Source organism: bacterium, assembly GCA_037128595.1.
Classification (GTDB): domain Bacteria; phylum Verrucomicrobiota; class Kiritimatiellia; order CAIKKV01; family CAITUY01; genus JAABPW01.
The window spans coordinates 1-115,343 of sequence record JBAXWB010000015.1 but is presented as its reverse complement, the minus strand read 5'-3'; the positions used below and the strand labels follow the sequence as shown (position 1 = coordinate 115,343).

Sequence of the window (115,343 nt, the reverse complement as noted above, 5' to 3'; positions counted from 1 at the left end):
CAGCGCCGCCCAGATCTGGCCAAACTCCCTGACCCTTTTTACCTCTATCCCGCTGACATTGATCTCCCTCCATTCGGGAACAGGCTTCGGTCTGTCGAACAAGTCACCCTGCACAGCGCCCCTTCGTCCGTCCAGCAATGCGGCAATGTCATCCCACGAGTGATAATATTCCTGATCTCCGGCATCGAGCTTCCCCAGATAGGAAACGATCTGATGCCGTGGACCATTCGCGGTTCGGACGGTCTTCGTCAAAGCCCAGTAGTCGTAGACCTCATCGCCTTTTTTCCGTGGGATCCTTTTTAAAAACATGCCCTGATTTTAATGCGCCACAGTATCGTTTTCAAGGGGGTGGTCTTGACTACATTTGCCTTTTGGAGAAAAACCAGACACCGACACCCTGAAACCCCAATGATTTTAAGGTTCCGGTATCCGGCAAGCGCTTGAAATGGGCAAATATTCTTTCAGAATAGACCTAACTGGCGAACTCGGGCTAAGGGGTGAACTGATTCCGTGTAAATGGTGCGGGATTTGTATGCGTCGGGTACTCCGCATAAAAATCCCGCACCTACCCGTGACAAGAGACAACACGTCTTCTGTTCTTCAAGCAAAACGTGGCGTTTGTTTTGATGCCATGTATCCGTGGCATTAAAACAAACGCCACATTAAATCTTTGCGAACTTTGCGACTTCTGTTCAAATTCTTTCGGCTTGGGTGGTATTTTAGATGCGTCTGCCATGGCAACTGTCTCCCCTAGCGACTTGACCCAGTCCCCTTCTATCTCCATACTTTCTGGTCAATGCATCAATGAAAGGCTTAATTTATGGATATGGACAAGTGGCTTGAGCGGTTGGATTTGGATAAAAACGGGCTTTCAGCGGTGGTGAGCGGGAACATTAAGAAATACCGCATGGGTGATTTCAGGCTGTCGGTGAGGGAAGCAAATAACGCGCCGGTTACGGGGGCAAAGCTCACCGTCAAGCAGGTGAGTCATGATTTCAAATTCGGCAGCAATGCCTTTATGGCGGGCGGCTTTGAAACCGCGGAACGCAACGCCACTTATGACGCGGTGTTTAAAAACACCTTCAATCAGGCCGTGCTTCCGTTTTATTGGAAAGATGACGAGCCGCAACGGGGCGTCTACCGTTTTGACAAAAACAGTCCCCCGATCCACCGCCGCCCTAATCCTGAATTTATGCTCGAATGGTGCAAAAAAGTGGAGGTCGAACCCAAGGCACACAACCTCGTATGGGACGGCTCAGGGCTTCCTGAATGGCTCCCCCGCACCCCCGAATCCCTTGACCCGCAACTGACCTTGCGGATCAAGGAACTGGCCCATCGGTTTGCCGACAAAATTCCGGTCTGGGATGTGGTCAACGAGTTTTTGTCACGTGACCGGCGCAGCTTCATGAAGGACTGTCATATTTATTACTTCAAACTGGCGCAGGAGTTATTCCCGAATTGTGAACTCATCGCCAATGAGGATACCGAGCGTACATGGGATGCCTTTACAGGTGATTCCAGCCGCTTTTATCTCTACCTGCAACATCTGCTGCTAAGCGGGTGCAAGGTGGACGGCATCGGCATGCAGTACCATCTTTTCTCAAAGAAAGAAGTGCTTCACGAGCGGCTCAACACGTCGTTGAATGCGGAAAACCTGCTTGCCTGCCAGTCGTTTTACGCCACCTTCGCCAAGGATATCCATATCAGCGAAATCTCGATCCCGTCTTATAACGAGCCGGGCAAGGGCGAGGAAATCCAGGCGAGAATGACCGAGAACCTGTTCAAAATCTGGTTTTCAGGCGAACAAAACCGTTCCATCGTCTGGTGGAATCTGGTGGACGGTTACGCCTCGCAACTGCTGCAATGGGGCTGGGACGAGAATATTTTCGGGGCGGGCCTCTTCCGCAAGGACTTGACGCCCAAGCCGGCCTTTCTGGTGGTTGAAAACCTGATCAATAAAAAGTGGCATACCGAGCAGTCCCTGACCACCGACCAGAACGGGTACGCGACCTTTAACGGCTTTCACGGCAAGTATCTTGTGACGATCGAGAAGAACGGCCATAAGACCGTAATCCCCATGCATTTCAATAAAGCCCATTATTCCTGCAGCACCCAGATATAAAGGGCGAACCCAGGGCAAACGCATCTAAATCACCAGAAAATCAAGAGTTTTGACAGAATATACAAAATGATCAGAATGGTAAGTTGGCTTTACGGCATCGAATATCTCAAATATTCAGTAAATTTTGTTCATTCTGTCAAAGAATTCGTTCATTCTAATAGGAATTTAGATGCGTCTGCCATGAGGGCGAACCCACCCCCATATTGACTCTCACCCTCAAAACCAATACTGTGTTGAGTTCATTCAAGAAAGGACTCTGAAGTCGTATGACGACACAGTTAATTGCAGCACGAAAAGGGATCATTACCGGGGTCATGGAAACCGTCGCCCGCTTTGAGGGCGTTCCGGCCACGTTGGTCCGAGATGAAATTGCGTCAGGCCGGGCCGTTTTGCCCGCCAATCCCGCCCACCCCATGGCGAAGCCCGCCATTGCCGGCCGCGTCTTCCGCACCAAGGTGAACGCCAATCTGGGCCGCTCCACTGAACGCTCTGAATCAGGGGAAGAACTCTGTAAACTGGACATCGCCCTGAAGGCGGGAGCCGATTTCGTCATGGACCTGAGCGTCGGCGATGACCTGGCCGCCATCCGGGCGGGGATGCTCAAAGCCAGCCCGGTTCCCCTGGGCACCGTGCCCATGTATGAGGCCATTTCACGGATGAATGGCAAAGCCATGGATCTCACCGCCGAGGTGCTGATCCAGGTAATCAAGGAACAGGCGGAACAGGGCGTCGACTTCATGACCCTCCATGCCGGCCTGCTCCGGCACCATGTCCCCCTCGCCCTGAAACGTAAACTGGGCATTGTCAGCCGCGGCGGATCTTTACTGGCCGAGTGGATGCTGGTCCACAAAAAGGAAAACCCCCTTTTCACCCACTGGGACGAGATCATCGAAATCTGCCGCAAACACGACGTCACCGTTTCCCTGGGCGATGGACTGCGCCCGGGCTGTCTGGCCGATGCTAGTGATGACGCCCAGTTTGCCGAACTCGATACCCTGGCCGAGCTGGTGAATTGGTGCCGCCGGGATGGCGTCCAAGTCATGGTGGAAGGACCCGGTCATGTCCCCTTCAATCAGATCCAGGCCAATATGGAGCGCCAGCAGAAAATTTGTGATGGGGCCCCCTTCTACGTACTGGGTCCGGTCGTCACCGATATCGCACCCGGCTACGACCATATCACCTCCGCCATCGGGGCCACGTCCGCAGCCTATTATGGCGCCTGCCTGCTCTGCTATGTGACGCCCGCCGAGCATCTGGGTCTGCCCACCGGCGAAGAGGTGCATCAGGGCGTGATCGCCTACCGCATCGCCGCCCATGCGGCCGATGTGGCACGTGGATTGCCGGGTGCCCGCGTGGTGGATGATGCCATGGCGGATGCCCGGTTCGCCTTTGACTGGAAACGCCAGTTCGAACTCTCCCTGGATCCGGAACACGCCCGGAAACGTTACGAACAAACCCGGGTCTGCAAAGAGAGTGAAGCCGATCATTGTTCCATGTGTGGACCCGATTTCTGCGCCATGCGTACCAGTAAGCGAATTTATGAGCACAAAGCCGATTGATCAACTCCTTGAAGTGATGCGCAAACTGCGGGATCCTGAAACAGGGTGTCCGTGGGATCGCGAGCAGAATCTGGAAACACTCAAACCGTTCCTGATCGAGGAATGTTACGAGTTGATTGACGCCATTGATTCCGGCGATGTGGCGAAGCACAAGGATGAGCTGGGCGATATGCTGCTCCAGATCGTCTTTCAGGTTCAGCTCCGCCAGGAGAAGGGGGAGTTCGGGTTTGACGATATCTGCAACGGCCTGATCGAAAAAATGGTCCGCCGCCACCCGCATGTCTTCGGCAACACCACCGTCACCGGTTCCAAGGATGTGCTGACCCAATGGGAGCAGATCAAGAACAAGGAAAAGAAAACCGGAAAACGTTCCGTGGTGGACGGCGTCCCCAACCACCTCCCCGCGTTGATGAAAGCCCATCAGGTTCAAAGCCGGGCCGCCCGGGTGGGCTTCGACTGGTCCGCCATTCATGATGTCATGGCCAAGCTGGAAGAGGAACTGGAAGAGACCAAGGAAGCCATGCGCTCGGGTAATAAGGAACATATTGCCGAGGAGATCGGGGACCTGCTCTTCTCTGTTGTCAACCTCAGCCGCTTCCAGAAGTTACACGCGGAAGAACTGCTCGCGGCGACCGTCCGCAAGTTTTCGCGCCGGTTTCAAGCGGTGGAAGGCCATGTCCATGCGGCAGGCAAACAGATGACCGACTGCACCTTGGCCGAGTTGGATGAATACTGGAATGCCGTCAAACGCGAGGAGCGACAGAACGTCGCCACCCCCTGATCGGATTGATCCCTATGAGTGTAAAATTCAAAGACTATTATGAGATTCTGGGCATTCCGCGCACGGCCAGTGCGGAAGAGATCAAGAAAACCTACCGCAAGTTGGCGCGCAAATATCATCCTGATCTGAACAAAAGCGCTGGTGCCGAAGCCCGTTTCAAGGAAATTGGCGAAGCCTATGAAGTGCTGAGTGATCCCGCCAAACGAGGCCGGTATGACCAGTTGGGACGAGACTGGCAGTCTGGCCAGGAGTTCCGCCCCCCTACCGGTGGCCCCTTCGACTTTGGCGGCACCCCGGGAGGCGGCGGACGCGGCTTCCAAGGCCAGGACATGGGCGAGTTCAGTGATTTCTTCGAGATGCTGTTCGGGCAGAACCGGGGTGGCCGCTCCTCTCGCGGCGCTCCTCAAAACATGTGGGGTGGCGGCGAAGGATTCCCCTCCCAGGGGCAGGATCATGAAGCCGAGATCTCGATCACGCTGGAGGAGGCGTGCCACGGCAGTACCAAAAGCATCAGCCTGCAAACCTCCAATCAGGATCCACGGGCTCGCACCCATGCCCAGACGAAAACCTATCAGGTCAAAATCCCCGCTGGCATCAGCGAAGGAGCCAGGATCCGGCTGGCCGGACAAGGCGGAACAGGGCCAGGCGGGGGTACCGCCGGTGACCTCTATTTGACCATCCACATTACCCCGCACCCCATCTTCAGGATTGAAGGGAATAATCTCGAGATTGATTGCCTGTTGACTCCCTGGGAGGCGGCCCTGGGCGCAAAAGTCGCGATTCCCACCTTGCAGGGTCAGGCGTTTATCACTATTCCCCCGGGAACCGAATCCGGCCAGCGTCTCCGCCTTCGCGGCAAAGGAATGCCCCAAAAGCGGGGGGTGGAGCCCGGAGACCTCGTGGCCATCATCCGGATCGTGGTCCCCAAACATATGTCCGCGAGGGAGAAAGAACTCTTCGAGGAACTCGCCAAAGTTTCCGCGTTCAACCCGCGGGTGTAAAACGGGTGGGTGAAAGGGATTAGGATTAGGATTAAGATTACGATTAAGATCAGGAGAGCCGCCCTATGACCAGTTGCCAAGCCATTGCCTCATTGAGCCCGGGATTGTATCTTTACCTAACGGGGCTTGTATTCTGGTTTGGCGCCTGCATGGGAAGCTTCCTTAACGTATGTATCTACCGGATCCCCCGTGAAGAATCCGTAATCAGCCCCGGCTCGCACTGTCCCCATTGCAATCACGCCATCCGCTGGTACGACAACATCCCGCTCGTCAGCTTCTGCGTGCTGCGGGCCCGGTGCCGGCATTGCCAGGGTGCCATTTCGCCGCGCTACGTCATCGTGGAAACCCTGATTGCCGTGCTCTTTGTCATGGTATGGCTCAAACTCAACCCGGCGCCGTTTCTGGCCATGACGCACATCTGTCACTTTGCCATCATTCCCATCTTCTGGTTGGCGGTTTTCGGCCTGGCCCTGGGTACCTTTGTGGACCTGGAACACATGATCATCCCGGACCGGGTATCATTGGGTGGGATCGTGCTGGGTCTGGGATTCAGCACGCTGGTGCCGGCCTTGCAAGGCCAGCCGGATGCGTATGGCGGCTTTGTCTCATCCCTGCTCGGGGGCTCGCTGGGGGTCGGGCTGTTATGGGCGATTGCCGTGCTGGGCAAACTGGTTTTCCGCAAGGATGCCATGGGGATGGGCGATGTCAAACTCATGGGCGCCATTGGCGCGTTTCTGGGCTGGCCGGCCGTCGTCTTCACCCTGATGGCCTCCTCCTTCCTGGGAGCCGGCTTCGGGGTTTCAATGATTCTTGCCGGCAAAAAAGAGATGCAAAGCCGCATCCCGTTCGGTCCCTACATTGCGGCGGCCGCCCTGATCTGGATGCTGTGGGGCCCCACCATCCTGAACGCCTATCTTAATTGGCTCATGCCGCCGGTGGGGTAATGACTACACCGACCACCGGGCGAAAAAGCCGGTGGGGAGAACGCGTCGGCAGGCGGCATTTTTCATGACCATCGTACCGGCCTCGATCTTACCCCCGAACCGGTCCAGCCAGGGCACCAGCAGATTTTTCATCAGGGGCGGGGAAAAACCGAGCGTGTGACAGGTAAACAACACGAACCGGGGCCGGTCTGACATCAGCGGTAACAGCGAATCCAGCAACGGCATCAAGTGTTCTTCCAGGATCCACTTCTCACCGCCAGGGCCTTTTCCGTAACTAGGGGGATCGAAAATGATGGCGTCATATTTCCGTTCACGACGCCCTTCCCTTGCCACAAATTTGGTGACATCATCGGTGATCCACCGGATCGGGGCGGCCTTGAGCCCGCTGGCCTCCGCATTCCGCCGCGCCCAATCATTGATATCCTGAACCGCATCCACATGGCAGACCTCGGCCCCGGCCCGGGCGGCCTGAAGCGTCATCGCCCCGGTGTAGGCAAACAGATGCAGCACCCGGCAGGGGGCCGGCCCGGTCTTCACCTGATCCGCCACCCAATCCCAATGGCAGGTATGCTCGGGAAACAGCCCCATATGCCCGAAGCCGGTCGGCTTGATCATAAACGTGAGATCATCCCATTTAAGCGGCCACTGGGGGGGCGGCGGGCGGGTAAAGGACCAGTCCCCACCCCCGGTGTTGCTGCGATGATAGACCCCAACGGCCTGTTTCCACAGGTCCGGCCGTTCCGGATGCCACAACGCCACCGGCGAGGGACGGTTGAACACATAGGAGCCGAATCGCTCTAGCCGGCATCCATCACCCGCATCCAGAAACTCATAATCCGAAGTTGTCCGTGCCGCCAGTTCCATAAACCGCCTCATTCTTTAAGAAATTGAACCCGCCAGAAAAAAATGCCGCCCCAGGTCAGTTTTCTTCTTGTGGGAGGGGCACTACGTGCCGCGACTGGCCATCTCAGGACCCAACAGAGTCTGTCGCGGCGCATAGCGCCCCTCCCACAAGAAAAACTGGCAAGCCATTCACTCCATTGGTAATATCGGAACCCTTCGCAATGAACAAGACTACATTTTTAAAACTGATCGGCGCGGTGAACGCCAGCGAGTCCGGGGTTGAACCCAAAGCCGATGCGCCGTTGATTCTGCTGGTGGGAAACCCGAATGTCGGCAAAAGTGCCCTCTTCAACCGGCTGACCGGTCAATATGTGACCGTATCCAATTATCCGGGCACCACCGTTGAAGTGTCCCATGGTCATTGCCAGGAATTGGGCCGTGACTGCGAAATTGTCGACACCCCCGGCACGTACAGCCTGCTCCCCATTACCGAGGAGGAACGGGTGGCCAGCGACATCCTCTTTTCCCCACGGGTCAAAGTGGTGGTGCATGTGGTGGATGCCAAAAACCTGGACCGCATGCTCGGGCTCACCCTGCAACTGATTGAGACCGGGCGGCCGGTGGTCCTCGCGCTGAACATGATGGACGAAGCGCGCGCCCTCGGCATCACCATTGATCATGCCACCCTTTCGGAGCGACTGGGCATCCCCGTCATCCCCACCGTGTCACTGACCGGGGAAGGGATCAATAAACTGATTGCCCGGCTCAAGACGCCACCGCCCCTCTCCATGCTCCGGACCGAATGCGGCTCCATCATCGAGCAGGGCATTATCGCCATTGCCACCCTCATGTCCCCCGCCAGTTCCATTTCGCCGCGGACCCGGGCCACCCTGCTGTTGCAAAGTGACCTGCGGGAACAGGAGCGGCTGGTCAGGGAAGTCGGCGAAAAAACTGCCGCGAACATTCTCGACATCGTGGCCAACACGAAAGCCAAGCTGAATCACTCCCCGCATTATTACGTCACGCTCTCCCTGCGCACCCATACGGGCCAACTCCTGGAAGGCTGCCTGAGCCTTCCCGTCCGGGCCCCCGCCCGGATACGGAACCTGATCAACCGGATCTGCACCCAGCCCCTCACCGGCTACCCGCTGGTCTTCATCGTCCTCTACTTCGGCCTCTACCAGTTCGTGGGCCAGTTCGGCGCCGGCACCTGCGTGAACTTTCTTGAAAACAGTGTCTTTAAAACCCACCTCATTCCGTGGATCATCCGCATGGTGGACGCCCTGCATCCCTGGGCGCCCCTGCGCGACTTGCTGATCGGGGAATACGGGGTTCTGACTCTTGGGCTACGTTATGCCATTGCCATCATCTTCCCGATCGTCGGCGCCTTTTTCCTCTTCTTCGCCACCCTTGAGGATAGCGGCTATCTGCCACGCCTGGCCCTGCTGGTTGACCGGGGATTCAAACGCATCGGCCTGAATGGCCGCGCGGTCATCCCCATGGTGCTCGGCTTCGGGTGCGACACCATGGCCACCCTGGTCACCCGGACTCTGGAAACAACCCGGGAGCGCATCATCTGCACCATTCTGCTGGCGTTAGCCATTCCCTGTTCCGCCCAATTAGGGGTCATTATCGGGTTACTCTCCGGCCAGGGCGCCGCCCTGGCCATCTGGGCCTTGGTCGTCACCGGGGTCATGCTCCTGACCGGCTGGCTGGCCGCCAAACTGTTACCCGGCGAGCCGCCCATGTTTTACATGGAGCTCCCGCCCCTGCGTCTGCCCACCCTCGGCAATGTCCTGATTAAAACTTACTCCCGTATGGTCTGGTATTTCCGGGAAATCCTGCCGATGTTCATCATCGCCAGCGTCCTGATCTGGATCGGCCAGATTACCGGCCTGTTCCAACTCCTGATCAAAAACCTGATCCCCGTTATCCGGGCGCTGGGGCTGCCGGACGAGTCAGCGGTCGCCTTCCTGTTCGGATTCTTCCGCCGTGATTACGGGGCGGCCGGGCTCTACGACCTGCAAAAAACCGGCCTGATGACCGCCCATCAGCTCACCGTGGCGGCTATTACCCTGACGTTGTTCCTGCCCTGCATCGCCCAGTTCCTGGTCATGCAGAAGGAGCGGGGTACCAAGGTGACCTTATGGATTTCGGCAGGGGTGCTGGTCACCGCCTTTTCGACCGGGTATCTGACCCATATCGTCTTACTCTGGATGCATTTCTAATGAAGTGTTCATTTTGCCAACGCGAATTTGATGACGAGCAGGCCAAAGATGCCTGTAGTGGCTGTCCGTCGGGAGGGGGCTGCCATCTGGTGAAATGCCCTTATTGCGGGTATGAATCGCCACGAGAGCCGGGACTGATCAAAAAGATCCGGGCCTTTTTCAAAAAGAATAACAGGGAGAAAAATCATGAATGACCCCCGGATTGAGGAAGTCCTTGAGGATCTGTATCTCCAGCACGAGCGCCACACACGTCCGCCGCGTCCAGCCACTGACGACACGCTGAAGGCTGCGGTAGCGGCCGGGCTGATTACCCTCACGGCCGGCCAGCCCACCCTCACGGAAAGCGGCCTGCAAGGAGGCCGCGACGTCGTGCGCCGGCACCGTCTTGCGGAATGCCTGCTCAAGGATGTCCTGCAGGTCACCGGGGAAGAAGCCGAGGAAGACGCCTGCCAGTTTGAGCATATTTTACGCCCGGGACTGGAAGACAAAATCTGTACCCTGCTCGGGCATCCCCTGACCTGCCCCGACGGCCATCCCATCCCGCGCGGGAACTGCTGCCTCAAAGCCGCAGAGGATCGTGTGCAGGAAGTGGGTCCCCTCTGCGACGGACGCGCCGGCCAGCGGGGGGTGGTCGCCTACCTGAGCACGCGGGATAACCGCGAGATCCAGAAATTGATGGCCATGGGCATCCTGCCCGGCTCCGACGTCTGCCTGATCCGGCTCTTCCCATCGTACATCTTTGAAATCGGACAAAGCCAATTCACCGTGGATCGAATCCTCGCGGAAAAAATCTTTGTACATTGGCAGTGAATGCCAGCATTCAGAAGTCGGAATTCAGAACGAAAGCCATAACACGATGACCTACACTATTCGTAAAACCAAACAGGCCCCGGAACTGAGCGGAAACTGGAATGATGCCCTCTGGAGCCAGGCGGAAACCTTGAAAGTTGAATCCTTCCACCCGCGGGGTTCCGACCACCGCCCCGGTGTTCAAGCACGGCTGCTCTATGATGACGCCCATATTTATGTCCACTTTCAAGTGGATGACCGATACGTCCGGAGCGTGATCACCCAGCCCCAAGGCCCGGTATGCACGGACAGTTGTGTTGAATTTTTCTTTAAACCCAAACCGGACGGCGGGTACCTGAACGTTGAAGTCAATGGGGGGGGCACGTTTTTATGCTCCTATGTTGAGAACCATCGCCGCGTCCCGGGGGGATTTGAGAAATTTACCCAGCTCGATGTGAGCTGGCTGGCCCAAATCCGCTGCCATCACAGCCTGCCGGACGTCGTGGAACCCGAACTGACCGCCCCCTGTCTATGGCATCTGGCCTATGCCCTACCTCTCGCCCTGATTGAATCCTGCACCGGGCCACTAGGGCCTCTTGCCGGACAAACCTGGACGGCGAATTTCTACAAATGCGGCGATAAAACCTCCCACCCGCACTGGGGTTCCTGGGCGCCGATCGGGGAAGAGCTGAACTTTCACATGCCCGAATTCTTCGCGCCCATCCGTTTCGGGGAATAACGACCTAAAAATTAATTCACCCCTCACCAAAAAACACCTTGAAACCACCCCGTTTTAACCGCTAGTATCCCGTCCTATGAAAACCTACGCATACATACTGACGTTTCTGGCTGCGGCCATGGTTAGCACCTATACGTTCGCATCCGGCGCAGACGGCTCAGCCTATCAAGGCGCGCTCTTTAACGGCGACTCCACAAAGCTTTATGATACCCCGCACAATGGCGGCCCCCGGCTTTTCAGCGTCGGGGTGGGTGTGGAGCAGCAAAAGCGCGGCATGGAATACGATAATGGCTTCGCAGGCAGTGATTTGGAAGTCAATCACATGGCGGCTACCATTGGCTTTGATGCCACCAAATGGCTGACGTTATACGGTGGCTTGGGCGGGGCTGATGTGAAACTCGGTAACCAGAACCTGAACTCTGAAAACAGCGATTACAATGCGGAATGGCAAGTGGGCGGACTGATTCGCCTGCTGGATTACCTTGTGCTGGAACCCTGGAATGATACGGATCAGTACTGGGTGGGCCTTGACCTGAATTCCTATTTCCGCAATACCACGGTGGATTCAGGAAACTCATCTGACAATCTGTCGGAAATTTTCTCCTCCTTGACGATGAGCTTCTATTCTAAACCCGAAAAACCGGGATCATGGAATCGGGTGGGTTTTTACGTCGGGCCCGCCTTCTCCTCCATGTCTTTCGGAGATCAATCAGAGAGCCAGTTATTCGGCGTGATCGGGGGCTTGCAACTGAACCCCTCCGCAAACGTTGGCATCAAGTTGGGCTTCGAGCAGTTTGACAATACGGGAATGGGTGCGAGCGTTACGTTCCACTTCTGATAACGCTCACTCGATCCCCGCTTCAATTTCGTGCCGCTGTTTCTCCAACTCGGCCAGTTCCTGCCGCCAGAACGCCTGACTGCCCCAGTCAGGTGACAGGCGGGCAAATCCTCCATCCGCCTTCTGACGGGCACACCAAGCGGTGAAATGGATGAAATGCATGGCCCTCAGGGGCTCGATCAGCTTCAGCGTTTCATAGGGGAAATTCCGGAACGTCTCATAGCCGTCGAGCAATAAATCCAGCTCACCCCGGGCGCGGGGAAGCCGATCCGGCAGAATCATCCAGAGATCCTGAACGGCAGGTCCGACCGCCATATCATCGAAATCCAGCAGATGATAGCCCTCCCCGGGCCGGAACAGGATGTTCCCCCTATGGCAATCGGCATGCAACCGCAGGGTCTCCACACCCTCAAAGAGGGGCGTGATCTCCTTTACCAGGGAAACAACACACTCCTCATAGGCGCGCCGGTACTGGGCGGGCAACGTACCCGAGCGCAGAATAAAATCCAAGTGCGCCAGGGTGGAGCGTTGGGGATGAAGCAGGAGCCGGTCACGCGGCGTCCGGTTGCTGCCGATGACGTGCATCCGGCCTATCAGCCGCCCCAACTGCACCCAGTCTTCCGGTGAAGGCTCATCCAGGGGGCGCCCGCCCCGTTTCGGGAACACCGCGAACCAGGTGTCCCCTATCTTGTGGAGCAACTGACCATCCGCCCCGGGGATCGGCGGCACCACGGGTAGCTCCGCCGCCGCCAGTTCCTTCAGGAAATCCAGCTCATCCTGCAGGGCATCATAACTCCACCGGCCCGGCCGGTAGAATTTCACAATCAGAAATCCTCCGGCATCCAGCCCCACCTCATACACCCGGTTGATATAGCTATTGAGAGGCCGACAGAGGTTGCTGCAACGCACCTGAAGCGCATCCTCCACCGCATTGATCACGGTATCGGGATCAAGATGACTAAAATCAGCAACTTCAGTAGACATCGGGCTCCTCACGAGATGGGATATTTAATTCCCATCAGTTTGGAAACCGCGCGGCAATGATCCGTCCACTCGGCCTGCTTCCACTCCTGGCCCGCTTTAATCCGGGCTTGATACCATCCGAAGTCCAATCCCATCGGCGCGCCGAGGTGCGTCTTCTTCCGGATCGACTCACCGGGATCCATCGTTTCAAGCTCATTCAAATTGGCTTTGATGTAATGATAGGCATCCCGGAAGGGCATGCCCTGGCCGACCAGCTCGAGGGCGCGATCCGTGGCAAACACCCCCGGCGTAAAGCCTTTCAACAGGGCCTCCCGGTTGACCTCCATCCGCTCAATCATCTGGGGCAGAATGGCCAGACATCCACGCGTGATGGAAATGCCCTCCATGAAGGGCCCCTTGGTTTCCTGCAAGTCGCGGTTATACCCGCTGGGCAACCCACGGGCGATATCGAGCACCGCCATTTCACAGGCCATCACCCGCGCCACCCGGGCGCGGACCAATTCGACCACGTCGGGATTGTTCTTCTGGGGCATAATGCTGCTCCCGGTTCCGTATTCGACCGGCAGCGTGAAATAACCGAACTCGGGCATGGTGTACAGCATCAGGTCCTGCGCCATCCGGGAAAGGGACAGCATCACCTGAACCATGGCCTGGAGGATCAAGGACTCGATTTTGCCCCTGGCATTGTTCGCATAGAGTACGTTATGCACCGGCCGGCTGAAACCCAGCAGCTGGGACGTCAACTCACGGTCCACCGGGAGGGGCACGCCATAACTTGCCGCTGATCCAAGCGGACACTGGTCATTCAACTCGTACACCCCCATCAGGAGTGACACATCATCCAACAGGCTCTCCGCATGGGCGGAGGCCCATAACCCCACGGAACTCGGCATGGCCGGCTGCATATGGGTCCGGCCCACCATGGGGACCGCCACATGACGGTGGGCGAATTGCACCAGCGCGCCGGCCAGCGTCAGCACTTCGCCCACGAGCCCAATCAGTTGCTCGCGTGCAAATAAACGCAAATCCAGGGCCACCTGATCATTCCGGCTCCGGCCCGTGTGAATTTTCTTTCCAAGATCCCCCAGCTTCGCCGTCAAGATCCGTTCCACGGCCAGATGCACATCCTGGTCATCCATGGAAATGGAAAACTGCCCGTTGGCCGCACGCTGCATAATGGCCGCCAGTTCACGGATCACGGAACGCCGCTCGGACTCGGTGATGATTCGGGGGCGTACCGGCATGCGGGCCAGCATTGTGGCATGCGCGGCGGACCCGACGCAATCGGCCTGCACCAGCGCTAAATCCAACTGCAGGTCGCTTCCCGCCGTGAAGTCCAAAACAGATGAGTCAATTGCACCAACGGTCGTTTTTCGTGTTGTTTTTCGAGCTGCCATATGATGTCCCTTTGTGTTCAATCTCTTTCTCTTTTCAGACTCAAGGCGTATCAAATCTTTTCTCCGCTTCGTCAAGATACGACTCTATACGGCTTTTCTCAAGTCCGGGAATCGCCTTCTCCTCGACCAGTCCAGCCGGCTGATCCCGCTCCCCGGTCATCGTCTTTTCATACTCATCGATATACACTTTACGGGAGAGCGTTTGCCGGGTCAGTTTCTTCATGGCGGCCTCCGCCTGCCTGAGACGCCGGCTTAACACCAGGCCCCAGGCACCGTGCGCCACTCCCTCATAAAAGAGCACATAGTTCCGGCCCACCTCCACAAACTCGGGCGCCGTTCCAAGCGTCAATCTCTGAATGCCCACCATTTTGTTACCCGCCAACGTGGTGATTTCGGGATACTTCCTGCGCGCGACGATCACCTCCTGCGGGCTCAACAGCAACCGTTCAGCCCCGTCCGGACGTGAGGGGGATACCTGCAACCAAAGCTCGGCACGCAACGTCTCAATCATTTCCGGGGTAACCTCCCCGAATTCCCGCACCCAGTCACCCGCAAAGACCAGACGGACGGTCGCATTGGTACCCGCAACGGCAGGGGGAGGGAGAGGGGCGAGAAAACTCAACAGTAATAAACCCATCGAAAGAAAGCGGCCCGGTCCGATCATTTAATTCCCCACCGGAACCAAGGTCAAATCGGCCCGTCGTTCTTCTATCGCCACCGTCCGGAGGGCATCAATCACCCTTTTCTCATTCACAATGTCGGGCAAGATCGAGGCAAAGAATCCGGTCGACAGCGCTAACGTCTTGCCCGGAAGGGGTAAATGCCCGAGGTGCCCGTTTTCAGGCATGAAGACCCCCCCTTGAAAGCCGCCTCTGAGGCACAGGGTAACCGGAAGGCTTACTTTTGCCAGAAAGGCCGGATTGGTGGCAGGGGTCCAGGTAAAAGAGGCATAAAGCTCAAAGGCCCCCGGCTTGAGGTCGATGGTCAAGGCCTTGAGATGCCGGACTCTGGCCCGCTCGACCAGAAACCCGTTCAACTCCCCCTCCTGAAAATCAAGCGTCATGGGGCGATTGTAGGAAAGGGCCCGCAGAACCGCACCCAGTTTGACGGGCACCTGCCGGGAACCGGCCGCTTCCATGAACACCGGGGTCGGCGGAACCGGCCAGAAGGCAAGCGCTAACAGGACGAATACGGCCAGCAGCACGATACCGGTAAGCCCCCGGCGGATCCATTTCCCAAGCTCAAACTCACGCCGGTCTTCAAGCTCCTCCATCGAGGTATCACGCAGATCGAGTTTTTGACCACATTGGGCGCAAAAAATCCGTCCGAGCTCATTTTGAAACCCACAGGTCGCACATTGAATTTTAATAGCCATAAAACCGCTCCGGCAGCATCCTCCGGGATGCAGGTTATTCAGACTGTTTGGGGATTATTTCTTTTCACCGGCACTGGGTTTGGCACTCGGAGTTGGGGACGAACTGGGCGTCGGACTGGGCGTCGGCGAAGCACTGGCCCCGGAGTCAGCCTTTGCCCCGCTGTTATAGCTGGAGCTACGGTAGTCCGTCTGGTAGAACCCCGACCCCTTGAAAATAATTCCGGCCCCGGATCCCATCAGCCGCTTCACCGCCCGCTTACAGGTCGGGCACCGTTTCAGCTTTTCGTCTTTAATCCCCTGGTAAAGATCGAACTTTCCGCATTTCTTGCACTCGTACTCATATGTCGGCATAGCACTTCACTCCTCAACCCGAACTTACCAAAATGAGCCCTGTTTATATCGAGGCAGACCTAGCCTGTCAATTGTGCTATAAACACGGGCAACAGCAATGACAACGAAGAATAGCAGGTAAATCATGGATATTGAAAAGAATCTCAATTTAGGTGAACAACCCCTTGCGGCCATTATGGCGGAACGCGGCCTGACACGCCATGATTTGATCGCCCAGTCAACCGAACCGATTACCTTTAAAATGGTGGCGCGGGCGTGCAAAGGGCGGCGCTTGACAACCAACGTCAAACTCAAAATCCTGAACGCGCTGAACAAGACCTCAGAGCGGCAGTATGTGCTGACTGACCTGTTTAATTACCGGTAGGCTTGATTTGCTCTGAAATCCAGACGGATAGGGCCCGCCCGCTCTTGAGGGTCTCCTCAGGGATGGTAAGGCGGCTCCTGGCGGCCAGGTGGGCGGCATACTTGAGTTGCGCCTCACTGGGGCCGCCCGCGATCGCCCGGGCCGGGGGCACGACAAAGCCCATTTTGTTATGAACGCCTTTACAGAACCGCTGCCAGGTTTCCTGATTTTCCACCACCCGGTCCAGAACCGCCTCCATCCGGCTGGTTAATTCATAATCGATGACCCAGGAGTGTTTGGCCCGCAGGAAATCGATCAACGTTTCCCCGGGCAGCAAGGGCACGACTTTGCCCTTTTCCTCTTTCACATACCCGCGGTCAGAAATATTTTTGGTGATCGCCGCGTAGGTGGAGGGGCGCCCGATCCCCAGACGTTCCAGTTCCTTCACCAGCGATCCCAGGGTGAACCGCCCGGGGGGCTTGGTTTTTTTCTCTTCCAGGCTTTCCCGCTCCTTGGCCACCCGTTCCCCGACGGTCAACGCAGGAAGCGTCTGCAGTTTTTCTTCAGTCCCCTTCCCGTCCTTCTCCTTGTCTTCCTCGCCATCCGCATAGACCTTGAGAAAGCCGTCAAATTTCAGGACCCGTCCGGTTGCCTTGAAGGTTTCGCCCGCCACATCAAACAGTAACAGCGTGGAATCATAGCGGGCCGGCGCCATCTGGCTGGCGACGGCCCGCAGGAAAATCAATTCGTAAAGCCGGACATGTTCAGGCGAAAGCTGTTCCCGGGCGATCCGATCCGCGCATTCGGCCGTCGCATGCATATGGGTGGGGCGAATCCCCTCATGGGCCTCTGCCTGAGAATTTTTGGATTTGTGCTGATTCGGTTTGGCCGGGAGATACTCGACGCCCACCGCCTGCTCCAGAAATTTGCGGATTTCCGCAATAAACGCTTCATCCATCCTGACCGAATCCGTACGGTGATACGTAATCAACCCATGGTCAAACAGGGCCTGCGCCAGCTTCATGGTCTGTTCTGGGGTGTATTTCAGCCGGGAGGCCGCCGCGGCCTGCAAATCAACGGTCGTAAACGGGGGCTTGGCCGCCTGCTTGGTCTCTTTCTTCTCGACTTTATTGGCCGTTGCATGCGTTTCGCCCGCGATCCGGCTGATGAGTGCGGCGGCATCGGACTGCGTTTCAAATTTCCCCTTCACATGATAGGCCAGGAATGAGGTCCCGTCTTTATTGAGCTGGATATTCAGGAGCCAGTATAAAGAAGATGAAAAGTTCCGGATCTCCCGTTCGCGGTCGACCACCAACCGGACCGCCGGTGACTGGACCCGCCCCACGCTATACTTATTATGCAGGCTCCTGCTGGCAATCGGGGAAAGGATATAGCCCACCAGGCGATCGCCGATTCTACGCCCGAGAAACGCATGGTAGAGCCCGGCATTCGTCTGTTCAAAAGGGACCGCTTTCGCCAGGGAGTCTTTAAGCCCTTTCGCCGTCACCTCATAGATTTCCATCCGGAGGCAGGCCTTGGCCACCGATTTGACCTCCTCATAAATATGACAGCTGATGGCATACCCCTCCCGATCCGGGTCACCTGCCAGCATTACCGTCTCCCCTTTGGCGGCTTTCCGCAACTCTTCGGGTAGATGCTTTTTCTTCTCGTGATAGACAAACGTCGGCTCATAGGTCTGCAGATCAACCCCGATGAGGGAATCCGGAAGGTCCTTGAAGTGCCCGACGGTCGACAGGGTCTTCACCCCCAGGATCGACTGGATTTTTCTGGCCTTGGTTGGGGACTCCACGATAATCAGCATACGTGGAGATAACCTGCCCGAAGACCGGTCAAAATGCAAGCCGGTACACAAGGGGAAACCACTTGACGCCCGCTCTGTTTGAATCCATACTCAAACGGCAACACATTCAACAGAACGTACGGAGATCACCTCATGAGCCTGAATGCTTTTGTGCAGTCATTTATGGAGAAATTCCCTCTGGAAGGATTGACGTTTGATGACGTCTCCCTGATCACGCAGTATGCCGATTTCCTCCCCGAACAAGCGGATATCCGTAGCCGCCTGACACGCAACATCACCCTCAACATGCCCTTTGCCAGTGCCGCGATGGATACCGTTACAGAAAGTCCCATGGCCATTGCCATGGCCCTCATGGGAGGCATCGGGATCATTCACAAGAACCTGTCACCCAAACGCCAGGCCGATCATGCCGCGCGCGTCAAGCACTACCTGAACGGCTTGATCCGGGCGCCCATCGTGTTCCGCGCCTCGGATACCCTGGAGACCGTCCAGAAGACCAAGGAACAGAAGGGCTTCACCTTCAGCGGGTTCCCCATTCTTGATGACAATGACCGGGTGGTCGGCATTTTGACCGCCGCCGACATCAAATTCGCCAATGACAATAAAGCCCGCGTCACCGAGGTCATGACCGCCCACGTCATCTCAGCCCCCTCAGATACGTCACTGCAAGAGGCCTACCGGCTGATGAAAAAACACCGGATCGGCAAATTGCCCCTGGTCGATAAAGACGGGAAACTGGCGGGGCTTTACAGTTTTTGTGATGTTCGGACTTTGGTTGAAAACGTTGAACCCCTTTACAACCGGGACTCGCGTTACCGCCTGCGGGTAGGTGCCGCCATCGGACCCAACGATCAGGAACGCGTGGCCATTCTTGCCAAGGAAGAAGTGGATGTGGTCGTGGTGGACACGGCACACGGCCACACCAAGGGCGTCATTGATATGGTCAAGTGGGTGAAACAGAATCACCCCGGCATTGATGTGGTGGCGGGAAATATTGCCACCGGGGAGGCCGCTGCGGCCCTCCTTGCCGCAGGAGCGGATGCGGTCAAAGTGGGGATCGGCCCCGGCTCGATCTGCACCACCCGCGTGGTCGCCGGCGTCGGCATCCCCCAGATCTCAGCAATCTACGATTGCGCCAAGGCCTTGAAAGGCGCCATCCCCATCATAGCGGATGGGGGTATCCGGCATTCGGGAGATGTCCCCAAAGCGATCGTCGCCGGCGCCGACACCATCATGGCCGGCTCCCTGTTTGCAGGCACAGATGAAAGTCCGGGCGAAAAGATTATTCATCAGGGCCGCCAGTATGTGGTGTACAGGGGGATGGGCAGCCTGGCTGCCATGCGGGAAGGCAGTGCCAGCCGGGAACGATACGGCCAGAGCAATATTCGCGAGGATGAATTGGTCCCTCAAGGAATTGAAGGAATCATCCCTTACTCCGGCTCAGTCCGCAAAGTGATGATTCAATATTGCGGAGGACTCCGGGCCTCCATGGGGTATTGCGGCTGTCGCACGATTGACGAATTCAAAATGAAGGGTCGATTTATTCGCGTGTCCACGGCCGGCGTGACGGAAGCGCACCCTCATGATGTCAAAATCATGAAGGAAGCACCGAATTACCGGTCTTAAGCAAGCAAGGAGAGTGCGATGAACCATGTCCTGATCATTATCCCGACCTATGATGAGAAAGAAAATGTCGGACCGCTATCCAAGTCCATATTGGAAATTGCCCCTGCGGTTGACATCCTGTTTGTTGACGCCAACTCCCCTGACGGGACGGGCGCCATTCTGGACACCCTGGCGGCCGCCGACGCCCGCATCTCGGTCCTGCATCAGCCCGGGAAATCCGGGCTGGGGCGCGCGTATATTGAAGGGTTCCAATGGGCGCTCAAGCGGCCCTATGAATTTATCTTTGAAATGGACGCCGATCACTCGCATAGCCCCCGTGAAATCCCCAATTTCCTCAAGGCGGCCGAACAGGCGGACTTGGTGTTGGGCTCACGTTATATCAACGGGATTCGCATCACCAACTGGCCCCTCAGCCGCCTCTTGTTAAGCATGGGCGGGGCGTTATATGTGCGCCTCCTGACCGGCATGCCCTTTGAGGATCCCACCGGGGGCTTCAAATGCTTCCGGCGCCAGGTACTGGAAGCCATTAATCTGGATAAGGTGAAGTCCAACGGGTATTCCTTCCAGATTGAAATGACCCATGCGGCCTGGCTGGAGGGCTTCAGGGTCAAAGAAATCCCCATTACCTTTGAAGACCGGCGGACGGGATATTCAAAAATGAGCGGCGGCATTTTCAGGGAGGCGCTCACCATGGTAGGCCTGCTCTGGGTCAAGAGCGGCCTTCGCCGCTCCCCGAAACGGAACACTCCGCCTCCGCCCAGGCCCGCATGATGAACCGACCCCGGGACATCCTCTCAGCGCTTCGCCCGAACCAATGGACCAAGAATGTCGTTGTTTTCGCCGCGTTTTTCTTCGCGCTGGGCGACAAAACCCTCTCCGTGCCGCTATCGTCCTTCTATCAGGTGCTGCTCGCCTGCCTGTTCTTCTGCTTTGCCTCCAGCGGGATTTACATCATCAATGATTTAAGTGATCTGAAGGCCGACCAGGTCCACCCGGCGAAGAAGTATCGGGCGATTGCGGCCGGTCGCGTATCCATCCCGCTGATCACCGGTATTTCTGCCGTTCTGCTGATCACCGCCTTGGGGGGCGCCTTCTGGATTTCCATCCCGTTTGGCCTTATTTTGAGCCTCTATATCGGCCTCCAGTTCATGTACACATTCTGGCTCAAGCGAATTGCACTGGTAGATATTTTCATCATTGCGCTCGGTTTTGTGTTGCGGGCGGCGGGCGGCGGACTGGCCATGCCGGTTCCGATCCCCATCTCTCCCTGGCTCCTGGTCTGCGCCTTTCTGCTGGCCCTCTTTCTTGCCCTGTGCAAGCGGCGCCATGAGAAACTGCTGCTGGATGAAGCGGCAGGAGCCCACCGGGCCAGCCTTGAGTTTTACGACACCAAGCTTCTGGATCAACTGATTGCGATTGTGAGCGCCACGACCATTGTCTCGTATTCCATTTACACGCTCTCCCCGGAAACCGCACATAAGTTCGGGACCCCCCTGCTGGCCATCACCATCCCTTTTGTCATGTTTGGAATATTCCGATATCTCGATCTGGTTTACCGGAAAGAAGGCGGGGGACGCCCTGAAAAAACGCTCCTGACTGACGTCACCCTGATCGTCGACCTCTGTCTTTTCGGCCTGTGCCTGCTGGGACTCTTTGTTTACACCCGCCACTTCACTCCTCACTTGTAACCCGGAGGCTGATGTGGTTAGTTACCCCCTTGTTCTGCTCACTATCGAAACGATGAAGGAGATTGCGGCGTGAAAATTTCATTAAATCTGAATCAGAATGATTACGCCACCCCGGAAGCCACGCGCGAGAAGGCCATCGAACGGGATGTGGAGGCCTGTAAACGGAATGACTGGGAGGCGAAAACGCGTCTGGTTCAAACGTTTATGCCCCTGCTGACCTCACTCGCCAAAAAACGCACCCAGGAAACCGCCACCCTGAACCGCTATATCGAAGCCGGAAAGGAAGGCTTAACTGACGCAGCCCGGCACTTCAATCAGACTTCCGGCACAAAATTCCAGCTTTTCGCCCTCAATTATATCGAGCAGGCCATGAACCGGGTCAACCGTCCGGGGTTCTTTGCCCGGCTTTTTGGGCGAACCTGACCCCGTCTCAACCCCTGAATCCGAATCTTTAGTGTAAATATGGTAAGGGAACGCATCACCAACCGGACGTTTCATGACACGTTCCTCGTCCCCCCACCCGCCCAGGACACCCTGATCCCCGCACGGTCACTCTATGAGGTCCCGCAGCCGCTGGAAGTCGATGTGGGCTGTGGCCGGGGCCGCTTTCTGATCGGTCGGGCGACTCATTGCCCGCATTTGAATTTCCTGGGTATCGACCTATCCCTGCTCCGTCTCCGGAAAATCGACCGGAGAGCCGTCACCGGTAACCTCGCCAATATCCGACTGATCCATGGCGAAGCCCTGCGCACCGTCGCCGCCCTGCCGGCTGAATCCGTCAGTACATTTTACGTCTACTTTCCCGATCCCTGGCCGAAACGACGCCATCATATCCGCCGGCTTGTCGCCCTCCCCTTTGTGGAGGCCATCACCCAAGCGCTCGCTCCGCATGGAAAAATCCATCTCTGCACGGATCATAATGATTATTTCCTGACGATGCAGCGCGTTTGGCGCGGGGATCCACGCTACGCGGAAGTTGACCCTTATATCCCGGCCTCGGATGAAGAAACTGATTTCTGCCTGCTTTTCCAGAGCCAGGGGCTGGTGGCCAACCGCTGTTCGTTCCAAAAAAGGGTGTCTAACCTGATTGACGCTGAAGCACCCGTCGACTAAAGTGGTTTTTGGGGATTGGCAGACGCCTTCTCAACATCATATGGAGAAATTTATGAATAGCCGCAGTGGGTTATCGTTCGCAGATGTACTGATCATTCTAGCGGTGGTATTGCTGCTGGCCGCCCTGGCTGTCCCCAAATTCATCAAGGCACCTGATTACGGGAATGAAGAAGATTCGATTTTGACCAATGAGACCAGCGCCGCCGCCGATACAGACTCCACCAACCAGACCGATCGCCTGAAACGGTAATCAGGCGCACAGAATGGTGTTATCAATCAGGCGGGTGCCGCCGATTCGCACGGCCAGCGCCATCAGCACCGGTCGCTGTAACCCTGAGACGGGCTGAAGGGTTTCATTATCCACAAAGGCCACATAATCAATCACCAAGCCGGGCACCCCTCCCAGGATCGCGAGGACGGCGGCCTTGAGTTCGGGCACCGACCGTTCCCCGTCCCGAACCAATGCCTCCGCGACATCCAGTGACCGCCGCAAACACAGGGCCTGCCGCCGATCACCGGGTGAGAGGTATTTGTTGCGGGAACTCATGGCCAGACCATCGGGTTCTCGCACGATCGGCCCCACCACAATTTCCACGGGGATATTCAAATCCCGTACCAACCGCTGAATCACACGGCATTGCTGGGCATCTTTTTGTCCGAAAACCGCGACGTCGGGTCGGGTAATGTTGAATAATTTCGCCACAACCGAGGTGACTCCCCGGAAATGACCCGGCCGGCTTGCTCCGCACAGCACGGTTGACAGGGCAGTTTCTTCAATAAATACGCTATGATCCGCCGCATACATTTCCGCCGGGGCAGGATGAAAAATACAATCCACTCCAGCCTTGACGCATAAGGCCCGATCCCGCTCAAAGTCACGGGGATAGCTGGCCAGGTCCTCACCAGGAAGAAATTGGATCGGATTGACAAAAATACTGAGGATCACCACCTCCGCACGTTCACGTGCCAGGGCGACCAATGACAAATGCCCCTCGTGAAGATACCCCATCGTAGGGACAAGCCCGAGCGTCCGGCCTTTCCGTTTTTCATTCAAGGCATACTGTTGCATGCCCGATACTGACGTCATGACATCCATGGTTATTTCTGAAGGCGTATACGAACGGCTTCCAGAAGCGACTCCGCTTTAACCGGTTTCCGGAGCAGGCAATGAATTGAACTGTCCTTGATAATTTCTGCCAACGATTCAGATGGCGTGAACCCCGTACAGAAGATGATCGGAGGGATCGCCCACTGGTTTTTCTGACATACTTTCAAAATTTCGAAAAATGATTCACGCCCATCCTGGTCCGGCATCTGCAAGTCCATGATCACCAGGTCATGGCAGCCCTCCGCGAACGCCTCCACGGCTTCCTTCCCATCCATGGCCTGGTCAATCAGCGCCTCCGGAAATTCAGACGTGATAATCATTCCGAAAAGTTTACGGATCATCTGTTCATCATCCGCAATCAGGATCCGGGGTGCCACACGGGGGCTCAATCCGGTCACCGGTTGATCCAGTTCCGAGCGCACGGCTCCAGCCACCCGTTCAAGTGTCAGGGGCTTGCGCAGATAGGTTCCCGTGCCAAACCGCTGTGCCTTGACAATCTGCCGCGCGGCTTTGGAATAACCCGACATCAAAATAATGCGCTGGACCGGATCGGCTTTCCGGATCTCAAGGTAGGTGGCCAATCCATCCATCCCCTTATCCATAACCATATCCAAAATGATCAGATCGAATCGCTGTTCCTTGGTCAACGCCAGGGCTTCTTCGCCACTCGCCGCCCCCGTGCCGGAATACCCCAACACCTTGAGCATATTGAGCAGGACAAACACTTGGGAGGGATCATCATCCACCACCAGAACACGCTCTGAACCCTTCGGCAAACTGCTCACCACGCCATTGGGTGACACATCCCTGGATATGGGCAAATACAGATAGAAGGAAGTGCCCTGCCCCATTGTGCTGTCAAAATCAACATACCCGCGATGATCGGAAACGACCCCGTAGACAATGCTCAGCCCCAGCCCTGAACCCCGTTTTTTGTTTGCCCGCTTGGTCGTAAAAAAGGGGTCGAATATTTTCGCGCGGAGGTCCTCGGGGATCCCGGCCCCCGTATCCAGCAGGGAGACCTTCACGTATTCCCCGACGGATATAGACCCATAGGCGCCAACCGGAGATTCCAGGTACACATTTTCCGTCTTAATGGTCAACACGCCGGCCGCACCCATCGCCTCCGCCGCATTCTGGCAAAGATTCTCAAGAACGCGATACATCTGTTCACGACTTCCGCTGATACCAAGAAGATTATCGGCCAACTCAACCTTGACCGTGATGCCCGAGGGAAGAGTAGTCGGCAAGTCCTCGATGAGCTGCACAATGACATCATTCAGGCAAAACACTTCTTTACTGACCCGGCCGCGGCGCGCCAAAGACAGCAATTTTTGGGTTAACGCCTGCATCTCATCCGCTGTTTTTTCTATGATCGAGAGATACTCGTTAGCAGCGGTATTCCCCTTTACTTCCTGCCGGATCATGTCAGGGTAGGCGAGCAACGGGGTCAATAAATTATTGAAGTCATGAGCAATCTGCCCCGCCACCAGTCCGGCCATTTCCAATCGTTCCCGCTGCGACAATCGGGCATCAGAAGGGGGCGGAAGGTTGGTTTCAGGCGCACTCATTTTAGATCATTCCGTTCGTTGACCTTCAACACATAGGCCAGTTCCCGTAAACTGGCAATGATCCGGGCATCCACCAGGGCCACACCGGCAGGGACCGAGATATGGGCGGTAGTCAAATTCAACACCCCGCGAATGCCGGCCTTGCACAAGCGGTCGGCCACAGACTGGGCCGCGTCATGGGGCACCGCGACGATGCCAATCTCCGCCTTCTGGACCTCCACGACACTGGGTAACTCACTCACATCCCGAACGACAAACCGGCCGATCGTCTCACCAATGACCGCCGGGTTATTGTCAAATACTTCGCAAATCCTGAAACCCTGCCGGGCAAACTCCTCATGCGTCGCCAAGGCCCGCCCCAGGTTTCCCGCGCCAATCACCACGCAGACACTCTCCTGATCCGCGCCCAGGGTCAGCGTCAATACCGACTCCAACCCGGCCGTTGAATAGCCTTTTTTTGAAATCCCCTGGAAATCGATGTGCGAAATATCCTGCCGCACGGTCGAGGACGTCAAGGCAAGGGCCTCCGCCAGCGCATCCGAGGACACCCATTCCACGCCGTCCGCATGCAATTGCTTTGCCATCATCAGGTATTTCGGCAAGCGCCGGATGACGGAAATCGGGATTTTGGCTTCCTGGGTTTCACTCATGATTCAATCATCCTGCATCCACGGCATCAAAATGGGTGAGTCGTTTAAAGGCGGCAAACCGATGATTGATCTCACGGCGGGACAACGTCTGCAACCGTTCCAGACTGAAATCCTCGACCCCGAAGGACGCCACTACGCTCCCATACCCCATCGCCTTGCAAATCGCCGCTTCACTGACCTCGCCCCGTTCGCTCAAGGCCCCCATCAAGCCCCCGGCAAACGTATCCCCTGCCCCCGTGGGGTCATGCACAATCTCAAGGGGATAGGCGGGCACCACGAAAATGCCGGTGGCCGAAAACAGCATCGCCCCATGCTCACCCTTTTTGATGATGACATATTTGGGACCCCAGCCCAGAATTTTCTTGGCCGCCTTGACCAGATTGTTTTCCCCGGCCAGAAGACGGGCTTCAGATTCATTCAAGGTCAGAAGGTCTACCGCGGAAATCACATCACGCAACGAGGTGAGGGCAATATTGATCCAGAGATCCATGGTATCCGCCGCCACAAATTTCGGAGACTTGACCTGGGACAGCACATGCAACTGCAACTGAGGCGCGATGTTGGCGAGAAACAGAAAGGGCGCACGGGTATAGTCATCCGGCAATTCCGGCATGAAGGTCTCAAGCACATTGAGTTCCGTGGCCAGGGTCCGGCGGTTATTCATGTCCTGCTCGTAAATGCCGGACCATCGAAAAGTTTTTCCATGACTCTTCTGGAGCCCGTTCAAATCAATGCCGAATTGACGATAGATATCGACACACGGTTCAGGAAAATCGGCCCCCACCACACCCACCATCCCCGTGGGCGTGAAAAACGAGGCACTGGCACAGGCATAGCTCACTGACCCGCCCAGGATCTCAACCTTTTTCGCATGGGGCGTTTCAATGGTATCCAACCCGATCGACCCGACCACAACCAGCTGTACCGGCTTCATAGTGCTTCCTTTTTCTGAATTAAATGGTCCACCAGGGCATCCAGCCCCAGCAGATAACTCATGGGCCCAAACCCCAGAATCTGCCCCACGCACACGGCGGCCGTAAGACTGGTATGACGAAAGGGCTCCCGGGCATGAATGTTCGACAGGTGCACCTCCACACAGGGCACCGACACCGCCTGAAGCGCATCACGGATCGCCACGCTGGTATGGGTATAGGCGGCGGGATTCATGAGGATACCATCATATTTTCCCCTGCTCGCACCAATGCGCGACACCAACTCGCCCTCCAGATCACTCTGATACCAGTCGATCTCAACCCCCTTGTCACGTCCATGCGCCTCCAGCCGCTTCATCATGTCCGCCAGCGTCAGGGTGCCGTAGATGCCAGGCTCGCGCGTGCCCAGTAACCCGAGATTCGGCCCGTTTAATACTAAAATTTTCATCCGCCTTTTTCCTGTTTCGGGAGGATCGGCGACACTTCCGCCAGCGCACAGTCCAGAATGCGCCCATCATCCATCCGAACCTTTACCCGTTCTTTGAGGATATCTTTATCCCAAATACAGCCACAGCTGTCACCACACGCCACCCGGCTCCCATCTTTAGGGAATTTATCCCCCGCCTGCTTATAGTCCTCATACTCATGCTTTAGACAGCACTTCAGCCTGCCGCAGGTCCCGCTGATGGCACCCGGATTCAGCGCCAGACGCTGGGCCTTGGCCATTTTCACCGTCACCACGTTAAAGTCCTGCATCCACGTTTTGCAGCACAAGGCACGCCCACATACCCCCATGCCGCCAACCAGCTTGGCGGCATCGCGGACCCCGATCGACTTCATTTCAATCCGCACACGCAATTCACCCGCCAGCGCCTTGACACATTCCCCGTATTCAACCCGGTCCTCGGACGTAAACGTCACATGCAACACCGACCGGTCAAAACTGTAGCGGACCTGTACTACATGCAGTGGCAGTTTATACTCTTCCACCCTCTTATGTACAGTCTTGAGTGCCATCCGCCCAACCACCCGGTTTTCATCGGCCCGCGAGTGATCCTGAAGCGTGGCTCGTCGCAGCACAAAGGGCACGGTCCCTTTGGCCGGCATCTCGCCATCATGGTCCATCATCTTGACCATCTGTCCGGCCTCCGGGACCCGATTACACTCGATGATGCAAAGATCACCCTGGTGAATAGCCAAATCCCCCTGGCAAATGGCATTTACCAGCGAATCATCTTCAAGATGGATAATAAGCTCTCTATACACAAATCTGCTTTCTTTCATGGAGGGTTTTGCTTGCTACTCTGCGAAGTCAGCGAAAACTTCCTTCGCTACGAAGCACGAGCTGTCAAAACCTCTTCCGGCGCCGACAGAGCGGCGCCCTCCATTTTAGGCACTCAAACTATTGACGGCTCCCGACAGTACAATCCCGGCAGGGAGGTTGCGATCAAACTGACGCTGCATCGACTCGATCGCGCGTACATTCCCTACCGCATCCGCATAGGACAACCCTTGGGCGAGCGCCGCCAACCTCGCCACCTGATCGGGATACCGCAACGCCGCCGCATCCGCCCCGGGCGCGGTCACGGACACCAGGAGATCCCGATACCAGAACAGCATGGCACGCAAGACCATGGCGCGCAACCCGCGAAACCGGGCCTCTATCCGCGCCTCCAGCACCGCATCCTTGGCCTTCGTGGCCTTGACCTTTTCATCCGGATTGCGGAGAGCGTCCTGTTCTTCCTGATAACGCTTCTTTTCCTCTTTCTCGACCAGTTTCTTGATATCCGAAAGAAGTTTTTCAAGCCGGCTGGAACGGGTTAACCGCCCCATCAACCCGCCACCTAATGGCGTCGTCAGGATCTCCAGCAAGACCCCGCGCCAGGGTTCCGCCAGGAGCTCTGACTCAGACGACAGGAGCACCCGCTGGCAACGGGATAAAATGGTGGGTAGAATCGCTTGAGGCGTGTCGGTCAGCAGGAAGAAAATGCAACGGGCCGGCGGCTCCTCAAGGGTTTTCAGGAAGGAATTTGCGGCCTCTTCCCCAATACGGTCGGCTCCGACAAACACCACGGCCTTCCACCCGCCGCTATAGGAGGTCTGGTAAATCACCCTCTGCAGGTCCCGAATGCGGTCGACCCCCACCACCCGGGATTTCTTTTCCGGCTCAATCCACACCACATCGACATGTTTGTGGTCACGGATCTGCTGGCACGCCGGACAGGCCCCGCAAGGCTTTACCATCTCCTGGCAAAACAACTGCTGCAACGCGGCCTCGGCAAAGGGAAGCGCCTCTTCACGGAGATTCCCGATCACCAGATAGGCCTGCCCCACCCGCCCCATCCGGACAGCGCCATCAAAGGAGGCCAAGGCCATCGAGACTGGAGTTTCAGTCTTCATGTTTGCGTGCTTTGCGTGCTTCTGTTCAAATTCTTTTTCGCTCCGAGTCAGCTTGCGCTGAAGATTGAACTATCGTCCAGATGTCAGCGGCAACAGCGTCCTGCTCCCGCATGGCATTCACCACTTTGATGCGTTCCGGCGAGCGCTTTGCCAACTCAAGGAACCCGTGATGCACCCGCTCATGGAACTCAATCGCCTCGCGCTCAATGCGATCACTCGTGGTATTCTGTGCCAGATTACGCTGCAACAACCGCTCCCGGCTGGTTTTCATATCCACGTCCATGACAAGGGTCAGATCAGGAACACAGGGCCCCACCGCATAGGTATTGAGGAAACCGATGGTCTCAAGGTCAAATCCGCGCCCATACCCCTGATAGGCGGTGGTCGAATCAATAAACCGGTCACACAAGACCCAGGTGCCCCGCTGAAGGGCCGGCAGAATAACGGTCCGCACCAACTGGGCTCGACTGGCCTCAAACAGCAGGAGCTCCGTCTCCGGACAGATATTTTCCCCTGACTGCTCATGCTGAAGGATCCCCCGGATGGTCTCGCCCGTTGGGGTGCCGCCCGGTTCACGCGTCAGTAAAACCTCATGACCCAGCTCTTTTAACCGTTCCGCAAGGCGCTTGATGTGGGTCGACTTCCCACCACCCTCAGGGCCTTCGAAAGTTATGAATTTGCCTTTATCAGTCATAACGAAACACTCAAAATAATGAAACGAACATCGAACATTCAACATCCAACATCGAACGTCCATTGGGGACCAGTTTGACTACTGATGCATGCCCTAAACGGGCCAAGGGGCTTCTTTGTTCGATGTTCAATGTTGAATGTTCAATGTTGGATGTTGGATGTTCGAATCAAATCCGCCCTATTTCTTCTTCAATTTCGGTCCTTGCGGGGTATCCTGAATGATCCACCCCAAAGCCGCCAGCTCTTGACGCACGCGATCCGCCTCAGGCCAGTTTTTCGACTGCCGCGCCTGCTGCCGGAGTTCGAGCAGGTCAAGGGCTTCCTGGGGAATAACGTCAGCCGGCTTTGCCAGAAACCCAAGGACCGCATCAAATTCAGCCAACACATTGAGCACGGTCGCCGCCTGTGCGGGCGCAAGGGTTTTAGCGTCCATGGCGCGGTTCCCGGCATGAACCAGATCGAACAAGGCCCCCAACGACTCCGAAATATTCAGATCATCAGCCAGGCCGGCATCAAATTTTGTCTTCATGATCGACGCCCAGTCCGGCACTTCGCTTCTGCTAGTAACGTCGGCCACCACCGATTTGAGGCGATCCTGGAATTCGTCCAGACGCTGCAAGGCACTGCGGGCGGCCGTCAGGGCATCGAATGAGAAATTCAGAGACTGCCGGTAATGCCCTGCCATCAGGACATAGCGGACTTCACGCCCCAAAAACCCGCGGGAAATGACATCCCTCAGGGTGTAAAAGTTCCCAAGCGACTTGGACATTTTCCGGCCATCCACCACCAGATGGGCGCAATGCAACCAATACCTCACGTACGGCTTGCCACTGGCCCCTTCACTCTGGGCGATTTCATCCTCATGATGCGGGAAGATATTATCCACCCCGCCCGTGTGCATATCAAAGCTCTCGCCCAGGTATTTGGTCGCCATGGCGGAACATTCAATGTGCCATCCAGGCCGGCCGCGGCCCCAAGGGGCCTCCCATACCACGTCGCCATCTTTTTCATCCCAGGCTTTCCAAAGGGCAAAATCGGCCACATTCTCTTTCTCGTACTCATCCTGATGAACTCGGGCGCCGGGGCGTAACCCGGCCATGTCCAGATGGGCCAATTTTCCATAGCCGGGAAAACTGGATACACTGAAATAGATGGAGCCATCTTCCGACTGATAGGCATGGCCCTTATCCATGAGCTTCCGGATCATGGCGATCATCTCAGGCACATGGTCGGTGGCGGCAGGGTAGTGTTCTGCGGGCTCTATGTTCAACGCCTTCAAATCCTCAAAAAAGGCGGCTTTAAAGGGCTTGGTGAAGACGTCAAGCGACACGCCGGCCTTGATGGCCCCTGCAATTGTCTTGTCATCCACATCAGTCAGGTTCATCACCTGCACCACCTTGAAGCCGGAGTACTTGATGCAACGGCGAAGAAGGTCCTCGAAGATATAGGCCCGGAAGTTGCCGATATGCGCGTAGTTATAAACGGTGGGACCGCAGGTATAGAGGCGAAGAGTCTTTCCCTCAAGCGGCACGACCTCTTCCGATTGTTGCGTCAATGTATTGTGAATGTTCATGGTCAAGGGGTGAGGATACAGGATTCAGGATTCAGAATCCAGAAAAGATGAAGAGTCGCGGCGCATAGCGCCCCTCCCACTAAGAGTCCCCTCTCTTATCTCTTGTGGGAGGGGCGCTATGCGCCGCGACTCTTCAATATTTTCACTTGAATCTGTGGAAGCTCAACCAGTCCCGATCCAGACCGTTCTGCAAGGCAGGATACGCACTTGACCATTCCCAATCTCCGGGGAACTCACACAGGCATTTCCGAACTGGATTTGCCTCAATATAGTCGATCAATCCCGCAATGGGCTCGTCCTCCCGCAACAGATGATCGTAAAATCCATCCTGCCATAGCGGCCCATGGCGGCTACAGGCCCGATTAATCTGTACCGAAGACCAGTTGAACGTGACCTTGACACGCTCTGAGAGCGAGCCTGCCTCGGGAATGGCAAAAAGCCAATGGATATGGTCAGGCATAACCACAAATGCGAATAATCTGCAATTGTGCCGATTCCGCTGATGGACAAAAGCGGCAACAAGGATCTTGCCGAAACAGGTCAAATTAAGGGTCGACGCCACATGCTTATCAAGACGTTTAGTGACGTGATACATGTGTATGGGAAGACTGATCCGGTTGCGGCGAAGATCGGCGGAATGCGGAGGCGTCGCGGCGCATAGCGCCCCTCCCACGGGTAGATTTTCAGGAATCGACATGCTGGCGGCAACTTACCGCCAAAATATAAATAAGTAAATGTTATATTTAGAAGATGTATATGTTTATTATAGCTATATGCAAAAAAGAGTCGCGGCGCATAGCGCCCCTCCCACAAAGAGATTTCGCTCTTTTATCTTGTGGGAGGGGCGCTATGCGCCGCGACGCCTTTATGGCTGCTTTTCAACCAGCACACTAGCCATGACCGCAATCCCCTCGCCACGCCCGATCGCGCCAAGCCCTTCCATGGTCGTGGCCTTGATCGACACCTCGCCGATCGTCACCCCCAGCACCGGAGCCAGGCGTTCCCGCATGCGTAACGCAAAGGGCATCACTTTGGGCCGCTCGGCGGTGATCACGGCATCCACATTCACCACCTGGAATCCCTTGACCCTGACCCGGAGGACCACCTGACGGAGTAACTCGACACTATCGGCGTCTTTCCACCTGGGGTCGGTATTGGGGAAATGCTGCCCGATATCCCCATCCGCAATCGCGCCCAGCAGGGCATCGGCCAGGGCATGACAGAGCACATCCGCATCCGAATGGCCTTCCAGCCCGTCAGGTGACGGAATCTCGATCCCGCCCAGAATGAGTTTGCGTCCGGGTGCGAACCGATGGATATCAAAGCCTATGCCAGTTCGAATCATAGAAAATCCAGCCGCCTAAAATCCTCGTGGGAGGGGCGCTACGCGCCGCGACAGAGCCTTTCAAGGTCCTGCCAAGAACATCGCGGCGCGTAGCGCCCCTCCCACATTAAGAAATAACCAATAACTACTTTGCCTCTTCCTTCTTCTCTTTTTCTTTCGGAAGATCCAGCTTGAGATGCAGTTCCCGCAGCTGCTTATCCATGACGTTATTAGGCGCATTCATCATCAGATCCTGCGCCTTCTGGTTCATCGGGAAGGCAATCACCTCGCGGATATTGCTCTCGCCCGCCAACAGCATGACCATGCGGTCCACCCCGGGGGCAATCCCGCCGTGGGGCGGTGCGCCCAGCTTGAAGGCGTTGATCATTCCGCCAAATCGCTTATCCACCTCCTCCGGAGGATAACCGGCGATGGTAAAGGCCTTATACATGACGTCCGGACTATGGTTACGGATCGCCCCGCTGGAGAGCTCCACGCCATTGCAGACGATGTCATACTGGAAAGCCAGGATATCCAGCGGATCCTTCTCGACCAGGGCGCTCATGCCACCCTGAGGCATGGAGAACGGGTTATGAGAGAAGGTGATGCTGCGGGTTTCCTCATCGAACTCGAACATCGGGAAATCCACAATCCAGCAGAATCGGTTGATCCCCTTCGGAATGATGTCCAGATCCCGCCCCAGCTTGGTGCGGAGATCGCCACAGATCTTATTCGCCACCTTGGCCTGGTCGCTCACAAAGAACATCACATCCCCGTCAGTCATGCCCGCGCGCGCGGCCAGGGCCTTGAGTTCCTCCTCAGACAGGAACTTCAGGATGGGGCCCTTTACAACGCCGCCCTCCCAGACCAGATAGGCCAGGCCTTTGGAACCCAATGACTGGGCATACTCAACCAGCTTATCGAAGAAACTGCGCGGTTTATCGGCGATGCCCTTGACCGGGATGGCCCGCACCACTCCGCCTTTTTCCACCACCGAGCGGAACGCATTGAATTTGGAAGCGCGGAAGATATCCGACACATCCTGCATGATAATCGGAATTCTCAGGTCCGGCTTATCGGTCCCATACTTCACCATGGCCGTCGCATAGGGAATGCGCTCGAACGGCGGCTTATCATTCGTCACCTTCGAGAACTCGGTGAATACCCCGTGGATCACATCCTCGACGACGGCAAACACATCATCCTGGGTGACAAACGACATTTCCATATCGAGCTGGTAAAATTCACCTGGCGACCGATCCGCCCGGGCATCCTCATCGCGGAAGCAGGGGGCAATCTGGAAATACCTATCAAAGCCCGCGACCATGAGCAGCTGCTTGAACTGCTGGGGGGCCTGGGGAAGCGCATAGAACTTGCCCGGATGAACGCGGCTGGGGACCAGATAATCGCGGGCCCCTTCCGGAGAACTGCTGGTCAGGATGGGGGTCTGGAATTCCGTAAACCCATGCCCGATCATGCGCTGGCGCAGGCTGGCGATGATCTGGGAGCGCAACAGGATGTTTTTATGCAACCGTTCACGCCGGAGATCCAGGAACCGGTATTTCAGCCGGGTCTCTTCCGGGCCGTCTTCCTCAATGGTAATCTGGAAGGGAAGCGGATCCGCGAGACTCTCCACCGTGAGCGACTCGGCCAGCACTTCGATTTTCCCGGTCGGCAGGGTCTCATTGATCGTATCCTGACTTCTGGCTACCACAGTGCCGGTCACCGTGATCACGCTTTCAGGCCGGACCTTCTGGCATTCTTCGAAGAAGGAGCGATCAGGGGTGATCACCACCTGCGTCTGGCCATAATGGTCACGTAGATCGATGAAAAGCAATTGCCCATGGTCCCGTTTACGGAATACCCAGCCGGAAATCCGGACCGTTTGAGCCACCTGATCGAGCTTCAGCTGACCACAGTTATGTGTTCTATATTGATGCATTCTTTATTCTCCCAGTCAAATTCAAGGGACGGACTTTACCATGGAAAATTGCAGAAGGAAAGACTTCACCACTGATTAAAGAAATGGAGGAAATTCAGGCTAGAAAGTAATATTGCGGGATTTGTATGCGGCGAGTACTCCGCATAAAAATCCCGCAACGGTTTTCTCGAATTGAAGAAGCACCATGGCGGCATTTTTGGCTCGGGTATTCCCGAACAAGAAATGCCGCCATATTGTCTTGCACTTCGCGGTCTTCGCGAGCTTCCGTCAAATACTCTTTATCTTTTCAGGATTTCCTGCATTTCTTCAATCAGTGGTGAAGTCTTTTTTTTCAGTCCTGAATAACAACAGGAGTCCCTATCGAGACCATCTCGAAGAGCTCTTCCACATCCTCATTCTTGAGGCGGATACAGCCGGCGCTTTCGGATTTCCCGATAGAGGCGTTATCCCAGGTGCCATGAATGCCATAGCCCCTGATTTCCGGGGTGGTGCCGGTCGACTTGATGGCCATCCAGCGGGTGCCAAGGATATTCTCCTTGTCGCCGAACGGAATCACCTTGCCATCATCCCGGTGCCACGGCGGTTCAGGGATACGCTCGGCCACCGCAAAGGTGCCTACAGGGGTTTTCTCATACCGGCCGGTCGCCACCTGATACCGCTTGAAAAACCGCCCATTCGCTGTCACCAAAAGGTCATGCCGGGATTTACTCACTACTATCCCCATCTTCCCGGTAAAGACCTTGAGGCGCTGACCGGGCCGGATAATATCGGGACGTTTGAGTTCATTCCCCTTCACGATCATTTCGACGGTGGTGCCAAACCTGCGGGCAATGAGTTTGACGGCATCATTGGTCTGGACGACCACCTCCTGTTTTTCAGCCATTGGCCATGGCAGCCGGATCATCTCGACATTCAACTTGCCCAATTTCTCCTCAATCGTGGCTTTCAAGGCGGCCTCCGGACCGGCGGCCAATGCTTCGTAATATTTCTCCCGGGCGAGGTCTTTCTTATCGGCCGCCAGAAGCGCATCGGCGGCCTCTTTCAGAGCCATTACCGGCGGCACGCCGGTTACTACAGGGAGCTTCGTACCATCTTCTGGTGTAGTAGCCGCCGTGCCGGCGGCATCTTTCGGCGTCACTACCGGCGGCACGCCGGTTACAGGTGCTTTCACACCTTCTTCTGCCACCTGCCCACTGCCTACTGGCTCTACCGGCGGCACCCCGGTTACTACAGGGAGCTTCGCGCCGTCTTCTGTAGTAGCCGCCGTACCGGCGGCATCTTGTGCAGGGACGCCAGGACGCTGGAAATAATACCAACCCGCCAGCCCGATCACGATCACCGACATCAGAGCCAACCCCAACATTAAAGGCCACCGACGTGGCTTATCCACTCTTTCTAGTCCATTCATAATGACCTCCTATTATCCTAAATCCGGCAGTTAAGACCACTACGAAACACGCGAAATGCGCGAAAGGTATTGATCATCAAGACATTACAAAACAAGTATAGTTGAAACGACCTTCACCCAATGGGTGCAGAAGCAATTCCAGACAACTGTTATTCTAAGTCTTTCATTATCAACACATTATTTTCGCGTCTTTCGCGACTTTCGTAGTTGAACTGCTCTTTTCAGGATTATATTGTTCGAAATTGCTTATGGGCCTTTAATGCCTTATCAAAGGTCACCGTGTGAACCGCACCCAACTGCCCGTTCGCGCGGCCGATCAAATAGTCTGCGAAATCACCCTTACCTGAGCGATAGTCGGTCCACGCACTCCAGACCACTTCCTTACCCGGAATCTCAAACTGGGCGGTACGCAAAATTTTATCAAGGGTCGTAGCCACTTCGCCACGCCCATAGTCATAGGCTGACTCCAAAACCCACACCAGTTCGCATAACACGATCGGATGGATGAGAAGTTTCTCGCCCTTTGTTGCAGCCTCTTCAACGATAGAGGAGGCCTTCTGCGACTGGTTCGGGTCGTCGTGGGTGAGGTATCGAATCAGGACATTGGTATCCAGACCAATCATGACAGCGCGCCTCCACGCTGACGGATCGCCTGCCGCATGGCCTCCAGTGACACCGATTTCCGCCCGGGTTTATGCAGCAACCCTTTAAGCTTGCGGACATCCTCGACGGCGGGTCGCATCAGCACATCCCCGCTCTCCTGAACCATAAAGTCCAGCATGTCGCCTGAATGCAAATGCAGATAATCCCTGATGGGTTTAGGGATTACCAGTTGCCCTTTACTTGTCAGCGTGGCCGTTGCCATATCATTCATCCTTCTTACCGTTGATCCTTGATTCTTACAATAAGGTAAGATTATCGCCGGGGTTTGTCAAGAAATCGACTACATCAGCCGCGGATCCATTACAAAATTCTGCGGCTTCCCAATAGTGATCTTGGAGAAAGTTGGGTGATTATGAAAAAGCAAGTCACCCAAGCAGATCATGCGGCAAATTAAAGGCCCGAATTATCTGGGAGAGGATCCGGGGTGATATATCGCGCCCACCATGGCGGGGAACGGGTACGGAGGCGGGACGACCGGCAAGGGTTTTGTGGTAGAGCATACAGTGGCTCCCCTTCCCTCGCCGCTCATGAATCTCAAATTCCCGATTATGATCCTTCAATCTGCGGATCAATTCGTGGAACTTGAGCGGCTTAGGCACAGGCCACCGCCCGGGAAGACGCAGAAAAGGCATTCCGCCTGGCCTTAGAGCGCAGCAAAGCGACTTCCCTGGGCGTAATCTCAATGACTTTTGCGACCGCCTTGACGTGCAAGGTATGGCCTTCCTTGGTCAAATCCTTGATGCTCTGCTTATTGGCTTTCTCCCAGCGGGTAATAATGTCCTCCGGAGCTTCGCGCTGAATCATCCCCGTGTTACCCATTTGGATCGCGAAGGTAATCTGGGCTTCCAAGGCATTCCGCAGGTCCGCCATGGCCTTATTCGGGCTATTCCCCTCCCCAATCAGGTCGGTTTCAAGCGCATGGGCCACATAAGTCCCATCCCGTTCCTGATAAAGCAACACTCTACTTGTCACACTGACATTGTGTATTGTGGTCATTTAGTCTTTTCCTTAAATCTATGATCATTTTGCATATTTCTTGCCGGGGTGTCAATCCAAGCAGAAACTCATCAGTCACAGACTCCGGGCATACGTCGAGAAAACTATTCTGGTAGAATATTCGGATTGAACATTCAGGCCCTACTTACGCGGACCATCCTCACCTCTAATCGCGTTCCGCATGCTGCGGCGAAACGAGCCAATGTTTCAACGGACACATTTACGCCGGACTCAATCCGGGACACCACGCTCTGCGTAGTATGCATCCGCCGCGCCAGAGCGGCCTGGGACAGCCCTGCTTGCGTGCGGGTCGCCAGCATCTGGCGCGCTACATCATATTCCACATCAAACTCGTCAGACACCCGTTTAAAATCCGGATGCGCACGAATACCCTCGGCCTGCACCTCATGGGCCGCACGCATACATTCCAAATCTTTAGTTATCTTCATGATAGTCTCCCGCCTCTGAGGCGACTGAGGGCCTAATATCGCACATATGCTATATTCAGTCAATTCACTTGATGAGGAAAGGGACTCCATTGAACATATAACTTCTCGCAACCATACAATATGAATTAAATAGTTTCTATATTTATTTAATTTACATACAGGCTTCGCCATCCCTCTCCCCTACGCACGTTGTTTGGCCGGAAATATTCTTGTGGGAGGGGCGCTATGCGCCGCGACAAGTCGAACCAGGAGCCGGGGGGTGCCGGTCGCGGCGCATAGCGCCCCTCCCACAAGAACCCTCACCCTTGATAAACAAAAAGGGTCAGATCGAATGCAATTCGACCTGACCCTTAAAACATCTCAAAACCCATTACGGCGCGTTGGTCGAGGTACTGCTCGAAGTCGAAACGCTAACCGAAGAGGGGCACACGCCGCGTATATCGCCGGTTTTACCGCCATCCTCAATCCAAGTCCCCTGAATGACGCGAGATGTCAATGCAAAGGAGGTTTTAATCGTCGTGGTAGAACCACTCACCTCGCTGACCGATGTCACCCCGGCCACTGTGCCCTGGAAATTACCGGCCATATTGACATACATCCCTGACTTGCTGTGCCCAGCAGCGGAAAAAGGAGCAATGACCTGGTCGCCAGCCACGAGCCCTGACCCTGATGAACTGGAAGACAGGTTACCGGTTGTCCGGACATCCCCGAGGCTTCCCTCATACACACTGCCATTGTTGTCAATGATCTTAACCTTATTGCCGCTCTGCTGAACATTAAAGGCATAGATGCTCACGCCTGAACTCCCTGCGCTTCCGGTTGATGTAGTCCCCCCCGTTCCGCCAGTGACATAGGAGTAACTAATCGTGAACGAAGAGTTTTCACCCAATGGGGCACCCGCAGCTAATGTCAAAGTCCATTGCCCGTTATTATAGTTGATGGTTCCGGTCGCGTTAAACAGGTCCGAGTTCCCTGCCCGAGTGTGATATTGGCCACTTAAATGGCCTGCGCCATCATCAGTAAAATTCCCCAGATCGCCCGCCAAACTTAGCGTTACCGTGCTTGCGCTAACGGGGACATGCACGGTGGTCCCGCTGAAGGTCGTATTCCCCATTGCCGCACTTCCCTGCGATTCGCTGTTTACGGGAGTCGTAATGGTGGTGGAACCGCCACTGCCGGTCGAGGTGACCGTGTATGCCGAAACAAGATACGTGCCATTGCCCTGATAATTTCCGCTGAAATTAGCAATGCTCGCACTGTCATTCCACGAGTTACCATCCCCACTGCCGCCCCACTCACAGCCAGCCAGCGCAACACCGATCGCGACTACCAAAGCATTTTGAAAAAGGTACTTCATATTTATTTGCTCTCTTTTGAATTGATCCCTTGCAACTTACGAAAATGCCCAAAACAGGTCAACGGTTATCATTCCCCACTATTTCACCACCACCCGATAGAACCTGGTCGCGACCTTGGGTGAATTATCCTCGTAGATGTGGACAACAGGCCCATAGCGCAGTCCGTTCACAGCGGGAACCCAGGTTTTGAGGTCATCACTGAACTGTACCTCATAGTTCATGCCAAACTGGCCTTGCCATTTCAGCGTGAACTGACCTGCATCCGGCGTTACGGTCGCGATTTGCGATATGCTCGGCATCCCGGGAATGGCTTCCCCTGCTGCCCTGAGCGCCGCAATCTGTGCGGCGCCATCTGCCGGATTCAGGGGGTTGAGGCCGTGAGCAATCTCATACCCGTCCGACAACCCATCCCCATCCGTATCCCACTTCATCGGGTTCAGATCCGTTCCCTTCGGATTCGTCACCGGATCATAGGGGTTATAATCCTTGATATTCGGAGGCGTTCCCGCAATGCGATCCGAGTAACACACTTCGTCAAAGTCACTCACGCCATCCCCATCCGTATCCCCGTTCACCGCCGTCGGATCCGTATCCATCGGATCGATTTCGTAACACCGGATCAGGGTCATATTAGTGGGTCCCCAATAGGTCATGTTCGTGACGCCCGTCTCATAGGCTCCTCGCGCCAGAGTGCCGTAATACATCCACTCCCACCCATCCGGCAAACCGTCATCATCGGTATCACGATCCCGGATCACCACCCTGACATCGGTTTTTGAACTATTTCCCGAACCACTGGAGAGATCCACCGGAGCCACCACATAGCCATTGGTTGTGGGCGTTTGAACAAAGCCCATCGGCTCCCATGAGTCGAGTTTTCGGTTCCCGTTTACATCAATGAAGGCCCGCACATAATAAGGAATATTCTTCAATCCCTTCATCACATAATCGCCCTTCTTGGCCGACGGCGCACTGGTCGAGCACTGATAGGAAATCTGAACCTGCCCATCAGCGACCTCACTGAACCCGGGTGATTCGAAGGCCTGTACAATCATAGTCAGATTACTATTTTGCCCGGCACCATACCCATGCCCCACTTTACCGAAGTAGTACACATCGCCACTGATCATGGATTTTCCACCTGCGGCCGGAGGCTGAACATTCAGCAGGAACGAACTGCTTGGCGACCAGGTTGAAGTTACGCCCCGGGTAAAGCCCTGAACCCGAGCCCAATACAACCCATTGGCCCAGGTGGCTGAGGCATAATTCCCGCCCGCAGGCACATAATTGTCACCCGCATAGAACGGCAACATGATTTTCCGCACCCCGTTAACATCCATATACGGAACAATGTTCGTGCTCGACAGGAGCGGAGTTACGGCATTGCTCGTCGCCAGAATCTGGACTCTGTAGGCCGTCGCATTGGTGTCCACCTTGAACGCCAACTCGTTCAGCGCTGCCTGGAACTGCATACTCCCATTCGGGGTCACCATTTCTGACGCCACCAATGAGGCCGCTTTCGGGAAGGACCCCATGAGAACGTTGGTATACGCCACCCCGTCGGCATAAATAGACCAAGGCGTAATCACATCCCCGGTGGTCACACCGTAAAGTCCGGCCGCCAGCCAGTCTCCCTCATGGAAGTAGTTCCTGGGCGCCACGATCGTTTTAGTTAAAAGCGGGCATGACACCGTGTATTGCAGCACATTAGACGATGCCGGCCAATTAAACCGAGGGTAACCCGGCATGGTGTCTGTGAGCCCAATTTCAATTTTATTGATAGCGCCCCACCCTATATTAAGCGGCTGGAACTGGCTGATACCGGCAGGCTCGGTTGCCGGGTTCCACTCGCCGTCATTATTTGCATCCAGGTAACCAAAGATATAGTTATTCCCCTGCCAGATGTGATCAAAATCATTACTCGTGGTGCCCACAGAATTCATAAAGGATTCAGCGGTTCCATTCGTTATACTTGACTTGACCGCCAGAACAGCATCCGGATACCCATCCATTGTCGCCTTATGATAGAATGACAGCCGGACAACTCCTGCGGCATTCGACCCACTCCCCATGACCTGATCCAGTGTGGCTCCTAATCTCCCCGTGTAGCGAAGCGCTATACTAAGTTGCGGCATCGGGAAGCTCAGATGATCCAGCGGATCTGTTCCCGCCATGTATTCAGAATAATTATCCCACCCGTCCTCATCCGGATCCAAATTGGCGTCATAGTAAGCCGGATCCAACCCTAGTGCATCCGTTGTGAGACAGGGGCCGGGATACTTGGACTCCCACAAATCAGGAATTCCGTCGCCATCATCATAGAGTTCTCCGTAGGTACGGTACCCGGGCCCCTGGCGGCTGTCATAATCACTAAAGGTATTATCCGCCGTCGACCACATATGGGGATTGGTGCCCGCCAGATACTCCGCCAGATTGCTGAGCCCATCGCCATCGGGATCACCATAAGCGCCATTCACGCCGATCGCATTATAGGCATCCAACCCGTTGGCCTGCTCCCACCAGTCCGGCAGCCCGTCGCCATCCGAGTCCTTGTTCAATGGAGCCACGGTATTGGTTGAGAACAACGCCCCATCCAGTTTCGCCGAACTGGCCCAGCCGGTCTTCCAGTCACTGGACACCGTAAAGTCCTGGGCATTCAAGCCGCCATCATCAAACCGGAATTCAGCCAACCCGGACTTGACCAGCGGGGTGCCATAGATATTCTGGATCCCGGCGATATCGTCCGGCGCCAACGTGGCTCCGCGCGTCCCGTCATAATAGGGATACATCACGGCGGTGGGATCATCGGAGTGAGCCATTCCCAGACAGTGCCCCTCTTCATGCAGGGCCACATACTGGAGATCGATCCCGTTCCCTGCCATACCGTCCTTCCAGGTCTCGGCCGTGTCCAACTGGAAATCACCCGCAATCGGCTCAGGATTAATATCGTTAGGGAAGTACCCCATCCCGAGAACGCCCAAAGGACCATCAATCGTCCGCCAGTCGATATCCATGGAATAGGTCAAGCCGGCCGTAGCCGTTTCCGTGAACGTGAGGGCCGCATACTGCGCCCAGTTCAACATGGCATCCGTCACCGCCCGCTTGGCAGTCGCCTGCGGCAGATTGCAGTTGTAGTTCACAAAGTGATACGTCAGGGCCGCTGAGCCACGTCCCGGGCCATCCCAGCCATTACCGTAATTCACAAACGGTGCCACCTCGGCGCCACCGACCAGATGTGCGGACAGCTTATAGACGGTCGCACCCGTCGTCAGGAACGACGCCGCCGGCGCCACCCATGACACCGCATTATTGGCCGCCAGTGCCGTCAACTGTGAGTCATTAACGGTAGCCACCAGATCCGACCCGGCAATATATTTGTCGTTGTACACCAAACCGCCCACCGCTTTAACGGCCAGAACGGCATCCGCCTGAGCAACATCCTTGAAGAAAGTCACCAACACTTTGCGGGTGCCATTATCCGCGCCACCCACATTTAACAGCGGCGCTACTTTATTTATCGGCTTAAGCAGCCCGGTCCAGGTCACGGCATCCCCCATCGTGGCCAACTGCTGCTGGGTCGCCTTGACAGCGCGCACGCCGGGTGCCACAAAATTGAGGACCTGAATTCCTGCGGCGGTCAGAGCCGCGGTATTCTTGGCCGTGGCCTCATCGGTGAATTTCACCAGAACCCGGGCAGGCGAACTGCTTGCCAAGGTCGCCACCTCGGCGCTCAACCCGCCGAGTGTGGTAAGCGTCCCGTTCTTGAGCGGCAGAGAGGCGCTTCCGGACGGGTTCCCCTCGGGGGCATTGTAACGATCCAGAATGGCGGCAGCCGATCGGGCAGTGGACCAGATCCGGACGTTATCCAGATAGCCTTTGAAGCCATTGGAGACCACGCCTGCGGAACGGCTCGCCCCGATGGTCACCTCATCATCCCGGTGCCCGGTTCCATAACCATAGACCGTAGGAGATAGAGAAATCAGGTCGGTCCGATATGCCACCAATTTTCCATTGACATACAAGGCCATCGTATTGGAGGCGCCATTGCACATTCCCGCCACCTGCGTCCAGGTGCCGGTTGGAATCAAAACGCTGCCGAGGTTGTTGGTAATGCACGTGCCCAGCCCGTCGACCCGGGTTTCGCGGGGCGCGCCATTGGTCATCATCATATAGCGCACATAAGGCCTCAACATTCCCGCCGGCGCGGAATTGGTGGTCAAGCCCAATTCGTAGTTAATCCCGTACTCGTTCGCGCTGAAGCCCTGCACAAATCGGGTGACGATCACCCCGCCCACACTGTTCGTGTCGGGATTCACCCAGGCCTCGACCGTCCAGTCTTTCCCGAGCAATTTGTCACTGGGCGGCACAATCAAGCGGGACGCTCCATTCAAGTAAACGGAACGCTGGATCGCCGGCGACAGGGGATTCAGCGGATCGGTCTGGACTTTTGGAGGCTGGCTGTTCGCCGGTCTCACCCAGGTGGGATCTACCTTACCGCCCACTTCCTCCCAATCGGTCAGGCCATCATCATCCGTATCCTTCATGTTCGGCATCGTGCCGTGCTGAAGCTCCTGGATATTGCTCAACCCGTCGCCATCGGCATCCTGCTCCGGGTCGGGGACACTGCTTGAGCCTGACACGCCGGACTTGGGATCTGTCCCGCAGAGATACTCGTAATAGTTGCTCAGCCCATCCCCATCCGCGTCGCCATTGGCCACCGTGGTATCCATGGGGTCAAAGCCATTGGCTTCCTTCCAGGCGTCTGGAATGCCATCACCGAGGGTGCTGAACGGATCCAGCGCCGGCACGCCGCCGCCATCCCACATCGGAACATCCTCATCCGCAACGGCCGCCCCCAAAGGTAGCAGGTCAAAGAAGTTATGAAAAAACTCCAGAAGAGCACTTGGATTAGTTTTATGCCACCACCCATACGGATTGCTCCCATTCCTGTAAGTCAGATTCGTGGCATTCGGATCCCCGATGTCACGGGGAAGCATCATCGGAAGATGCTCCACCGCGTTCTGGATCCAAGGCACATACCGGTAATCGGAATAGACCGTTGACCGTTCCGGGGAAGACCCCCAGAAATAACACGCCGGCCAATCTGTCGGGTAAATGGCCGTTCCTGTAATATCAAATCCAAGACTGGCCGGCGCCGTAGGCGAGTGATCAGGATCAGAGGTGGCATCGAACGTATAAATATACTTCAAGGGAGTCGCGGTCGCCTGCGAGGCAAGCACATCGGTCTGCTTCATCCGGCGGCCCATTGTGGCCATAACCTGTGCTTGCGACCGACCGCCTTCCCACACCCGCACTTCATCAATCCACCCTTTGAAGAAATTCTTAGGAGCAGGCTGGTTGGCGGCATCGCCAAGGTAGAGCAACCGTATTACCCCGTTGGGATTATCATCCGAAGCCCCCACCATCACAGGAGTCGGATAAACGAATACGGTTGGCCCGACCCCGTATTGCCCGATGGCGGGCAGTTCATCCGGATTGGTCTGTTTCGCCATCTGACCATTCACGTATAACGTCAACACTCCCCGCTTGTCCCGATCGGTCGCGGACGGAACCTGATATGTTCCGCAGAGATGCGTCCAGTTCGTCACCGACAATCGCGAGGTGGCGGAAGCTTTGGCTTCATAGTAGACCGATTGCCGGCCATCCCCGGAGTAGCCGACAAAAGGCAACCCATCAGGATCAAGTCCGAGCCTGAAATTCACACGCACACCGGAACCTATATTCATGGGGTTACCAATGGGCACCATCATTGCCCGTTCCACCACCGTCTGATAGGTGCCGCTCACGGGATTCAAAGGACGGACCCAAGCTTCCACAGTATAGGAACGTAAGGGCTGATTTGTAATAGCGGGATTGATGGCGAGGTCATCAACAACGACGGGCAAGCTGCGCGCCCACGCTTTGGCGCCTTCAGGCAAATACAAGGCACGCCGCTTCATCGGGCGTTCGGGGGACAGCGGATCGGTTTGCGTCGTGACTAATTCCTCCTGGTCAGAATTGCCATCATTATCGGTATCAAACCCTTCGTTACATTCAAAATCATAGGCATAGGCTGGAGGGAACTTGCTCCAGAACCAAACTCCGTCTGGCGAGGGCAAGGAAGATCCATAATACAGATTCACCCAGCTTTTAGGGTAGTCCCAATCGGACATCCACAAGGGAGTCCCATCCGTATGGTAGAAAGGTGCCGTCACAGGAAACCTAAGATTAATCCCTTCTGTTGAATTCAAGAGCCCATCCCCATCGGAATCCATAAAGGGACTGCCATTCGCCCAAGGCATCACACGAGGATCAGCGACATACGGATCAGGAAGGCCGCCGATAGACACGCGAAACTGAGCATCACGCGATGCAAGAAGATCCAGGACCCCGTAGGCGGGGTTCATCATATGGAAAATTTCCGAATAGTCGTCGATACCATCCTCATCGTTATCCACGGAAATAGGACTGGAACCCACATAACTCAGAACACTCGGGCCGAGCACTTTTGGCCCCAAAGGCGGGCCCAGTTTGGCGAGCGGAATATACACTTTTGTGCTCCAGTCAAACCCGAGTGGGCGCCCCTCAAACAAATCATCGGGTTTGTAGTAAGTATTGGGCACCGTCCGGTCCCAGCGATACAACCAGTTGGCCGCTGAAAAATATTCCAGGTAGTTCGGCAGTTTGTCGTTATCCGGGTCATCCATCTGATCGCCCACGGTGCCATTCAGCCCGGCAGCAAAAGACGCCTCGTAAGGATCCGGCATGGTGTCACCATCCGTGTCGCTGCTACAGGGATTAAGCCCGCCATCGGTATAACAAGATCCATTCCATACGGCCGAGGCAAAGACCTGGGTCACCACATTCCCGTCAACGTCCTGTGTGACATTTGTGGAAGACACGCCCAGCCCATTGAATGGGGCCATTTCAGCAAAATCGCTGATGCCATCCCCGTCAGTATCTTTACCGAGCTGCGTCCAGGGCTCAACGGCCCAATCCGTATACCATCCACTCGGCTGCACACCCGGATCCGTCGGGAAAATTTTATTGAGCCAGTTTGGAAGCGGCGTCAATGCGGTCCGATTGGTGCTGGAGGTGTAGAAACTCTGAAACTCAAGTACATTGATCAGTTTATCCTTGTCAGAATCAGCCGCGGCGTCACTCGGATCGGTAGGATTCAAACCTGTATAATTTTCCCAGCCATCCCAGATTCCGTCACCATCGGAATCCACATTGCGGGGATTCGTAGCGTCATCAACCACTCCGAGACCCCGCGGCGTCAGCATCATCACCCCGTCGGGTCCCCGCATTTCCTCAAGATTCGAATAGCGTTGAGTCCTGGGACTGGGAGTGGCGCCTCGGCCAGGCATTTCATTGGCTTTTGGATAAAACTCATCCACGGCGGTCCGGCAATCAAACCCATACGCCATATAGACCCCGTGATTCCGCAACGAGAGGTGGTTCGTGGTGGCGCGCGCCATCCAGTCGCCATCAGGATTGTCCTCATCATCCGAATAGACCGCCCCGGTATTTTTAGTCCAGGGATCATAACCAAAAATAACCTCGTAGCCGTCCGGCAGGCCATCCTGATCGACATCCATGAGGAACGGATGCGTGCAGCGGCGGGGGTTGGCATCCCCGGCAGGCGGATGATCCATACGCAGGGCGTGGGGTGCACCGTTAATGGCATTGCTGAACATATTTGACGAAGCGTTGTATTCCATCAGATCGGTATAGTAATCGATCGACACTCCGCCTGAGGCAAAATCATACAAAACATCGTTGTCCGACTGACCGCTGGCCAGCCCTGATGAGGATGAATTCTGATTCAGTCCCGGATTGAAGCGCCGGGTGACATTGGCGGCTCCGTCCCACGCCGGCACCACATTGGTAATCATAACGGCCACACCATTGGTGGTAACCAGGTCATTGGTTATCCCGGCCTCAAATATCTCATTTGAGCCACTATGATCCTGCTGCCATTTGTCCCAGGACCACTCGAAGCCGTCATCGAATCGATCTTTATCGGAATCCGTATCATTGCCGGCGCTCTGATCCCCAGTATCCCCGGTATATAACTGATTCGTCACCAGAACCGTCACTGGAGGTCGGGATCCGACCGGGTTTGCGTATAACGGATAGGAGATGCCAAATTTCGTTTCGCCGAAGTTCAAGGTGGTCGTGAAGGGACCCAGGCCATCCGGCCCCTTGTATTCTTCGATGTTCGTCAACGGCTTGTCCTTCTGCTGATACCCATCCGTGGTAGACCAGTGGTAATCGCCGTCAGGGTTGCCGAGCGGTCCATTTTCCTTGGTCGCATCGGTTGCCGCCCGGCGATAGGTGGTCGCCGCCAGATCAGAGAGGTTGGTGGGGTCAATCGAGTTATATTCATAGCCATCATCCATCCCATCCCCATCCGAATCGGCATTCAGGGGGTTGAAATACCACCCTTTATTAGTATTGGTAAGATCAGCCTCCTGCTTGTTGTTAAGTCCGTCCCCGTCAGGGTCGTCCCCGGCATCATTGCCCGGAACGCCCGGCACCAGACCCCAATGCGCAATAAACCAGGGAGGAAGTTCCGAGGCTGCCTTCGCTCTGAAAACAGGCGTAATGGTGACATTATTCGAAATGGCGTAACCATAAATGTTACCCACCCCGTCAGGGAACATTTTATTGGTACCTACCCAGCAATAATTCGGCTCCAGCGTTAGAGGGTCGGTCGCATGCATCGTAATGGTCACGGGCGTCAAGTCATCAAACCAATCGTCATTGGGATCCCCGTCACCGGGCCCATTGTCGGTAACAATGGCTGTCCCATTACTGCTGTTCAGTATCGAGACACGCCACTGCTTCACCCAGGTCCAGTAAAGCGAGGCATTGGCGGTGATCGGCTGGATCGTACAGGTGGTAATTCCCCCGCCCGTACTGGTCGGAAGATTGACATTGACCCCGTTGGTATACCCATTACACCGGTAGCGGAAGTTGCCGGAAGGAATAAAAGGAGCCGACACACTGACGATTAAATTGGAATTATTACGAGCGACGATACCGGAATAGGGTCCAATAAGGGAGGGACCGGACCAGTAATATTGATCAACCGTCCAGAGCTTGATGAAATTCGCGACCAGGGGCTGAGAACTTCCCATATTGAAACTCACCGGATTCGCATTCCCCACTGCGGCACCGCTCCAGCTCAAAAACTCATTGTTGTTCGTCGCCGTGGCGGTAATGGTCACCAGCGCATTCGTGGCGAACCAATTAGTCCCCAAGCCGGGATTTGACGTATACCCGCCATTTGCAGGATTAGCCGTGACGATCAATGAAACCCCGCGAGATCTGTAGAAGGCACGCACCAGGGCGGAACTGTTGGTGGAAGTGACATCGATCAACACAGAGGGGTCAGTGGCCAGAGAAAACACGTTTATGGCCGCGTTAGTCGTCACCACTTCCCAATGATCAAAAGCAAAGGCCGGATTGCTTTCGTCGGCCGTGACAGAAATCGTCTGGGGTACGGTGGAGACCGCAAAAAAGTTGGTCGGCGAGACCGTCCCGGCCACCGGGGTGGCGACGGGGCGAACCTGAACCGTCAGACTTTGAGCAGTGCCGTCCAGACTTAACAACACTCCGGCCAACACCAGAGGCAGGAAGAACCGCCCGGTCGCAAAAGGAATCCGCTTCATCAGATGATGTTTCATAAAAGTCATATTGCTTCTCCTGCTCATTATTATTCCTGCCTCGACGTCAAACTGGCGATTTTAGCCGCTGTCTTGTCCGGCTTCACTTTCGCCTGTGAATATTCTTTATTGCTTAACAAACACTGTTCATAGGCGCCCTGCACCTTGATCACATCTTGAAGGGCCTGCGCCACGCCAGGCACGGCCGCGTTGGCCTGCCCCCGCATTTGACTGATCGTCGACAGAGCGGCGTTGAAACGCCGGTTCACACTGGCCAGTTGCTCGGAATCCACGGTCTCACCCTTATTCTTCCGGGCCACCAGCTCAGCTAAACTGGCGCGCAACTGACTGGACTCCTTTACCAAATCCGCATAGCCCGGAATGTCTTTATTACAGGCCGTTTCATAGGCATTCCTGACGTCCAGCATCCTGGCATAGGCGGCCTTGACGGCCTCATCGTTCTCGCGCAGTTCGACTTCCGTCTTCTCCAGTTCCTGCCGCTCGAGATCATAGACGAGTTGAGCCTTCTCCAGTTCCGCCTTGATCACTTTGTGAGCATAGTCCGATTCCATCAGCCTCATCTTGCGCCGCTGCTCAGGGGTCAGAGGTGTACCCTTTACAGGACCAGGGCGCCCTTGGGCCATGGGGTCAATTCTCACCACTTTCCTGGGCCCCTCCACCCGCTCCGCTTGATTGGACGCCGAAACGGCCACTGCCGCATTGGTGGAGGCCAACACCGGGATGGCCGTCGGAGCAATCTCGAATGACTGCATTTTCTTTTCCGGCGCCTTGGGCTTCTCCTTGCGAGCGCAAGCGGCAAACGAAGCCACGATCAAGATCATGGCCATAGAACCAGCAAAACACTGTATCGCCGTCGTTTTTCGTCTCATAAAATCACAATTATTTAATGTTTTTCAAACCGGCTCCGCTCTCATTTTATCAAATCACGGAACTCCACATTGTCAAAACTCTGCAATTTTTCAGGGCGCATTAATCCACAGAACCCTCATGAAGTCCACCGGATTCGTATTCGGGAACTGGTTCGTGACCACTAAAGCGCCATCCACCATTGAGGTCGTTGTCATTCCATCAACCCAGGCATTCTGCATCAGGTTCGTTGACGTCTGGACGCGATAGACATAGCCGGACAAAGCCAACCAGCTCAGTTGGCCCTGCGCCACCACGATACTGCTGATTTTAAGATTGATGCCCGGCGTTCCCGACTGGGGGTCCGTGCCCGCCCGGTACTCGCCAATGTTCAGCGTCCCATCCCCGTCCGGATCGCCAAACGCGTCGGACGGATCCTGAGGATTGAGGCCGTGCAGAACTTCCCACACATCATCCATCCCGTCCCCATCCGCATCCATGGTCACCTTCAGCCTGAGCACCCGGTTATTCAGGGTATCGGCCACATAGAGAACATGGTCATCCGGAGCGGCCGCCGCAGACTGCGGGAAATTAAAGACCCCCAAGCTCCCTGCATTGGTAAAGACCCCCGAGACGGCCACGGACGGCGCGCCGGCGAGATTCACCACTTGAATACGATTGTTATAGGAGTCACAAACATAGAGCATCTTATTCAAGCCGGGTTGGGCATCCCAGACCCGGTTAAATTGCCCCACCCCGGTTCCACTGGTGCCGAACTCCCAGGCGAACGTGCTTCCTGCGGTAAACGCCTGAACCCGGTTATTCATCCCGTCAGCGGCATACAAGGTCCCGTCAGCCCCCATTCCCACACCCAGTAACCGCTGGAACTCGGAAGGATTAGACCCTGCGGTGCCAAAGGTCGACTGAAACACCCCATTGGAGTTGAATACCTGAACCCGATTATTGCATACCGCAGCGCTCTGATCACTGTCGGCAACGTATATTTCGTCCGCGCTCCCGAAGGCCACCGCCATCGGCCGGTTGAACTGGCCATCATTGGTTCCGTTTGAGCCGAAATCGAACAGGCTCGACAGCGTGCCACTCACTGGATTTACAGAGAACAGGCGAACCCGTGAATTGCCGGTATCGGCGACCGCCACCCGTGTCCCATCACGGGTCACAGCGAGCCCGCGCGGAAATCCGAAATTAGTCCCCGCCGCCCCGGAGGTGGCGCCCAGGACAAACTTCCGCGTGGTCAGGGCGCGATCCCACACCTGAACCCGCTTGTTGTTCATATCCGCGATGAAGACAAAATTACTGCTGACGGCGACCCGGTTCGGGAAGGAGACATCCGTGATAGATTTCGCTTCAATCACCTTGCACGCCAGCGGCACAATCGGGTTATTCGCAGACAACCCATGCAACACGCACCAGCCATCCGAGAGGGAGTCGCCATCGGTATCACGACCGAAACTGCCAGGCGCAGGATTCGCAACGGCCCAACGCCCGTAATCATGGGTCTGGTTGGTCGCCGCCGTTAAGGTGTAGAGCGCCGAATCCCCATAGGCGGCAGACGCCGCAAAGGAGGCCGCATTCCAGGCCCGCACATACACCTTCGCGGTCGCGGACAGGTTATGCGAAAACGTCTTCAGGAAAGACCCGGCATTCGGCAGAATCCCGACGCCCTCCCCGATGCGCCCGTAAGGCAGATGGACATCGGTGCTATAAAGAATCCGATCATCGCCGGTAACCTGCCCATTCCCCTGAGGCGCATTCTTGAGCCCGTCTGGCCCGGCATAGATCACCTGGAAGATCGCGGAAGTCGCCCCGCCATTCCCCGTTAAAAACCCGCCCAGCCAATCGGTCACCCCGAGCAGGGATCTTACCGTGAGGGCATTGGTCGACACGGAATTGGACACCCCGTCCACGATGAACGACACGGCCTCTGATACTTGCGCCACACTGCCATTCCGGGCTTGATGAAACAGCGAGATCACGGGGGAATCGAAATTCCCAGCCGCATCCAGCTGCAGCATCACGGGGCCGAGCGACGTTACCACCTCACCGGGGGCAACGAGTCCATAACTGACCGGGCTCCCGCTCAGAACCGTCACCCCGAAATCAGGCGAACTGATATCCGCCGAGGCCGAGACCGTTGTCGGCAGGGAGTTGTAAATCGTGAAGGTCAACGGATTGGTCGTCCCGGCAGGTGCATTGGTAGGCGAGCAGGAAACCAGCCACAACCCCGGATCCCGCTGACTCTGCACGCGCACGTCATCCACATACATCCCGGCATAATTAGTGCTACTATTGCTCAAGGTTTTAAACCGCACCTTCAGGGAGCGGCTTCCGAATGCGGCATTATCCAGCGCAATCTGTTCATGGAACCATCCGCCCGTAACACCAGTGTAGGCGTCACCTGGCGTCACATTCACCCAAGAGAATCCGTCATACACCTCAACATAACCCACATCATGAACCGGTTCTAAATCGAGCCACAGGTAAAAATCCAACGTCGGACTGACACCAACCTGAATCGAAGGAGACATCAGCCACGAATTCATATTATTGGGATAGACGTTCGTCATGACGGTACCCCAGCAGTGGGTTCCACTATTGGCAGAAGGGCCATAAATGTAGGTCGGAATACCCCACTCCCACGCCTTGGTCTGGATGCCTGCCATCGCCTGCGTGGACACCGTCCACCCCCCAACCCCACCTTCCATATCATCAAAGAAATCATTCTTAACCCACGGCAAGGTATAGGTGAACTGATACTGCTCATTGGAATTGGCATTGCCACTCAAATCCGTCAAACTACCCGCAGGGACTGTCACCTGCAAAGCCCCCATCGGAGCGGCAATGGCATATCGCAGCTGATAATGCTGCCCCACTCCGGTTACGTCTATGAAATCGATGAAATTTATGCCTCCAATCACATTATTCAGAACCGAAATGTCGTTCGTGTCAAAACCGGTGACGCTCTCATCAAATTTAAAATCGAACGAAACGATTGACCGATCCGAACTCAACGAGCCAGTAATCACACACTGAGGCGGGAGCGTATCCCCCAGATCTTTTTGGATGGCCGTTATTTCCGCGCCACCGGAGCCTTCGGCCGTTACACGAAAAACAGCCGTGTCATTAGCCTGATCCGCGATATCAATTAATGAACCCACCGCAAAGGTCTGCACATTTGACCAGTTTGATGGAGTAAATTCCAAGGCAGGACTACCCACAACATAAAGATTCGTACTACCGGAAAACCAAGCCACTGACACCGTGACGTTGGTCCCGGGTTCCTTCAAAAGGGTCACCTCGACATTGGCTTGAGCGCCCTCCACAACATAAACAGGAGAAGGGTTCAGCACAGGCGGATTCAATGTGTTGATCGCGGCCGCCACATCCAGTTCGCCCCCCGTCACCATTTTTCCGGCAAGGGCCGCATTCGGTCTTGCGTTATTAAGCAGGGCCGCACGGATTTCGCGCCAGGTAGAGGCCGGACTCACAGACCACAACAAGGCGGCCGCCCCCGCCACATGCGGCGTAGCCATTGAGGTGCCGCTTTTTGTGCCATAACCTCCATCATAGGTGGTGCTGTAAATACCGCCCCCCGGTGCAGCCAGATCCACTGAATTCGAACCATAATTGGAAAAGTAGGACATGCTACCATCCGAGTCGATCGAAGCCACTGAAATGAGATTTGAGGACGTATAACTTGAAGGATAGTGAGGACTCGTATCATTATTAACTGAGTCGTTCCCCGCAGCGGCGATAAACAACTGCCCGGCGCCGCCAGCCGCATCAATAGCGTTTTTAAGGGCCGTACTATTATCCGTGCCGCCCCAGCTATTGCTGGTGAGACGAACACCGGGAATAGATAGCACCGCATACTGCAGCGCGCGGATGGCATTCTCGGTAGACCCGCCATCCGTACCCATAAATTTAAGCGCAACCATACTGACATTCCAATTCACACCAACAACGCCTTTGCCATTATTACCGACCCCGCCGATCGTGCCTGCGCAGTGAGTGCCATGCCCTTGATCATCGGTAGGGTTGTTGTCATTGTTAATAAAGTCCCAGCCATTAACATCGTCAATGAATCCATTTCCATCATCATCAACGCCATTGGTTGCCTTATCGCGCCCAAGTGAATCCAACCCCGTTTCACCGGGATTCTGCCACATGTTGGCCGCCAAATCCTGATGGGTGCGCAAAATGCCGGTGTCAATCACCGCGACAAGGATGCTCTTGCTCCCCTTCGAAACGTCCCATGCTTCAGGCGCATGGATGCGCGGCATTCCCCATAACATACTATAACCGGGATCGTTCGGAAGAGCGGTCGGATAGAGTTTGTAGTTGGGTTCAACGTAAGCAACACCAGGATCAGCCGCATAGATTGCGGCCGCCTCCTTCAGCGACATCCCCTGGGGCACAAGAACCGAATCGAGAGGAATCAGCGAATATCGATGACGCAAGGTGGCCCCGACCTTGGCATGTAAATCATTTCGAACCGCTTCCGCCGCCATCTTCACGCTTTGGTCACCCACGACGGGCTTATAGCCGACCAGAAGCGTTGCAGGAACGATAGAATCAGGCTTAAGGGCTTCCCAGTCAACTACGGGAGAACTCATCGGAGCCGCAGCAAACCCACCGGATGATCCAGCCATCACGAACATCGCGACAACCAGCCACAATAATGGCAAAGGCGAAAAAAACAGGAATGATGTTCGAGTATAAAATCTCACCGCACAGCCCTCCATCGTGGCGCCTTCAAAAATTTAAATCTTATTTGGATGCAATTGCTTTCAAAGCTATCATTACTCATCACCCGCTTCAATAAGTAAAATGAACAGGTATCATTCCTGATTGTGGGAGGGGCGCTATGCGCCGCGACGGTCCATTTAAAACCAACTGGAATCTGTCGCGGCGCATAGCGCCCCTCCCACAAGAGGAAAGCAAACCCCTCCATAAATAAACACCCCTTTTTCTTCTTCAATGGAGGGCGCTGCTCTGTCAGCGCCACTCAAGGTTGTTAATCCGCGTGAATTCATGTAGTCTTCCCTCCATGAGCAAATCAAAAGTCGCCATTCTCAGGACATCGCCCGCCACCGCGCTGGCGGATTATCACCGGGTTATGAATCTCGCGGGGTACCAGGCGGTCATTTCCAAGACCGCCGACACCGCCCTGAAGGTCAATATCAGTTGGCACTTCTTCTATCCTGGCAGCTCCACCACCCCCTGGCAGTTGGATGGCGTGATCCGGGCCATGAAAAAGGACGGCTATTCCCCCTCCAACATCCACGCCTGCCATAACCGCACCGTCGTGATCGATGCCCATCTCGGCGAGCGGGAAAACAAGCAACTGAATGTTGTCCAGGCGCATGGCCTCAGAAACGTCCATCTCTACGAAGGCAATGAACCTTGGATCAATGTGCGTGATGCCGTCGGAGATATTGCTGATAAGTTCCTCTGCCTGAACGAGGTATACCCGAATGGATTCATGATTCCCGAGCGGTTTATCGGGGAGAATATCATTCACCTCCCGACCGTTAAAACCCATGTCTTCACGACCACCACCGGTGCCATGAAAAACGCCTTTGGCGGCCTGCTTAACGAACACCGTCATTGGACACATCCTGTTATCCATGAAACACTTGTGGACTTGCTGCGAATCCAGCAGAAAATCCATCCAGGCATCTTTGCCGTGATGGACGGCACCTTTGCCGGGGATGGACCCGGCCCCCGCTGCATGATCCCCTACGTCAAGAATGTGATTCTGGCCTCATCCGACCAGGTTGCCATTGACGCTGTAGCCGCTAAGTTAATGGGTTTCAACCCGTTACAAGACATTAAGTTTATCCGTTTGGCCCATGAGGCAGGGCTAGGATGCGGCGATCTTCGCGATATCGAGATTGTGGGCGATCCCGAGACGCTGAAGGAGGATTGGCATTTCGTCGGTCCTTTCAAAAAAATGACCTTTGCCAGCAAGATGCAGCACAAGATCTATTGGGGCCCCCTGCGCAAACCGATCGAGTGGTCGCTGAAGACCGTGTTAGCCCCCTGGGCCTACATTGCCAGCGTGATCTACCATGACTCTTTCTGGTACCCCACTCATCAGAAACTCGTGCACGACATTCTCCACAGCACTTGGGGCCGTCTTTTTCACAATTGGGATAAAGTGGCGATCCCGCCGGATGACCTGACCACTCCCGGGTGGGCGGATGTCGGCGCCGACCCGCTGGAATTGAAGCGGGACAGCTGGAAACTGTTCAAGAAATCCCTCTCGATCCTTGGCACCTGCATCAAGGAAGCCCCGGAGTTTGCGGCAAAGAAGAGAAAGAAAGACTTCACCACTAATTGAAGAAATGGAAGAAATCCAGATAAAAAACCTACAATTTCTCACGATTTTTATGTCTGTCGAGTACGCCAGCGCAAAAAATCGTGAGATGGGTTCTTGAGAACAAAGATATAAAGTGAAGTATTCATCCCCCCCTATTCCCTGGAAAACCGTTGCGGCATTTTTGGCTCGGGTACTCCCGAACAATAATGCCGCAACATTCTTGTTTTTGATTTCCCTCATTTCTTCAATTAGTTGAAGTCTTCTCCTCATGAACCAAAAAAGTTCCACCACGCCCCTCCCCGCGCCCCTCCCCATGTCGCGCCACGAAATGGCCCAGCGGGGGTGGCCGCAATGCGACGTCATCCTGGTGACGGGGGACGCCTATGTGGATCATCCCTCTTTCGGGGCCGCCTTGATTGGACGCCACTTGGAGTCCTGCGGCTACCGGGTCGGCATCATTGCCGCACCCGATCCGAATGACGTCGAGGCGTTCCGTGTCCTGGGCCCGCCCCGCCTGTTCTGGGGCGTGACCGCCGGGAACCTCGACAGTCAGCTCGCCCGCCTGACCGTCATGCGCAAACGCCGCAGGGACGACGCCTATCTGCCCGAAGGCCAGGGCGACCTCCGTCCACCCAATGCCACCATCGTCTACGTCACAAAGGTGCGTCAGGCGTTTAAACATTCCGCGATACTCCCTTCTCCCTGTGGGAGGGGCGCTATGCGCCGCGACAGGTCACAGGAGGACACTTTTGAGTCTGTCGCGGCGCATAGCGCCCCTCCCACATTCGATCATCGAGCATCTATCCCTGTGATCATTGGGGGAGTGGAAGCCTCGCTACGGAGATTCCCTTACTATGACTACTGGACGGACAGCATCAAGCGCTCCATCCTCTTTGATTCCAAAGCCGACTTGCTGGTCTATGGCATGGGCGAACGCGCGATCGCCGAAGTCGCGGCCAGACTGGATCGGGGCGAGGGATTATCGGGCACCGCGGGCACTGCAGAGATTCAGAAAAAGGCGAACGCTGAACAGTCAACATCGAACATTGAACATCGAATAAAAGATGTTAACAACGTTGAATGTTTAACGTTGAATGTTCAATGTTCGACGTTCACTTCCCTTCCCCCCTACGAATCCGTAGCGCCCCCCACCCCCGAAGGCAAACTGGCCTTCAATGTCATGACCCGCAAGGTACTGCTTAACGCGGCCACCGATACACCCCAGACACTCGTTCAGTCCCAGGGCGACCGTCAACTCGTGGTCTATCCGCCCGCCTCCCCGCTGGATACCAGCGAACTCGACCGCCTCTACGCCCTGCCCTTTACCCGCAAGCCGCATCCCGTTTACGCCGGCCAGCGTATCGCCGCCTATGACATGATCAAGGACTCGGTGACCACGCACCGCGGGTGTTACGGCTCCTGCGCCTTCTGCGCCATTGCCTCACATCAGGGCAAGACCATCCATTCCCGCAGTCGCAAGGGCATTCTGGATGAGATCCGGCATCTGGCCACGTCCCCTGATTTCCACGGCACCGTCAGTGATCTGGGAGGGCCCACCGCCAATATGTACGGGACTTCCTGCAGCCGGCAGGGCGCCAACTGCAAGCGACCCAGCTGTCTGTCACCGGAGCTGTGCCCCAACCTCATTACGGATGCCAACCCCCAACTTGAACTTTTGCGTGCGGCCCGGACGTTACCCGGCGTCAACCACGTCTTCATTACCAGCGGCATCCGATTTGATCTCGCCCTGGCCCAGGACACGCGCGGTTACATTGCCGAACTGGCGCAACATCATGTCTGCGGCCGATTGAAAATTGCGCCTGAACACATTGCCCCGAATGTCCTGCGCCTGATGCGGAAACCCGGCCTCCAGGCCTATCGCAGCTTTGTGAAGCGGTTCAAGGAAGCAGACCGGGCGGCCGGCAAGGCCCAGCAGGTGATTGAATACTTTGTCAGCGGCCATCCGGGTTGCACCCTGGCCGACATGATTGAGTTGGCGCTCTATCTTAAAAAAGAGAACATCCGCGCGGAACAGGTTCAGGATTTCTATCCGGCTCCGCTCACCATCGCCGCCGCCATGTTCTACACCGGCCACGACCCCATGACGGGCGAAGCGGTCTATGTGGCCCGGACCGATAACGACAAAGCCCTTCAGCGCGCCCTGCTCCTCTGCCATGACTCCAAGTTCCACCGGAAGGCGCGCGAAGCCCTGATGGCTGCCGGCCGGGAGGATTTGATTAAAGTCCTGGGATGTTAAGAAAGTTTGTGGGAGGGGCGCTATGCGCCGCGACAGGCTCCCAAACAGAAGAATCGCGGCGCATAGCGCCCCTCCCACAGAGCCTTTAATACGCCTTAACTCAAGCCTATTACCATTTGCGCAAACTCATAAACATTGTTTGCGCAAGACTTCGCGCAATAATTTAAATGTGATAAATCAGGAATATCCGACACCAGACCATCCTTTTCTTTCGCGACTTCGCGGCTTCGCGTGGAACTCTTAAACGGCTTGCGGGGAGACATCACGATTGGGTATGGTTCCCCCTATGAATGACACCTCCTATGTGACGGTTACAACGACCTCCGATTCCGAAGCCCTGGCAATCAAGCTGGCCGAAATGATCACCGCCGCCCGACTGGCCTCCTGCGTTCAGTTCTGGCCCATCCGGAGCGTCTACTGGTGGCAGGGGAAGCTGGAGTCGGGTACTGAATTTATCCTTCAATGCAAGACCCGGTCCAGCCTCGCGCCCGCCCTTCAGGAGTTCATCCGCAGCCACCATCCCTACGAAGTCCCGGAAATCATTATCACTCCGATCCTGGGCGGCCACCCTCCCTATCTCGCCTGGATCGACCAGGAAACCTCCTGTGCAGCAGCATCTAATATCACCTGCGGATGCGTATAATCGAAAAGACCCGACAGAATGAACAAAATAAACAGAATTGTTTAAAAACAAAGGAAGGGATTTACCCCCATTTTGAACATTCTGTTAATTCTGTCAAAAATCTCGATTCTGCTGAATATTTAGATGCGTCTGCCCTGAGGAAACCGGGCATCACGATTGACTTTTAGGGTGCTGCCCGCTAGAAAAGAGGGGCTACGGAACAGGGTTAATGGCCGTTACGTTGGGTGTCAGGTTATGGATATAGCAAATCTCGAACAATCAGTGGGGCTGGTGGAGACAAAACTGGCCACCCTCTCGCTTCCGCCCGGCGGGCTCACGCTCGACGGCGGGGAGTCGCTGCCCGAACTGACCGTCGCCTACGAGACCTACGGCACATTGAGTCCCGCCAAAGATAACGTCATCTTCATCTGCCACGCGCTCACGGGCGATGCCCATGTGGCCGGCTATCATTCCGACGACCCGAAATCCCAGGGCTGGTGGGACGCCGTGATCGGCCCCGGTAAAGGCATCGACACCAATCGCTTCCACGTCATCTGCGCCAATATCCTGGGCGGCTGCAAGGGTACCACCGGGCCCGGCTCGATCAATCCGGCCACCGGCACCCCCTATGGCGCCGCCTTCCCGAACATCACCATCGGCGACATTGTCCACGCGCATTATCTGTTGCTGAACCATCTCGGCATTGACCGGCTCTACGCCATCATCGGCGGCTCATTCGGCGGGATGCAGGTCCTTGAATGGAGCATCCGCTATCCCGACATGCCCGAGCGCTGTATCTGCCTCGCCTCCGCCGCCTCGCTCTCCGCCCAGGCCCTGGCCTTTGATATCGTGGGCCGCGAGGTCATCACCAGTGATCCCGGCTGGGCCGAAGGGAATTACTACGGGACCGGAACCCAACCGAGCAACGGCCTGGCCGCCGCCCGCATGCTGGGCCATATCACCTACCTCTCCCCCGAAATCATGACCCTTAAATTCGGGCGGAAGAAAAAGGAACGTCCCGCCGGGGAACGCTTCCGCACCCGTTTTGAAGTCGAAAGCTATCTCCAGTATCAGGGCGAGAAATTCGTCGAACGTTTCGACTCCAACTCCTATCTGCACATCACGCAGGCAATGGATAACTACGACCTGACGGAAGCCTATGGCGACCTGAAGACGGCCTTTAAACACGTCAAAGCCCGCTTCCTGATTGTGGCCCTGAGCTCCGACTGGCTGTTCCCCCCGGAACAGTCACTGGACATCGCGTCGGCGCTCGTTCAAATCGGAAAGCCGGTCTCGTACTGCCTGATCAAGGCCCCCTACGGCCATGACGCCTTCCTGGTCGATATCGTGCAAACCTCAAAGCTCCTCTGCACCTTCCTGGGCGGCTGCGCCCAATGCACCACGGCCGTCACAGCGGTTAAACGGGACGATTACGACCGGATCGCCTCCCTGATCGAGCCCCGCTCGCGCGTGCTCGATCTCGGCTGTGGCGATGGCGATCTGCTCGCCCTGCTGACCGCGAACCGGCAAACCACCGGCATGGGTGTGGATATTGAGCTGGGCCACCTTACCGCCGCCATGGGCAAAAATCTCGATGTTTTCCACAGTGATATCGACCAGAAACTCGAGATGATTCCCGATCAGGCCTATGACTATGTCGTGTTGAGCCAGACCCTCCAGGTGGTCCGGCATCCGCGTGACGTCCTCCATGAAATGCTCCGGATCGCCCGTGAAGGCATTGTCAGTTTCCCCAACTTCGCCAACTGGCACAACCGGCTCAGACTGGGTCTCACCGGACGGATGCCCAAGGCGGAATCGCTTCCCTATGAATGGTACGACACCCCCAATATCCACCTGGCCACCTGGCAGGATTTCCTGAACCTGTGCCGCAAGGACCACATCCGGATCAAGCGGGTCATCCCCCTGGCCGAACGGCGCTTAAGCAAGCTTCTCATCGCCGCGGGCCTCGAGAATCTCGGCGCCGAACGGATCCTGGTCAACATCACGAGGTCATAATTATGAACACACCCCCCCTCACTGCCACTGATCTGAAATCACTTGCGGAAAGTCTCTGCTCCTGCGAGTCCTGCTCCTCGGCCTCCAACGCCACCCGCGGCTTTCACCTGGCCGGTCGCCAGGCCATTTACCAGGCGCTCGACGACCTGATTGCCATCCTCTTCCCCGGCTGCCATGGCCGCGAACCCATGCCGCCCAAACAGCTCTGCGACTTCATCTCCACCAAACTCCTCTCCGTGAGCACCAACCTGTACGAACAGATCGACCATGCGTTCCGGTACCAGTGCCTGTTCGAGAAGTGCAATGACTGCGGTGATTGCCCGGCAAAGGCCGCCGCCGCCGTCAAGGAGTTGATGAACGCCCTGGAAGGTCTCAAGAAAACGCTGCAACTGGATATCGTGGCGGCCTATGAAGGGGACCCCGCCGCCCGCTCCATCATGGAAGTGGTGATGAGCTATCCCGGCCTGCAGGCGATCATGGTTCAGCGGATCGCGCATATTCTCTATCAGGCCCAGGTGCCGCTGATTCCCCGCATCATGACCGAGCATGCCCATTCCCAAACCGGAATCGATATTCATCCCGGGGCCCAGATCGGCCCCGGCTTCTTTATCGATCACGGCACCGGCGTGGTGATCGGCGAGACCAGCACCCTCGGCAAGAACGTCAAACTCTATCAGGGCGTCACCCTGGGCGCGCTCAGCTTCCCCAAGGATAAGGACGGCCACCCGATCAAGGGAATCAAGCGGCATCCCCATGTGGAAGACGATGTGACCATCTATGCCGGCGCCACCATCCTGGGCGGGGAGACCACCATTGGAGCCGGCTCGGAGATTGGCGGAAATGTCTGGCTCACCCATTCAGTCCCCCCCCACTCGAAAGTCTACAACCAGCAACCCAAACCGCTCATCACCAGCAAAGAGTCTCACAAATGACCATTCCACATAATCTGCACATCTTCAAGGGCGGGCCGGTGTTCTCGGCCTTCCGCAGCCACCAGCTCACCCGTGACCTCGCCGCGGAACTTCCCGCCTGCGCCATCACCTCCATCGAGGCCGTGGCCGTCACCCTCGTGGAAACCACCCCCCAGTTCACCGCTGAACTCTGGCCCCGCGTGGCCGCGTTGCTGGATACCGATTGCCGCATTCCCGCCACCACCGCTGACGGCTTTTTCGTGACGCCCCGCAAAGGGACCTTGTCGCCCTGGGCCTCCAAGGCCATTGATATCTTCCACAACTGCGGACTGGCCGAGGTGCAACGGGTGGAACGCGGCATTCTGTTCCATGTCCGCCTGAAAGACGGCAGTTACGCGTCGTTAGCCAAATTGAAGCCGGCCCTCCATCTCTTTCATGACCGCATGACCGAAGGCCTCTACAACGACCTCTCGGATATCTTCAGCCATATTCCCCCGGCCGCGCTGGTCACCATCGATATTCTCGGCGGCGGGCTCCCGGCGCTTCAGGCCGCCAACACCACCCTCGGCCTGGCCCTGTCGGATGACGAAGTCCAGTACCTTTTCAGCGTGTACTCCAAAATCAAACGCAACCCGACGGATGTGGAACTGGTCATGTTCGGGCAGGTGAACTCCGAACATTGCCGCCACAAGATCTTCAAAGCCGACTGGATTATTGACGGCCAGCCGCAAACCACCAGCTTGTTCGACATGATCCGCAATACCCACCAGCTCCACCCGCAGGGCACGTTGGTGGCCTACGAGGACAACTCGGCCGTCATGGAAGGCTTCCCGGGCAATTGGTACGAAGTCCATCCCAGCGGGTCGAATCACTACGGTGGACTGCCCGAGCAGATCGATATCCTGATCAAGGTCGAGACCCATAATCATCCGACGGCCATTTCACCCTATCCCGGGGCGGCCACGGGAGTAGGGGGCGAAATCCGGGATGAGGGCGCCACCGGTATTGGCGGACGCCCGAAAGCCGGCCTGTCGGCCTTCTTCGTCTCCAATCTGCGCATTCCCGGCTTTGTGATGCCCTGGGAAAAAGACCACGCTGAATTCCCCGGCCGCCTCGCGACCCCGCTGGAAATCATGACCGAAGGCCCCCTGGGTGGTGCCCGGTTTGGCAATGAATTCGGACGGCCCCAGCTGACCGGCATTTTCCGGACGTATGAACACCGCCACAATGAGCGGGACCGCGGCTATCACAAGCCCATTATGGTGGCGGGCGGCCTGGGTAATATCAAGCGGCAGCACGTGCTGAAAAAGCCGATCCACACCGGCACCCATATCATCCAGCTCGGGGGCCCGGCCTTGCGCATCGGACTGGGCGGCGGCGCCGCCTCCTCCATGGGCAGTGGCAGCAACGCGGAGAATCTGGACTTTGACTCGGTGCAACGCGATAACGCCGAAATCCAACGCCGCTGCCAGGAAGTCATCAACTCCTGTATCGCCCTGAATGAGGCCAATCCGATCGTGAGCATTCATGATATCGGCGCGGGCGGCCTCTCCAATGGCTGCCCCGAACTCGTCTCCGAGACAGGCGGCCGGTTTGAACTCCGCAAGATCCACAACGAGGAGCTCTCCATGAGCCCGATGGAAATCTGGTGTTGCGAGGCGCAGGAGCGCTATGTGCTGGCCGTGGCGCCGGAAAACCTGGATGGCTTCATGGCCCTCTGCCGGCGTGAACGCTGTCCCGCCGCTGTCATCGGACTGGCCACCGCCGACAAGCGGCTGGTGCTCCACGATTCCCATTTCAAAAATAATTCCATTGATATTGACCTGCAGGTCATCTTCGGCAAGCCCCCGAAAATGCTGCGGGACGTCCGCCACCGGCCGGAAACCCATGCCGAACTGGATCTCTCGGGCATTGACGTCAGTGAAGCCGCCGAACGGATTCTCCGCCTGCCCTCCGTGGCCAACAAAACCTTTCTGATCACCATCACCGACCGCTCCGTGACGGGAATGGTCACCCGCGACCAGATGACGGGCCCCTATCAGACCCCCATTGCCGATGCCGCCGTGACCGCCGCCATGTTTGACGGCTATGTCGGCGAAGCCATGTCCATGGGCGAACGCACCCCCATTGCCCTGCTCAATGCGCCCGCCTCGGGCCGCATGGCGGTGGGCGAAGCCCTGACTAACATGGCGGGCGCCCTCACCGGCCCCATCGGGAATGTGAAGCTCTCCGCCAACTGGATGTGCGCCTGTGGTGAAGCAGGCGAAGATGCCGCCCTGTTTGATACCGTCCGGGCCGTGGGCCTGGAACTGTGCCCGGCACTCGGGATTTCCATCCCGGTGGGTAAGGATTCGCTCTCCATGCGCACGACCTGGCAGGATTCCAAGGGAAAATCCGAGAAACAGGTGGCCCCCCTCAGCCTGGTGGTCAGCGCCTTCTCCCCTGTGCAGGATGTCCGCAAAACGGTTACCGCCGAACTCAAGCCGGTCGCCGACTCGGTGCTGATCCTGCTGGATCTCGGCAAAGGCCGGAACCGGCTGGGCGCCTCGGCCCTGGCCCAGGTTTACAACCAAGTGGGTGCTACCCCGCCTGATCTGGACTGCCCTGCGGATCTGGTCAATTTCTACGCAGCGATGCAGGAACTGGTCCAGACCAACCTGTTGCTCGCCTACCACGACCGCTCCGATGGCGGATTGTTTGCCACCCTGGCGGAAATGGCCTTCGGGGCTCATCAGGGGCTACGGATCCAGATCGACGAACTCGGGGATGAACCTCTGTCCATTTTGTTTTCCGAGGAACTCGGGGCCGTCATCCAGGTATCCGACCAGAATATTGCCGAGGTCAATGAGGTGCTCAAGCGACATGACCTCGGGGGCCTCGCCTTTATTCTGGGCAGTCCCGTGGCGGATCAATCGCTTACTATCCAGATGAGTGACGCCAACATCTATCAGGGGAAGGTCCTTGGTCTCAAGCACATCTGGTCGGAATTGACCTATGAGATGCAATCACGCCGCGACAACGCCGAATGTGCCCAACAGGAATTGGATGCGCTGAAGGATGAAGCCGATCCCGGCCTCTCCTTCAAACTCACCTACGATCCCTGCCAGCCGTTCGCGATCGGCGGGAACCGCCCTAAGATGGCGATCCTGCGGGAACAGGGCATCAATGGCCATATTGAGATGGCGGCCGCGTTCGAGCGGGCGGGCTTCACCAGCGTGGACGTCCACATGACGGACCTGCTGTCCAATCGCATCAACCTGGCCAATTTCTCCGGATTAGTGGCTTGCGGCGGGTTCTCCTATGGCGACGTTCTAGGCGCCGGGGCGGGCTGGGCGCGTAGCATTCTGTTCAACGAGCGGTTGCGCGATATGTTCCAGACCTTCTTCCAGCGGCCTGACTCCTTTACGCTGGGCGTCTGCAATGGTTGCCAGATGGTCTCGCTGCTTAAGGACATCATTCCCGGTGCTGAAGCCTGGCCGCGCTTCACCCGCAATAAAGTTGAGCAATTTGAGGCCCGCTTCGCCACGCTCGAAATTCAGTCGTCCCCCTCCATCCTGCTGAAGGGAATGGCCGGCTCCCGTATCCCCATTCCAGTCGCCCACGGCGAAGGCTTCACCAACTTCGAACGAACCGGCTCAGCGGCTGAGATCGTCTCGCGGAATCTGGCCGCGCTCCGCTTTGTGGATCATTACGGCCGGCCGACGGAGATCTATCCCCTTAACCCGAACGGATCACTGGGCGGTTTAACCGGAGTGACCACCCTGGATGGACGCGTCACCATCATGATGCCCCACCCGGAGCGGGCCTTCCGCTCGGTGCAGTTGTCCTGGAAGCCGCAGGGTCTGTTTAAAGGCGAGGAAGGCCCCTGGCTACGGATGTTCCAGAATGCCCGGTCGTTCGTGGGGGCATAAAATGGGTATTGGTTATTTGTTATCCGGGAAACCTCTTAATGTCCCCTAACAAATAACCAACAACCCCTTGCCGTAATGGGCTGAACTATTTGCGCCCTTTCTCGCCATCTTTCTTCTGATCCCGATCGCTATCTTTATCCTTGTCCTGCTTCTCGTGTTTCTCGTGCTTCCGGTCTTTCTTAACCTGTACTGTAATGTTGTCGGAACCGGTGATCAGTGTCCCATCCTTCAAGGCTCCGGTCAGCTCAAGTCCCACCACTTCCCCATCCACAGCGGAGGGTAGCAACGCGGCCACATCTTGATCCCGGAACAGGACGACCACATCCGCATAGCCGTCGGACTGGATGTCCGAAATCGCAAAATGATTCGCCCCACATCCTTTTTCCGGGTTCTCATTCATGCGACTCGGAGCTTGTGGGAGGGGCGCTATGCGCCGCGACAGGCTCATTCTGAATGTCTGGGAGCGCCAGAGTCGCGGCGCGTAGCGCCCCTCCCACAGTTCAGATCATCAGGATGCGATGAGCTGCATATAGAGCACCACAAAGCTGGCGTAGACGCCATCCCCCTGGTCGCGAAACGCCACATCATACTCGCGGCGCAACCGCTTGAGTTCCGTCCGGGAAAGCGATGCAGCGGCTCGTGACACGGTCCCGCCGGTCAACCCCTGGGCGTGCAGGGTGCTCAGGAAATCATCGGCGGAATGGTAGTGGGTCTGGATACACTCCTCCGTACTCGTCACCACGGTCAACCCGGCGGCCTTCGCCGCCGCCAACACTTCCGCCCCCGTGGGCAACCGGCCGGCCGGGATCTTGCCTGGCGCCACCCGGCGGCGTAACGCATGAAGTTCACCCAGGGTCCCGTCAATCATCAGGGCGGCACAGCACTGCCCCTCCAACGAAAGTTGCCTCTTCAAATTGCCGAATGTCCGCTCCAGCGGCGTCGCCCAATGCAGCGCCGAGCTGCTGACAATGAGGTCAAATGGCTGCGGCGAGAGGAACTCCCGAACGTCGGCCACCACAAAGTCCATCCGGGGATCCTCGCCCCAGCGCTCGCGAACGGCGGCAACCATTCCCTCCGCCACGTCGATCACACATAGTGAGGCGTCCGGATAGCGCCGGCGAAGTGGCTCAGTCAGGACGCCGGAGCCGCAGCCCACCTCAAGAATACGGCCGGCCCCGAAACCGCCCGGCTCAGGCAGGGTTTCGATCAGGCGGGCCGCCACATGCCGGTGCAGGGAGGCACCCCGCTCATAGGTCTGCGCCGCACGGGAAAATGATCGGGCCACTGATATCATGAAATCACACCTTCACGCTGTGCGGCCTCGGCAATGAGGCCTGCGACCCGGCTCAATACCTCGGGAGAATGATCCAGGCTCACCGAAAGCCGCAAGCGGGCCGTGCCCTTGGGAACGGTAGGTGGCCGGATAGCCACTGCCAGGATCCCCTGCTCCACCAAGCGACGCTGCAACCGGAGCGCCCGGTCATTGTCGCCCACCATCACCGGGATAATCTGGCTTTCGGAAGGACCGGTATCCAGCCCGACCTCCTGCAAACGCACCCGGAACAGGGCCGCCCGGTCAAGGAGCCGACGACCCATCCCCGGATCAGCACGAAGGCACTCCAGCGCACCCAGCGCCGCTCCGACCATGGCGGGGGGCAACGCCGTGGAATAGATGAAGGCCCGCGCCTTATGGATCAGCCAGCGGCGCATCTCCCCGGAACAGGCCACAAACCCGCCATAGCCGCCCAAGGCCTTACTCAGCGTCCCCATGGAGCAATTCACCTGTGACTCCACACCCGCCTGCCGGATCACGCCCGCCCCACCCGGGCCGAAGACCCCCGTGGCATGCGCCTCATCCACCAGCACCATGGCCCCGGCCGCTCCAGCCACCGCCGTCAGGGCGGCTACCGGGGCAACATCCCCGTCCATACTGAAAACCGATTCAGTCACCAGCAAGCGCTTCCCCCCGGCGGCACAGGCGTGAAGTGCCTTCCGGAACGCGTCAGGGTCGTTATGCGCAAACCGGTGCACATGGGCCCGGCTCAGCACCGCGGCATCCACCAGACTGGCATGAGCCAGCCGGTCAATAAAGACATGATCGTCCCGCCCCACCAACGCACTGATCAGGCCCATATTCGCCGCATACCCGCTGCCGAACACCAGCGCATCCGGATAGCCCTTCAGCGCCGCCAATTGAGACTCAAGCTCCTCGTGACACGCCAGCGTTCCGGTCACCAGTCGCGAGGCCGTCGCCCCGGCCCCATAGCCCCGTACCGCCGCCTCCACGGCGGCGAGCACGACCGGGTTCCGGGCCAGGCCGAGATAATCATTGCTCGAAAAATTCAAAAGCAACGCCGAACCAGCCCTGATGGCCGCCCCGGCATTGGGATAGGCCACCAGCGTCCGCTCCAAGCCCCCCGCCCTTAGGGACCCCAGTTCGTCCGATATCCATGTTTCCGTCGCTCGCATATCACCTATCCTGCTTGGAAGAGCGGCATCTGTCCAGAATTGTAATTTATGTTGCAGGTTAAGGGGGAATGCAGTAGGTTCTCCCGCTGTGGACCGATATGCGGTCTGGTGATTTACGGAGGTGAATGGGCAGGAAGGTGACCGAATATAGTAGTTTTTGTTGATGTGTTTTGTTTTTAGATGTGTTTTTGAAAAAGTTTTTTTATTTTTGGAGTATAGAAAAGTGAATATTTACGTTGGAAATCTGCCTTATCAGACGACTCAGGATGATCTCAAAGTTCAGTTCGAACAGTACGGGGTTGTGGAATCCGTCAACATCATTCAGGACCGCGAAACCGGCCGTTCAAAAGGGTTTGGCTTCGTCGTCATGCCTGACAGCGCTGCCGCCCAGAACGCAATCGATTCCTTGAACGACAAGGATGCGGGTGGTCGCAAAATGAAGGTGAACGAAGCTCGTCCCCGCGCTGAAGGTGGTGGCGGCGGTGGCCGTCGCGAAGGTGGCTTCGAGAGCCGCGAACGCCGCTGGTAATCTACCAGTTTCGTTGATCGCTATAAGGCCGGGGCTCAAACCTCGGCCTTTTTTATTACTGTTGGTCAAATCGCTTGACCCAAGCCGTATTCCGGACTATATTCTGCTGGCTTGTCGAAAAGGGTATTATGCAAAGAGTGGGCACGTCCCACTCTTTTATGTATTGTAGGGTCTCCAAGTTGTGGTGAGGTGTGACTATGAATGGTGAATTATCATCGGTATTAAGTTACCTTGAAAAAGAACGTGGCATTGACCGGGAGACGCTGTTTCTCACGGTTGAGAGTGCCTTGTTGTCGGCCTCCCGGAAAAGCGTGGGGCCCGCCAAAAACGTGCGCATCCACATGGATCGTAAGACCTGTGATATCAAGGCTTTCGCCACGGTACTCGTGGTCGAAAAGGTGGATAATCCTCATGACGAAATCACGCTCCAGGGAGCACGCCGGGTGAAGCCGGATGCCCAGCTTGGCGACAACGTCGAAATCGAGGTCACTCCGAAAAATTTCGGGCGTATTGCCGCCCAAACCGCCAAACAGGCGATTTTGCAGAAAATCCGGCAGGCCGAGCGTAATATTGTCTTCGAAGAGTACCGGGACCGGGTGAATGATATCGTCAGCGGAACCATCCGCCGCTTTGAACGCAACGACATCGTGGTGGATCTCGGACGAGCGGAAGCCATCCTTTCGGCTAAAGAACGTATTTCCACGGAAATGTACCAGGTGGGCGATCAGGTGCGCGCGCTGGTGCTGTCCGTTCAGGATAACGCCTCGGGCCCGAGCATCATGCTGTCCCGCAGCCACCCTGACTTTCTTCGCCGGTTATTCCAGCTGGAAGTGGCTGAAATTGCCGATAATACGGTTGAAATCAAGGGCATTGCCCGCGAAGCCGGGTTCCGGACCAAAATTGCCGTTATGTCGCGTGACTCCAAGGTCGATCCCGTCGGGGCCTGCGTCGGCATGCGCGGCGTACGCGTCAAAAACATCGTTCGCGAGCTGTCTGGCGAGAAAATCGATATTGTCCGCTTCAGTGATGATATCAAAACCTATGTCACCAATGCCCTTTCGCCGGCCAAACTGTCCAAAGTTGAGATTGATGCCGACAAGCCGCGGGTCATCCATGTCACCACGGAAGCGGATCAACTTTCGCTGGCCATTGGCAAACGCGGGCAGAATGTCCGCCTTTCCTCCAAGCTGACCGGTTGGAAAATTGACGTCCAGAAGGATGAAGGCAATATTTCGTTCGAGGAGAAAGTGGCGAAAGCCGTTTGCGACTTGGCCGCTATCCCCGGTATCGGGCGTGCAAATGCGGAGAAACTGGTTCAGGCCGGATTCCTGAATATTGAGGGAATTCTGGCCGCGGAAGTGGCCGACCTTGAAGCGACTGGCGAATTCGACCAGGCTACAGCCAAAACCATCTACGAAGCAGCGGCCGCCGCACAGCCTGCCGTACAGGAGAACATCGAATAGCCCATGAGAGTTCATGAATTAGCCAAGGAATTAGGGATCCACAGTAAAGACCTGTTGGATCAGTTAGCTGCCATGGGCCTTCCGGCCAAAAACCATATGAGCACGCTAGAGGCGGATGTGGTAGCCAAAGTGAAGGCGACCGCCACGCCGGTTTCCGCCGCGCCTGTGGCACCCGTGGCACCCGTGACCGTAGCTCCGGCGGCCCCGAGTACGCCCGCCCCAAAGGCGGTTGAACCCGCGCGCCCAGCCCCGACTGCCGCCCCGAAACCCGTACCTGCACCTGCACCCGTCGTCGAAAAACCGGCCGCGCCGATCCCCGTGGCGCCCGTCAAGGTGACTCCGCCCGCTCCTGCGGCCGAAGTTCCGGCTGAAGGCAGCAAAGTGATTATCCTCAAGGGCCCCATCGTAGTCCGTGATCTCGCTGGATTTTTGGGAGTGCGTCCCAACCAGTTGATTGCCGAGTTAATGCGCCTGAATGTCCTGGCCTCCATTAATGAGCAGATCGACATCAAGGATGCCGCCCGCGTGGCTGAAAAACACGGCTTTACCGTGGAACGTGAGAAGAAGGTCGAACACAAGCCGCTGGTCAAGAAGGAAACGGAAGCGGAAGTGATCCAACAGATCAAAGCCGTTGTCAAAACCCATCGCCCTCCCGTTGTGACCGTCCTGGGCCATGTTGACCATGGTAAAACGTCGCTCCTCGACAAGATCCGTAATACCACCATCGCCAAGGGCGAATCCGGCGGGATTACCCAGCATATCGGGGCCTCCACCGTACAGGTGGGCGACAAGAGCATCACCTTTCTGGATACCCCCGGCCATGCCGCGTTTAGCGCCATGCGTGCCCGCGGTGCCAATATGACGGATATCGCCATCATCGTGGTGGATGCAGGGGACGGGCTCATGCCGCAAACCCTCGAAGCCATCAAGCATGCCCAGGCCGCTGATGTCCCGATCATTGTCGCCATCAACAAGATGGATCTGCCCACCGCCAATCCCGACAAGGTTAAAAAGCAACTGGCGGGCATGAATATGACGCCGGAAGACTGGGGCGGAAAAACCATCTGCTGCCACGTCAGCGCCATGACCGGTGCGGGCGTCCCGGAATTACTTGAAATGATTCTGCTTCAGGCAGAAATGATGGAACTCAAAACCAATCCCAATCAGCCCGCCAAGGGGTTTGTGATTGAATCCCAGTTGGAATCCGGTATGGGCCCGACGGCCAATCTGCTGGTGACCAACGGGACCCTGAATGTCGGGGACGTGATTCTCTGCGGCCCGCACTGGGGCCGGGTTCGCGCCCTGATCAATGACCATGGCGTCAAGGTGAAATCGGCCGATGCCTCCACGCCGGTCAAATGCCTGGGCTTGTCCGGCGTACCGGATGCCGGGGCGGCGTTCGAAATCATCGCCACTGACCGCGCCGCGCGGACGGCGGCTGAGGAATGCCAGGCCAAGAACAAGCTGGTCCAGCTGACCGCGCCCAAACGCGCCTCACTCAATACGCTCTTCGATCAATTGAAGGAAAACAAAGACCGGCTGGAGATCAAGTTGTTGATCAAGTCGGATGTGCAAGGCTCGCTGGAAGCCATTGACTTTGCCCTCAAACAGATCAATAGCGACAAGGTATCCATCCACACCATTCTGGGCGGCGTGGGCACCATTTCGGCCAATGACGTCCTTCTGGCAGCCGCCTGTGACGCCATCGTCGTCGGATTCCATGTATCCCTGGATGAAAATGCCAGCAAATTAGCCAAAAAAGAAGGCGTCGAGGTCCGGCTCCACAGCATCATCTACGAACTGATTGATCAGGTTCGCGAAGCCATGGCTGGCCTGCTGAGCCCCATCCTGCGCGAAAAGATGATGGGAACGGCCGAAGTGAAGCAGGTCTTCTCCATGTCCAAGGGCGGCGTGATCGCCGGCTGTATGTGCATGAGCGGACGCATCACCTCCCGCCTCAAAGTGCGGGTCAAACGCAAGGGCAGCGTTCTTTTCGAAGGCAGCATCGACTCCTTGCGCCGGTTCCAGAACGATGTCAGCGAGGTCAAGGAAAGCCAGGAATGCGGAATCCGGCTGGACAACTTCACGGCCTTTGCGGAAGGTGACGTGCTTGAATTCTATGAAGTCGAGCGCATCGCCCAAACCCTGTAACCCGGGGTAAGCGACTTATGAAGACCGATCGGCTGATCAGAATCAATGAACTGCTTCGTCGTGAGATCAGCGTGGTGCTTTACCGGCTGATCGACCAGACGGAGTTCGATATGTCAGCCATGACCGTGACCCACGTCATTGTCAGCCCTGATCTCCACGATGCCCGCGTCCTCGTGTCCATCCGGGGGCACGAACACGAGCGGCGCAAGATCCTGCGCCAGCTTCAGCATCTGCACTCAGAGGTCCAGACGGAAGTCGCGAAAGCGGTCATTCTCAAATACACCCCCCGCCTGACGTTTGTGCTGGACACCTCCATCGAACAGGGCGATCGCGTGCTGGATATCCTGGCCAAAATCCCCGCTCCGGTCGAATCACCGGCAGATCCGGAACTGCCCGGCACCACGGATCCGACATGAACCGCACCGACCCCTTTGACGGAATCCTGTTGGTCGACAAGCCGACGGGCATGACCTCGCACGATGTCGTGTATAAAATACGCCGGCATTTTAATCTTAAAAAAGTCGGTCATGGCGGCACCCTCGATCCGGCCGCGACCGGCTTGCTGGTCATCCTGCTGGGCCGCGGCACCCGGGTCTCCAGTCGCTTCATGTCTTCCGACAAGACCTACGAAGGCACCATCACGCTGGGCATCACCACGGACTCGCAGGATGCAGAGGGAAAGGTCCTGAAAGAGACCGACCCCTCCGGCATCACCCGCGCCCAACTGGAGGAGGCCATTTCGAAATTCAAAGGCGACATGTTTCAAATGCCGCCCATGGTCTCCGCCATCAAGATGGCGGGGGTTCCGCTTTACAAGCTGGCCCGGCAGGGCGAGGAAGTGGAGCGCAAACCCCGATTCATCCACCTTTACGAATTCAAGTTGCTCGAGTTCACGCCTCCCCACGGCACGTTTGTCGTGCGCTGCAGCAAAGGCACCTATGTGCGGACCCTCTGCTTCGATATTGGCGAAGTCCTCGGGGTGGGCGCCCATCTTTCACAGCTGCGCCGGACCGAATCCGCCGGCTACAGTGTCAATCAGGCCGTGTCACTGGACAAACTGCTCGCCATGCAACAAATGGATCTGCTGAATGTCGTGCTGCCCCTCCATTCACTCGGGGGTGTCATTCAGGACGCCTGAAATGAAAATCGTCCACCACATGTCCGAATTGCGCCGACGCAAGCGTCCCATCTGTCTGGCGGTCGGTTTTTTCGATGGCGTCCATCTCGGCCATCAGAACGTCCTGCGCGAGACGATTGCCCACGCCCGCAAAATCGGCGGGGAAGCCTGGGCCATGACCTTCGACCCCCACCCCCTGAAAATCCTGAACCCCGATGCCGCCCCTCGCATGCTCACCTCATCCCCCCATAAGCTGCAACTCCTGCAGCAATTCGGATTGGATGGTTGCCTCCTGATCCCTTTTAACCGCCGCTTTGCCGCCATTCAGGCGGCCACATTCCTGAAGGGACTTGAGCGCGACATCCCCACCCTCGCCGCCATCTTCATGGGACATGACTGGCGCTTCGGGCACCGGGGCCAGGGGAACCTCCAGATGCTGACCGGGTGGGCCGCACCGCACAAGGGGATTTCCATCCATCAGATTGAAGCCGTCCGCCGCGGGGGACAACCCGTTTCCAGCACGCGGATCCGGAATACCGTGAGCTCCGGGAAACTGGCGGAATCCACCGCCCTGTTGGGGCGCCCCTACAGCATTCTGGGAACGGTCCGGCAGGGCAATCACATCGGCCGCACCATCGGCTATCCCACGGCCAATCTGGATCCTTGTAACGAGGCGCACCCGCCTACCGGGATTTATGCCATTCAGGCGATTTTCAACCATAAGGCCTATCCCGGAATTGTGAATTTCGGGTTTCACCCGACAGTGTCGCCCGTGAAAGCCCCCCTGGTCGAGGTTCATCTGTTTAGCACACAACAAAACCTGTACGGCCGGCCGCTCGAGGTATTTTTCCTGCGTAAACTCAGAAATGAGAAAAAATTCCCTGATCTCACGGCCCTGACCCGGCAGATCCGGAGGGACATCATCAAAGCGCGCCGGATCCTGGCATCCGCCCCCATAAAGAAATTATGGATCAGGACTTTACAAAAGTGGCACCCCGATATTATAGTGCCCCCAACAAATAAGAGTATAAATTAAGACAAAGAAAGGGAATAGGGCTCACATACAGTATGGATTCTCAAGCGAAGAGCACAGTTCAGAAGGAGTTTCAGAGACACGGAAAAGACACCGGTTCATCTGAAGTTCAGGTCGCGTTGTTATCACGCCGGATTGAGGAGCTCACCGAGCACCTGAAACTCCACAAAAAAGATCACAGCTCCCGCTATGGTCTGCTTAAAATGGTAAGCGCGCGTCGTCGTTTGCTCAATTACATGAAGAGCAAGGACGAAGATGTTTATCAGGACGTGATCAAACGTCTTAAACTCCGTCGGTAATGCCATTCGGCAATCAATCAGAGGCCTTTCCGGTTTGTGCGTTAGCACTTAGCGGAACGGGTTGTCTGTTGAACCTCTATTCCAGAAAGACATCATGAAAGAAGTTTCAGTTTCCGTCGCCATCGGCGACAAAGTTATCACCCTTGAAACCGGCCTGCTGGCCCTTCAAGCTAAAGGTGCCGCAACGGTTCGTCTCGGTGACACGATCATCCTTTCAACCGCCTGCGCCTCGGAATCCCCCCGTGAAGGGATCGACTATTTCCCCCTCCAGGTCGAATACCGCGAACGGTTCTCCGCCGCCGGAAAGTTCCCTGGTGGATTTTTCAAACGCGAAAGCCGCCCGTCTGAAAACGAAATTCTGGCCGCCCGTTTCACCGACCGGCCCATTCGGCCGCTCTTTTCCGAAAGCTACCGGAATGATGTCCAGCTGGTGGGCACCCTCCTTTCCGCTGACGGGGAAAACGCCGCAGATGTCCTGAACATCGTGGGCGCCAGCACAGCCCTGACGCTCTCTGACCTGGCCTTTCACGGCCCCATCGCCGGGGTACGCGTGGGTCGCGTCAATGGCAAGTTTGTGGTCAACCCCACCGTCCTGGAACGCGAACAGAGCGATCTGGACCTGGTGTATGCCGGCAATCGCAATACCCCGACCATGATCGAGGGCGACGCCAAGGAACTTTCAGAAGCAGACCTGGTGGCCGCCATGCGGTTCGCGCACGAACAGTGCGTGAAACTGATTGACGCCCAGCTCGAACTGCGTCGGCTGGCCGGCCTGCCCGAGAAGGTGATTGTGGAACCTCCGGCTGACACCACCTTTATCACTGCCGCCCGCAAAGTGGCCGGTGGCGAACTCGCCGAAGCCTACTTGATCGCCGGCAAACAAGCCCGTAACGCCGCGGTCGCCAAGATCAAGGATGTCCTGAAGGCCAAGCTGACCGAAGCCTTCCCGGCCATCACCAAGGAACAGCTGCGCGCCACCATGGATGAGCTGAGCATCGCCGTGGTTCGCGAAAACGTGCTGGAACGCGGCAAGCGGATCGACGGTCGTGGCGAGAATGATGTCCGCCCGTTGTTCGCCAAGGTGGGCCTGCTCCCGCGGGTTCATGGCTCGGCCTTCTTCGGCCGTGGCGAAACACACGCCCTGGGTACCGTCACCCTCGGCACCAACAAGGACGCACAGGATATGGACGCCATCACCGGCGGCCCGACCTCCAAGTCCTTCATGTTGCACTATAACTTCCCGCCCTACAGCGTCGGCGAGACCGGCCGCTTCGGCTCTCCCGGACGTCGGGAAATCGGACACGGCAATCTGGCTGAACGCTCCCTGGCTGAAGTCATTCCGCAGAACTATCCCTACACCGTCCGTCTGCTGTCGGACATCATGGGCTCGAATGGATCCAGCTCCATGGCCAGCATCTGCGTCGGCACGCTGGCGTTGATGGATGCGGGTGTTCCAATCACCAGCCCGGTGGCCGGCATCTCCTGCGGCCTCTTCACGGCGCCTGGCAAAGCCAAGCTGGTCGTGGATATCCTTGGGGACGAGGATCATTGCGGCGATATGGACTTCAAGGTGGGCGGTACCCGCAAGGGCATCACCGGCTTCCAGCTCGACCTCAAAATTCGCGGCCTGGAATGGAACCTGGTGGAAGCGGCCTTTGAAAAGTGCCGGATCGCTCGCATGGGGATCCTGGATTACATGGAGAGTGTGCTCGCGGCACCGCGTGACGCCCTGTCACCGCACGCCCCGCGCATCACGGAAGTCAAGATTCCGATTGATAAGATCGGTGAACTGATCGGCCCCGGGGGCAAGAATATCCGCCGGATCGTCGAACTCAGCGGAGCCCAGATCGACATCAATGATGATGGCATCGTCAAGGTCTTCAGCAGCAAGCAGGAAGGCATGGAACTGGCCCTGCGCGAAATCAACATGATTACCGCGGAGCCGGAAGAGGGCGCCATTTATGACGGCATCGTGACGGGCATCACCAAGTTCGGTTGCTTCGTCGAAATCTTCCCGGGCCGCGATGGCCTGGTTCACATCAGCGAGCTTGCTGATTGCCACGTCCGCAATGTCGAGGATGTGTGCAAGGTGGGCGACCAGATGTGGGTCAAGTGCATCGGGATCGACGAGAAGGGACGCGTCAAACTCAGTCGTCGTGCTGCGATGGTTGAGAAAGACGTTCCTGCCGACCCCGCCGCCCAGTAACGATCATCTCGAAAAACAAAAACGGGAAGAAGAGCAATCTTCTTCCCGTTTTTTATTTCCCCAACATCCCCTCGCCTCTCACATCTTACATCTCACGTCTCACGTCTTACGTCTTAATCCTCACGTCTCACTCTTTCGGAACCTGCATCTGCATGGGACGACCATAGCGGGAGGAATTAATGGTCAGGGGCGTTGCGCGCCCGGTGACGGGAACCGCATTCGAGGCAGGACGGACGACCCCGTCAGCCCCCGGACGGTCGACTGCTGGCCGGTCAATATTATCGAGATAATCCGTTTCGATGATCTGGACCCGTTGAAACAGTTCAGCGACTTGCCGCGTCAGCATGGTATTATCCACTTCCAGTGTGGAGACCTTCTCCTTCAACCGCTCGATCTGGCTGTCACGATCCGTCAGTTCGCTGCTCATATTGGAGGCCAGCGTCGAATGCGCCCAGAGGATATTGCGGGTGATATCCGAACGGACCGTGGCCGCACTCTTTGCCGCCGACTGAGCCACCTTATCCGCTGCTTTTTTGAACTCCGCCTCCGTGGAAAGCTGGGAACGATCGATCCGCGTGCTCGTTTGCTCAAGATCCGACTTGAGGGCATGGACCCGGTCACTGTTCATCTTTACAAGGACGGCCAACACACAGGAAAAGACCACCACCAATCCAATGATCCCCCATATAAAGCGCTTACGGCCACGACGGCGTTCCTGATCCAGAAACTGTTTAAATGAATTCAACACCGGCAACGACTCCTCGCTCAGAGCGGGATCCCCTGCCAGCGCTGGCAAATTCATCCCGTCACTGCGGGGCGCTTTCGCAGAAGGGGGCGGAGGAAATTTACCGGCAGCCGGGTTCATGCCGGCCATCCGCTCGGAAATACGGGAGAGCGCCTCGGCCTGGAGTCGCAATACCTCGGTAAGCCCCTCAACGCCGCGGTGCTCAGGATCCAAATTTTCTTTATTTTCTGACATCATCATCTCCTTTAGAACCACTTAGGGCTGTTTTTCTTCTGGGATTTTTGATCCCGCTTCAATACTTCCCACTGTCGCAACTCATTCTGGAGCCGGGCTTCGACACTATTTAAAACACCGGGCTTCGGCGCCGCCGTCCCCTGCTGATGAGAGGACGATTTTCCCGTACCCGGCGGCGTGATCCAATCCTCCGCCTCCTTGGGGCCCCCCACGGGTTCTGCATGAAGCAGTTCCGCATGAATCACATCTACCTCGACCACCGCACCCCGCTGGGCGACCTCGCGTTTCCGCTGATTGATTTCGTTCTGCAAATCACGACACTGACGTTCACGCTGCTCCATTTCACGCAAGGTCTTCGCCACCTGCTCGGTCGACGCTTTGACTTCTTTCTCAAACTGCCTGAGCTTGTCGGACGATTCCTTTTCTTTTCTGGCGGACGCTTTCTGCAACGCCTCGAACTGTCCTTCGACACTACCCAGAGTGGTGCGAAGGGCCTTCTCCAACGCCGTCATTTCGGCACGTGTCTCACGCTCCTGCCGCTCGGCCACGGCCTGCCGCTCGGCCAGGGCCTCCTCAAGCCGTTGGATCCCCGTTTCCTTTTCACGAAGGGCATTCTGCGCCGTTTCAATGCGGCGGGCCAGGGCCTCGGCCTCTCCTGACAACTGAGCGGCTTTCCCGAGTTCTTTTCCAGCCCGCTCCTGCTCCAGAATCAACGCCCGCTCGGTCACCGCATATTTGGATTCCCAATCAGCGACCACGACCCTGGCATCGGCCAAATCCTGTCCCGCTTGCTTCAGCTTTGATTCCCAATCAACCGCCACCAGCCTTGCGTCAGCCAGATCCTGCCCGGTTTGCTTCAACTTCGATTCCAACTCAGCCGCAGCAAGCTTTGCGTCAGCCAGATCCTGACCGTTTTTCTTCAGCAAGGCCTCGTGGGCCGCCACCACCTGAGCCGCTTTTCCCTGCTCGTGGCCCGACCGGGTCTGCTCCTGCTTCAAGGTGCGGTCGGCCAAAAGAAATTTGGCGCCGAAATCAGCGGCCGACATGACAGCGGCGGCCAGATCCGCCTCAGTTTTCTCCAGCTTGATCCGCATGGCTTCCAGTTGTGCCCCGCGCTCCTCCGCTGCCCTGACCGCCTCAAACCGCTCCTCCCGGGCCGACTGGGCCGCCCCCAGGGTGGCGCTCATCAAGGCCCCGCATCCCGCCAGCATCTGATGAAATTCCTCCACCAGAAGGGGTATCATCGCGTCACTGAGGATCGTATCCCGGGCCGTCCCTCTCTCACACACACGGGCTCCCGCCGGTATTGAATTTTCCGAAGCCAACAGCCGGATCGCCAGAAGGTTGAGGGGCCCATAGAACGAGCCATCCATCAGCTGAACCGACCAGTTGAGGCGCAGTTCAGGGATCGCCTCAACGGGGAACCAGACGTCCTGCCGCTCCGACAATTCACAACCGGGAATGACCCGCGCATCGGTCGCCCAGAGGCATAACGTAACAATATCAACGGGACCATACACCGTCCCGTCCGGGGTTCTGAGATAATAGGCCGCCACGTTGTTCAGGGGTGTATCCATGGAAGGTTAACCGTTGCCCCCGAAATTTGACTTCTTCTTCCAGAGCGTCTCGCGTCGCGGTTTCCGGCAAGGCGTCTGGAGCACTTTCACATAGACCATATCCTCCCCGAGGATATGCTCCAACTCCTGGATCAGGGACTCATCGCAAGTGACCTGATAATGACTACTGGTGTCGAGAAACACCTTTTCTCCGGACTGATATTCCAGGCACAAATTCACCATGGTCTGTCCGGGATGAAGCTCAAGGACATTGCGAACGCTCTCAAGGATTGCCGGATCCTCACTCACCCGGCCAGCCGTCATATGCAGGCTGAATTTTTCAACAAACAACGCCGGCGCATCTTTGAGCGGATAGACTTCATTGGCGATGATCCGGAGCCGGTTCTCATCATCCAGCCGGACCTCCCCGCACAGCATGATCGCCTGATCCTGTGCCAAAACGGACTTGTATTCCAGATAGGCGTCCGGATACACCACCACCTCGACCGTCCCTTCCAGATCCTCCAACTTCAGGACAGCCATGGGCTCCTTCTTTTTGGTCATGCGCGGCAACAGCTCTGAAATCAAGCCGCCGATACGCGTCTGATCCCCGGACTTGATCGCCTTCAAGCCTTCCACATTGGTCAACTGATAGCGCTCCAGCAGTTTGGAAAACTGACTCAACGGGTGCCCGCTCATGTAGATTCCCAGCAACTCGCGTTCCTGGGCCAGCAACTGGCTTTCCGCCCATTTATCGGCCGGGGGGAGCGATCCGTCATCTATTGTCACCTGCGGTTCAACGGGCATGAGGTCGAACAGACTCCCCTGCCCCGAGGCCTTGTCGCGGGCGGCCGCATTGGCCCGGCTCAGGGCAAAATCAATCCCGCCAAACAGCCGTGCCCGGTCACTGCCCGGAAAATCAAAGGCGCCGGCCTTGATTAAGCTTTCAACGACCTTCTTGTTGACCACCTGCCCCTGGAATCGCCGGGAAAAGTCCATCAGCCCCTTATAAGGCCCGTTTCGCTTGCGCTCGGCCACAATCTCACGGCAGGCGCCCTCCCCCGCATTCTTGATGGAGGCGAGACCATAGCGGACCGCTCCCTTGGTGGGACTGAAGCGAACCTCGCTTTCATTGATATGGGGCGGAAGGATCTCAAGTCCCATCGCGCGACATTCAACAATGAATATGGGGATTTTATCCATATTCCCCATTTCACTCGAAAGCAACGCGGCCATGAACTCCTCAGGAAAGTGCGCCTTCAGGTAGGCGGTTTGCATGGCCACCACGCTGTAAGCCGCGCTATGGGATTTATTGAACCCATAATCCGCGAACTTCTCGATCATGTCGTAGATTTCCTGCGCCTTGGACGCCGGAATCTGGTTGGTTTTGGCACACCCCTCGATGAATTTTTCGCGCATCTTGGCCATTTCGCTGGCCTTTTTCTTGGAGATCGCGCGACGGAGATTATCGCCCATGGCTAGGGAAAAACCGGCCAGGACATTGGAGACGCGCTGGACTTGCTCCTGATAGATCATGTAGCCATACGTCCCCTTGAGAATGGGCTCAAGAAGCGGATGGCCGAATTCAGTTTTCTCACGCCCATGCTTCCGGTTAATGAAGCTATCAATAAACTGCATGGGACCGGGCCGATAGAGGGCGTTCATGGCAATGATCTCGTCGATGACCGTGGGGCAAAGCTTGCGCAAGTTGTCCCGCATGCCCCCGCTTTCAAACTGGAAAACGCCCACGGTATCGCCACGCTGAAGCAGCTCGAAGGTTTTCGTATCATCCATGGGAATGGCGTCAATATCCACACTGATGCCGCGGGCGATCTTAACCAGATCAACCGCTTCCTGGATGACCGTAAGGGTCTTCAGCCCCAGGAAATCCATCTTGAGCAGGCCGATTTTCCCGATGGGATCCATGGAATATTGGGTAATGACCTGATCTTCTTTATCCAAGGTCAGCGGTACAATCTCAATGAGCGGTTTTTCGCCGATCACCACGCCGGCCGCATGCGTTCCGGCATTACGAAGCAACCCCTCAAGCACAACCCCGTACTCCAGGATCTGCTTGCAGTGCGGCTCGGTCACCGAGGCTTTTTTGAATTCGGGATTCTGCTCAAGCGCCTTGGCCAGGGAAATTTTAGGATCATCCGGGATCATCTTCGCCAGGCGGTCACACTCGGAATAAGGCAGTTCCAGTGCACGTCCAATGTCGCGGATGACCGTCTTGGCCCCCAGTGACCCGAAGGTAATAATCTGAGCGCAATTCTCCCGCCCGTACTTGTCCTTCACATACTCAATCACCTCGCCACGCCGGGTCTGGCAGAAATCGATATCAAAGTCAGGGGGTGAAATCCGTTCAGGATTGAGAAAGCGTTCAAAAATCAGATCATAGCGGATGGGATCAATCCCCGTGATTTCGAGAAGGTAAGCCACCAGACTGCCTGCACCGGAGCCACGCCCGGGTCCCACGGGAATCCCCTTGGTCTTGGCAAAGTTGATGAAATCCCACACCACCAGGAAGTAATTGATGAACCCCATGCGCTCAATGATGGAGATCTCGTACATGCACCGCGTCACCAGCTCTTTTTCACGCTCATCACGGGGGTGGGTATAATCCTTAACCCCATACCGCTTCAGCAACCCCTTGTAACACAAGGAAAGCAGGTACTCCTTCTGCGTGGTTTCTGCCGGCACCTTGAACATCGGGAAATGCAGGTCGCCGAACTTGAATTCCACATTACAGGCTTCCGCTATTTTCAAGGTGTTGGAAATGGACTCGGGCAGTTCGCTGAAGATCGCCGCCATCTCGTCCCCGCTCTTGAAGTAGAACTCGGAGGAAGGGTACTTCATGCGCTTGGGATCGCTCATGACCGTCTGGGTCTGGAGGCATAGCATGACTTCATGGGCCGCGGCATGCTCCCGCTTGAGATAATGCGCATCGTTCGTGGCGACCAGGCCGAGCCCCGTCTTTTTTGCCAGCGCCACCAGTCCCTTATTGACCTTGCGCTGTTCCGGCATCATATGGTCCATCACTTCGAGAAAGAAGTTATCCTTACCCAGGATGTCCGAATACAGGCCGGCTAACTTAAGGGCGCCCGCCTCATCATCATCCCGCAAGCGCTCTGGGATTTCCCCCTTGAGGCAGGCTGAAAGCCCGATCAAGCCCCCGGAATATTTCGCCAGGATTTCATGATCAATCCGGGGCTTGTAGTAGAACCCCTCCAGATGGGCGGCACTGATCAGCCGCACCAGGTTGTGGTAACCGAACTCGTTTTTGGCCAGCAGCACCAGATGGTTGGAGTGGGACTTTGCCGAATTTTCGGTTTTCCGGTCAAAGCGGCTGCCGGATGTCACATAGGCCTCACACCCGATGATCGGCTTGACCCCCTTCTCCCGGGTGGCTTCATAGAAGGGCACCGCCCCATACATCACGCCGTGATCCGTAATGGCCAGCGCCGGCATCTGCATGGCCTGGGCTGCCGTCGCAATATCCTTAACACGGCAGGCCCCATCCAGCATGCTGTATTCAGTGTGAACGTGAAGATGAACAAAGGGCGTCGTCATAGGCAGGCGGGTCAGACATCCATCGCCATTGCGACTTCAGGACAGGTGAAGGGGGAATCGTATTTCGCGCAGTTGATGCACCCCATATAGAGCTTATGCATCAACGACACCTTGGGCACCTCATGGAACCCCATCTTGGTAAAGAAACCGGGCGTGAAGGTCAGGACAATCATCTGGGAGGGCTTCAAGATTCGAATCCGCTCGATGGCGGCCTCCACCAGCATCCGGCCCACTCCATGTTTCCGCAGGCTGCGCTTGACGGAAAGCGACTTGATCTCAACCGAGGGGTGCCGGGCATGGCCGATTTCGGGCAGAATGGACCAGGATACGGTCCCAACAATCTGGCCTTTCTTTTCACAGACAATAAACCGGTCTATGTTCTCGGCAATATCAGAGATGGGCCGCGGCAGTAATTCCTTGGGATAGGCCTTGATCAGGCTGTAGATCCCGTCTGCATCGGTAAAACCCGCATTACGTACAATGAATTTTGGTTTCTGTTTCACAGCGGGAAGAATACCCCACCCCCCTTCACGACGCCAAGAAAAAGAATGAACCGGCGCCGACAGAGCGGCGCCCTCCATTTCCCCCGATGGAGGGTTTTGCTCCGTCAAAACCTCTGCCCCATCCTATCGCAACGCCAATTTCCTGTATTTACCCCGGCGATGGAGCAGCCGGTCGCTGTTACCCGCCAAGACTTTCTCTTCGAAATCAGCGAAATTGCCATCAAACCAGCGAAGTTTGCCGTCCCCTTCAAAAATGAGCAGGTGCGTACAGATCCGGTCCAGGAAATAGCGGTCATGGCTGATGACCATCGCACAACCGGGGAACTCCATAATCGCCTCTTCCAATACGCGCATGGTGTTGACGTCCAAATCGTTGGTAGGCTCATCAAGCAACAGCACATTGCCCCCCTTGCGGAGCATCTTGGCCAGATGGACCCGGTTGCGTTCACCGCCGGACAGCTTGCCTACCTTTTTCTGCTGCTGCGCCCCCCGGAAATTGAACCGCGACAGATAGGCGCGTGAATTCATCGTGCGATCGCCCATCTCCACCTCTTCCCGCCCGTTGGTAATCTCCTCAAACACCGTCAAATCGTCACGTAAGGCATCCCGGTGCTGATCCACATAAGACAGCACCACGCTTTCCCCGATCGTCACCACGCCCTGATCCGGCGTCTCCTGCCCCATCAGCATGCGGAACAGGGTGGTCTTGCCGCATCCGTTCGGCCCCACCACGCCCACCACCGCGCCCCGGGGCATATTGAAGGAGACCTGGTCCAGTAGCGTCACGCCGGCATAGGCCTTGGATACGCCCTCCAGGACGATCACCTTGTTCCCTAAATGCGGGCCGGGAACAATCTGGATCGACACATCATCCTTGCGCGCCTCAAACCGCTCGCTGGAGAGTTCCTCGTAGCGGGCAATACGCGCCTGACTCTTCGTGCGCCGGCCCAATGCCGAGGTCCCCAACCACTCCAATTCATTGGCGAGCACCTTCTGCCGCTGGCTCTCCTTTTTCTCCACCTGCCTCAACAGTTCGGCCTTCTGCTTGAGCCAGGAGGTATAATTCCCTTCAAAGGGAATCCCGCGCCCGTTATCCAGTTCCAGGATCCACTTGGTGATATGATCCAGGAAATAGCGGTCATGGGTGACGATAATCACCGTACCATGATAGTCGCGCAGGGTCGTTTCCAGCCAGGCCACGGTCTCGGCATCCAGATGATTGGTCGGCTCATCCAGCAACAACATGTCGGGCTTTTCGAGGAGGACTTTGCAAAGCGCCACGCGACGCCGTTCGCCCCCGGACAACTTGGTCACATCGGCATCATCAGGCGGCAGCACCAAGGCATCCGACGCCACGTCCACCAGCCGGTCGACCTCCCAGGCATCCATACTGTCAATCTGGTCCTGCAGGCGCCCCATCTCCTCCATCAGCTTATCCATGTCGGCCTTGGGAAGTTTTTCCCCCATTTTATCGGCCACCTCATCATACCGGCGGATCAAGGCATGTACCGGTTCCAGGGCCTCTTCGAGATTCTGACGCACTGTCTTCGCCGGGTTGAGCTGTGGCTCCTGCGGCACATATCCCACCCGCATCCCCTTGCCCAGGGTGGCCGTCCCCATGAAATCCTGATCGATTCCCGCCAGAATGCGCAGCAAACTGGTTTTTCCCGACCCGTTCTCCCCCACAATGCCGATTTTGGCGCCGTAATAAAACGACAGACTGATATCCTGAAAGACCGTCTTGTCGTTATACATCTTCGTCAGATTCTGAGTCTGGAAAACAAATTGTGGGGCCATAAATTTAAGTTACCGGTTAAGGGTTAATGATTATCAGATGAAAAATAGTTCGTAATATTACAGCGTAACCATTACGAACTCAAGCTTGACTCGCATGAGAGAACCCGCCACCATACGCCCCCTGATTGGATGGGTTACCTTTGTGCGCCTGTAGCCTAATGGACAAGGCATCTGACTTCGAATCAGAAGATTACAGGTTCGACCCCTGTCAGGCGCGCCATTCGTAACCAACGAGTTACGACATTGGATCCAATTTCCCACGCTCAATGCCACGAGCAAAAGTTTCACTCACCGCCGAAAGGATTTACCACGGAGGTCATATGCGCCGCCCTTTTACCCTATTACCGGCACAACCACCTGCCGGCCCGTCGCCAAGGCTCCGCGCAGCGCCTCCATGACCGCGATGGGGGCAAGCATCCGGACGTCATTGAGTTTATCTTTGATCCCCGCAATGCAGGCATTATGCGTGAGCGCGCTCATGGTCGTCACGGCAACCTGTTTCTCGCGTCGCCATTTCAGGAACTCGCACGCCTCCGCAAACGAGGTGCTGAAAGGTTTATCCACAAACACAGGAATGCCCGCGGCGACAAATGGCCGGGCCGCCGCAAGATGATACGTCCCATCACGATGATCAATCATCAATCCATCGATTTTACCGAGCATCTCGGCGGGGTCGCTCACCACAGTTGGGATCCTGCCCGCCTTGGCGGTCTTCTCCGCCAAAACCTCCGATTCGCCCCACAGGTGTGTGACGGCAAATCCAGGAGGCGTTCGGGCAATGTTGATTAATGTGAAAATCGCAGTCGCATGCGAGTTCTCAGCGCCGATAATTCCGATTCTGAACGGTTGCCCGGTTGTCATTAACACGGGCTCAATTCGTCAGCACATCGAGCACTTCCGCCGCCGTCGTGGACTTTAAAATGCGCTCGCGCTTTTCACTGTCGTTCAGGATCTGGCTGATCTCTGAGAGAAATTGAATGTGGGGGCCGGTACGACTGATCGAGGAAATGGTCATGACGAAAATGGTCGAAGGCTTGCCGTCCATCGAGGCGAAATCGACGCCCTCTTTTTTCAACGCCAGCGCCGTGGCCAGCTTTTCCACCGAATCGGTCTTGCCATGGGGGATGGCAATACCGTGCTGCATGCCAGTGGACATTTTCTGTTCACGATCAAGAACGGCCCGGAGGGCGGCAACACGGTCTTTAATCCGTCCGCGCGCCATCAGCAGGTCGATCATCTCCTCGATGATCTCCTCCTTGGTCGTCCCCTTCAAATCAACAATGATCGTGTCTTCAGATAACAGCTTCTTTAAATTCATGCCGGGATCCTCAAAAAAAACTTTCAAAAGTTAGCACATCGCCACCCTATTGCGAACTATTTTTACTCCGATAAAGCTCCAGCAACGCGGGAGTGACATCGGTCAGGGAAAAAATCGTCTTTTTCAGGAAATCGCTGCCCGGCCCGATCGCCACCAGCGGGACCGGATTCATTGAATGCGACCGCGCTCCGAACCGTTCAATATTACCATGGTCACTGGTCAGCACAAACAAGAGGCCCGCGTCCCGGGTGAGTGACAGGACTTCCCCCAGGAATTCATCAAATACTCCCAGGATCCGCAGTATATCCGCCCAGGTCCCTTTATGCCCGGCCCGGTCCGTCTGAAAATACTCAAACAGGGTGAAATCGTGTTCGCGGGCGATCGCCACCAGCGCCTGCGCCGCCTGAACCGGGGTTTGCAGGGGCCCTTCGTACCCCTTCGCCCGCAGACTCTCGCGGGTGAGGTCCTGATACACAGCCTTCCCCTGCTCCAGCAACGCCTTGTCCCGGACACACCCCGCCTTCAACGCCGATACCGTGGTCACCGACTGAATCTTCCGGGTTTCCACCTCGCTGAGCTCTGACACATAATAGCCATTGGCGAAGGTGGATGAAAATCCCAAGGCCCCGAGTTGGTCGTAAATATTATTTTCCCGGATGATTTTCTGAAGTGAGGGACCGGGAAACCCGGCGACATGGCGCCCCATATGCCGGGCGGCATTCACTCCGGTCAACAGCGCCGTCTGCCCGGTTGCACTCTGGGGGATGCCTGCAACCCCCAGCCCGGCATCAATGGAACTGGCGTGAGAGGTGAGCAGGTTGAGGAGATTCGGGCACACGCCGCTATAGACGGGATTGAGTTCGGGATTGTCGCCCCCCATCCCGAGCCCATCCACAAGGATGAATAACGTCCGCGGCGACGCTCCCACCACTAAACCCCCAACCCGAGCCGGACAGCCAACCGCTCGGGCAGGCCTGCCGCAATGATCTTCTTCTGGGCCGTCTCGATATCGTACTCCACCCGCCGGATCTCAAATTGACGAGCGGTGGTATCATATACCGCATAGGAGGACCGCTTATCGCCATCCCGCGGCTGCCCCACACTCCCCACGTTGACAAAATACTTTTTCCCGAGCGTCACCGGAATGACCCCCGCGACATTGAGCCGCCGCACATACCCGGACTTTTCAAACACCACAGGTTGATGGGTGTGTCCGTAGAAGCACACGGTCGTCGACTGGTAATTGAAATTGGACTCCGCCTCCAGCTCATCAAACACATAGCCCCACTTCTCAGGCATATCCAAGGTGCTGTGAACCAACGTGAAACTGCTGACCACCCGGACCATCTTGAGTTGCTTGAGAAACCCCAGTTCATCCTCGGTCAATTGGTTCCGGGTCCAATCCACCACATTGGCGGCAAGGGGATGGAAGTCACGGATGCACTCGTCATGCGAACAGTAGTGGTCGTGATTGCCACGCACGCAGATGGCGTTCAGTTCACGAATCTTGGCGAGACATTCCGAAGGGTTGGCGTTGTAGCCCACCATATCACCCACACAGGTGTAGTTCGTCACGCCTTGGGACTGGGCATCTTCCAGAACGGCACTGAGCGCCTCCCAGTTCCCATGAATATCCCCCATTACTGCATATTTCACATTCGCCATATGATCACTTACACCTTCAAAATCATGGACGCCAGGGCCAGATCAGCCGGAGTGGTGATCTTGATATTCGTCGCAGGAGCGGGAACCAGATGGACCGGCTCTCCCAACGCCTCAACGGCCGAAGCCTCGTCCGTAACCGTCAATTTCTTCTTCTTGGCATGGGCGTAGGCCTTGTTCAGCCAATCGACCCGGAAGGTCTGCGGCGTCTGCACCGCCCACAATTTCGAGCGATCGACCGTCCGCACTACCAGGGAGCCGCGATCGACTTCCTTGATCGTGTCGGTGACCTTCACGGCCGCCACCCCGGTGCCCTGCCGCTTGGCCGAAAGAATGGTTTCCTGAATAAGGGCGGGAGTCACACAGGGCCGGGCCCCATCATGCACGGCCACGATTTTCACATCATCTTTCAATTCAGCCAGGCCGAGCATGACGGAGAGCTGCCGCGAGGCCCCGCCCGCCACCACTTTACGCACCTTGGAGAACCCGAACATCTGAATCATGCCGCGCGCCGCATCCATCCGGTCCTTGCGGACCACGAGAATCACCCCGTCAATCAGAGGGCATTGTTCAAACGCTTGGAGGGAATACATCAACACCGGGCGAGTCCCAAGGGAGAGGAATGCCTTGTCCACATCCGCCCCCATGCGCTCACTTTTTCCAGCCGCAACAATGATACCGAAAATCATATCCAGACCCGCCTTTCAGGAACCCAGATACTACCCACTTATCAGCCTTGTGTCAAAACCGTATTGTGTCATTTTATTGCAACTCGCTGTCTTTTCGGGTAAATACCAGAGCAATGGGACGCCCGAACTCCAACAACCAGGGATTTGCACTGCTGATGGTCATTCTACTACTGGCGCTGCTTTCCGGCGTCGTGGTGCAATCCCTCATTTCTACCCGGATGCAACTCCGGGCGGGTGACCTCCAGCACGCCCACTTCTTGCTGCGGGCCTCATGCCTCGATGCCGCCTGGGCCGCCCTGCATAACGGCATGAAGGCGGGGTCAAGTTCGTCGGATTACCAGATCTTTGAAAATCAGCTCCCCTCTGGCATTCAGGTCCGGACCACCCTTAGAGGCCTTGATCGAACGGCCCTCCCTCTCCCGCTTCAACGGCCGGATGTTCCCTTATTCGGCCAGTTCTTCTCCGTTACCGCACGCGCGGAATGGGGGCCCCGGACCCGGGCCGTCCGCGGCCTGGCCTGCCGTCTCCCATCAGGCGATGTTCGGCTCCTCGCCTGGGCGGAGACCCTCTGACATGAGGACCCCCGCCACAGCCCCCTGGGCCAAAGTCGCCTTTGGTATCGATCTTACCGACTTTAACCCGATCCTCATCAAAGCGACCAGATCCGGGCGCACCCTCTCGCTCGAGCCCGTCGAGCTCGCTGCGCTGACCGACCTCCCGGCCGCTTCAGTCATCGCCGGCAGTCTGCTCCAGAAGGAAAGCTTCACCCGCTGGCTGACCGCCCCTATCGCGTCTGCTAAAAAAGCCGAAAAAGTGTTTCCGTCGCTATTGGATGTCCAGCTGCCGTTCTCGGTTGAAGATTGCGAATATGCCCTGCTGCAAACCGTCCCCACCCCGGATCACACGGGCACCCGCGGCCTGGTGACCGGGGCACGCAATGTGGATATCGAGAAACGGCTGGCCACCTTTTCCAACTTGGGCGTAAATCCCCACCTTCTGGACCAGGAGGGACTCGCGCTATGGAGTCAGGTCCAGGAAGAGCTTCCGCCCCTCACCGGAACCCCGGCCTTGCGGATTATTATCTACCTTTCAACAGAGCGGGTAACCTTGGCGATCGGCCAGAATGACGAATTCCTCGGAGCCCATACCATGCGGCTATTGGACGCCGACCAGATCCACCGGATTCTTAAATCCTATTTCCCCGCCACGCCCCCTCTTACCCAATGGTTCATCACGGGCCCGAATGCCCCCGGCCTGGCGGAACCCGGCACCCTTCTTCCGGACAGCCTTTCCAAACGCTGGCCCGGCCCGGTCAAGCTGACCCGTGAGCCCCAGACCTTCCTTGCCCGGGCACTTGCCACGCGGGCCCTGACCCCGGGCTCCATCCGCTGCAACCTGCGGACGGGCCGTTTCTCCCATCCTGCCCTGGCTCAACGTGAGGCCAAACGTCCGTATCAATGGGCGGTCACCTGCCTGCTGGCGGGCCTGGCCTTGTGCGCCATCAATGTAATCTGGCTTATTTTCACAGCCCATCAGGCCGCCGGACTCCAAACCGCCTTCCGCTCGCTCGCCATCGAGATCACCGGCTCGCCCCTTGGAATTCCCGCCAAACAGGAGGTGTTGACGGCCCGCCGCGCCCTCGAAGCCCAAACCAAAGCCATGGAACCGTTCCTCGCCACCACCGAGTCCCCGATCGCGCCCGCGCTAAAGGAAATTCTCGTGGTCGCGCGGGAAGAAGGCCTTTCCGTTGAAACCCTGACTTTGAGCCGGAAAAACAGGGTACTCCATGGAACTGCGGCCAAATGGACGCAGGCGGAAGCGGCCTGCCGCCGCCTGAATACCCAGGGGTGGGCCGCCACCTTGGAACGTAAAGACCTCCCGCCGGGCGAGGACCGTGTTGCATTCGTTATCGGCCTGGGACGCTCACATGAAAAATAACCCCCTTCCCCTGCCCGCCCTCTGGACTGCCGCCGCCGTCGCCCTGTTGCTCGGCCTCCTGCTCAGCCTGCGTACTGTGGGCGATCTGGGGCGTACCACAGAAGTCTGGCAGAAAAAGGGACATGACCTTCAGGACCTGACGGCGATGCGCGCCATAGCCGCCAAATACCGGAGCGTATTGAAACAGTACGCTCAATACCCTGCTGCCCCGGCGTCTCTCGGGGAATTAGCCCGCCGCGCGGTGCCGGGGATGAACCTCATCACCCGCTCCACGGAAACCCATCCCTCCATGCCGGGCTGGACCGCACGCAAAGTGAATATCGGGCTAGTCGACCTCACCGGCGATGAGTTAGGCCGGTTTCTGGAGACTGTGACCACGGCGACCCCGCCCTGGGCCATTCTGGACTGCACCCTCACCGCCAGTCCCGCCCAAGGCCGCCTCGCCAAAGTGGAATTGGTGCTGGAGACGGTGGAGAGGAATTAAGACTCACTTCCCCTTCAGCATCTCTTTCGCATGCTTCAGGGTCACACTGGTGAGATCGCGGCCACCCAGCATCCGGGCCACCTCTTCCACTCGTTCATTGGGAGTGAGGCAGGAGATCGAGGTGCGGGTGCGGCCCCCGGCCACTTCCTTGGCAACGGAGAAATGGGTTTTCCCAAAAACCGCCACTTGCGGAAGATGCGTAATACAGAGCACCTGATGGTGTTTTCCCACCTTCTCCAGCTTGGTCCCAATGGCCGTCCCCATGGCCCCGCCAACGTTGGCATCAATCTCGTCGAACACCAGCACGGGAATACGGTCGTGGTCAGCCAGCACCGCCTTCACCGCCAGCATCACCCGCGAAATTTCGCCGCTCGACGCAATGGCTCGCAGGGGATGAGAGGGCTCACCGGCATTCGGCGCGAATACAAACTCAATCGAATCCAGCCCGGAGGGGGCCGGTTCCACGCCCTGAAGTTCAACCCCGAACACCCCGTGCGCGAACCCCAGATCTTTTAATTCCCCGGTAATCGTCTTCGCCAGGGTGATCGCCGCCTGATGCCGGGCCTTGCTCAACTTGGCTCCCGCCTGATCCACCTTTCCCCGGGCAACGGCTATCGCCTGGTCGAGCTCAATCAGGCGTTCCCCGCGGCGCTCCAGATCTTTCAGTCGGTCCTTGACCCGGTCGCGATGCTCCAGCATAGCCGCGACCGAGCCGCCGTACTTGCGAGTCAGCCGGTGATACACCGCCATCCGGTCTTCCAGCCACTGCAGACGGGCAGGATCCCCTTCGATGTTGCGGGCCACCTTCTCCACCGTCTCAGCCAGATCCTGCGTTTGGACCATGATGGAATGCGCCTGTTCTTTCCAGTCCCCGGCCGCGCTGATCAAGCCGGCCAGTTCGGTCAGTCCCTTATGCGCAAAGGCCAGTCCATTAAAGGCGGCGGAGTCACCCTCCATCAACGCGCTTTGAATCCCGCCTGCCAGTTCAAGAATCCGCTGGGCATTAGCCACCTGCACCTGTTCCTGGGCAATCGCGTCATCCTCGCCCACCACCGGGGCCAGTTCCTCAATTTCCTTCACCTGAAAAGCCAGCAGCTCAATCTGCTGGGCGACGTCCTGCTCACTGGCTCCCGCTAATTCCTTGCGCTGGACTTGCGCATCGCGATAGGCGGCATAAGCGGTTTCATACAGGGTACGGGCCGCCCGCAAGTGGCCAAAGGCATCCAGAATATCCAGCTGGAAATCGGTGTTGAGCAACGACTGATGGTCATACGGGCCATGCATATCCACCAGATGCTCACCCAGCCGTTTCAGCACCTGACTGGTGGTGGAACTGTCGTTGATGAAATTCTTGCCGGTCCCCGTGGCCAGCAGCGTGCGGCGGATAAACAACTGCCCCCCCTCGCAGGGCGGAAGTCCCACCTCATCCAGGATGGCATCCACCTCCCGGGAGTCACCCAGTTGGAAGACGGACTCCGCCAGACATTGATCCGCGCCGGCCCTGATCAGGCTTTTGTCGGCCCGTTCCCCGAGCAACAGGCCCAAGGCGCCGATAATCACCGACTTACCCGCCCCGGTTTCACCGGTAATGACATTCAAACCCGGTTTGAATTCAACGGTAATGTCCTCAACCAGAGCCAGATTTCTCACTCGTAGCGACTGAAGCATGGCGGGAGAATACATGGCGCCAAACCTGAAGGCAAGTGGAGTTCAAGCTCTTTTTAAATTGACGGACCGCCACCCTCGGCCAATACTAACAGTAATGAGGAGATAAGATCATGAAACACTTGCAGATGATCCAGAAATTCCTGAGCGAAAAACGCGATTTTGATGATTTCCCTGAGTACGGATTTCCCTTTGTTACGGTGTCCCGCCAATCCGGAGCCGGCGGACATTTGTTATCCTACGTGATTCTCACCGAATTCCTGAAACACCGCGCCAACCCGCTTTTTGAGGGGTGGCATGTGTTTGACCGGGAACTCTGCGAACTGGTCGCCCGGGATCCCCTCCTGCAAAAAGACATGGAAGTCCTGCTGGGCGAAAAATATCGATCCCAATTCAATGATTTTGTCGAGAGCCTTTACTCCGGGCGGTCCGAGCAACACACGCTCCACACGACCACCTTCCGGGTGGTGCGCATGCTGGCGCTGATTGGCAAAGTGATTATCGTCGGGCGTGGTGGCTCACTCATCACGGCGGATCTGCCCCAGGGGATTCACATCCGGTTGGTTGCGCCGGAGGCCCATCGCGTGGTCTGGATGATGAAGCGCTTCAAGATCAACAAAGAAGAGGCCCGCGAAGCCGTCCACAATCAGGACCGGGATCGCAAGAAGCTGATCAAACTGTTTTTTAACCGCGACATCGATGATCCCCTACTTTACGACATGGTGTGGAACACCGGGAAAGTCGAACTCGACGTGGTCACCCGGGCCACCATCGACCTGATAAAAAGGCGGACCGAGCCCAAGACCGAGAAGCCTCTTTTCGGGTGACGATAAAAAAGAGTTGAATCAATTCAGGGAACTGGTAGATTCCCCCACGTTTTCTTACGCGAGCGTAACTCAGTTGGTAGAGTGTCACCTTGCCAAGGTGATTGTCGAGGGTTCGAATCCCTTCGCTCGCTCCATTTTTTTGCACCGGTCCCATTTGCGGACCGGGCATCGCGGAAGTGTAGCTCAGTTGGTAGAGCAGCTGACTCTTAATCAGCGGGTCCAGGGTTCGAATCCCTGCACTTCTACCAGTCGCCAGACTGGAAAAGCCCTGTAAACATTGACTATAACGCATATAGTCGGGCTTTTATGACTTCATAGTCCGACACACCATCTCATACCATTTCAGGGATTATAACCACCCCAAAACAGAACCATTTCAAAAACCTGATTATTTCGGGAAAGCCCATGTTCGCCAAAATGCCCTATGCGCCCTTCAGGCTTTGGGAGGTGTCAAGGTAAGGACCGGCGGCTGATCACATCACTGACCTGATCAGCCTGGGCCACAAGAAGCTCCTACCCTGGCTTCCCCCGAGACTGCCGAGCCAGAGGAGAATCCATCGGTAGTGCCGGTGGTCGCAGAGACGGCCCCAGAGCCAGAGGTTACGGATAGAGAATCGTAGCCGCACCCGCTGATCTTACAGTATCGAGGCGACGCGTGCTTAATTGCGCATAACGCATTGTTAGTTATGTGCACGAACTACATGATGCACGGATAACAACTTGCCTATCACCATCGTCCTCAAACTACACACCCTGATCCGCGACACCGATAGGCTACAAGCATCATCGAGTTTAATAAATATTACCATTGCGTAGCAATAATATATCTGCAATTATGCCCACATGTACACCAGATTACTGAAACGTCCGATTGAATTAGGCAAAAGTTTTTTCCTGTTTGGCCCGCGTGGGACTGGCAAGACGACCTGGTTGCGCGAGCATTTCAAGGAGGTTAACAGCGTCTATATCGACCTTCTCGACAGTCGCCTTTACGCTGAATTGCTAGCACGCCCCGATCGACTCGAAACACTGGTGGGAACCAATCCGACCGGCTGGGTAATCTTAGATGAAGTTCAGCGCGCCCCCGCTTTACTCAACGAGGTACACCGCCTAATCGAGAGTCGCGGACTCCGATTCGCATTAACGGGATCCAGCGCCAGAAGTCTACGCCGTAAAGGGGTGAATCTATTGGCGGGTCGCGCCCTGACCTTCCATATGCATCCTCTCGTCGCGGAAGAAATGGGCGCTGATTTCAACTTGGACCGCGCCCTGCGCTTCGGCATGCTCCCCTCCATCGCACATCACACCGATCCTCATGAATACCTCAAGTCCTATGTACAAACCTACCTGCGTGAAGAAGTTCAACAAGAGGGGCTGACGCGCAATCTTGGCAATTTCGCCCGCTTTTTAGAAACAGCCAGTTTCTCGCAGGGATCACCGATCAACATCGCGGAGATTGCGCGCGAGTCAGCGCTTGACCGCAAGGTGGTTGAGAGCTACTTCGGAATTCTTGAAGATCTGATGGTCGGCTTGCGCCTACCAGTATTCACGAAACGGGCGCATCGCCGCCTGGTCGCACATCCAAAATTCTACCTCTTTGATGCCGGAGTCTATCGAGCCATACGTCCCATGGGGCCATTGGACAGCCCGGAAGAAGCCGAAGGCGCCAGTCTTGAAACCCTCTGCCTCCAGATACTTCGCGCCGTCAACGATGCGCTGGGACTGGAGTATGAACTATTCTACTGGCGCACCAGCGACGGCACCGAAGTTGACTTCGTGCTGTACGGTCCCCGAGGGCTTTTGGCTTTCGAAATCAAACGCTCCAATCGCTATTCCCGCAGTGACCTAAAGGGATTACGCGCCTTGAAGGCCGACTATCCCATCGCGCAATGCTACCTGCTTTACGGCGGCGAGTTCCCCCGGGTGGAGGATGGCATTCAAATCCTACCCATCCAACAGGGCCTTTCCCAACTTACAACGATACTGCAAATCATCCAGCCTTTTCAATCAAGCGGCCATTGATGTATTTGTGCAGGATGCTGGAAATGAATGTTTGGTAAGGCAGCCCCTCATGGACGGCCGTCTTCTGAAAACGGATCAGGTCGCGCTCGGCCATCCGAATATTGACGCGCTTATCCTTCCGGAGCGTGGCTCGTGCCGCATCGCGGTAACGAACCGCTTCGCGTGTAAAGTTTGGGATGCGCTTCCATTCCCCTTTCTCGACGGAATCAAGCAGTCCCTTTTCTTCTTGTGTCAGCTTCATTTTATTCCCCTCCCAAGTATTGTTTTGTCATTTTACGACTGGGAATGATGGTCTTTAGGAAGATCATCTCGTCATCTTCAACGAATGGTACGAGGTAGGCGTACCCCTCCACGTTCACAATGAAAATCTTCTGCCCAAGGTATTGCTGCCGATTGGGATGCTCGATTGTGTCGAGCAAGACTCCCTGCGACAGATGGAAAACAATATCCTCAAAAGTGACGTCACGTTCCTGCCGCAACCAGTCGTTCTTTTCATCATTCCAGTCGTACGGCTTCATGATGCAAATGTATCACTATGTGTGCACTTTGGCAACAAGCTACTCGGATTCATTTCAATGGCAGAACGCGGATCTTAACCCGCGGCGAGACCGGCCGCGGGTCGAGGCTATCATGGCGGTAAACTTCGCTTTGGTTGCCGAAAGCGCCGGGACCCGCATCCGGGTCAGGATGCAGTATCGGGGTACCGCGTTGAACATCTTATCTCCAAACCCAGCGTCCCCCGGCGCATACCCGGTTCTGCATCATGACATCCTCCACATGTGATTGCAGGTGGATCTCCCGCCGATCATCCACTACGTCAAGGGGGCATGGGATCGGTGATAGCAGGTCACGCAGCAGACACACTCAGGGAGATTGTACCGGCCCTCTCCGGAGCCGATAGGTCTCCCGCAAAGAGAACACTTCTGTACATCCGCGCTCATCGGGGCTGAGGAATCTTGTTCGGAACCATCACTATATTCAGTCATGTGTAATCTCAAACTAGAGTTTTCCTGCTGTAAACCTGTAGATAATTGTGTTGTGGTAGACTTGGCCCGGATTTAGCACTACCGACGGAAAGTCCGGCTTGTTAGGTGAATCAGGGTAGTGCTGGGGTTCCATGCAGAAACCCGTCCGGTATTGATAAGCCACCCCGCCCTTGCCGACATTGGATCCATCTAGGAAATTGCCGGAATAGAACTGCAGGCCCGGCTCCGTGGACAACACCTGCATGATTCGTCCGGAAGAGGCCTCGCGCACCTCCGCCATCAGCGCCAATTTGCCCACAGGTTTGTCGATAACCCAGTTGTGGTCATAACCGAGCCCGAACTTCAACTGCTCATCCTTTACAGTGATCCGAGCTCCGATCGCCGTCGCCTTGCGAAAATCAAACGGGGTGCCCTCAACCGGCCTAAGCTCACCTGTCGGGATGAAGGTTTCATCCACCGGCGTGAAGCGTGATGACTTGATCATGACCGCATGTCCCAAGATGTCGCCTTTCCCTGCTAAATTGAAGTATGAGTGATGGGTCAGGTTGCATACCGTCGGCTTGTCGGTCATGGCGGTGAATTCCAGCTTCAACTCATTCTTCTCTGTCACCGTGTAGAGTGCCGTTACGGACAACGTCCCGGGATACCCCTCCTCGCCATCACGGCTGGTATACGTCAACTCCAACGCAGGTCCCGCTATGCTCTCGACGGGCTTTGCCGCCCATACCACCTTGTCGAACCCCTTGATTCCGCCATGCAGGTGGTTGCCGATGTTGTTCGTCGCCAGATTATACTCCGCACCGTTCAGCGTGAATTTCCCCTTGGCGATACGATTGCCGTAACGCCCCACGAGGCAGCCGAAATACGGGCTCGCCTTGATATAATCATCAAGCTTGTCGTACCCCAGCACCACATCCCCGGGGTTTCCCTTCTTGTCGGGCACCTTCAGCGACACCACAATTCCCCCATAGTTGATGATCCGCGCCTCGACGCCATGGCTGTTCATAAGGGTATAGACCGAGATTTCCGTGCCGTCCGGCATCTTGCCGAACGGCGCCGAGGTCACGCTCCCTGCCCCGAACGCTGATCCCACCACCATCCCCGCCACCACAACCGCCACTATTGTGTTTTTCATGTTTCTATCCTCGATATTTAAACATTACATCACAAATACGCCCCTCTTCGTTATTCATAACAACATCCCTTTCCGATCTGATCATCCTTGTGATTGTTCAACCGCCACACTCGTGCACCGCCTCATACATGGCCACGATATTGGCTGGTGGCACTTCCGGTAGAATATTATGCACCGTGTTAAAAATAAATCCGCCACCCGGAGACAAGATATCAATCCTGCGTTTGACATGCTCCTTCACTTCCTCAGGCGTGGCCCTGTTCAGAACGTTTCGGGTGTCGCAGCCACCTCCCCAGAAGCAGATGTCGCGGCCAAAATCACGTTTGAGCTTTTCGGGCTCCATGTCACGGCACGTAGTCTGCACGGGATTGATCACATCGTAGCCCGCTTCAATCAGGTCGGGCATCAGTTCATAGAGGGAACCGCAGGAATGGAAGAAGGTCTTCATCCGGCTCTTCTTGTGAACCGCGGCGCAGAGTTGGGCATGCCGTGGCTTGAATAACTTCCGGTAAATTTCCGGCGACATGAACGGTCCGCTATCCATGCCCAGATCGTCGCCGAAACGGAGAATGTCGCACACATCTCCGACGGCGTCACAGACCTTTTCCAGCGTGGCCATGTGCCGTTCCATCAGCGCATCCAGTAACGCCTCCACCTGTTCCGGCTCAGCATAGATATCCATCAGGAAATTATCCATACGCCGCAGGAAGGTTCCCCACTCGAACAGATTGCAACCACAGACGATCATCAGGGCACGGTCGGACGAGGCCCGCAACGCCAATGCCCGTTCGCGCAGCGTGGCCCAGAAGCCCGGTTCCCCCGCATGGTCCCAGGGACTATGCACCAGCGCGGACCAGAGGACCTTTCCCATTTCCATGTCGAGTCCTGAATAATTTGCCGGATAGCCGTCAACGTACGGGAAATAGGACTGATCATAAAACGCCCCTCCCGAAGGCATATGGGCAATGTCAGTACCGTCCTTATGGCGCGCAATGAATGAACCGTCCAGTTGTTTTTCCGGGTGAAACCACACGGGGTACTGGGCAGCCTGCCCGTCGGCAAGCTTCACATCATACCAATCCGAATCTTTGGCATTGAACGTCCTGCCCACATCCAGAACATCTATTCCAAACCGGTCGAGGATACCCTCTTCCGGTTGGGCAAGCTGTTGAACCACATCATAGATGCGGATATTCCCCGTGGTGATGCCAAGATGCTTCTTGAGATTCCCATAGGCGGTCGCCGAAATCCCTGAACTGGGTGTGGCACCAAGATCCACGGGTACGCGGTCAGGCTGCCGGTGCTCAATTGCGGCAATGATCCGTTCACGTGAAGTCATGATCCATTCTCCATAATCATCCATCCGCTATTTACCAAAACCACACATAAAGCACTATGAACGTGAACAGCACGGCGACTGACATGACGCGGTAATCGGAAAGGCCACGCCCGCACTTCGCTTTGAGCGGGTCAGTCCAATGTTCCCAAATCAACCCCCGGGCCTCTGCTTTAAGGGGCTCGGGCATCAGCAGTGAGGTGACGATTTGAATAATGACGCAGAGGCCGAACATGCCAAATGAGGTCAGCATGAAGTCCTTGAGCGCAATGTTGTAAACGAAGCCCCAGACAGCCGAATTGGCAACAGCGGCCTTTGCCACGGCCCCTTCGCCAATGAAGACGGCTCGAAAGAAATCCAGGATGAAGCAGGTAATGCCCATGCCAGCGCCGGAAACCATGGTCACAAACGCCGCCTTGCCGCCTGCCTTCTTCCAGAAAACCCCTATCAGGAAAACCGCCGTAATCGGCGGAGCGATGTAACAGATCATCGTGTTCAGCCCCTGGATGATTGTGGGATAATGGCCGAAGATCGGGGAGAGCACAATCGCCAGAAGCGTGGCGATTATAGTGGTCCAGCGGCCGACCTTGATCAGGGACTTGTCCGTTGTTGCTGGTTTCCAGCGCCTCCAGATGTCATAGGAGAACATGGTGGCGGCGGAGTTGAGCGCTGCGGAACAGGTCTGCATGGCGGCGGCCAACATGGCGGCGGTGACCAACCCCTTGAGCCCTACCGGCAGCAGATGCGTGATCATGAATGGATAGGCGTCTGCGGAGGCCGCAGGGCCGACGCCGGCGCCAAAATAACTCTTCTGCACCAGTGCGACGCAAATGACACCGGGCAGGACGAAGAAGAACACCGGCAGAATCTTGATGAAGGCACAGAAGAGCGGCCCGAGCCGGGCGTGCTTCTCATCCTTGGCGGCTAGCACGCGCTGGACGATGGTCTGGTCGCAGCACCAATACCAGATGCCGATGATGGGATATCCAAGCAAAATGGAATACCAGGGGATGTTGCCGATGACGGTGTTGTCGCCGCTGGCATGCGCCATGTTAAGAAAGGACTTGGAGGAAAGCTCGACACCGGCGGCAATGGCTTCCTTGCTGCCGGCCAGAGGATGCGGGTTGCTGGCAAGAGTGGCCGTCAGGACATCCCAGCCGCCAATCGCATTATAGCCGACAACCGTGATGCAGATGGCCCCGACGAGGAGGAGAACGGTCTGGATGCTTTCAGTCCAGACCACGGCCAATAAACCACCGATCACGGTATAGATACCGGTGAGCACTCCAAGAGCGACAATGAAGAACATCATCGGAGTCAGTCCCATGATGCTCGTGTCGCCCTGAATGCCGAAAATGAAGCAAAGCACGGTCGCCGCCGTAAACAACGCCACGCCGATATGAATGACAATGGCAGAGAAAAGCGAGACAAGGGTGAGCATGTCACGGCAATTGCGGTTATAGCGGCGTTCCAGGTAGTCAGGGAGGGTCGTCACCTTGGTGCGCAGGTAAAGCGGCGCAAAGAAGAGGGAAAGCAGGATGAGCGTAAAGCCGGCCATCCATTCAAAATTGCCGTAGAGCAGGCCGGAGGTGTAGGCCGACTGTGCCAGACTGACCAGATGCACCGTCGAGATGTTGGCAGCGAACATGGCCAGACCGATGACCGGCCATTTCAGCGAATTGTCGGCCAGGAAGTAATGGGCGCCCTCGCCGGAATGCGACTTCCGCACAAAGCCAGCCAGCACGCCAATACCAACGATCGCCAGCAGATAGACGATAATAATACCGAGGTCGAGATTACCGACCTGAAGTTTGGACGGCGACACCGTCTCCGCCGCTGCTATCATCGCTGCAAACATCATGATTCAATTCCTCCATATCACTTCACCTTACTTGAGTTTCTCCAAGCCTTGAACAGCATCAACCCGCCAAACACCAACAATGCCAACCCCCACCAGAGGTTGATATTGATGTCCAACGAACGCTTGTACATTTCATGAGAAGCCATGGTGAGCATTCCAAAGACGCTCATGAGAGCGCCGACGAGCGAGAACATGATTCCAATTGGCCAGCAGATATCGAGTGTCATAATGTAGTCCTTTCAGTTTTAGAAGAAGATGATGTTGAGGCCAAGACAGGCAACCAGCAGGATCACCGCAATCACACCGGGCCGCAGGTGCCATGGTTCATTCGCAGACTGGATCCGCGGCGTCAGCGAATAAACCAGCCCGGTCAGTTCCGCATCCGTCTTGGTCCGCTTTGTCGCCAACGAGATCACCACGGTAAAACTGAGACAGGCCAGGAAGGCGAAGGAGGCCAGCCAGAAGTTCTGAGCCATCTCACTCGGGAAGGAGCGGACCACAAACAGGTAACCACCTTTGACTCCGGGGGCATTCCCCGTAGCCAGTGTCATCGCATGGAAGGCCATTGAGGTCATGGTGCCCAACAACAGGCCCAGAAAGGCCCCTGTGGCCGTCGTCCGCTTCCAGAACATGCCCAGCAGGAAGGTCGCGAAGAGCGGCGCATTGACGAAGCCGAACACCAGCTGGATCACGTCCATGGCATTGTTGTACATCGCGGCAAAGTAAGCACAAAGCACACTGATCAGGATACCCGCCACTGTGGCGGCCCGCCCCATCCACATATAGTGGGCGTCGGCCCTTTTTGGGGCGATATAGGCCTGATAGAGGTCGTAGGTCCAGACCGTGTTGAAGGCCGTGACGTTTCCAGCCATACCCGACATGAACGACGCCAGCAGCGCCGTCAGCGCCAAACCCAACAGCCCCGTCGGACAGTACCGCTTGATGAGCGACAGGATAACCCCGTCATAATCATTTTCCGCCACGGCATTCTGCACGCGACTCTTGAGTTCGGTATCGTTCAGGGTCGGAACGACCTTGAGGAGTTCATCGACTTTGGCCGGGAGCATCTTCACCCCTGAAGCCTTGGCAATCTGCTGCACGGCGGCCTCTCCCTTCAACCCGCTGGTGGCAGCATTCTTAACCACGGGCAGAATCTTTTCATAGGCGGATTCAGCAATCATCTTGGGTGGCAGCCGGTAGCCATCCTTGCCGCTGAAGGCCAGGCCCGCGGCAATCATACCAGGAAGGATCACCAGCGCAGGAATCAGCATCTTAGGAATGGCGCCGATCAGCGGGGTGCGACGGGCGGCACTCATGTTCTTGGCCGCCATGGCCCGCTGGACCACCAGGAAGTCCGTACACCAGTATCCGAACGCCAGCACAAAACCCAACCCGAACACCATGGCAAAGAGATCCACACCCATCGGGCTGGCCTCGGCGCCCCGGAGCATCGGACTCCAGGCTCCGGTCCAGGCATCAGGCTGGAAGCTCTTCTCGCCAACCCCAATCGAGGCCGGATTCATGGCAACGCCAGCCAGTTTTTCCTTCAAGGCACTCCACCCGCCCACATCCTTGAGACCCAGATAGACCACCGGGAAAAAGCCCAGCACGATCATAAAGAACTGAAGGACCTCCGTATAGATGGCCGAGGTCAGGCCGCCTTTCAGGACGTAGAGCAAAACCACGCCAGAACAAACCCACAGGCTCACATGATAATTCCACCCGAGCAGTGAATGGAGCAATTTGGCCAGCGCATTCATCGAAATTCCTGAAGCAAAAACAGTCATCACGGCGAACGAGATGGAGTTCAGGCACCGAACCCGGCCATCAAACCGCATGTTCAGGTATTCAGGCACCGAGCGTGCCTTGGACCCATAGTAGAACGGCATCATGAACACCGCCAGGAAGGTCATGGCGAGGATGGCGCCAATCCAGTAGAAGTGGCAGGTCATCATCCCGTACTTGGCACCGCTGGCGGCCATGCCGACCAACTCCAGGGCACCAAGGTTGGCCGAGATAAAGGCCAAGCCAGTTACCCAGGCGGGAATGGACCGGCCCGACAGGAAGAAATCGTTGCTCGATTTCATGTATTTACGAAGAGCCTGACCAATGCCAAGCACCGCCGCAACGTAAATCAACATGATACTGTAATCCATCCACCCAAGCGAAACATCTATCATACGTTCTCCTTGTTTTCCTTAATCACGTTACAAATACTCAACCATCATCACGCCATGCGGTCGAGCATGTCGAGGCTCACGGAGTAACGGAGGGGCTCACCCTCCTGCCAGCGGCGGAATTCCTCGATCATGTAGTCGGCCATGCGAACCACCTCGTCGTGGTGCGCACCGGCGAGATGACTGGAGATCTGGACATTCAGCAACTCGTAGAACGCGCTGCCCGCCGGGGCGGGCTCGGGATCGGTGACATCCAGCAGGGCCATCAAATCCGGACGCCGCCGTAATACCGCCACAAGTTCCGGCTCGTTCACCTGGGCGCCCCGGCCCGTATTGATAAACGTCGCCCCGGGCCGCATGGAGTCGAAGAGTTTCCCGTCCAGCACCTTCTGGAGCGTCGGAAGATTGGGCAGGTGATTGCTGACCACATAGGCCTCGCGGAAGGCCTCCTCCAGCGTGACCTTCTGCACATGCAGGTCATCCGCCTCGGTCTCGGAGAGATAAGGATCCACCACCAGGATCTTCAGGCGGAATGGCCGGAGTAATTCAATCAGGCGGCGTCCGATCTGCCCGGCGCCGATGATCGCAATTTTCTCGCCATACATGCCCCGCCCATGAAACGCCACATCCTGGCGGTTCCGCGCAGGCGTCCGGCAATCACGCGTGTTCTGGAAGTATCCCTTGCACGCCAGAAGCACCTGCCCCAGACAGAACTCGGCGACGGAGACCGCGTTAGCACTCCATGAACTGCACACCGTCACCCGCCGCTGCAGGAACGGGCTTGCGAACCCCTTGACCGTGCCCGCCGCATAGAACACCACGCGCAAGGCAGGCAGACGGTCGAGGTCTGCGGATTCCAGAGCCGGCATCCCCCAGGTGGAGAAAATCGCCTCCACCCCGGCCAGTTTATCGGCGTGATCCTTGAAGTTTTCGCTGGAAATGACCACCGGATACAAGTCCGACATCGCGGCTATCTGGCTCCGGCGGCCCCGCGCATAGACATAGTCAATCACATCACCTTTGACAAACGAGGCACCGTTATTGAAGAACGCCGTAGTTATATTTTTCATAAGAAGCAGGAGTTTAATTATTTTCTACTTTCACCCCGGAGCAGGAAGGATCAGTTGAAACCTTCAATGCACTCGTGCCGGAGGTATTTCCCCGCACCACCAACCCTTTCACGCACTCAGCAGTGATGGGGCCGCCCCCCTCAAATGAATTATCCAAAATCCGGATGTTCTCATGCACGGGCGCGTCGGACTTTTTGACTTTGATATTGGCCTGAATCTTGATACCGCATCCCACGAAGCGATTTTTCTGAATCAACAGATCGCGCACCGGGCTGGATTCCATCCAGCTCGACGCGTCGCCCTCCACCAGGATTCCCGCCATCGCGCAGCTTCCGAACGTGTTTCCTTCCACCACGATTTTGCCTCGCGTGCCGAAGAGAAACCCGCGCACCGGGTCCATGCTCACGTGGTTGTTGCGGGCGGTGATGTTCGGGTTCCACGTGAGGTTATCCAGCACATCGTTCGGCTCGAAGCGCGGCATCGGTCCATCGAGGCCGATCAGCCAATCTTTATCGGATTTCCGTTCCACGGCGGTGACGCGTGGGCGGGGGTTCCCTGGATACTCGCGCATGGTGACCGGGCTCATGACCGCGATCTCATCGCCGGGGACAAAGGGCGCAAAACCGTAGGTTTGCGGGTGGACAAAGCGCACCAGCAGTTGGTTGGCCCCGACTTTTTCAACGATCCGCAGATACGTTCCGTGGCAGTTGACCGCATCATCCTGCATGCCGGAGAGCCGGCAGGAATCGACGAGGATGTCACCCTTGCAGTTGGAGAACTGAAAGATGTCGGCCCAGGCCGGGCAGGTGCGAATCGTGTCTTTGGGAGGCGCGACATTGACCCGCTGGTAGGTAATCGTGTCGGTGAACTGGCTGACAAAGCCCATGCCGGTCAATGCGTAAACATCGCAGTCGCGAAAAGTGATCCGGGCAGAGCAGGCATTATGAATGCCCACCATCACACGCCGTGTATCGCGGAAGTGATAGTGGTGGGCGGCGGTCAAACCGGGTGCCCCGGTTGTGTATTCAAGGCGGACCTTGCGCCCGCCCAAGTCGGTCGCCGTGGCCTCGGTTTGCCCGGTCGAGCTCCACCCGAAGGGAGCGCCTCGCCGCCAAGCCCGTCCTTCGGCGGGAACCGCCTCCTGGCAGAATTTCCCGGGGCCCCAGTCGCCGGCCCAGGTAAATTTACCGTCTTTGATGAGGTAATCGGATTGCTCGGCCACTTGGATCACGGCATGGCTAGGGCCGGCTTCGAGCACGCGAAACTCCGAAACTGTCGGGCGCTTCAAATCAAACACCAGGCCGGTAAACGTGATGTCCTCGGAGTGGTCGTTAAAAATTTGCACCATGCGCCCGTCGTAGAGGATCATCGTTTTGCCCGGCCCCTCAACGCCGCCCCCTTCCATCCTTAAGTGCTTAACGTTTTGAATCAAAATCCCAATTGGTTTTGGATCGGTGGAATCCTGTGAATTGGACACAAACATCGGCAACCGAATCACGTTTTTAATCGCAATGGTGTGAACCCCGGGCAGAAACTGAACGATGATCGGCTTCTCGGCAGTCCCCTCGCCAGATGGCTTGAAGGTCTCGTCCTGGACACCCGGAGAAATCACCACTTTATCCCCTGCGGCCAGGTGCATCGCGTTCAGTTTCCCGAAGGTTTTCCACGGCTTACCCGGCGCATTGGTGTCATTGCCCCGCGCTGGATCTATGAGATAAGTCGTGCTGCCAGGCGACGGGACTAGCTTGTCCTTCGCCAGATAGCGATCATTGGATGACTCGGCTGCCATAACGGACAGATTCAGACCCCATTGCGAAACCACGAAGATGCTGGATGCGAGAAAAGATGAGAGCAAGAATGGTTTGACGAACTCATTCATACTTTCCACTTCTCCAGTCGTTTGAGTATCTCAGGTTGTTCGGCCTCCGCGGCTTCGAGGCACAGGTACAGCCCCTGGGGCTTCATCACCGCCATGAACGGCTCTAGTTCGTCGAGACTCAGATCCACGATAACCCCCTTGCCCGCCGCCTGAATCTTCCGGATCACGGCCAGCCACTGCATGATCGGCAAGTCGTCGCCCACGCCCTGCACCCATTGGATGGCGTGGATTTCCGGTTGCTCCAGAAGCCGGTCGAGGTGACGCAGCATCCCTTTCCCGTCCAGGTGGAAGATGTTGTGCGTCATGTGCCGGAGTTCCTTCTTGAGGGACGGCAGGTAGAACCGGTCAAAATCGCCAGGCGACACCAGGGCGGTGAAATCACAACTCGGAATGTGCATCTTGCCGCGGCTGGGAATGCCCATCCAGGTCACGGACATCTGGCCGTTCTTCTTCAACAGGTCGTCGTAGTAGTCGAACACCGGCAGAAAATTCACGTCGGCCTTTGTGGTGGCTTTCGTCACCTCATCCGGGCAGTCCAGCAGGTCCATGCACAAGGTTTGAGGGTCACGCCAATCGGCCACGCAGTCAAGGCTGCCGTGGAGATCCGTGTAGCCGACCATGAATTTCCCGGGGCACTTCTGGAGGGCGATCCCGGTAATCTGGTCGATCTTCTTAAAGTAGTCGTTCTCGCGGCTAAAGGCGAGGCGCTCCAGGTCCGACCAGTCATGGACGCAGTGCCGGACCCACGAGGTCACCTCGCCATAGTCCAATTCCGCGCCGTGGAAGGCGGCATACACGTTCGGCCCCAGATTCGGCCAGAACACGGGAAATGTTTCCGCATGGAAAACACGGCCTTGGATGGCGCTCATGAACGAATCGACCTGGTACTCAGCGTCAAACCATCGATCCTTGATGCTCGTCCAGCGGGCGGCGCTGACGGGACTGTGGTTGAATTCCGCGTTGTGGAGCCCGAACCGAACAGGGGGCCGGTCAGTCGGTTCGTGGGCGAACCACGCCTCGATACGGCGCATGGCGTTGTCAAAATCGGGTTTGCATGGAAGGTTCATGGCGTGTCCTGAAAGGGGTTTGGTTAACCCACCACAATTCAAAATGTTGAAATTTTAGCTACGCCCCCGAGTCCTCTTCACTTGCGATCTCCTGAGGTTAGAATAATTTTGCCGTACTCGTCCATGATCAACCAGAAATCGCTCTTGGTCGCAGGCCAGATCATGATGCTCTTCCGCCCCTGGCCGTCGTCGTCGTTCACACCGACCTCCAGCCCCATCACCTTGCCGGGCTTAAAGCCCACGCCGGGCAGAGCGAAACCGATCTCCATGATGTACCCGGTGGCCGTCTTCCTGACTGCTGCTTCGCCCGCCCATTGCTTGGCGAATTCGTCGCTGTGGGGCTTATCGGTGGCAAATTTGTCGCGGTGATCGAGATAGACCCGTGGCGGCGTTGTGGGCAGGAAGTGCAACTCGTGGCCCAGCATCTCCTTGGGGTCGCATTTCGAAAACCAATCGGGACGGCCATCCATGACCTTGACCCGCTGCCCGCCGCGGTCTCCCCAGTCCAGGTACATCTCGACGCTGTCATTGAGAAACGAAGAAGGCTGGGTCGGTTCTAGCACCTTGTCGTCGTTGACCTCAAAGAGGAAATAGAGCTTGTCACCGTGCCAGGCCGCGCGCCACGAGTAGCTCAAGTCGCTGTTCCCTTTCCAATTTTCCCGCGTCATTCCCTGGCCGAACCAGAGATGCCTCTCGCCCTGGACGACGGTGGCCGGGACTCCCTTCCAATCGGCCGGATCGGCGTCGACGACGATTTTGCGTTCCGGGAGTTCGAGGCGTGGCCGCTCTGCAGCCGAACTAGGTCGCGTGGAATTGACATACCCCATTTCAATGAGTTGTAGCATCAAATCAGAAACCATCTCACTGGTATAGGGATTCCCCCGCCATTCAAATCCCTGCTTGCGTTCCAGCCAAGGATCGGTAATGGCCTCGGTCATGGCCCCCTTGTACGGACCCTCGGCGACCTGGACGGAGAAATTGAGTTGCATCACCCGATTCTTAAGCTGTTCAAACAGCGGATTGCCGGTTTTCTTGAACAACCGATCCAGGCATTGAATCTTGCGATTACCGTAGCTATAAACAGAGTACTGGTTGAAGTGCTGCTGTTCGCTGTGAGCGCCTTGTGTGGGATTCTTAACCCAACTGAGCTGTTTCGGGCACCAGTAAAGCAAGCCGTAATAAGCATTGGCCACGGCATGGTCGAGGCTTTCCTTGTCCCCCGTCCGGTCGTGCTTGTCCAGCCAGTACTCCACAACAGCATAGATGCTATCCTGCTCGAAATCGCCGGGCGGCAGATCCGGATGCATTCCGGTATACCAGAAACGGCCTTCAACACCGCTGCGCAGAAATTTCTCCATGTCGGCGCATAATTTCAGATAGCTTTCATCCCCGGTGATCCTTGCAATGATTGGCAATCCTACCAATGCCCGGCCACAGACTACGGAGAAGGACTTTTTGCCGGTCTTGATGTCGACGCACTGTGGTAATCCGCCATCCGGATTCTGCTGGGACTTCACCCATTCGAGCGAGGCGATGGCGGCCTTATACCAGTCCTGGCGGTCAATTCCTTCCTTTTCCTTCACCCGCTGCCAGGTCTGCAAAATGTAGCGCGCCATCCAGACGTTGATGTCCACCTTGTAGCCGTCATGGCTCCAGTCCAGACTGCAGAACTCCGGAACCGCCCGCTTGAAATACCAGCTCGTATGGAACACGCCACTCGGCTGCTGCCCCTTGAGGGCAAAGTCGATCTGCTCGAAGGCGCGGTCCCGCCACAGTTTGTCGCCGGTGATCTCATACTGGCGATACTCGTAGTAGGCAATGAACGGATTGTTGCCGACATAAACAAACGGTGTTCCCTTGTGATGCTCATAACCAATGCCCGGCTTCCAACTCGCCATGTTTCGCCGGCCTTCAAGGGCGAGATCAAATGCCTCCTGCGGCGTGCGCACCTTCAGTGAATCGTCCACCTTGTATTTGTTGAGCTTGATCCAGGCCTGCATGATCCCTGTGATGGCGCCAGAAAATCCACCCGCATCACTCAGGAACAGTTGTAACGGCATTTCATACTTTATCCCGGCGGACAGTTTACCTCCACCCACGCGGAATTGCGGCGCGATCGAGCGGTTGGCGAAATGGAAATCCGTTTTCCCAGTCCAAGTAGTCGGGTTCAGATAATCCGAATTGCTGTCGATAGCGAACAGGGCGACCAGCGACTGATCGGGCCGGTACACCAGCACCCCCGGAACGCCGCAGTAGCGCATCGGGGAGATGGCGAGCTTTTCGCTATTCCCGGCCCACGGATAACTCTGAACACGCCAGTCATTGGCAAAGCCATCATGATAGGCCAAGCAGACTTCCCAGCCATTGAGATCCTTGTCGACCGACCAAGCCGCCGTCAGACGCGCCGCCGGCATATCTGCGCTGAGATCTACCGTCACGGTGTAACTGAATGTCACGCCATCGATGGCTTCCTGACCTGACAAACGTGCTGTTTGCGGATCAAGCTTCTCTTCCTTCGATGCCGCCATCCAACGCACTTCGCCGCTCTTCAGGTTGCGCAAGGCCAAGAGGCCATTCGTTGCTGGCTGTTCCACCAGTTTCTCGTGGAAATAAATCCCGCCCAGAGACCAGCCATCCTTCGTTCGCGACAGTTCCCAACGCAGGCCTGCCTTATTAGCCACCACCAGTGTTTTCAGAGGCTTGCCCTGGGTGTCTACCGTCGAATGGGTCGCGTTGGCGGCCCAGAGCAGCGGAGTCAACAGCAGGGCGGCGAGGAGTGTCAGTGTATGGTTCATGGCTGTTCCTTTCGTTTTCACTTTGATTCGTCAGTTCCAATCATTTAGCAGTTATAATACCGCCTGCAAGACTCTCTTGCAATATACTTTGCATAGTTTGTTTTGCATTACAAAATGTTTGAGCGCAATTTGTTACACATTATAGAAACTCATCTTATTTAATGTTTTGCAGTAATTTGCGCAATGCACGTCGCTGAATCTGGCACAAGCAGTTCCGCTATATGGGCAAGAGCCTGGAGAAAGAGGCCATCGCCAAATACGAGGAGGCCAAGCGAATGCGCGTCCTTTACCGAGGCTTGTTGTCCCAGGCACGGCACCAAATCAAATTCCTGCGAAAGGCACTCCTTGGAAACAAAGCAATATAGACTTTGCGTCGAGGTCTTGCGCCGGCTTGAGTCCGCCGGGGTCCTATCCAGGATGGTCCTGGTTGGAAGCTGGTGTCTTTTGGAGGCATTCCAGTAGTTGTCCCCCACCCTGCCGCATTTTCACTGCATAAACTCCTGATCGTTCCGCGCCGGAAAACCGATGAAAAAAGAAAAAGGGATTTTGAGACGGCCATCCTGATTCTAGACCTTGTCGAGAAGAAGGGGGACTGGGCGATTGTTCAGAATCTAGTCGCAAAGTTCCCTAAGTCCTGGACCAAAAGCATTCGCGCCACACTTCAAGAGAATCATCAGGCGGCGTTGGCCGCGAAACTCACATTGCTCCCATAGTGCCGATAGCCAGAAGTCAGGGTCAGACCTGAATGGCGCGAAGATAAGAACTTTGTGGGTAATAATCGGGTTGCATAAACTTTGGAGTGCGGCGGCTCGACGCCGCTTTTCCCCAGCGCGGCTTGACGCGCTGCTCTGCTAAAAGTCAATAGAGCCCGGTCTAGAAACCCTGCGCCCGTCAAGCCGGTCGCATGAAAGCGGCGTCAAGCCGCCGCACTCCAAAAAGTTTGACAGACAGGCTCCACCCCTTAACTTAGCGCCATTCGGGTCAGACCTTGAAACTAGATTCCGCTGAAAAACCCCATTGTGGTTCATAAATTCCCAAATGCGATCCATCCATGTATAACTGCCCGTGCCCGGGGCGGCCTTCCCCTGAAAGCAGTGCCTGCGTCCGGCGAGCGTGTGGAGATCGGACTGTATCCCCATCTGGCGAAGCTGCTCCCAGCATTTCACTGAATTCATCGCCGCCCAATTGTCCGCATCGCCGTGGATGAACAGGATCGGACACGTCGCGAGGTCGAACGAGAACTCCGGGACGAGCCTCGCGTCGTTCTCGTTGCCGCCCTTCGCATTCGGGGCTTCCGCGCCGTCCGTGAGCGCGTACGCCGGATAGATCGCGACCGCCCACTGCACATTGCAGGAAAGCTTGTCGAGGTCGTCGATAGGCCCATAGGAACGGCGCTTCGAGCTGGTCGCGCCCATGAGCGTCAGGTGTCCGCCGGCCGAGGAACCCATGATGCCGATGCGGTCGGGGTCGAGTCCCTTCACCGCGGCCTCGCTGCGGACGATTCGGATGGCACGCTGCAGATCCTGCCACGCCGTCGTGTGCTTGGCCAGCCCGCCCAGCGGACGCGGCGTGCGGTATTTCATCGTCACGACCGTCATGCCCTTTTCGTTCAGGTAACGCCGCGCCGGCGCGACTTCGAACCCGTCCGGGTCGTTGCCCCCGTAGCCGCCGCCCGAGTAGATGATCTGGATCGCCTTCGTCTTGAGTTCCTTCGGCATGTGCCACTCGAGATAGGGCAGGCACTGGTTCGTCTGCGCATCCGGCATCTTGCCTTCCGGCCAGACCGGCTCCTTGCGGGTTTCGCCGCGCGCATCGTCGTTCGGATAACGGGCCATCAGATCCACTTCCTGGCCAAGACGCCCGTCGAAATTCATCTGGCGGAGGTACTCGGCGACACGGTCGAACCAGTGGTCGTAGGCGGTGCCATCCTCGCCCTTGCCCGGGTCGCCCATGAAACCGTGGGGACGGTCTGCGAAGAGATGGATCTCTGCCGGGATTTTCATCCTGCGGAGCTGGCGGTAGATCTGCGTGGAGCCATTCGGCGAATAGATATCCACCCCGCCGTGAAAGAGCGCCATCGGACACGTCTTCGCGTCGAACTTGAACACGTCCGAGAGCTTTACGTCGATCGCGTCGCCCTCGCGCGTGTTAGGACCGGTGAGTCCGTCCGTAAGCGCGTAGGCGGTGTAGACCGGCACCGCCCAGTTGACGTGGCACGGAAGCGTGTCAAGGTCGTCGATCGGCCCGTACGCCGGTGTGAGCGCGCTCGTTGCGAGCAGGACCGTCAGGTGCGAACCCGCGGAGAACCCGAACGCGCCGATCTTCTCCGGGTCGAAGCCGCGCTTCTTCGCATCCTTGCGGACGAGACGCACGGCGCGTTGCCCGTCCTCCCACGCGCTCTGGTAGATCGGCAACCCTTGAGGACGCGGCGTACGGTAAGTGAGGCTCACGCAAACGAACCCGAGCTCGGTGAACTTCTTCGCGACCCTGTCAATCCACATCCCGTCGCAGCAACTCTGATAACCGCCACCGGAAATGAGCAACATGCATCCGCCGTTTTTCTCCGCAGGCGCCTCGTACCAGTCGAGATACGGCATCGCATGTTCCGCCGTCTTGAATCCCGGCGTTTTCACCTCCTGGGTAGTCGCCGCGATCTGTTGCGTCTGGAAATCCGGAATCTTTCCTTCCGGCCACAACGCAACCCGCTCCCCGGCGAACGCATGAGTGGCGACCAGCAACCAAGAACAAAGAATTAACAGTTTTTTCATTGGGTTTCTCATTGGGTTTTTCATTGATGTTTCATTTTGGCATCTATTCCGAAAGGTGCCGCCGGCAAGCCGGCTGTGTTGTAGAGATTGCAGCCCTGGGGATTCGTCGCCCAGGCATAGCGTACCGACAGGGGCGAGGAAACGACGCCCGAGGAGACCACCACGTCATCGCCGTCAATCACCGCCTCCGCAGCGACCCATTTTTCATCGGCACCGGCGATTTGAAATCCCCGGAGCGGCTCCTGGGGCGTTGGAACGGTCTCGCCAGCCGCATTCAGTTTGGCTGACATCAATGCGGCCCCGCCCGTAGCCAGCCGAACCCGGATGCTGGCACCTGTCACCTTATGCGATTGATAACGCGGCGACAGATAAACCAGATTGGTTTCCCCGTAGATGGTTGCCCGGGCCCAGAGGGCCAGACGGTTGGCCACATCCCGTTTGTCCGGCGGGTGAATGCAATCCGTGCCCAAATCAATCGCCACCGCCATTCCCGTGTTTGGCCCTTCCGCCACCACCTCTGCCTGCGCTTCGCGCACCAGCGCCGCCTTGGTATCGCTCCAGGGATTACCGTAATTGGCGAGCTGGACAATTCCGAAGGGAAGGTTCTGTCCAAAACGCCCTCGCCAGTCCGCAATGAGGGTTTTGAGCAGCGTGGCGTAGTCGGTGACGGAATCCCCGACATTGGATTCGCCCTGATACCAAAGCACTCCGCGAAAGGTCATCGGGGTCAGCGGCGCGATCATGCCGTTGAACAAAGCGTTGGCGCCCAGGCGATTCACTTTGGGGGTGGTTTTGGCATAAGCGGGCAGTTGCTGGAGCGCTTCCTGGCTAATCCACGCCTGGATCTTAGAACCGCCATAAGCGCTGGTGACCAGTCCCACGGGAACATTCAACTGTTCCTGGAGCCGGACGGCAAAATAATAGGCGATCGCGCTGAAATATGGCGCGGTTTCGGGGGTGGAACGTTGCCAGCCGGTGCGGACATCAGGCATAAGCCCCCGGGCATCTTTGGGGAGAATCGTGTGATCCAGAAGCAGGCCCTTGCAATCGTCGCGCGGCACGGCGCGCCCGATTTTTTCGACATTGAAAACGCGGAGGGCGGGACGATCCGAGTGGCCCGATTCCGCCTTCCAATACTTCTCCCCGAACCAGCTATTGTTTCCCTTTGGATAATCGGGCCCCAGCATCATCGTCATGTTCGATTGACCGGAACACAGCCAGACCTCACCGATGAGGACATCCTTGATCTGAACCCGGTTCGCCTGGGCCGCGGTAAATGTGATGTCTTCGGGATGAAGGCCTTGATCGATTGGCCGGGCGGCGGGTGTCTTCACCTGAACCCGCCACTCGCCCTGCGCATTGGCGACGGCCTGCGTCTTCACGCCCCAAGAGGTCTCGATGACCACGACTTCCCCCTCGAAAGCCCAGCCCCAGAGCGTGACCATGCAATTCTGCTGCAGAACCATGTGGTCGTCCAAGACGGACGGCAGCCGCACATCCGCATGAACCGGCACGAGTGCCAGGAAAAAGGCGGCTAATGTGAATCCGATGTGAGCGGAAATCTTTTTAATCGGTGAGAGGTTCATATGTTGTCAAAATCCCAGGTTCTCGCCGCTGTGTTCCACCACACCGATCTGTTCGAGCGAACCGTGGCGGCCATTATACCAGAGCAGCCATTTCGACCCGTCAAAGATGGCGTACGGTTTGTAGCACGCGTCGTGATCCCATTTGTCCTTGCCAGGAAAGATGATCGGGTTGGCGGGATGGCGTTGCCA

General features: G+C 56.7%; 92 protein-coding genes and 3 tRNA genes (1 of these 95 running past the window's edge). 38 read left to right on the top strand and 57 right to left on the bottom strand.

The window, feature by feature from the left end; all coding sequences use genetic code 11:
• Positions 1-309: the 5' portion of an IS1634 family transposase gene (locus WCS52_10920; protein ID MEI6167697.1), read on the bottom strand. Its footprint begins 1,446 nt before the window's first position; only the first 309 of its 1,755 coding nucleotides appear in the window; its start codon is at positions 307-309; its stop codon lies off the left edge, out of view.
• 511 nt (positions 310-820) lie between these two features.
• On the opposite strand from WCS52_10920, the gene WCS52_10915 reads away from it, so the two are divergent.
• From WCS52_10915 to WCS52_10895, 5 genes are all read left to right on the top strand, one after another.
• On the top strand, positions 821-2,122 hold the full coding sequence (locus WCS52_10915) for an endo-1,4-beta-xylanase (GenBank protein MEI6167696.1): 1,302 nt from the start codon (positions 821-823) through the stop codon (positions 2,120-2,122).
• Positions 2,123-2,388: 266 nt separating this feature from the next.
• The gene (gene thiC, locus WCS52_10910; protein MEI6167695.1) at positions 2,389-3,681 is read left to right on the top strand and encodes a phosphomethylpyrimidine synthase ThiC; all 1,293 of its coding nucleotides are present in this window, start codon (positions 2,389-2,391) and stop codon (positions 3,679-3,681) included.
• A complete protein-coding gene (gene mazG, locus WCS52_10905; protein MEI6167694.1) occupies positions 3,662-4,462 on the top strand; it encodes a nucleoside triphosphate pyrophosphohydrolase in 801 nt (266 codons plus the stop codon). The genes thiC and mazG overlap by 20 nt, the downstream gene beginning before the upstream one ends.
• A 14-nt stretch (positions 4,463-4,476) precedes the next feature.
• On the top strand, positions 4,477-5,463 hold the full coding sequence (locus WCS52_10900; GenBank protein MEI6167693.1) for a DnaJ C-terminal domain-containing protein: 987 nt from the start codon (positions 4,477-4,479) through the stop codon (positions 5,461-5,463).
• A gap of 65 nt (positions 5,464-5,528) precedes the next feature.
• Positions 5,529-6,407: a prepilin peptidase gene (locus WCS52_10895; protein MEI6167692.1), complete on the top strand. Its 879-nt coding sequence runs from the start codon at positions 5,529-5,531 to the stop codon at positions 6,405-6,407.
• Between the two features lie 3 nt (positions 6,408-6,410).
• Here the strand turns inward: WCS52_10895 and WCS52_10890 are convergent, their stop codons facing one another.
• Entirely contained in the window at positions 6,411-7,271 is an 861-nt protein-coding gene (locus WCS52_10890) for a class I SAM-dependent methyltransferase (protein ID MEI6167691.1), read from the bottom strand.
• A 200-nt stretch (positions 7,272-7,471) separates the two neighbouring features.
• Here WCS52_10890 and feoB point away from each other — a divergent pair, with 200 nt between their 5' ends.
• From feoB to WCS52_10870, 4 genes are all read left to right on the top strand, one after another.
• Positions 7,472-9,478, top strand: coding sequence for a ferrous iron transport protein B (gene feoB / locus WCS52_10885; protein ID MEI6167690.1), 2,007 nt, complete (start codon positions 7,472-7,474; stop codon positions 9,476-9,478).
• A 186-nt stretch (positions 9,479-9,664) separates the two neighbouring features.
• The gene (locus WCS52_10880) at positions 9,665-10,288 is read left to right on the top strand and encodes a metal-dependent transcriptional regulator (GenBank protein ID MEI6167689.1); all 624 of its coding nucleotides are present in this window, start codon (positions 9,665-9,667) and stop codon (positions 10,286-10,288) included.
• Between the two features lie 46 nt (positions 10,289-10,334).
• Positions 10,335-11,006 (top strand): carbohydrate-binding family 9-like protein, encoded by a 672-nt coding sequence (locus tag WCS52_10875; GenBank protein MEI6167688.1) that lies wholly within the window; start codon positions 10,335-10,337, stop codon positions 11,004-11,006.
• Positions 11,007-11,082: 76 nt separating this feature from the next.
• Positions 11,083-11,844: a hypothetical protein gene (locus tag WCS52_10870; protein MEI6167687.1), complete on the top strand. Its 762-nt coding sequence runs from the start codon at positions 11,083-11,085 to the stop codon at positions 11,842-11,844.
• Between the two features lie 6 nt (positions 11,845-11,850).
• On the opposite strand, the gene WCS52_10865 is transcribed toward WCS52_10870, so the two are convergent.
• The 5 genes from WCS52_10865 to WCS52_10845 are packed head-to-tail and all read right to left on the bottom strand — an operon-like array spanning position 11,851 to position 15,951.
• The gene (locus tag WCS52_10865) at positions 11,851-12,828 is read right to left on the bottom strand and encodes a serine/threonine protein kinase (GenBank protein ID MEI6167686.1); all 978 of its coding nucleotides are present in this window, start codon (positions 12,826-12,828) and stop codon (positions 11,851-11,853) included.
• 8 nt (positions 12,829-12,836) lie between these two features.
• The gene (gene argH / locus WCS52_10860; GenBank protein MEI6167685.1) at positions 12,837-14,225 is read right to left on the bottom strand and encodes an argininosuccinate lyase; all 1,389 of its coding nucleotides are present in this window, start codon (positions 14,223-14,225) and stop codon (positions 12,837-12,839) included.
• 40 nt (positions 14,226-14,265) lie between these two features.
• Positions 14,266-14,889 carry a hypothetical protein gene (locus WCS52_10855; GenBank protein ID MEI6167684.1) on the bottom strand — a complete coding sequence of 208 codons (624 nt, stop codon included), beginning with the start codon at positions 14,887-14,889 and terminating at the stop codon, positions 14,266-14,268.
• Positions 14,890-15,600 carry a zinc ribbon domain-containing protein gene (locus tag WCS52_10850; protein MEI6167683.1) on the bottom strand — a complete coding sequence of 237 codons (711 nt, stop codon included), beginning with the start codon at positions 15,598-15,600 and terminating at the stop codon, positions 14,890-14,892.
• A 54-nt stretch (positions 15,601-15,654) separates the two neighbouring features.
• On the bottom strand, positions 15,655-15,951 hold the full coding sequence (locus WCS52_10845; GenBank protein MEI6167682.1) for an FmdB family zinc ribbon protein: 297 nt from the start codon (positions 15,949-15,951) through the stop codon (positions 15,655-15,657).
• 124 nt (positions 15,952-16,075) lie between these two features.
• On the opposite strand from WCS52_10845, the gene WCS52_10840 reads away from it, so the two are divergent.
• The gene (locus tag WCS52_10840; protein ID MEI6167681.1) at positions 16,076-16,315 is read left to right on the top strand and encodes a hypothetical protein; all 240 of its coding nucleotides are present in this window, start codon (positions 16,076-16,078) and stop codon (positions 16,313-16,315) included.
• On the opposite strand, the gene topA is transcribed toward WCS52_10840, so the two are convergent.
• Complete coding sequence (gene topA, locus WCS52_10835) at positions 16,302-18,116, bottom strand: type I DNA topoisomerase (GenBank protein ID MEI6167680.1); 1,815 nt, start codon at positions 18,114-18,116, stop codon at positions 16,302-16,304. The genes WCS52_10840 and topA overlap by 14 nt on opposite strands.
• A gap of 132 nt (positions 18,117-18,248) precedes the next feature.
• On the opposite strand from topA, the gene guaB reads away from it, so the two are divergent.
• The 6 genes from guaB (at position 18,249) to WCS52_10805 (ending at position 22,793) form a co-directional block, all read left to right on the top strand.
• Positions 18,249-19,742 (top strand): IMP dehydrogenase, encoded by a 1,494-nt coding sequence (guaB, locus tag WCS52_10830; GenBank protein ID MEI6167679.1) that lies wholly within the window; start codon positions 18,249-18,251, stop codon positions 19,740-19,742.
• 18 nt (positions 19,743-19,760) lie between these two features.
• Positions 19,761-20,513, top strand: coding sequence for a polyprenol monophosphomannose synthase (locus WCS52_10825; GenBank protein MEI6167678.1), 753 nt, complete (start codon positions 19,761-19,763; stop codon positions 20,511-20,513).
• Complete coding sequence (locus tag WCS52_10820; protein ID MEI6167677.1) at positions 20,510-21,430, top strand: decaprenyl-phosphate phosphoribosyltransferase; 921 nt, start codon at positions 20,510-20,512, stop codon at positions 21,428-21,430. Before WCS52_10825 ends, WCS52_10820 begins: the two co-directional genes overlap by 4 nt.
• 69 nt (positions 21,431-21,499) lie before the next feature.
• Positions 21,500-21,853, top strand: a complete 354-nt coding sequence (locus WCS52_10815) for a hypothetical protein (GenBank protein ID MEI6167676.1) — start codon at positions 21,500-21,502, stop codon at positions 21,851-21,853.
• Positions 21,854-21,892: 39 nt separating this feature from the next.
• A complete protein-coding gene (locus tag WCS52_10810) occupies positions 21,893-22,543 on the top strand; it encodes a methyltransferase domain-containing protein (protein ID MEI6167675.1) in 651 nt (216 codons plus the stop codon).
• Between the two features lie 52 nt (positions 22,544-22,595).
• The gene (locus WCS52_10805; GenBank protein ID MEI6167674.1) at positions 22,596-22,793 is read left to right on the top strand and encodes a hypothetical protein; all 198 of its coding nucleotides are present in this window, start codon (positions 22,596-22,598) and stop codon (positions 22,791-22,793) included.
• Here WCS52_10805 and panC read toward each other — a convergent pair whose 3' ends face one another.
• The 21 genes from panC to WCS52_10700 all read right to left on the bottom strand — a co-directional run bounded on the left by panC (position 22,794) and on the right by WCS52_10700 (position 54,824).
• The gene (panC, locus tag WCS52_10800; protein MEI6167673.1) at positions 22,794-23,639 is read right to left on the bottom strand and encodes a pantoate--beta-alanine ligase; all 846 of its coding nucleotides are present in this window, start codon (positions 23,637-23,639) and stop codon (positions 22,794-22,796) included.
• A gap of 2 nt (positions 23,640-23,641) precedes the next feature.
• Positions 23,642-25,222 (bottom strand): response regulator, encoded by a 1,581-nt coding sequence (locus tag WCS52_10795; protein MEI6167672.1) that lies wholly within the window; start codon positions 25,220-25,222, stop codon positions 23,642-23,644.
• Entirely contained in the window at positions 25,219-25,872 is a 654-nt protein-coding gene (locus tag WCS52_10790; protein MEI6167671.1) for a redox-sensing transcriptional repressor Rex, read from the bottom strand. The genes WCS52_10795 and WCS52_10790 overlap by 4 nt, the downstream gene beginning before the upstream one ends.
• A gap of 7 nt (positions 25,873-25,879) precedes the next feature.
• On the bottom strand, positions 25,880-26,806 hold the full coding sequence (locus WCS52_10785; protein MEI6167670.1) for a PfkB family carbohydrate kinase: 927 nt from the start codon (positions 26,804-26,806) through the stop codon (positions 25,880-25,882).
• Positions 26,803-27,252, bottom strand: a complete 450-nt coding sequence (aroQ, locus tag WCS52_10780) for a type II 3-dehydroquinate dehydratase (GenBank protein ID MEI6167669.1) — start codon at positions 27,250-27,252, stop codon at positions 26,803-26,805. Before aroQ ends, WCS52_10785 begins: the two co-directional genes overlap by 4 nt.
• A complete protein-coding gene (gene ricT, locus WCS52_10775; GenBank protein ID MEI6167668.1) occupies positions 27,249-28,088 on the bottom strand; it encodes a regulatory iron-sulfur-containing complex subunit RicT in 840 nt (279 codons plus the stop codon). The genes aroQ and ricT overlap by 4 nt, the downstream gene beginning before the upstream one ends.
• A gap of 105 nt (positions 28,089-28,193) precedes the next feature.
• Positions 28,194-29,204 carry a DNA polymerase III subunit gene (locus tag WCS52_10770; GenBank protein ID MEI6167667.1) on the bottom strand — a complete coding sequence of 337 codons (1,011 nt, stop codon included), beginning with the start codon at positions 29,202-29,204 and terminating at the stop codon, positions 28,194-28,196.
• Between the two features lie 25 nt (positions 29,205-29,229).
• Positions 29,230-29,898 carry a dTMP kinase gene (tmk, locus tag WCS52_10765; protein MEI6167666.1) on the bottom strand — a complete coding sequence of 223 codons (669 nt, stop codon included), beginning with the start codon at positions 29,896-29,898 and terminating at the stop codon, positions 29,230-29,232.
• Between the two features lie 177 nt (positions 29,899-30,075).
• On the bottom strand, positions 30,076-31,470 hold the full coding sequence (gene cysS / locus WCS52_10760; protein ID MEI6167665.1) for a cysteine--tRNA ligase: 1,395 nt from the start codon (positions 31,468-31,470) through the stop codon (positions 30,076-30,078).
• Between the two features lie 142 nt (positions 31,471-31,612).
• Positions 31,613-32,167, bottom strand: a complete 555-nt coding sequence (locus tag WCS52_10755; protein ID MEI6167664.1) for a transposase — start codon at positions 32,165-32,167, stop codon at positions 31,613-31,615.
• A 168-nt stretch (positions 32,168-32,335) separates the two neighbouring features.
• On the bottom strand, positions 32,336-32,815 hold the full coding sequence (gene ispF / locus WCS52_10750) for a 2-C-methyl-D-erythritol 2,4-cyclodiphosphate synthase (protein ID MEI6167663.1): 480 nt from the start codon (positions 32,813-32,815) through the stop codon (positions 32,336-32,338).
• A gap of 124 nt (positions 32,816-32,939) precedes the next feature.
• Entirely contained in the window at positions 32,940-34,736 is a 1,797-nt protein-coding gene (gene aspS, locus WCS52_10745; protein MEI6167662.1) for an aspartate--tRNA ligase, read from the bottom strand.
• Between the two features lie 331 nt (positions 34,737-35,067).
• On the bottom strand, positions 35,068-36,144 hold the full coding sequence (locus tag WCS52_10740) for a L,D-transpeptidase family protein (protein MEI6167661.1): 1,077 nt from the start codon (positions 36,142-36,144) through the stop codon (positions 35,068-35,070).
• Positions 36,145-36,371: 227 nt separating this feature from the next.
• Entirely contained in the window at positions 36,372-36,767 is a 396-nt protein-coding gene (locus WCS52_10735) for a type II toxin-antitoxin system VapC family toxin (protein ID MEI6167660.1), read from the bottom strand.
• Positions 36,764-37,018 (bottom strand): AbrB/MazE/SpoVT family DNA-binding domain-containing protein, encoded by a 255-nt coding sequence (locus tag WCS52_10730; protein ID MEI6167659.1) that lies wholly within the window; start codon positions 37,016-37,018, stop codon positions 36,764-36,766. Before WCS52_10730 ends, WCS52_10735 begins: the two co-directional genes overlap by 4 nt.
• Positions 37,019-37,398: 380 nt before the next feature.
• Positions 37,399-37,803: a hypothetical protein gene (locus tag WCS52_10725; protein MEI6167658.1), complete on the bottom strand. Its 405-nt coding sequence runs from the start codon at positions 37,801-37,803 to the stop codon at positions 37,399-37,401.
• Between the two features lie 134 nt (positions 37,804-37,937).
• Positions 37,938-38,252 carry a helix-turn-helix transcriptional regulator gene (locus tag WCS52_10720; GenBank protein MEI6167657.1) on the bottom strand — a complete coding sequence of 105 codons (315 nt, stop codon included), beginning with the start codon at positions 38,250-38,252 and terminating at the stop codon, positions 37,938-37,940.
• 370 nt (positions 38,253-38,622) lie between these two features.
• The gene (locus WCS52_10715) at positions 38,623-39,609 is read right to left on the bottom strand and encodes a hypothetical protein (GenBank protein ID MEI6167656.1); all 987 of its coding nucleotides are present in this window, start codon (positions 39,607-39,609) and stop codon (positions 38,623-38,625) included.
• Positions 39,610-39,687: 78 nt separating this feature from the next.
• Positions 39,688-49,314: a LamG-like jellyroll fold domain-containing protein gene (locus tag WCS52_10710; GenBank protein ID MEI6167655.1), complete on the bottom strand. Its 9,627-nt coding sequence runs from the start codon at positions 49,312-49,314 to the stop codon at positions 39,688-39,690.
• 20 nt (positions 49,315-49,334) lie between these two features.
• Positions 49,335-50,174 carry a hypothetical protein gene (locus tag WCS52_10705; GenBank protein ID MEI6167654.1) on the bottom strand — a complete coding sequence of 280 codons (840 nt, stop codon included), beginning with the start codon at positions 50,172-50,174 and terminating at the stop codon, positions 49,335-49,337.
• A 90-nt stretch (positions 50,175-50,264) separates the two neighbouring features.
• On the bottom strand, positions 50,265-54,824 hold the full coding sequence (locus tag WCS52_10700) for a S8 family serine peptidase (GenBank protein MEI6167653.1): 4,560 nt from the start codon (positions 54,822-54,824) through the stop codon (positions 50,265-50,267).
• Between the two features lie 398 nt (positions 54,825-55,222).
• Between WCS52_10700 and WCS52_10695 the strand changes: the two genes are divergently transcribed.
• The 6 genes from WCS52_10695 (at position 55,223) to purL (ending at position 66,214) form a co-directional block, all read left to right on the top strand.
• Positions 55,223-56,518, top strand: coding sequence for a DUF362 domain-containing protein (locus WCS52_10695; protein MEI6167652.1), 1,296 nt, complete (start codon positions 55,223-55,225; stop codon positions 56,516-56,518).
• A gap of 247 nt (positions 56,519-56,765) precedes the next feature.
• Complete coding sequence (locus WCS52_10690; GenBank protein ID MEI6167651.1) at positions 56,766-58,754, top strand: YgiQ family radical SAM protein; 1,989 nt, start codon at positions 56,766-56,768, stop codon at positions 58,752-58,754.
• A 286-nt stretch (positions 58,755-59,040) separates the two neighbouring features.
• Positions 59,041-59,397 (top strand): divalent-cation tolerance protein CutA, encoded by a 357-nt coding sequence (gene cutA / locus WCS52_10685; GenBank protein MEI6167650.1) that lies wholly within the window; start codon positions 59,041-59,043, stop codon positions 59,395-59,397.
• Between the two features lie 234 nt (positions 59,398-59,631).
• Positions 59,632-61,392, top strand: coding sequence for a homoserine O-acetyltransferase (locus WCS52_10680; protein ID MEI6167649.1), 1,761 nt, complete (start codon positions 59,632-59,634; stop codon positions 61,390-61,392).
• A 2-nt stretch (positions 61,393-61,394) separates the two neighbouring features.
• Positions 61,395-62,324, top strand: coding sequence for a serine O-acetyltransferase EpsC (gene epsC, locus WCS52_10675; GenBank protein ID MEI6167648.1), 930 nt, complete (start codon positions 61,395-61,397; stop codon positions 62,322-62,324).
• Positions 62,321-66,214, top strand: a complete 3,894-nt coding sequence (gene purL / locus WCS52_10670; GenBank protein ID MEI6167647.1) for a phosphoribosylformylglycinamidine synthase — start codon at positions 62,321-62,323, stop codon at positions 66,212-66,214. Before epsC ends, purL begins: the two co-directional genes overlap by 4 nt.
• A gap of 85 nt (positions 66,215-66,299) precedes the next feature.
• Here the strand turns inward: purL and WCS52_10665 are convergent, their stop codons facing one another.
• The 3 genes from WCS52_10665 to bioF all read right to left on the bottom strand — a co-directional run bounded on the left by WCS52_10665 (position 66,300) and on the right by bioF (position 68,683).
• The gene (locus WCS52_10665; GenBank protein ID MEI6167646.1) at positions 66,300-66,614 is read right to left on the bottom strand and encodes a hypothetical protein; all 315 of its coding nucleotides are present in this window, start codon (positions 66,612-66,614) and stop codon (positions 66,300-66,302) included.
• A gap of 108 nt (positions 66,615-66,722) precedes the next feature.
• Positions 66,723-67,508, bottom strand: coding sequence for a methyltransferase domain-containing protein (locus WCS52_10660; GenBank protein ID MEI6167645.1), 786 nt, complete (start codon positions 67,506-67,508; stop codon positions 66,723-66,725).
• Complete coding sequence (gene bioF, locus WCS52_10655) at positions 67,505-68,683, bottom strand: 8-amino-7-oxononanoate synthase (protein MEI6167644.1); 1,179 nt, start codon at positions 68,681-68,683, stop codon at positions 67,505-67,507. The genes WCS52_10660 and bioF overlap by 4 nt, the downstream gene beginning before the upstream one ends.
• 223 nt (positions 68,684-68,906) lie before the next feature.
• Here bioF and WCS52_10650 point away from each other — a divergent pair, with 223 nt between their 5' ends.
• The 8 genes from WCS52_10650 to WCS52_10615 all read left to right on the top strand — a co-directional run bounded on the left by WCS52_10650 (position 68,907) and on the right by WCS52_10615 (position 77,481).
• Positions 68,907-69,212, top strand: a complete 306-nt coding sequence (locus WCS52_10650) for an RNA-binding protein (protein MEI6167643.1) — start codon at positions 68,907-68,909, stop codon at positions 69,210-69,212.
• Between the two features lie 197 nt (positions 69,213-69,409).
• On the top strand, positions 69,410-70,675 hold the full coding sequence (nusA, locus tag WCS52_10645; protein MEI6167642.1) for a transcription termination factor NusA: 1,266 nt from the start codon (positions 69,410-69,412) through the stop codon (positions 70,673-70,675).
• A 3-nt stretch (positions 70,676-70,678) separates the two neighbouring features.
• Complete coding sequence (gene infB, locus WCS52_10640) at positions 70,679-72,826, top strand: translation initiation factor IF-2 (GenBank protein ID MEI6167641.1); 2,148 nt, start codon at positions 70,679-70,681, stop codon at positions 72,824-72,826.
• Between the two features lie 17 nt (positions 72,827-72,843).
• Positions 72,844-73,242 carry a 30S ribosome-binding factor RbfA gene (rbfA, locus tag WCS52_10635; GenBank protein MEI6167640.1) on the top strand — a complete coding sequence of 133 codons (399 nt, stop codon included), beginning with the start codon at positions 72,844-72,846 and terminating at the stop codon, positions 73,240-73,242.
• On the top strand, positions 73,239-73,964 hold the full coding sequence (gene truB / locus WCS52_10630) for a tRNA pseudouridine(55) synthase TruB (GenBank protein MEI6167639.1): 726 nt from the start codon (positions 73,239-73,241) through the stop codon (positions 73,962-73,964). The genes rbfA and truB overlap by 4 nt, the downstream gene beginning before the upstream one ends.
• 1 nt (position 73,965) lies before the next feature.
• Positions 73,966-74,979, top strand: coding sequence for a bifunctional riboflavin kinase/FAD synthetase (locus WCS52_10625; GenBank protein MEI6167638.1), 1,014 nt, complete (start codon positions 73,966-73,968; stop codon positions 74,977-74,979).
• A 32-nt stretch (positions 74,980-75,011) separates the two neighbouring features.
• Complete coding sequence (rpsO, locus tag WCS52_10620; GenBank protein ID MEI6167637.1) at positions 75,012-75,275, top strand: 30S ribosomal protein S15; 264 nt, start codon at positions 75,012-75,014, stop codon at positions 75,273-75,275.
• Positions 75,276-75,369: 94 nt separating this feature from the next.
• On the top strand, positions 75,370-77,481 hold the full coding sequence (locus WCS52_10615) for a polyribonucleotide nucleotidyltransferase (GenBank protein ID MEI6167636.1): 2,112 nt from the start codon (positions 75,370-75,372) through the stop codon (positions 77,479-77,481).
• A 127-nt stretch (positions 77,482-77,608) separates the two neighbouring features.
• On the opposite strand, the gene WCS52_10610 is transcribed toward WCS52_10615, so the two are convergent.
• The 5 genes from WCS52_10610 to ettA all read right to left on the bottom strand — a co-directional run bounded on the left by WCS52_10610 (position 77,609) and on the right by ettA (position 85,889).
• Positions 77,609-78,460 carry a hypothetical protein gene (locus WCS52_10610; GenBank protein MEI6167635.1) on the bottom strand — a complete coding sequence of 284 codons (852 nt, stop codon included), beginning with the start codon at positions 78,458-78,460 and terminating at the stop codon, positions 77,609-77,611.
• An 11-nt stretch (positions 78,461-78,471) separates the two neighbouring features.
• A complete protein-coding gene (locus WCS52_10605; protein ID MEI6167634.1) occupies positions 78,472-80,037 on the bottom strand; it encodes a hypothetical protein in 1,566 nt (521 codons plus the stop codon).
• Positions 80,038-80,043: 6 nt separating this feature from the next.
• Positions 80,044-83,589, bottom strand: coding sequence for a DNA polymerase III subunit alpha (locus tag WCS52_10600; protein MEI6167633.1), 3,546 nt, complete (start codon positions 83,587-83,589; stop codon positions 80,044-80,046).
• An 11-nt stretch (positions 83,590-83,600) separates the two neighbouring features.
• Positions 83,601-84,092, bottom strand: a complete 492-nt coding sequence (locus tag WCS52_10595; protein ID MEI6167632.1) for a GNAT family N-acetyltransferase — start codon at positions 84,090-84,092, stop codon at positions 83,601-83,603.
• Between the two features lie 123 nt (positions 84,093-84,215).
• A complete protein-coding gene (gene ettA, locus WCS52_10590) occupies positions 84,216-85,889 on the bottom strand; it encodes an energy-dependent translational throttle protein EttA (protein ID MEI6167631.1) in 1,674 nt (557 codons plus the stop codon).
• Positions 85,890-86,033: 144 nt separating this feature from the next.
• On the opposite strand from ettA, the gene WCS52_10585 reads away from it, so the two are divergent.
• A tRNA-Arg gene (locus WCS52_10585) sits at positions 86,034-86,109 on the top strand.
• A 113-nt stretch (positions 86,110-86,222) separates the two neighbouring features.
• On the opposite strand, the gene WCS52_10580 is transcribed toward WCS52_10585, so the two are convergent.
• From WCS52_10580 to ispD, 5 genes are read right to left on the bottom strand one after another with little or no spacing between them, the layout of a single operon-like run.
• Positions 86,223-86,750 carry a Gfo/Idh/MocA family oxidoreductase gene (locus WCS52_10580; protein MEI6167630.1) on the bottom strand — a complete coding sequence of 176 codons (528 nt, stop codon included), beginning with the start codon at positions 86,748-86,750 and terminating at the stop codon, positions 86,223-86,225.
• Positions 86,751-86,760: 10 nt separating this feature from the next.
• Positions 86,761-87,207, bottom strand: coding sequence for a PTS sugar transporter subunit IIA (locus WCS52_10575; GenBank protein MEI6167629.1), 447 nt, complete (start codon positions 87,205-87,207; stop codon positions 86,761-86,763).
• 46 nt (positions 87,208-87,253) lie between these two features.
• Entirely contained in the window at positions 87,254-88,135 is an 882-nt protein-coding gene (locus tag WCS52_10570; GenBank protein MEI6167628.1) for a hypothetical protein, read from the bottom strand.
• A 2-nt stretch (positions 88,136-88,137) separates the two neighbouring features.
• A complete protein-coding gene (locus tag WCS52_10565) occupies positions 88,138-88,872 on the bottom strand; it encodes a metallophosphoesterase family protein (protein ID MEI6167627.1) in 735 nt (244 codons plus the stop codon).
• 8 nt (positions 88,873-88,880) lie between these two features.
• Complete coding sequence (gene ispD / locus WCS52_10560) at positions 88,881-89,558, bottom strand: 2-C-methyl-D-erythritol 4-phosphate cytidylyltransferase (protein MEI6167626.1); 678 nt, start codon at positions 89,556-89,558, stop codon at positions 88,881-88,883.
• Between the two features lie 155 nt (positions 89,559-89,713).
• On the opposite strand from ispD, the gene WCS52_10555 reads away from it, so the two are divergent.
• Genes WCS52_10555 through WCS52_10545 form a run of 3 tightly spaced genes read left to right on the top strand, consistent with a single transcriptional unit; the run spans position 89,714 to position 91,980 of the window.
• Positions 89,714-90,130: a hypothetical protein gene (locus WCS52_10555; GenBank protein MEI6167625.1), complete on the top strand. Its 417-nt coding sequence runs from the start codon at positions 89,714-89,716 to the stop codon at positions 90,128-90,130.
• Position 90,131: 1 nt separating this feature from the next.
• Complete coding sequence (locus tag WCS52_10550) at positions 90,132-91,496, top strand: hypothetical protein (GenBank protein MEI6167624.1); 1,365 nt, start codon at positions 90,132-90,134, stop codon at positions 91,494-91,496.
• Positions 91,486-91,980, top strand: a complete 495-nt coding sequence (locus WCS52_10545) for a hypothetical protein (protein ID MEI6167623.1) — start codon at positions 91,486-91,488, stop codon at positions 91,978-91,980. Before WCS52_10550 ends, WCS52_10545 begins: the two co-directional genes overlap by 11 nt.
• Positions 91,981-91,983: 3 nt before the next feature.
• On the opposite strand, the gene recN is transcribed toward WCS52_10545, so the two are convergent.
• Entirely contained in the window at positions 91,984-93,663 is a 1,680-nt protein-coding gene (gene recN, locus WCS52_10540; protein MEI6167622.1) for a DNA repair protein RecN, read from the bottom strand.
• 95 nt (positions 93,664-93,758) lie between these two features.
• On the opposite strand from recN, the gene WCS52_10535 reads away from it, so the two are divergent.
• The 4 genes from WCS52_10535 (at position 93,759) to WCS52_10520 (ending at position 96,494) form a co-directional block, all read left to right on the top strand.
• Entirely contained in the window at positions 93,759-94,472 is a 714-nt protein-coding gene (locus tag WCS52_10535) for a cytidylate kinase-like family protein (GenBank protein ID MEI6167621.1), read from the top strand.
• Between the two features lie 58 nt (positions 94,473-94,530).
• Positions 94,531-94,606, top strand: a tRNA-Gly gene (locus WCS52_10530).
• Between the two features lie 38 nt (positions 94,607-94,644).
• Positions 94,645-94,720, top strand: a tRNA-Lys gene (locus WCS52_10525).
• A 595-nt stretch (positions 94,721-95,315) separates the two neighbouring features.
• On the top strand, positions 95,316-96,494 hold the full coding sequence (locus WCS52_10520) for an AAA family ATPase (protein ID MEI6167620.1): 1,179 nt from the start codon (positions 95,316-95,318) through the stop codon (positions 96,492-96,494).
• On the opposite strand, the gene WCS52_10515 is transcribed toward WCS52_10520, so the two are convergent.
• The 14 genes from WCS52_10515 to WCS52_10450 all read right to left on the bottom strand — a co-directional run.
• Positions 96,463-96,735: an antitoxin gene (locus tag WCS52_10515; protein MEI6167619.1), complete on the bottom strand. Its 273-nt coding sequence runs from the start codon at positions 96,733-96,735 to the stop codon at positions 96,463-96,465. The two genes, WCS52_10520 and WCS52_10515, sit on opposite strands and share 32 nt — an antisense overlap.
• Position 96,736: 1 nt before the next feature.
• Entirely contained in the window at positions 96,737-97,012 is a 276-nt protein-coding gene (locus WCS52_10510) for a toxin (protein ID MEI6167618.1), read from the bottom strand.
• Positions 97,013-97,493: 481 nt separating this feature from the next.
• Positions 97,494-98,615: an aldose epimerase family protein gene (locus WCS52_10505; GenBank protein ID MEI6167617.1), complete on the bottom strand. Its 1,122-nt coding sequence runs from the start codon at positions 98,613-98,615 to the stop codon at positions 97,494-97,496.
• A gap of 97 nt (positions 98,616-98,712) precedes the next feature.
• Complete coding sequence (locus tag WCS52_10500) at positions 98,713-99,954, bottom strand: uroporphyrinogen decarboxylase family protein (GenBank protein MEI6167616.1); 1,242 nt, start codon at positions 99,952-99,954, stop codon at positions 98,713-98,715.
• A 31-nt stretch (positions 99,955-99,985) separates the two neighbouring features.
• A complete protein-coding gene (locus WCS52_10495) occupies positions 99,986-101,812 on the bottom strand; it encodes a sodium/solute symporter (GenBank protein MEI6167615.1) in 1,827 nt (608 codons plus the stop codon).
• A 17-nt stretch (positions 101,813-101,829) separates the two neighbouring features.
• Positions 101,830-102,039, bottom strand: coding sequence for a hypothetical protein (locus WCS52_10490; protein ID MEI6167614.1), 210 nt, complete (start codon positions 102,037-102,039; stop codon positions 101,830-101,832).
• Positions 102,040-102,057: 18 nt separating this feature from the next.
• A complete protein-coding gene (locus WCS52_10485) occupies positions 102,058-103,992 on the bottom strand; it encodes a sodium:solute symporter family protein (protein ID MEI6167613.1) in 1,935 nt (644 codons plus the stop codon).
• Positions 103,993-104,039: 47 nt separating this feature from the next.
• Positions 104,040-105,059 (bottom strand): hydroxyacid dehydrogenase, encoded by a 1,020-nt coding sequence (locus WCS52_10480; GenBank protein ID MEI6167612.1) that lies wholly within the window; start codon positions 105,057-105,059, stop codon positions 104,040-104,042.
• A 13-nt stretch (positions 105,060-105,072) separates the two neighbouring features.
• Entirely contained in the window at positions 105,073-106,938 is a 1,866-nt protein-coding gene (locus WCS52_10475) for a right-handed parallel beta-helix repeat-containing protein (GenBank protein MEI6167611.1), read from the bottom strand.
• Complete coding sequence (locus tag WCS52_10470) at positions 106,935-108,005, bottom strand: hypothetical protein (protein MEI6167610.1); 1,071 nt, start codon at positions 108,003-108,005, stop codon at positions 106,935-106,937. The genes WCS52_10475 and WCS52_10470 overlap by 4 nt, the downstream gene beginning before the upstream one ends.
• Before the next feature lie 77 nt (positions 108,006-108,082).
• Positions 108,083-110,800, bottom strand: a complete 2,718-nt coding sequence (locus WCS52_10465; protein ID MEI6167609.1) for a sugar-binding protein — start codon at positions 110,798-110,800, stop codon at positions 108,083-108,085.
• A gap of 851 nt (positions 110,801-111,651) precedes the next feature.
• Positions 111,652-113,568 carry an alpha/beta hydrolase gene (locus WCS52_10460; protein ID MEI6167608.1) on the bottom strand — a complete coding sequence of 639 codons (1,917 nt, stop codon included), beginning with the start codon at positions 113,566-113,568 and terminating at the stop codon, positions 111,652-111,654.
• Positions 113,569-113,588: 20 nt separating this feature from the next.
• The gene (locus WCS52_10455) at positions 113,589-115,154 is read right to left on the bottom strand and encodes a sialate O-acetylesterase (protein MEI6167607.1); all 1,566 of its coding nucleotides are present in this window, start codon (positions 115,152-115,154) and stop codon (positions 113,589-113,591) included.
• A gap of 6 nt (positions 115,155-115,160) precedes the next feature.
• On the bottom strand, positions 115,161-115,343 hold a 183-nt coding region (locus WCS52_10450; protein MEI6167606.1), incomplete at its 5' end, for a hypothetical protein.

What these genes read in the sequence shown, in the direction of transcription:
- WCS52_10915 (MEI6167696.1), top strand. Translation starts at nt 821, where the DNA reads ATGGATATGGACAAGTGGCTTGAGCGGTTGGATTTGGATAAAAACGGG.
- thiC (MEI6167695.1), top strand. Translation starts at nt 2,389, where the DNA reads ATGACGACACAGTTAATTGCAGCACGAAAAGGGATCATTACCGGGGTC.
- mazG (MEI6167694.1), top strand. Translation starts at nt 3,662, where the DNA reads ATGAGCACAAAGCCGATTGATCAACTCCTTGAAGTGATGCGCAAACTG.
- WCS52_10900 (MEI6167693.1), top strand. Translation starts at nt 4,477, where the DNA reads ATGAGTGTAAAATTCAAAGACTATTATGAGATTCTGGGCATTCCGCGC.
- WCS52_10895 (MEI6167692.1), top strand. Translation starts at nt 5,529, where the DNA reads ATGACCAGTTGCCAAGCCATTGCCTCATTGAGCCCGGGATTGTATCTT.
- WCS52_10890 (MEI6167691.1), bottom strand. Translation starts at nt 7,271, where the DNA reads ATGGAACTGGCGGCACGGACAACTTCGGATTATGAGTTTCTGGATGCG.
- feoB (MEI6167690.1), top strand. Translation starts at nt 7,472, where the DNA reads ATGAACAAGACTACATTTTTAAAACTGATCGGCGCGGTGAACGCCAGC.
- WCS52_10880 (MEI6167689.1), top strand. Translation starts at nt 9,665, where the DNA reads ATGAATGACCCCCGGATTGAGGAAGTCCTTGAGGATCTGTATCTCCAG.
- WCS52_10875 (MEI6167688.1), top strand. Translation starts at nt 10,335, where the DNA reads ATGACCTACACTATTCGTAAAACCAAACAGGCCCCGGAACTGAGCGGA.
- WCS52_10870 (MEI6167687.1), top strand. Translation starts at nt 11,083, where the DNA reads ATGAAAACCTACGCATACATACTGACGTTTCTGGCTGCGGCCATGGTT.
- WCS52_10865 (MEI6167686.1), bottom strand. Translation starts at nt 12,828, where the DNA reads ATGTCTACTGAAGTTGCTGATTTTAGTCATCTTGATCCCGATACCGTG.
- argH (MEI6167685.1), bottom strand. Translation starts at nt 14,225, where the DNA reads ATGGCAGCTCGAAAAACAACACGAAAAACGACCGTTGGTGCAATTGAC.
- WCS52_10855 (MEI6167684.1), bottom strand. Translation starts at nt 14,889, where the DNA reads ATGATCGGACCGGGCCGCTTTCTTTCGATGGGTTTATTACTGTTGAGT.
- WCS52_10850 (MEI6167683.1), bottom strand. Translation starts at nt 15,600, where the DNA reads ATGGCTATTAAAATTCAATGTGCGACCTGTGGGTTTCAAAATGAGCTC.
- WCS52_10845 (MEI6167682.1), bottom strand. Translation starts at nt 15,951, where the DNA reads ATGCCGACATATGAGTACGAGTGCAAGAAATGCGGAAAGTTCGATCTT.
- WCS52_10840 (MEI6167681.1), top strand. Translation starts at nt 16,076, where the DNA reads ATGGATATTGAAAAGAATCTCAATTTAGGTGAACAACCCCTTGCGGCC.
- topA (MEI6167680.1), bottom strand. Translation starts at nt 18,116, where the DNA reads ATGCTGATTATCGTGGAGTCCCCAACCAAGGCCAGAAAAATCCAGTCG.
- guaB (MEI6167679.1), top strand. Translation starts at nt 18,249, where the DNA reads ATGAGCCTGAATGCTTTTGTGCAGTCATTTATGGAGAAATTCCCTCTG.
- WCS52_10825 (MEI6167678.1), top strand. Translation starts at nt 19,761, where the DNA reads ATGAACCATGTCCTGATCATTATCCCGACCTATGATGAGAAAGAAAAT.
- WCS52_10820 (MEI6167677.1), top strand. Translation starts at nt 20,510, where the DNA reads ATGATGAACCGACCCCGGGACATCCTCTCAGCGCTTCGCCCGAACCAA.
- WCS52_10810 (MEI6167675.1), top strand. Translation starts at nt 21,893, where the DNA reads ATGGTAAGGGAACGCATCACCAACCGGACGTTTCATGACACGTTCCTC.
- WCS52_10805 (MEI6167674.1), top strand. Translation starts at nt 22,596, where the DNA reads ATGAATAGCCGCAGTGGGTTATCGTTCGCAGATGTACTGATCATTCTA.
- panC (MEI6167673.1), bottom strand. Translation starts at nt 23,639, where the DNA reads ATGGATGTCATGACGTCAGTATCGGGCATGCAACAGTATGCCTTGAAT.
- WCS52_10795 (MEI6167672.1), bottom strand. Translation starts at nt 25,222, where the DNA reads ATGAGTGCGCCTGAAACCAACCTTCCGCCCCCTTCTGATGCCCGATTG.
- WCS52_10790 (MEI6167671.1), bottom strand. Translation starts at nt 25,872, where the DNA reads ATGAGTGAAACCCAGGAAGCCAAAATCCCGATTTCCGTCATCCGGCGC.
- WCS52_10785 (MEI6167670.1), bottom strand. Translation starts at nt 26,806, where the DNA reads ATGAAGCCGGTACAGCTGGTTGTGGTCGGGTCGATCGGGTTGGATACC.
- aroQ (MEI6167669.1), bottom strand. Translation starts at nt 27,252, where the DNA reads ATGAAAATTTTAGTATTAAACGGGCCGAATCTCGGGTTACTGGGCACG.
- ricT (MEI6167668.1), bottom strand. Translation starts at nt 28,088, where the DNA reads ATGAAAGAAAGCAGATTTGTGTATAGAGAGCTTATTATCCATCTTGAA.
- WCS52_10770 (MEI6167667.1), bottom strand. Translation starts at nt 29,204, where the DNA reads ATGAAGACTGAAACTCCAGTCTCGATGGCCTTGGCCTCCTTTGATGGC.
- tmk (MEI6167666.1), bottom strand. Translation starts at nt 29,898, where the DNA reads ATGACTGATAAAGGCAAATTCATAACTTTCGAAGGCCCTGAGGGTGGT.
- cysS (MEI6167665.1), bottom strand. Translation starts at nt 31,470, where the DNA reads ATGAACATTCACAATACATTGACGCAACAATCGGAAGAGGTCGTGCCG.
- WCS52_10755 (MEI6167664.1), bottom strand. Translation starts at nt 32,167, where the DNA reads ATGTCGATTCCTGAAAATCTACCCGTGGGAGGGGCGCTATGCGCCGCG.
- ispF (MEI6167663.1), bottom strand. Translation starts at nt 32,815, where the DNA reads ATGATTCGAACTGGCATAGGCTTTGATATCCATCGGTTCGCACCCGGA.
- aspS (MEI6167662.1), bottom strand. Translation starts at nt 34,736, where the DNA reads ATGCATCAATATAGAACACATAACTGTGGTCAGCTGAAGCTCGATCAG.
- WCS52_10740 (MEI6167661.1), bottom strand. Translation starts at nt 36,144, where the DNA reads ATGAATGGACTAGAAAGAGTGGATAAGCCACGTCGGTGGCCTTTAATG.
- WCS52_10735 (MEI6167660.1), bottom strand. Translation starts at nt 36,767, where the DNA reads ATGATTGGTCTGGATACCAATGTCCTGATTCGATACCTCACCCACGAC.
- WCS52_10730 (MEI6167659.1), bottom strand. Translation starts at nt 37,018, where the DNA reads ATGAATGATATGGCAACGGCCACGCTGACAAGTAAAGGGCAACTGGTA.
- WCS52_10725 (MEI6167658.1), bottom strand. Translation starts at nt 37,803, where the DNA reads ATGACCACAATACACAATGTCAGTGTGACAAGTAGAGTGTTGCTTTAT.
- WCS52_10720 (MEI6167657.1), bottom strand. Translation starts at nt 38,252, where the DNA reads ATGAAGATAACTAAAGATTTGGAATGTATGCGTGCGGCCCATGAGGTG.
- WCS52_10715 (MEI6167656.1), bottom strand. Translation starts at nt 39,609, where the DNA reads ATGAAGTACCTTTTTCAAAATGCTTTGGTAGTCGCGATCGGTGTTGCG.
- WCS52_10710 (MEI6167655.1), bottom strand. Translation starts at nt 49,314, where the DNA reads ATGACTTTTATGAAACATCATCTGATGAAGCGGATTCCTTTTGCGACC.
- WCS52_10705 (MEI6167654.1), bottom strand. Translation starts at nt 50,174, where the DNA reads ATGAGACGAAAAACGACGGCGATACAGTGTTTTGCTGGTTCTATGGCC.
- WCS52_10700 (MEI6167653.1), bottom strand. Translation starts at nt 54,824, where the DNA reads ATGGCTGGATCATCCGGTGGGTTTGCTGCGGCTCCGATGAGTTCTCCC.
- WCS52_10695 (MEI6167652.1), top strand. Translation starts at nt 55,223, where the DNA reads ATGAGCAAATCAAAAGTCGCCATTCTCAGGACATCGCCCGCCACCGCG.
- WCS52_10690 (MEI6167651.1), top strand. Translation starts at nt 56,766, where the DNA reads ATGAACCAAAAAAGTTCCACCACGCCCCTCCCCGCGCCCCTCCCCATG.
- cutA (MEI6167650.1), top strand. Translation starts at nt 59,041, where the DNA reads ATGAATGACACCTCCTATGTGACGGTTACAACGACCTCCGATTCCGAA.
- WCS52_10680 (MEI6167649.1), top strand. Translation starts at nt 59,632, where the DNA reads ATGGATATAGCAAATCTCGAACAATCAGTGGGGCTGGTGGAGACAAAA.
- epsC (MEI6167648.1), top strand. Translation starts at nt 61,395, where the DNA reads ATGAACACACCCCCCCTCACTGCCACTGATCTGAAATCACTTGCGGAA.
- purL (MEI6167647.1), top strand. Translation starts at nt 62,321, where the DNA reads ATGACCATTCCACATAATCTGCACATCTTCAAGGGCGGGCCGGTGTTC.
- WCS52_10665 (MEI6167646.1), bottom strand. Translation starts at nt 66,614, where the DNA reads ATGAATGAGAACCCGGAAAAAGGATGTGGGGCGAATCATTTTGCGATT.
- WCS52_10660 (MEI6167645.1), bottom strand. Translation starts at nt 67,508, where the DNA reads ATGATATCAGTGGCCCGATCATTTTCCCGTGCGGCGCAGACCTATGAG.
- bioF (MEI6167644.1), bottom strand. Translation starts at nt 68,683, where the DNA reads ATGCGAGCGACGGAAACATGGATATCGGACGAACTGGGGTCCCTAAGG.
- nusA (MEI6167642.1), top strand. Translation starts at nt 69,410, where the DNA reads ATGAATGGTGAATTATCATCGGTATTAAGTTACCTTGAAAAAGAACGT.
- infB (MEI6167641.1), top strand. Translation starts at nt 70,679, where the DNA reads ATGAGAGTTCATGAATTAGCCAAGGAATTAGGGATCCACAGTAAAGAC.
- rbfA (MEI6167640.1), top strand. Translation starts at nt 72,844, where the DNA reads ATGAAGACCGATCGGCTGATCAGAATCAATGAACTGCTTCGTCGTGAG.
- truB (MEI6167639.1), top strand. Translation starts at nt 73,239, where the DNA reads ATGAACCGCACCGACCCCTTTGACGGAATCCTGTTGGTCGACAAGCCG.
- WCS52_10625 (MEI6167638.1), top strand. Translation starts at nt 73,966, where the DNA reads ATGAAAATCGTCCACCACATGTCCGAATTGCGCCGACGCAAGCGTCCC.
- rpsO (MEI6167637.1), top strand. Translation starts at nt 75,012, where the DNA reads ATGGATTCTCAAGCGAAGAGCACAGTTCAGAAGGAGTTTCAGAGACAC.
- WCS52_10615 (MEI6167636.1), top strand. Translation starts at nt 75,370, where the DNA reads ATGAAAGAAGTTTCAGTTTCCGTCGCCATCGGCGACAAAGTTATCACC.
- WCS52_10610 (MEI6167635.1), bottom strand. Translation starts at nt 78,460, where the DNA reads ATGTCAGAAAATAAAGAAAATTTGGATCCTGAGCACCGCGGCGTTGAG.
- WCS52_10605 (MEI6167634.1), bottom strand. Translation starts at nt 80,037, where the DNA reads ATGGATACACCCCTGAACAACGTGGCGGCCTATTATCTCAGAACCCCG.
- WCS52_10600 (MEI6167633.1), bottom strand. Translation starts at nt 83,589, where the DNA reads ATGACGACGCCCTTTGTTCATCTTCACGTTCACACTGAATACAGCATG.
- ettA (MEI6167631.1), bottom strand. Translation starts at nt 85,889, where the DNA reads ATGGCCCCACAATTTGTTTTCCAGACTCAGAATCTGACGAAGATGTAT.
- WCS52_10580 (MEI6167630.1), bottom strand. Translation starts at nt 86,750, where the DNA reads ATGACAACCGGGCAACCGTTCAGAATCGGAATTATCGGCGCTGAGAAC.
- WCS52_10575 (MEI6167629.1), bottom strand. Translation starts at nt 87,207, where the DNA reads ATGAATTTAAAGAAGCTGTTATCTGAAGACACGATCATTGTTGATTTG.
- WCS52_10565 (MEI6167627.1), bottom strand. Translation starts at nt 88,872, where the DNA reads ATGGCGAATGTGAAATATGCAGTAATGGGGGATATTCATGGGAACTGG.
- ispD (MEI6167626.1), bottom strand. Translation starts at nt 89,558, where the DNA reads ATGATTTTCGGTATCATTGTTGCGGCTGGAAAAAGTGAGCGCATGGGG.
- WCS52_10555 (MEI6167625.1), top strand. Translation starts at nt 89,714, where the DNA reads ATGGTCATTCTACTACTGGCGCTGCTTTCCGGCGTCGTGGTGCAATCC.
- WCS52_10550 (MEI6167624.1), top strand. Translation starts at nt 90,132, where the DNA reads ATGAGGACCCCCGCCACAGCCCCCTGGGCCAAAGTCGCCTTTGGTATC.
- WCS52_10545 (MEI6167623.1), top strand. Translation starts at nt 91,486, where the DNA reads ATGAAAAATAACCCCCTTCCCCTGCCCGCCCTCTGGACTGCCGCCGCC.
- recN (MEI6167622.1), bottom strand. Translation starts at nt 93,663, where the DNA reads ATGTATTCTCCCGCCATGCTTCAGTCGCTACGAGTGAGAAATCTGGCT.
- WCS52_10535 (MEI6167621.1), top strand. Translation starts at nt 93,759, where the DNA reads ATGAAACACTTGCAGATGATCCAGAAATTCCTGAGCGAAAAACGCGAT.
- WCS52_10520 (MEI6167620.1), top strand. Translation starts at nt 95,316, where the DNA reads ATGTACACCAGATTACTGAAACGTCCGATTGAATTAGGCAAAAGTTTT.
- WCS52_10515 (MEI6167619.1), bottom strand. Translation starts at nt 96,735, where the DNA reads ATGAAGCTGACACAAGAAGAAAAGGGACTGCTTGATTCCGTCGAGAAA.
- WCS52_10510 (MEI6167618.1), bottom strand. Translation starts at nt 97,012, where the DNA reads ATGAAGCCGTACGACTGGAATGATGAAAAGAACGACTGGTTGCGGCAG.
- WCS52_10505 (MEI6167617.1), bottom strand. Translation starts at nt 98,615, where the DNA reads ATGAAAAACACAATAGTGGCGGTTGTGGTGGCGGGGATGGTGGTGGGA.
- WCS52_10500 (MEI6167616.1), bottom strand. Translation starts at nt 99,954, where the DNA reads ATGACTTCACGTGAACGGATCATTGCCGCAATTGAGCACCGGCAGCCT.
- WCS52_10495 (MEI6167615.1), bottom strand. Translation starts at nt 101,812, where the DNA reads ATGATGTTTGCAGCGATGATAGCAGCGGCGGAGACGGTGTCGCCGTCC.
- WCS52_10490 (MEI6167614.1), bottom strand. Translation starts at nt 102,039, where the DNA reads ATGACACTCGATATCTGCTGGCCAATTGGAATCATGTTCTCGCTCGTC.
- WCS52_10485 (MEI6167613.1), bottom strand. Translation starts at nt 103,992, where the DNA reads ATGATAGATGTTTCGCTTGGGTGGATGGATTACAGTATCATGTTGATT.
- WCS52_10480 (MEI6167612.1), bottom strand. Translation starts at nt 105,059, where the DNA reads ATGAAAAATATAACTACGGCGTTCTTCAATAACGGTGCCTCGTTTGTC.
- WCS52_10475 (MEI6167611.1), bottom strand. Translation starts at nt 106,938, where the DNA reads ATGAATGAGTTCGTCAAACCATTCTTGCTCTCATCTTTTCTCGCATCC.
- WCS52_10470 (MEI6167610.1), bottom strand. Translation starts at nt 108,005, where the DNA reads ATGAACCTTCCATGCAAACCCGATTTTGACAACGCCATGCGCCGTATC.
- WCS52_10465 (MEI6167609.1), bottom strand. Translation starts at nt 110,800, where the DNA reads ATGAACCATACACTGACACTCCTCGCCGCCCTGCTGTTGACTCCGCTG.
- WCS52_10460 (MEI6167608.1), bottom strand. Translation starts at nt 113,568, where the DNA reads ATGAAAAAACTGTTAATTCTTTGTTCTTGGTTGCTGGTCGCCACTCAT.
- WCS52_10455 (MEI6167607.1), bottom strand. Translation starts at nt 115,154, where the DNA reads ATGAACCTCTCACCGATTAAAAAGATTTCCGCTCACATCGGATTCACA.